This is a genomic window from Serratia sp. BNK-33-b (assembly GCF_048684565.1).
Taxonomy (GTDB): Bacteria; Pseudomonadota; Gammaproteobacteria; order Enterobacterales; family Enterobacteriaceae; genus Serratia; species Serratia marcescens.
Genome location: NZ_JBLQTZ010000001.1, coordinates 4,015,860 through 4,129,705 on the forward strand (window position 1 = coordinate 4,015,860; position 113,846 = coordinate 4,129,705).

General features: G+C 60.0%; 106 protein-coding genes, 5 tRNA genes, 1 pseudogene and 1 other annotated feature (2 of these 113 cut by a window edge). Of the genes and pseudogenes, 38 read left to right on the top strand and 74 right to left on the bottom strand.

The genetic code is table 11. The features are described from left to right. The 4 genes from bamD to pheA form a co-directional block, all read left to right on the top strand. Positions 1-48, top strand: the end of a protein-coding gene (gene bamD, locus ACMGGK_RS19440; RefSeq protein ID WP_004932456.1) for an outer membrane protein assembly factor BamD. 684 nt of this gene lie to the left of the window's left edge; only the last 48 of its 732 coding nucleotides appear in the window; its start codon lies off the left edge, out of view; its stop codon occupies positions 46-48. A gap of 312 nt (positions 49-360) precedes the next feature. Next, positions 361-702, top strand: coding sequence for a ribosome-associated translation inhibitor RaiA (gene raiA / locus ACMGGK_RS19445; protein WP_004932457.1), 342 nt, complete (start codon positions 361-363; stop codon positions 700-702). A gap of 122 nt (positions 703-824) precedes the next feature. Next, positions 825-951 (top strand) — a sequence feature (Phe leader region). After that, positions 826-873, top strand: a complete 48-nt coding sequence (locus ACMGGK_RS19450; RefSeq protein ID WP_101428074.1) for a hypothetical protein — start codon at positions 826-828, stop codon at positions 871-873. (Overlaps the previous feature by 48 nt.) Before the next feature lie 42 nt (positions 952-993). Further along, positions 994-2,151 (top strand): bifunctional chorismate mutase/prephenate dehydratase, encoded by a 1,158-nt coding sequence (pheA, locus tag ACMGGK_RS19455; protein WP_033641293.1) that lies wholly within the window; start codon positions 994-996, stop codon positions 2,149-2,151. A 54-nt stretch (positions 2,152-2,205) separates the two neighbouring features. Here the strand turns inward: pheA and tyrA are convergent, their stop codons facing one another. Both tyrA and ACMGGK_RS19465 read right to left on the bottom strand, forming a co-directional pair. Next, a complete protein-coding gene (gene tyrA / locus ACMGGK_RS19460) occupies positions 2,206-3,327 on the bottom strand; it encodes a bifunctional chorismate mutase/prephenate dehydrogenase (protein WP_033641292.1) in 1,122 nt (373 codons plus the stop codon). 3 nt (positions 3,328-3,330) lie between these two features. Then, positions 3,331-4,407: a 3-deoxy-7-phosphoheptulonate synthase gene (locus tag ACMGGK_RS19465; protein WP_016929016.1), complete on the bottom strand. Its 1,077-nt coding sequence runs from the start codon at positions 4,405-4,407 to the stop codon at positions 3,331-3,333. Between the two features lie 495 nt (positions 4,408-4,902). Between ACMGGK_RS19465 and ACMGGK_RS19470 the strand changes: the two genes are divergently transcribed. From ACMGGK_RS19470 to ACMGGK_RS19485, 4 genes are all read left to right on the top strand, one after another. Further along, positions 4,903-5,667: a DUF481 domain-containing protein gene (locus ACMGGK_RS19470; protein ID WP_028127834.1), complete on the top strand. Its 765-nt coding sequence runs from the start codon at positions 4,903-4,905 to the stop codon at positions 5,665-5,667. A 243-nt stretch (positions 5,668-5,910) separates the two neighbouring features. Beyond that, on the top strand, positions 5,911-6,132 hold the full coding sequence (locus ACMGGK_RS19475; RefSeq protein ID WP_016929019.1) for an HP1 family phage holin: 222 nt from the start codon (positions 5,911-5,913) through the stop codon (positions 6,130-6,132). Beyond that, on the top strand, positions 6,116-6,628 hold the full coding sequence (locus ACMGGK_RS19480; protein WP_049298907.1) for a lysozyme: 513 nt from the start codon (positions 6,116-6,118) through the stop codon (positions 6,626-6,628). The genes ACMGGK_RS19475 and ACMGGK_RS19480 overlap by 17 nt, the downstream gene beginning before the upstream one ends. A 66-nt stretch (positions 6,629-6,694) precedes the next feature. Then, positions 6,695-6,922 (top strand): ogr/Delta-like zinc finger family protein, encoded by a 228-nt coding sequence (locus tag ACMGGK_RS19485; RefSeq protein ID WP_016929021.1) that lies wholly within the window; start codon positions 6,695-6,697, stop codon positions 6,920-6,922. 144 nt (positions 6,923-7,066) lie between these two features. Here ACMGGK_RS19485 and rplS read toward each other — a convergent pair whose 3' ends face one another. The 5 genes from rplS to ffh form a co-directional block, all read right to left on the bottom strand. Then, complete coding sequence (gene rplS / locus ACMGGK_RS19490; RefSeq protein WP_015376707.1) at positions 7,067-7,423, bottom strand: 50S ribosomal protein L19; 357 nt, start codon at positions 7,421-7,423, stop codon at positions 7,067-7,069. 48 nt (positions 7,424-7,471) lie between these two features. Next, a complete protein-coding gene (gene trmD, locus ACMGGK_RS19495; RefSeq protein ID WP_016929022.1) occupies positions 7,472-8,239 on the bottom strand; it encodes a tRNA (guanosine(37)-N1)-methyltransferase TrmD in 768 nt (255 codons plus the stop codon). A 52-nt stretch (positions 8,240-8,291) separates the two neighbouring features. After that, complete coding sequence (gene rimM, locus ACMGGK_RS19500; protein WP_019455135.1) at positions 8,292-8,840, bottom strand: ribosome maturation factor RimM; 549 nt, start codon at positions 8,838-8,840, stop codon at positions 8,292-8,294. A gap of 18 nt (positions 8,841-8,858) precedes the next feature. Then, positions 8,859-9,107 carry a 30S ribosomal protein S16 gene (rpsP, locus tag ACMGGK_RS19505; protein WP_004932501.1) on the bottom strand — a complete coding sequence of 83 codons (249 nt, stop codon included), beginning with the start codon at positions 9,105-9,107 and terminating at the stop codon, positions 8,859-8,861. Between the two features lie 214 nt (positions 9,108-9,321). Further along, complete coding sequence (gene ffh / locus ACMGGK_RS19510; protein WP_420277139.1) at positions 9,322-10,683, bottom strand: signal recognition particle protein; 1,362 nt, start codon at positions 10,681-10,683, stop codon at positions 9,322-9,324. Positions 10,684-10,852: 169 nt separating this feature from the next. On the opposite strand from ffh, the gene ACMGGK_RS19515 reads away from it, so the two are divergent. Then, positions 10,853-11,644, top strand: coding sequence for a cytochrome C assembly family protein (locus ACMGGK_RS19515; protein WP_004932506.1), 792 nt, complete (start codon positions 10,853-10,855; stop codon positions 11,642-11,644). Positions 11,645-11,686: 42 nt separating this feature from the next. Further along, the gene (locus tag ACMGGK_RS19520) at positions 11,687-12,976 is read left to right on the top strand and encodes an HlyC/CorC family transporter (RefSeq protein ID WP_016929024.1); all 1,290 of its coding nucleotides are present in this window, start codon (positions 11,687-11,689) and stop codon (positions 12,974-12,976) included. A 65-nt stretch (positions 12,977-13,041) separates the two neighbouring features. Here ACMGGK_RS19520 and luxS read toward each other — a convergent pair whose 3' ends face one another. The 11 genes from luxS to alaS form a co-directional block, all read right to left on the bottom strand. Continuing rightward, positions 13,042-13,557 (bottom strand): S-ribosylhomocysteine lyase, encoded by a 516-nt coding sequence (gene luxS, locus ACMGGK_RS19525; protein WP_004932513.1) that lies wholly within the window; start codon positions 13,555-13,557, stop codon positions 13,042-13,044. A gap of 166 nt (positions 13,558-13,723) precedes the next feature. After that, positions 13,724-15,286 (bottom strand): glutamate--cysteine ligase, encoded by a 1,563-nt coding sequence (gshA, locus tag ACMGGK_RS19530; protein ID WP_049298906.1) that lies wholly within the window; start codon positions 15,284-15,286, stop codon positions 13,724-13,726. An 82-nt stretch (positions 15,287-15,368) separates the two neighbouring features. After that, a complete protein-coding gene (locus ACMGGK_RS19535) occupies positions 15,369-15,797 on the bottom strand; it encodes a YqaA family protein (protein ID WP_025159656.1) in 429 nt (142 codons plus the stop codon). Beyond that, entirely contained in the window at positions 15,794-16,360 is a 567-nt protein-coding gene (gene yqaB / locus ACMGGK_RS19540; RefSeq protein WP_004932523.1) for a fructose-1-phosphate/6-phosphogluconate phosphatase, read from the bottom strand. Before yqaB ends, ACMGGK_RS19535 begins: the two co-directional genes overlap by 4 nt. A gap of 316 nt (positions 16,361-16,676) precedes the next feature. Further along, positions 16,677-16,753 (bottom strand) — tRNA-Arg (locus ACMGGK_RS19545). 75 nt (positions 16,754-16,828) lie between these two features. Continuing rightward, a tRNA-Arg gene (locus ACMGGK_RS19550) sits at positions 16,829-16,905 on the bottom strand. Between the two features lie 52 nt (positions 16,906-16,957). Further along, positions 16,958-17,034, bottom strand: a tRNA-Arg gene (locus ACMGGK_RS19555). A gap of 61 nt (positions 17,035-17,095) precedes the next feature. Continuing rightward, positions 17,096-17,172 (bottom strand) — tRNA-Arg (locus ACMGGK_RS19560). A gap of 3 nt (positions 17,173-17,175) precedes the next feature. Then, positions 17,176-17,268, bottom strand: a tRNA-Ser gene (locus tag ACMGGK_RS19565). 310 nt (positions 17,269-17,578) lie between these two features. Then, positions 17,579-17,764, bottom strand: a complete 186-nt coding sequence (csrA, locus tag ACMGGK_RS19570; protein WP_004091602.1) for a carbon storage regulator CsrA — start codon at positions 17,762-17,764, stop codon at positions 17,579-17,581. 252 nt (positions 17,765-18,016) lie between these two features. Further along, positions 18,017-20,644, bottom strand: a complete 2,628-nt coding sequence (alaS, locus tag ACMGGK_RS19575; protein ID WP_049300198.1) for an alanine--tRNA ligase — start codon at positions 20,642-20,644, stop codon at positions 18,017-18,019. On the opposite strand from alaS, the gene ACMGGK_RS19580 reads away from it, so the two are divergent. Continuing rightward, positions 20,594-20,737, top strand: coding sequence for a hypothetical protein (locus ACMGGK_RS19580; RefSeq protein ID WP_162180460.1), 144 nt, complete (start codon positions 20,594-20,596; stop codon positions 20,735-20,737). The two genes, alaS and ACMGGK_RS19580, sit on opposite strands and share 51 nt — an antisense overlap. A 40-nt stretch (positions 20,738-20,777) precedes the next feature. Here the strand turns inward: ACMGGK_RS19580 and recX are convergent, their stop codons facing one another. From recX to pncC, 3 genes are all read right to left on the bottom strand, one after another. After that, the gene (gene recX, locus ACMGGK_RS19585; RefSeq protein WP_420277140.1) at positions 20,778-21,296 is read right to left on the bottom strand and encodes a recombination regulator RecX; all 519 of its coding nucleotides are present in this window, start codon (positions 21,294-21,296) and stop codon (positions 20,778-20,780) included. Positions 21,297-21,356: 60 nt separating this feature from the next. Then, entirely contained in the window at positions 21,357-22,421 is a 1,065-nt protein-coding gene (gene recA, locus ACMGGK_RS19590) for a recombinase RecA (protein WP_004932541.1), read from the bottom strand. Between the two features lie 111 nt (positions 22,422-22,532). Continuing rightward, positions 22,533-23,021 (bottom strand): nicotinamide-nucleotide amidase, encoded by a 489-nt coding sequence (pncC, locus tag ACMGGK_RS19595; RefSeq protein ID WP_048794685.1) that lies wholly within the window; start codon positions 23,019-23,021, stop codon positions 22,533-22,535. Between the two features lie 240 nt (positions 23,022-23,261). On the opposite strand from pncC, the gene ACMGGK_RS19600 reads away from it, so the two are divergent. Beyond that, positions 23,262-24,641, top strand: coding sequence for an MFS transporter (locus tag ACMGGK_RS19600; protein ID WP_143779147.1), 1,380 nt, complete (start codon positions 23,262-23,264; stop codon positions 24,639-24,641). 9 nt (positions 24,642-24,650) lie between these two features. Here the strand turns inward: ACMGGK_RS19600 and chbG are convergent, their stop codons facing one another. The 6 genes from chbG to ACMGGK_RS19630 all read right to left on the bottom strand — a co-directional run bounded on the left by chbG (position 24,651) and on the right by ACMGGK_RS19630 (position 30,856). Further along, positions 24,651-25,412 (bottom strand): chitin disaccharide deacetylase, encoded by a 762-nt coding sequence (chbG, locus tag ACMGGK_RS19605; RefSeq protein ID WP_420277141.1) that lies wholly within the window; start codon positions 25,410-25,412, stop codon positions 24,651-24,653. 148 nt (positions 25,413-25,560) lie between these two features. After that, the gene (gene chbR / locus ACMGGK_RS19610) at positions 25,561-26,409 is read right to left on the bottom strand and encodes a transcriptional regulator ChbR (RefSeq protein ID WP_016929032.1); all 849 of its coding nucleotides are present in this window, start codon (positions 26,407-26,409) and stop codon (positions 25,561-25,563) included. Between the two features lie 15 nt (positions 26,410-26,424). After that, positions 26,425-27,810: a glycoside hydrolase family 1 protein gene (locus ACMGGK_RS19615; protein WP_079450103.1), complete on the bottom strand. Its 1,386-nt coding sequence runs from the start codon at positions 27,808-27,810 to the stop codon at positions 26,425-26,427. A gap of 43 nt (positions 27,811-27,853) precedes the next feature. Next, positions 27,854-29,215 (bottom strand): PTS N,N'-diacetylchitobiose transporter subunit IIC, encoded by a 1,362-nt coding sequence (gene chbC / locus ACMGGK_RS19620; RefSeq protein WP_016929034.1) that lies wholly within the window; start codon positions 29,213-29,215, stop codon positions 27,854-27,856. Between the two features lie 12 nt (positions 29,216-29,227). Further along, positions 29,228-29,545 carry a PTS sugar transporter subunit IIB gene (locus ACMGGK_RS19625; RefSeq protein WP_004932561.1) on the bottom strand — a complete coding sequence of 106 codons (318 nt, stop codon included), beginning with the start codon at positions 29,543-29,545 and terminating at the stop codon, positions 29,228-29,230. Positions 29,546-29,962: 417 nt separating this feature from the next. After that, positions 29,963-30,856: a LysR family transcriptional regulator gene (locus tag ACMGGK_RS19630; RefSeq protein ID WP_420277142.1), complete on the bottom strand. Its 894-nt coding sequence runs from the start codon at positions 30,854-30,856 to the stop codon at positions 29,963-29,965. 106 nt (positions 30,857-30,962) lie between these two features. On the opposite strand from ACMGGK_RS19630, the gene ACMGGK_RS19635 reads away from it, so the two are divergent. The 4 genes from ACMGGK_RS19635 (at position 30,963) to mutS (ending at position 36,636) form a co-directional block, all read left to right on the top strand. After that, positions 30,963-31,763: an SDR family NAD(P)-dependent oxidoreductase gene (locus tag ACMGGK_RS19635; RefSeq protein WP_168186778.1), complete on the top strand. Its 801-nt coding sequence runs from the start codon at positions 30,963-30,965 to the stop codon at positions 31,761-31,763. A 12-nt stretch (positions 31,764-31,775) separates the two neighbouring features. Continuing rightward, positions 31,776-32,747 (top strand): aldo/keto reductase, encoded by a 972-nt coding sequence (locus tag ACMGGK_RS19640; protein WP_420277143.1) that lies wholly within the window; start codon positions 31,776-31,778, stop codon positions 32,745-32,747. A gap of 29 nt (positions 32,748-32,776) precedes the next feature. After that, positions 32,777-33,769, top strand: coding sequence for a hypothetical protein (locus ACMGGK_RS19645; protein ID WP_241005487.1), 993 nt, complete (start codon positions 32,777-32,779; stop codon positions 33,767-33,769). Between the two features lie 311 nt (positions 33,770-34,080). Further along, entirely contained in the window at positions 34,081-36,636 is a 2,556-nt protein-coding gene (gene mutS / locus ACMGGK_RS19650; protein ID WP_420277144.1) for a DNA mismatch repair protein MutS, read from the top strand. A gap of 79 nt (positions 36,637-36,715) precedes the next feature. On the opposite strand, the gene rpoS is transcribed toward mutS, so the two are convergent. The 8 genes from rpoS to ftsB form a co-directional block, all read right to left on the bottom strand. Next, positions 36,716-37,714 (bottom strand): RNA polymerase sigma factor RpoS, encoded by a 999-nt coding sequence (rpoS, locus tag ACMGGK_RS19655; protein ID WP_004932578.1) that lies wholly within the window; start codon positions 37,712-37,714, stop codon positions 36,716-36,718. Between the two features lie 54 nt (positions 37,715-37,768). Further along, a complete protein-coding gene (gene nlpD, locus ACMGGK_RS19660; protein WP_015376692.1) occupies positions 37,769-38,767 on the bottom strand; it encodes a murein hydrolase activator NlpD in 999 nt (332 codons plus the stop codon). A 325-nt stretch (positions 38,768-39,092) separates the two neighbouring features. Next, on the bottom strand, positions 39,093-39,719 hold the full coding sequence (locus tag ACMGGK_RS19665; RefSeq protein WP_033641281.1) for a protein-L-isoaspartate(D-aspartate) O-methyltransferase: 627 nt from the start codon (positions 39,717-39,719) through the stop codon (positions 39,093-39,095). Beyond that, the gene (gene surE / locus ACMGGK_RS19670; protein WP_015376691.1) at positions 39,713-40,474 is read right to left on the bottom strand and encodes a 5'/3'-nucleotidase SurE; all 762 of its coding nucleotides are present in this window, start codon (positions 40,472-40,474) and stop codon (positions 39,713-39,715) included. The genes ACMGGK_RS19665 and surE overlap by 7 nt, the downstream gene beginning before the upstream one ends. Beyond that, a complete protein-coding gene (truD, locus tag ACMGGK_RS19675) occupies positions 40,455-41,501 on the bottom strand; it encodes a tRNA pseudouridine(13) synthase TruD (RefSeq protein WP_049300192.1) in 1,047 nt (348 codons plus the stop codon). The genes surE and truD overlap by 20 nt, the downstream gene beginning before the upstream one ends. Positions 41,502-41,505: 4 nt before the next feature. After that, positions 41,506-41,979: a 2-C-methyl-D-erythritol 2,4-cyclodiphosphate synthase gene (gene ispF / locus ACMGGK_RS19680; RefSeq protein ID WP_420277145.1), complete on the bottom strand. Its 474-nt coding sequence runs from the start codon at positions 41,977-41,979 to the stop codon at positions 41,506-41,508. Positions 41,980-41,989: 10 nt separating this feature from the next. Continuing rightward, positions 41,990-42,697, bottom strand: coding sequence for a 2-C-methyl-D-erythritol 4-phosphate cytidylyltransferase (gene ispD / locus ACMGGK_RS19685; protein WP_049300191.1), 708 nt, complete (start codon positions 42,695-42,697; stop codon positions 41,990-41,992). Positions 42,698-42,700: 3 nt separating this feature from the next. Beyond that, positions 42,701-43,021, bottom strand: coding sequence for a cell division protein FtsB (gene ftsB / locus ACMGGK_RS19690; RefSeq protein ID WP_016929043.1), 321 nt, complete (start codon positions 43,019-43,021; stop codon positions 42,701-42,703). A 403-nt stretch (positions 43,022-43,424) separates the two neighbouring features. Between ftsB and ACMGGK_RS19695 the strand changes: the two genes are divergently transcribed. The 3 genes from ACMGGK_RS19695 to ACMGGK_RS19705 all read left to right on the top strand — a co-directional run bounded on the left by ACMGGK_RS19695 (position 43,425) and on the right by ACMGGK_RS19705 (position 45,735). Beyond that, positions 43,425-44,195, top strand: a complete 771-nt coding sequence (locus tag ACMGGK_RS19695) for a basic amino acid ABC transporter substrate-binding protein (protein ID WP_049300190.1) — start codon at positions 43,425-43,427, stop codon at positions 44,193-44,195. Between the two features lie 114 nt (positions 44,196-44,309). Beyond that, positions 44,310-45,029 carry an amino acid ABC transporter permease gene (locus ACMGGK_RS19700; protein ID WP_042706788.1) on the top strand — a complete coding sequence of 240 codons (720 nt, stop codon included), beginning with the start codon at positions 44,310-44,312 and terminating at the stop codon, positions 45,027-45,029. Continuing rightward, a complete protein-coding gene (locus tag ACMGGK_RS19705) occupies positions 45,013-45,735 on the top strand; it encodes an amino acid ABC transporter ATP-binding protein (RefSeq protein WP_016929046.1) in 723 nt (240 codons plus the stop codon). The genes ACMGGK_RS19700 and ACMGGK_RS19705 overlap by 17 nt, the downstream gene beginning before the upstream one ends. A gap of 52 nt (positions 45,736-45,787) precedes the next feature. Here ACMGGK_RS19705 and ACMGGK_RS19710 read toward each other — a convergent pair whose 3' ends face one another. From ACMGGK_RS19710 to cysG, 5 genes are all read right to left on the bottom strand, one after another. Then, entirely contained in the window at positions 45,788-46,114 is a 327-nt protein-coding gene (locus ACMGGK_RS19710) for a DUF3561 family protein (protein ID WP_016929047.1), read from the bottom strand. A gap of 84 nt (positions 46,115-46,198) precedes the next feature. Further along, positions 46,199-46,888, bottom strand: a complete 690-nt coding sequence (gene cysC, locus ACMGGK_RS19715; RefSeq protein WP_151254345.1) for an adenylyl-sulfate kinase — start codon at positions 46,886-46,888, stop codon at positions 46,199-46,201. Then, positions 46,827-48,254, bottom strand: coding sequence for a sulfate adenylyltransferase subunit CysN (cysN, locus tag ACMGGK_RS19720; protein WP_151254344.1), 1,428 nt, complete (start codon positions 48,252-48,254; stop codon positions 46,827-46,829). The genes cysC and cysN overlap by 62 nt, the downstream gene beginning before the upstream one ends. 11 nt (positions 48,255-48,265) lie before the next feature. Next, positions 48,266-49,174, bottom strand: a complete 909-nt coding sequence (cysD, locus tag ACMGGK_RS19725) for a sulfate adenylyltransferase subunit CysD (RefSeq protein WP_004932620.1) — start codon at positions 49,172-49,174, stop codon at positions 48,266-48,268. Between the two features lie 22 nt (positions 49,175-49,196). Continuing rightward, the gene (gene cysG / locus ACMGGK_RS19730; protein ID WP_016929050.1) at positions 49,197-50,627 is read right to left on the bottom strand and encodes a siroheme synthase CysG; all 1,431 of its coding nucleotides are present in this window, start codon (positions 50,625-50,627) and stop codon (positions 49,197-49,199) included. Positions 50,628-50,887: 260 nt separating this feature from the next. Between cysG and ACMGGK_RS19735 the strand changes: the two genes are divergently transcribed. Next, positions 50,888-51,958 carry an aminopeptidase gene (locus ACMGGK_RS19735; RefSeq protein WP_420277146.1) on the top strand — a complete coding sequence of 357 codons (1,071 nt, stop codon included), beginning with the start codon at positions 50,888-50,890 and terminating at the stop codon, positions 51,956-51,958. Between the two features lie 55 nt (positions 51,959-52,013). Here ACMGGK_RS19735 and ACMGGK_RS19740 read toward each other — a convergent pair whose 3' ends face one another. The 3 genes from ACMGGK_RS19740 to cysJ are packed head-to-tail and all read right to left on the bottom strand — an operon-like array spanning position 52,014 to position 56,326. Further along, positions 52,014-52,748 (bottom strand): phosphoadenylyl-sulfate reductase, encoded by a 735-nt coding sequence (locus ACMGGK_RS19740; RefSeq protein ID WP_260515837.1) that lies wholly within the window; start codon positions 52,746-52,748, stop codon positions 52,014-52,016. Between the two features lie 60 nt (positions 52,749-52,808). Continuing rightward, positions 52,809-54,524: an assimilatory sulfite reductase (NADPH) hemoprotein subunit gene (cysI, locus tag ACMGGK_RS19745; protein ID WP_016929053.1), complete on the bottom strand. Its 1,716-nt coding sequence runs from the start codon at positions 54,522-54,524 to the stop codon at positions 52,809-52,811. Next, positions 54,524-56,326, bottom strand: coding sequence for an NADPH-dependent assimilatory sulfite reductase flavoprotein subunit (gene cysJ, locus ACMGGK_RS19750; RefSeq protein ID WP_420277147.1), 1,803 nt, complete (start codon positions 56,324-56,326; stop codon positions 54,524-54,526). Before cysJ ends, cysI begins: the two co-directional genes overlap by 1 nt. A 436-nt stretch (positions 56,327-56,762) precedes the next feature. Between cysJ and queD the strand changes: the two genes are divergently transcribed. After that, complete coding sequence (gene queD / locus ACMGGK_RS19755; RefSeq protein WP_004932638.1) at positions 56,763-57,122, top strand: 6-carboxytetrahydropterin synthase QueD; 360 nt, start codon at positions 56,763-56,765, stop codon at positions 57,120-57,122. Between the two features lie 30 nt (positions 57,123-57,152). Here the strand turns inward: queD and queE are convergent, their stop codons facing one another. Further along, entirely contained in the window at positions 57,153-57,824 is a 672-nt protein-coding gene (gene queE / locus ACMGGK_RS19760) for a 7-carboxy-7-deazaguanine synthase QueE (RefSeq protein ID WP_004932641.1), read from the bottom strand. A 327-nt stretch (positions 57,825-58,151) separates the two neighbouring features. Here queE and ACMGGK_RS19765 point away from each other — a divergent pair, with 327 nt between their 5' ends. The 4 genes from ACMGGK_RS19765 to ACMGGK_RS19780 all read left to right on the top strand — a co-directional run bounded on the left by ACMGGK_RS19765 (position 58,152) and on the right by ACMGGK_RS19780 (position 64,588). Continuing rightward, the gene (locus tag ACMGGK_RS19765; RefSeq protein ID WP_016929055.1) at positions 58,152-59,492 is read left to right on the top strand and encodes an MFS transporter; all 1,341 of its coding nucleotides are present in this window, start codon (positions 58,152-58,154) and stop codon (positions 59,490-59,492) included. Between the two features lie 375 nt (positions 59,493-59,867). Next, positions 59,868-61,559, top strand: a complete 1,692-nt coding sequence (gene hutU / locus ACMGGK_RS19770) for a urocanate hydratase (RefSeq protein WP_015376677.1) — start codon at positions 59,868-59,870, stop codon at positions 61,557-61,559. After that, on the top strand, positions 61,556-63,091 hold the full coding sequence (gene hutH / locus ACMGGK_RS19775; protein WP_275095445.1) for a histidine ammonia-lyase: 1,536 nt from the start codon (positions 61,556-61,558) through the stop codon (positions 63,089-63,091). The genes hutU and hutH overlap by 4 nt, the downstream gene beginning before the upstream one ends. Positions 63,092-63,193: 102 nt before the next feature. Next, on the top strand, positions 63,194-64,588 hold the full coding sequence (locus ACMGGK_RS19780) for an amino acid permease (RefSeq protein WP_015376675.1): 1,395 nt from the start codon (positions 63,194-63,196) through the stop codon (positions 64,586-64,588). A 37-nt stretch (positions 64,589-64,625) separates the two neighbouring features. Here ACMGGK_RS19780 and ACMGGK_RS19785 read toward each other — a convergent pair whose 3' ends face one another. The 9 genes from ACMGGK_RS19785 to rlmD form a co-directional block, all read right to left on the bottom strand. Next, a complete protein-coding gene (locus ACMGGK_RS19785) occupies positions 64,626-65,828 on the bottom strand; it encodes a methionine gamma-lyase (RefSeq protein ID WP_420277148.1) in 1,203 nt (400 codons plus the stop codon). 30 nt (positions 65,829-65,858) lie between these two features. Further along, the gene (locus ACMGGK_RS19790; protein ID WP_164095550.1) at positions 65,859-66,263 is read right to left on the bottom strand and encodes a hypothetical protein; all 405 of its coding nucleotides are present in this window, start codon (positions 66,261-66,263) and stop codon (positions 65,859-65,861) included. Further along, a complete protein-coding gene (locus ACMGGK_RS19795) occupies positions 66,260-67,450 on the bottom strand; it encodes an NAD(P)/FAD-dependent oxidoreductase (RefSeq protein WP_420277149.1) in 1,191 nt (396 codons plus the stop codon). The genes ACMGGK_RS19790 and ACMGGK_RS19795 overlap by 4 nt, the downstream gene beginning before the upstream one ends. A gap of 298 nt (positions 67,451-67,748) precedes the next feature. Beyond that, positions 67,749-69,044, bottom strand: coding sequence for a phosphopyruvate hydratase (eno, locus tag ACMGGK_RS19800; RefSeq protein ID WP_004932670.1), 1,296 nt, complete (start codon positions 69,042-69,044; stop codon positions 67,749-67,751). Between the two features lie 81 nt (positions 69,045-69,125). Continuing rightward, the gene (gene pyrG / locus ACMGGK_RS19805; RefSeq protein ID WP_004932674.1) at positions 69,126-70,763 is read right to left on the bottom strand and encodes a glutamine hydrolyzing CTP synthase; all 1,638 of its coding nucleotides are present in this window, start codon (positions 70,761-70,763) and stop codon (positions 69,126-69,128) included. 393 nt (positions 70,764-71,156) lie between these two features. Beyond that, positions 71,157-72,020: a hypothetical protein gene (locus ACMGGK_RS19810; protein ID WP_176063667.1), complete on the bottom strand. Its 864-nt coding sequence runs from the start codon at positions 72,018-72,020 to the stop codon at positions 71,157-71,159. A 71-nt stretch (positions 72,021-72,091) separates the two neighbouring features. Then, on the bottom strand, positions 72,092-72,886 hold the full coding sequence (gene mazG / locus ACMGGK_RS19815) for a nucleoside triphosphate pyrophosphohydrolase (protein ID WP_049300183.1): 795 nt from the start codon (positions 72,884-72,886) through the stop codon (positions 72,092-72,094). 102 nt (positions 72,887-72,988) lie between these two features. Then, positions 72,989-75,220 carry a GTP diphosphokinase gene (gene relA, locus ACMGGK_RS19820; RefSeq protein WP_004932686.1) on the bottom strand — a complete coding sequence of 744 codons (2,232 nt, stop codon included), beginning with the start codon at positions 75,218-75,220 and terminating at the stop codon, positions 72,989-72,991. 9 nt (positions 75,221-75,229) lie between these two features. Beyond that, positions 75,230-76,579 carry a 23S rRNA (uracil(1939)-C(5))-methyltransferase RlmD gene (rlmD, locus tag ACMGGK_RS19825; RefSeq protein WP_016929065.1) on the bottom strand — a complete coding sequence of 450 codons (1,350 nt, stop codon included), beginning with the start codon at positions 76,577-76,579 and terminating at the stop codon, positions 75,230-75,232. Positions 76,580-76,645: 66 nt separating this feature from the next. Between rlmD and barA the strand changes: the two genes are divergently transcribed. Then, on the top strand, positions 76,646-79,372 hold the full coding sequence (barA, locus tag ACMGGK_RS19830; protein WP_033641271.1) for a two-component sensor histidine kinase BarA: 2,727 nt from the start codon (positions 76,646-76,648) through the stop codon (positions 79,370-79,372). A 66-nt stretch (positions 79,373-79,438) separates the two neighbouring features. On the opposite strand, the gene degP is transcribed toward barA, so the two are convergent. Beyond that, positions 79,439-80,878 (bottom strand): serine endoprotease DegP, encoded by a 1,440-nt coding sequence (gene degP, locus ACMGGK_RS19835; protein WP_033641270.1) that lies wholly within the window; start codon positions 80,876-80,878, stop codon positions 79,439-79,441. 181 nt (positions 80,879-81,059) lie between these two features. Next, positions 81,060-82,577 (bottom strand): dGTPase, encoded by a 1,518-nt coding sequence (gene dgt, locus ACMGGK_RS19840; protein WP_016929068.1) that lies wholly within the window; start codon positions 82,575-82,577, stop codon positions 81,060-81,062. Positions 82,578-82,706: 129 nt separating this feature from the next. Between dgt and mtnN the strand changes: the two genes are divergently transcribed. The 3 genes from mtnN to ACMGGK_RS19855 are packed head-to-tail and all read left to right on the top strand — an operon-like array spanning position 82,707 to position 84,830. Beyond that, on the top strand, positions 82,707-83,408 hold the full coding sequence (gene mtnN / locus ACMGGK_RS19845; protein ID WP_004932702.1) for a 5'-methylthioadenosine/S-adenosylhomocysteine nucleosidase: 702 nt from the start codon (positions 82,707-82,709) through the stop codon (positions 83,406-83,408). 22 nt (positions 83,409-83,430) lie between these two features. After that, positions 83,431-84,216 (top strand): vitamin B12 ABC transporter substrate-binding protein BtuF, encoded by a 786-nt coding sequence (gene btuF, locus ACMGGK_RS19850; protein ID WP_033641486.1) that lies wholly within the window; start codon positions 83,431-83,433, stop codon positions 84,214-84,216. Further along, the gene (locus ACMGGK_RS19855) at positions 84,216-84,830 is read left to right on the top strand and encodes a TRIC cation channel family protein (protein ID WP_015376663.1); all 615 of its coding nucleotides are present in this window, start codon (positions 84,216-84,218) and stop codon (positions 84,828-84,830) included. Before btuF ends, ACMGGK_RS19855 begins: the two co-directional genes overlap by 1 nt. A 126-nt stretch (positions 84,831-84,956) precedes the next feature. Here ACMGGK_RS19855 and erpA read toward each other — a convergent pair whose 3' ends face one another. Then, positions 84,957-85,301 carry an iron-sulfur cluster insertion protein ErpA gene (gene erpA, locus ACMGGK_RS19860; protein ID WP_004932708.1) on the bottom strand — a complete coding sequence of 115 codons (345 nt, stop codon included), beginning with the start codon at positions 85,299-85,301 and terminating at the stop codon, positions 84,957-84,959. Between the two features lie 89 nt (positions 85,302-85,390). Next, positions 85,391-86,830 carry a H(+)/Cl(-) exchange transporter ClcA gene (gene clcA, locus ACMGGK_RS19865; protein WP_033634217.1) on the bottom strand — a complete coding sequence of 480 codons (1,440 nt, stop codon included), beginning with the start codon at positions 86,828-86,830 and terminating at the stop codon, positions 85,391-85,393. Positions 86,831-87,004: 174 nt separating this feature from the next. On the opposite strand from clcA, the gene hemL reads away from it, so the two are divergent. Further along, entirely contained in the window at positions 87,005-88,294 is a 1,290-nt protein-coding gene (gene hemL, locus ACMGGK_RS19870; protein ID WP_015376661.1) for a glutamate-1-semialdehyde 2,1-aminomutase, read from the top strand. A 61-nt stretch (positions 88,295-88,355) separates the two neighbouring features. On the opposite strand, the gene ampE is transcribed toward hemL, so the two are convergent. Beyond that, a complete protein-coding gene (gene ampE / locus ACMGGK_RS19875; protein ID WP_004932714.1) occupies positions 88,356-89,210 on the bottom strand; it encodes a beta-lactamase regulator AmpE in 855 nt (284 codons plus the stop codon). Continuing rightward, positions 89,210-89,806: a 1,6-anhydro-N-acetylmuramyl-L-alanine amidase AmpD gene (gene ampD / locus ACMGGK_RS19880; protein WP_049300177.1), complete on the bottom strand. Its 597-nt coding sequence runs from the start codon at positions 89,804-89,806 to the stop codon at positions 89,210-89,212. Before ampD ends, ampE begins: the two co-directional genes overlap by 1 nt. 84 nt (positions 89,807-89,890) lie before the next feature. Here ampD and nadC point away from each other — a divergent pair. The 4 genes and pseudogenes from nadC (at position 89,891) to hofC (ending at position 94,051) form a co-directional block, all read left to right on the top strand. Next, a pseudogene (gene nadC, locus ACMGGK_RS19885) lies at positions 89,891-90,780 on the top strand (carboxylating nicotinate-nucleotide diphosphorylase). A 189-nt stretch (positions 90,781-90,969) separates the two neighbouring features. Further along, positions 90,970-91,407, top strand: a complete 438-nt coding sequence (gene ppdD / locus ACMGGK_RS19890) for a prepilin peptidase-dependent pilin (protein ID WP_016929075.1) — start codon at positions 90,970-90,972, stop codon at positions 91,405-91,407. Between the two features lie 5 nt (positions 91,408-91,412). Further along, entirely contained in the window at positions 91,413-92,855 is a 1,443-nt protein-coding gene (gene gspE / locus ACMGGK_RS19895) for a type II secretion system protein GspE (protein WP_049300174.1), read from the top strand. Further along, positions 92,852-94,051, top strand: a complete 1,200-nt coding sequence (gene hofC / locus ACMGGK_RS19900; protein ID WP_016929077.1) for a protein transport protein HofC — start codon at positions 92,852-92,854, stop codon at positions 94,049-94,051. Before gspE ends, hofC begins: the two co-directional genes overlap by 4 nt. Before the next feature lie 52 nt (positions 94,052-94,103). Here hofC and ACMGGK_RS19905 read toward each other — a convergent pair whose 3' ends face one another. Beyond that, positions 94,104-95,147 carry a GMP reductase gene (locus ACMGGK_RS19905; protein WP_420277150.1) on the bottom strand — a complete coding sequence of 348 codons (1,044 nt, stop codon included), beginning with the start codon at positions 95,145-95,147 and terminating at the stop codon, positions 94,104-94,106. A 362-nt stretch (positions 95,148-95,509) separates the two neighbouring features. On the opposite strand from ACMGGK_RS19905, the gene coaE reads away from it, so the two are divergent. Genes coaE through yacG form a run of 3 tightly spaced genes read left to right on the top strand, consistent with a single transcriptional unit; the run spans position 95,510 to position 97,125 of the window. Further along, positions 95,510-96,124: a dephospho-CoA kinase gene (gene coaE, locus ACMGGK_RS19910; RefSeq protein ID WP_079451066.1), complete on the top strand. Its 615-nt coding sequence runs from the start codon at positions 95,510-95,512 to the stop codon at positions 96,122-96,124. Between the two features lie 5 nt (positions 96,125-96,129). Next, complete coding sequence (zapD, locus tag ACMGGK_RS19915) at positions 96,130-96,882, top strand: cell division protein ZapD (protein WP_016929080.1); 753 nt, start codon at positions 96,130-96,132, stop codon at positions 96,880-96,882. A 51-nt stretch (positions 96,883-96,933) separates the two neighbouring features. Continuing rightward, positions 96,934-97,125: a DNA gyrase inhibitor YacG gene (yacG, locus tag ACMGGK_RS19920; RefSeq protein ID WP_004932737.1), complete on the top strand. Its 192-nt coding sequence runs from the start codon at positions 96,934-96,936 to the stop codon at positions 97,123-97,125. Positions 97,126-97,164: 39 nt separating this feature from the next. Here the strand turns inward: yacG and mutT are convergent, their stop codons facing one another. The 3 genes from mutT to secM form a co-directional block, all read right to left on the bottom strand. Next, complete coding sequence (gene mutT / locus ACMGGK_RS19925) at positions 97,165-97,569, bottom strand: 8-oxo-dGTP diphosphatase MutT (protein ID WP_028127851.1); 405 nt, start codon at positions 97,567-97,569, stop codon at positions 97,165-97,167. Positions 97,570-97,650: 81 nt separating this feature from the next. Then, positions 97,651-100,359, bottom strand: coding sequence for a preprotein translocase subunit SecA (gene secA / locus ACMGGK_RS19930; protein WP_033641260.1), 2,709 nt, complete (start codon positions 100,357-100,359; stop codon positions 97,651-97,653). An 82-nt stretch (positions 100,360-100,441) separates the two neighbouring features. After that, positions 100,442-100,972 (bottom strand): secA translation cis-regulator SecM, encoded by a 531-nt coding sequence (gene secM / locus ACMGGK_RS19935; RefSeq protein ID WP_420277151.1) that lies wholly within the window; start codon positions 100,970-100,972, stop codon positions 100,442-100,444. A gap of 26 nt (positions 100,973-100,998) precedes the next feature. On the opposite strand from secM, the gene ACMGGK_RS19940 reads away from it, so the two are divergent. After that, complete coding sequence (locus ACMGGK_RS19940) at positions 100,999-101,514, top strand: DUF721 domain-containing protein (protein ID WP_004932751.1); 516 nt, start codon at positions 100,999-101,001, stop codon at positions 101,512-101,514. Between the two features lie 99 nt (positions 101,515-101,613). Here ACMGGK_RS19940 and lpxC read toward each other — a convergent pair whose 3' ends face one another. From lpxC to murF, 11 genes are all read right to left on the bottom strand, one after another. After that, positions 101,614-102,531: a UDP-3-O-acyl-N-acetylglucosamine deacetylase gene (lpxC, locus tag ACMGGK_RS19945; protein ID WP_004932754.1), complete on the bottom strand. Its 918-nt coding sequence runs from the start codon at positions 102,529-102,531 to the stop codon at positions 101,614-101,616. A gap of 103 nt (positions 102,532-102,634) precedes the next feature. Then, complete coding sequence (gene ftsZ, locus ACMGGK_RS19950) at positions 102,635-103,789, bottom strand: cell division protein FtsZ (protein WP_004932757.1); 1,155 nt, start codon at positions 103,787-103,789, stop codon at positions 102,635-102,637. 74 nt (positions 103,790-103,863) lie between these two features. Next, positions 103,864-105,120: a cell division protein FtsA gene (ftsA, locus tag ACMGGK_RS19955; RefSeq protein WP_004932758.1), complete on the bottom strand. Its 1,257-nt coding sequence runs from the start codon at positions 105,118-105,120 to the stop codon at positions 103,864-103,866. Next, entirely contained in the window at positions 105,117-105,968 is an 852-nt protein-coding gene (ftsQ, locus tag ACMGGK_RS19960) for a cell division protein FtsQ (RefSeq protein WP_004932761.1), read from the bottom strand. Before ftsQ ends, ftsA begins: the two co-directional genes overlap by 4 nt. 1 nt (position 105,969) lies before the next feature. Then, positions 105,970-106,890: a D-alanine--D-alanine ligase gene (locus ACMGGK_RS19965; protein ID WP_049300164.1), complete on the bottom strand. Its 921-nt coding sequence runs from the start codon at positions 106,888-106,890 to the stop codon at positions 105,970-105,972. Beyond that, positions 106,883-108,358: a UDP-N-acetylmuramate--L-alanine ligase gene (gene murC, locus ACMGGK_RS19970; RefSeq protein ID WP_028127852.1), complete on the bottom strand. Its 1,476-nt coding sequence runs from the start codon at positions 108,356-108,358 to the stop codon at positions 106,883-106,885. Before murC ends, ACMGGK_RS19965 begins: the two co-directional genes overlap by 8 nt. An 84-nt stretch (positions 108,359-108,442) precedes the next feature. Continuing rightward, positions 108,443-109,507 carry an undecaprenyldiphospho-muramoylpentapeptide beta-N-acetylglucosaminyltransferase gene (murG, locus tag ACMGGK_RS19975; RefSeq protein ID WP_028127853.1) on the bottom strand — a complete coding sequence of 355 codons (1,065 nt, stop codon included), beginning with the start codon at positions 109,505-109,507 and terminating at the stop codon, positions 108,443-108,445. Positions 109,508-109,510: 3 nt separating this feature from the next. Next, entirely contained in the window at positions 109,511-110,713 is a 1,203-nt protein-coding gene (gene ftsW, locus ACMGGK_RS19980) for a cell division protein FtsW (RefSeq protein WP_015376649.1), read from the bottom strand. Continuing rightward, positions 110,710-112,029: a UDP-N-acetylmuramoyl-L-alanine--D-glutamate ligase gene (murD, locus tag ACMGGK_RS19985; RefSeq protein ID WP_049300163.1), complete on the bottom strand. Its 1,320-nt coding sequence runs from the start codon at positions 112,027-112,029 to the stop codon at positions 110,710-110,712. Before murD ends, ftsW begins: the two co-directional genes overlap by 4 nt. 2 nt (positions 112,030-112,031) lie before the next feature. Continuing rightward, the gene (mraY, locus tag ACMGGK_RS19990; protein WP_004932782.1) at positions 112,032-113,114 is read right to left on the bottom strand and encodes a phospho-N-acetylmuramoyl-pentapeptide-transferase; all 1,083 of its coding nucleotides are present in this window, start codon (positions 113,112-113,114) and stop codon (positions 112,032-112,034) included. Continuing rightward, positions 113,108-113,846, bottom strand: the 3' portion of a protein-coding gene (gene murF, locus ACMGGK_RS19995; protein ID WP_028127855.1) for a UDP-N-acetylmuramoyl-tripeptide--D-alanyl-D-alanine ligase. 623 nt of this gene lie beyond the right edge of the window; 739 of the gene's 1,362 nt are visible here — the last part of the coding sequence; its start codon lies off the right edge, out of view; the stop codon is at positions 113,108-113,110. The genes mraY and murF overlap by 7 nt, the downstream gene beginning before the upstream one ends.

Sequence of the window (113,846 nt, forward strand, 5' to 3'; positions counted from 1 at the left end):
GGCCAGGCTGACAAAGTGGCCAAAGTGATCGCCGCCAACCCGCAATAAGCGCGCGTCGGCAACGGCAGAAAAGCAAAACGGCAGCCTCGGCTGCCGTTTTCATTGGCGTCGACCTGGTTTTCACTGGAAAAATACACAAGTAAAAACACGGTGTTAGCTAGTGCTCCTCACCGGTCAACTCATCAATAATGCGCCATCCGGCGACAACTCTCAAGCATTAGATAGCCAATTCAAATGCTGAATCACAGATTGAACTAACTTTGCAAAAAGTGACAAAAAATCGTGATTTACATCACGCATTTAAACAAAAAGCGGGGTATGCTGGATTCACCAAGACGGAAAGACAGAGAGGTAAGTTATATGACATTGAACATTACCAGCAAACAAATGGATATCACTCCCGCAATCCGCAATCACGTCGAAGACCGTCTCACCAAACTGGAAAAATGGCAGACCCAGCTGATTAACCCGCATATCGTCTTATCCAAAGAACCGCAAGGGTTTGTCGCCGATGCTACCATTACCACGCCTAACGGCCCGCTGGTCGCCAGCGCCAAACATGATGACATGTATACCGCCGTTAATGAGCTGATCGCCAAGCTGGAGCGCCAGCTGAACAAGGTGCAGCACAAAGGCGAAGCGCGCCGCTGCAATGCCAGCGTGAAAGACATCGTGCCGGAAGTCACGCAAGAGCAGGAATAACCCTCCGACTGCGGTTGCCGCATCAAACGCGCCCGAGGGCGCGTTTTTTGTCGGGTATTTTTGTTGACGGGGTAAAAGCCAGCGGTTACTTTAAAACCTGTTCGCATTAACCTTAGGTAGACCATGCCACGCACACCGTTTTTCTTCGCATTCTTTTTTACCTTCCCCTGACTGGGAGGCGTTTCGTCGTGTAAGAAAGAATGCGAAGACGAACAACAAGGCCTCCTGGAAACAGGAGGCTTTTTTTATGGCTGTTTTACAACGAATAAGAATTGAAGGCGGAAGCTGATTATGACTGACAACCCGTTATTGGTGCTGCGCGAGCGCATCAGCGCACTGGACTTGAAACTGTTGGCCCTGCTGGCGGAACGCCGTGAACTGGCGATCGAAGTCGGCAAGACCAAGCTGCACTCTCACCGTCCGATCCGCGACAAAGAGCGCGAACGCGATCTGCTGGATGCGCTGATCGCCGCCGCCAAACCCTACGACCTGGACGGCTTCTACGTCACCCGCCTGTTCCAACTGATTATCGAAGATTCCGTCCTGACCCAGCAGGCGCTGCTGCAGCACCAGCTCAACCCTGTCAGCCAACACGCCGCACGCATCGCCTTCCTCGGCCCGAAAGGCTCTTATTCACATCTGGCGGCACGCCAATATGCCGCCCGCCATTTCGATCGGCTGATCGAATGCGGTTGCCAGAAGTTTCAGGATATCTTCGCCCAGGTGGAAACCGGCCAGGCGGACTACGCAATTTTGCCGATCGAGAATACCAGTTCCGGTTCGATTAACGAGGTGTACGATCTGCTGCAGCACACCAGCCTGTCGATCGTCGGCGAACTGACCAACCCGATCGACCACTGTGTTCTGGTGGCCGGCGATAGCGACCTGAGCCAGATTGAAACCGTCTACAGCCATCCGCAGCCGTTCCAACAGTGCAGCCAGTTCCTTAACCGCTTCCCGCACTGGAAAATCGAGTACACCGAAAGCACCGCCGCGGCGATGGAGAAAGTCGCCAAGCTGAATTCGCCGAAGGTGGCGGCGCTGGGCAGCGAGGCCGGCGGCGCGTTGTACGGGCTGCAGGTGCTGGAACACAACCTCGCCAACCAGCAGCAGAACATCACTCGCTTCATCGTCCTGGCGCGCAAAGCGATCGACGTATCTGAACAGGTGCCGGCCAAAACCACGCTGATTATGGCAACCGGCCAGCAATCCGGCGCGTTGGTCGAAGCGCTGCTGGTTCTGCGCGACAACGGCATCATCATGACCAAACTGGAATCACGCCCGATCAACGGCAATCCGTGGGAAGAGATGTTTTATATCGATGTGCAAGCCAATCTGCGTGCCGACGCGATGCAAAAAGCGCTGCGCGATCTGGCGCCAATCACCCGCTCGCTGAAGGTACTGGGCTGTTACCCAAGCGACACCGTGGTGCCGGTCAACCCATCCTGAAACCATAAAAAAAGGTTCGGCCAAGCCGAACCCTTTACGTTTACCGCCCGCGTTTTACTGTCGGCTGTCGTTAGCCTGCCGCAACAGCGTGCGGCTCTCCACCAGGAAGCGTTGGGCGTAATCGCCGAACCAGTGTTCCACCTTGCGGAAACTGTCGATAAACGCCTGTTTGTCGCCATGCTCCAACAGCTTTATCGCCTCGCCGAAGCGCTGGTAGTAACGCTTAATCAGCGCCACGTTTTCCTCCGACGACATGATGATATCGGCGTAAAGTTGCGGATCCTGCGCAAACAGGCGGCCAACCATCGCCAGCTCCAGCCGGTAGATCGGCGAGGAGAGCGCCAGCAACTGCTCCAGTTGCACGTTCTCTTCCGCCAGATGCAACCCGTAGGCGAAGGTGGCGAAGTGCCGCAGCGCCTGAATAAACGCCATGTTCTGATCGTGTTCGACCGCGCTGATGCGATGCAGCCGCGCGCCCCACACCTGCAGCTGCTCAAGCAACCATTGGTAAGCCTCCGGCTGGCGGCCGTCGCAGTAAACCACTACCTGCTTCGCCACGCTGCCCACGTCCGGGCCGAACATCGGGTGCAATCCCACCACAGGGCCGCTGTGCGCCGCCAACATCGCATGCAGCGGACGGTTCTTCACCGACGCCAAATCCACCAGAATACAGTCGGCAGGCAGCGTCGGCAGGCGGCTTATCACCTGCTCGGTCACATGGATCGGCACGCTGACGATCACCATGCCGGCGTCTGCCAGCAGCTGTTCCGCCTGCGGCCAATCTTCCTGATCCAATACCCTGACCTGATAACCCGACAGCGTCAGCAAGCGGTTGAACAGCCGGCCCATCTGGCCGTTGCCGCCGATGATGACGATCGGCCGCAGCTGCGGACACAGAGTTTTAAAGCCTTTATCATTCTCGCTGACGTACGATTCGCGCATCACGCGGCGCAAGACGTCCTCGATCAGATCCGGCGGCACCCCGAGGTTTTCCGCCTCCTGGCGACGCGAGGCCAGCATCGCGGCTTCGCGCTCCGGTACGTAAACCGGCAGGCCATGACGGCTTTTGACTTCGCCCACTTCCGCTACCAGATGCAGGCGTTTCGCCAGCAGATCCAGCAGCGCTTTATCCACCTCATCGATTTGATCGCGCAGCGCGGTCAGTTCTGCCACCATAACTTACTTTTCTCCCGTGCGAGCCGTCAGCGCAGCGCCGAGTTCCTGATGCATATGACGCAGCAGAGTTTCCGTGCTCTCCCAGTTGATGCAGGCATCGGTGACGGACACCCCGTAACGCATGTCTGCACGCGGCTGTTCGGAAGACTGGTTGCCCTCATGCAGATGGCTCTCCAGCATGATGCCGGTGATCGAACGGTTACCCGCCTTGATCTGCTCCACCACGGACTCGGCAACCGCCGGCTGACGGCGATAGTCTTTATTCGAGTTGCCATGGCTGCAATCTATCATCAAGGACGGATGGAGTCCCGCCTCAAGCATCTGTTTTTCACAGGCCGCAACGTGCTCAGCGCTGTAGTTCGGGGTTTTGCCGCCGCGCAGGATCACGTGTCCGTCCGGGTTGCCCTGCGTCTGCAGCAGGCAAACCTGGCCTGCCTGGTTGATGCCGACGAAGCGGTGCGGCATAGCGGCGGCGCGCATGGCGTTGATGGCGGTGCCCAAGCTGCCGTCGGTGCCGTTTTTGAAGCCGACCGGCATCGACAGGCCGGAGGCCATTTCGCGGTGGGTCTGAGATTCGGTGGTGCGCGCACCGATCGCCGACCAGCTGAACAAGTCCCCCAGGTACTGCGGGCTGTTCGGATCCAACGCTTCGGTAGCCAAAGGTAAGCCCATGCCCACTAAATCCAGCAACAGGCGACGCGCGATATGCAAGCCTGCTTCAACGTCAAACGAACCGTCCATGTACGGATCGTTGATCAAACCTTTCCAGCCGACAGTGGTTCTGGGTTTTTCAAAGTAGACGCGCATAACGATATACAGCTGATCGCTCAAGTCAGCCGCCAGGGTTTTCAAACGACGGGCGTAGTCCAGCGCCGCGTCCGGATCGTGGATCGAACAAGGCCCGCACACCACCAACAGGCGATGATCGCGCCCCTGCAAAATGTTGGCGATAGTGTTGCGCGCAGTGGCGATCTCATTTTCGTCGTCGGCGCTGAGCGGGAACTGGTTCTTCAGCTCCTCCGGCGTGATGAGAACCTGTTCTGCACTGATGTGTACGTTATTGAGCGCGTCTTTTTGCATGATGCTATTCCTGTCGTTTGGCGTTATGCGTTGAAATGGAACATTGAGCGTTTCAGGGCTCTACCCTATCACGATATGTAAAGTTTTCAATCCATTTTCCGTAAATAAAAAATTACCGCAATTATCCTGATTAAATCACCTTTGAAAAAGAGTTGAAAAAACCAATATAAATACAGTAAATACATGTATTTAATAAATCAAAAAAACCTTCACCACACCTTAGCCACCCGGTCTAAGAAAAATGAATATATGTAAATTTATTTGTACACATGATTTTACAGCGAAGATACGCCGCCGATCTCGGCACCGACGCCTGTGCGAAGCAGGATCAGCACGAAATGCCGCCAAAAGCGATGATTTTAAGTAGAAGAAAAGCGAATAAATGAGGGATAAAAATTAAAAACTTAAGCTAATGACGGCTATTTTTGTCGCCGAAATGAACCGATATAATGTGACCGTCATCAACAATAATTCCCCTTAACAACTGGATCCAAGATGCTCTCTTCTCGCGCTCGTCGCGCTTTTCCGCTGTATATTTGCTGCTTAACGACTTTCACCAGTGTTTCAGCCCTTGCCGACAATACGCTTTTCACCGCGATGGACGATCCGGCCACCGCCAAGAAACCGTTCGAAGGCAACGTGCAGGCGGGCTACAACGCCCAGTCAGGCAACTCGCAGAGCTCCACCCTGTTGGCCAACACCAACATGACCTGGTTCAATAGCGACGCGGCGTACAGCCTGTGGGGGGCGGCCAACAACACCACCTCCTCCAACGTGCGCTCGTCCGAAAAATACCAGGCCGGTGGCCGTACGCGCTATAACCTGACCGATCGCAACTACCTGTTCGGTCAGGCCAGCTGGCTGAGTGACCGTTTCAACGGTTACGACTCACGCTCCACGCTGACCGGCGGCTACGGCCGTCAGCTCCTTAACGGGCCGCTCAGTGACCTGCGGGTGGAATTCGGTCCCGGCGTGCGCCATGACGAGTACCATGGCGGCGGCCGTGCAACAAAGGGGCTAGCCTATGGTGCGGCCAACTATTCCTATCAGTTGACCGATAACACCAAGTTCATTCAGGGCGTTTCCGCGCTGGCGAACGAAGAAACCACGCTGAACTCGGAAAGCGCGTTGAACGTGGCGATCAACGATCGCTTCTCATTGCGCGTAGCTTACACCGTGACCTACAACAGCAAACCGCCGGCCTCGGCGCCGAAGAACACCGACACGACGACCTCGGTCACGCTGGTCTACGGCCTATAATATCCCCCCATTATTTCTCGAAGCCCATCATTGATGGGCTTTTTTTATGCCGGCCGCCCTCTTTTGCACAATCTGCTAAAAATATTCATCCCACCCATTGACGACTTTAGCAAATAGCTTAATACTGTATGCATATACAGTAATTATCATACAGACCAGGAGCATGATGGATATCGATAGCGAGCTCTCACGCATCGATGCCTCCGGCTCCCGAGATTCTGTAAACGAAGCGAGCATAAGGCTATGGAGAAAATCACCTCATTCATCACCTACGCCATGGCGCTGTTTCTCGCCTGGCTCGGCAAGCTGTCTCCGCAGGACATTGCCTTTTTAGTCGGTGCGGCGGTAGGCATCGGCACGTTTCTGGTGAACTGGTACTACCGACGTAAAAGCCTGCAGATCTTGAAGGCCATTGAGCGCAATGCGACATCTCGGAGGAACATTTACGATGAGTGCAACCGTTAAGCGCTGCAGCGTCGCCGCCGTTTTGGCCATCGCCGTGCTGTTGCCGTCATTTGGCGAGCTGCAAACCTCAGAAGCCGGTCTCAGGCTGATCGCCGATCTCGAAGGTTGCCGCCTGTCGCCTTACCAGTGCAGCGCCGGGGTGTGGACGCATGGCATTGGGCACACCGCTGGCGTCATCCCTGGTAAAGCGATCGATGAACGCAAAGCCGCGATGGATTTGGTCGACGATGTTCGCCGCACCGAGCGCGGCATGGCCACCTGCCTGCCGGATACGCTCTCGCAACAAACCTATGATGCGGTGATCGCTTTCGCCTTCAATGTGGGCGTCAGCGCAGCCTGCCGCTCTACGCTGGTCGCGCTGCTGCAACAGCGCCAGTGGCGGCAGGCCTGCGATCAGCTGCCACGCTGGGTTTACGTAAACGGAAAGAAAAACAAAGGGCTGGAACAGCGACGCGCCATGGAACGCGCACTGTGCTTGCAAGGCATTGCCTCATGATGACGAGTTCGCTCGCCAAAGGATGATGCCACACCAATTTCACTTAATTTGTTCAAGGGGGTTCTTATGATGCACTGTCCACTATGCGGTCACGTGGCCCACACTCGCTCCAGCCGCTATTTGAGCGAGTCGACCAAAGAGCGTTACCATCAATGCCGCAACATCAATTGCAGTTGCACGTTCGCCACGCACGAGTCCGTTGCACGGGTGATAGTCAAACCTGGCGATGACATTGTCCCGGCGCAGCCGCACCCGCCGGAAAATCAACATAAACAAAGCGCCGCCGCGCTGTAATGCCAAAAGCCCGCTGACGGAGGCTTTTTAATGTCACGGCCAGGCAGCTAAGCCTCTCAAATGCAACGTGATAGATTTTTCAGATAAAAAAAAGGGGTTGGCACAATGCCAACCCCTGATAACTATTAACTTTTGGATGCAGCGTTAGTTAACGCGGTTCAGACGCTCTTTGATACGAGCAGCCTTACCAGTACGTTCACGCAGGTAGTACAGTTTAGCTTTACGAACGGCACCACGACGTTTAACAGTAATGCTGTCGATTACTGGGGAGTGAGTCTGGAATACGCGCTCAACACCTTCGCCGTTGGAAATCTTACGAACAGTGAATGCAGAGTGCAGACCGCGGTTACGGATAGCGATAACCACGCCCTCGAATGCCTGCAGACGTTTTTTGCTACCTTCAACGACCCATACCTTCACTTCCACGGAATCACCCGGACGGAATGCAGGTACGTCTTGTTTCATCTGCTCTTGTTCAAGTTGCTTAATAATGTTGCTCATAATATGTCTCTTACCCTAGGTAAACTGATATATCGGTCCCGTCTGATGTCAGACGCTTCCTTCATAGTCCTGTTGCCTGGTCTGATGTTCCCGTTGGAACTCAGCCAGCAACACCGCTTGCTCGTCAGTCAGAGCTAGGCTTTCTAGAAGTTCAGGTCTTCTAAGCCAGGTTCGGCCCAGCGACTGCTTTAAGCGCCAGCGACGTATCTCGGCATGGTTGCCCGACAGCAGAACCGGCGGTACTTCCATTCCTTCCAACACCTCGGGGCGGGTATAGTGCGGGCAGTCCAGCAATCCGTCGGCGAAGGAGTCTTCCTCCGCTGAGGCCTGATGGCCCAGCACACCCGGTATGAAACGGGCGACTGAATCAATCAGGGTCATCGCCGGCAGTTCCCCGCCGCTGAGAACGTAATCGCCGATTGACCATTCTTCGTCAATTTCGGTTTGGATTACGCGCTCGTCTATCCCTTCGTAACGGCCGCACACCAGAATCATCTTCTGATTGGCCGCCAGTTCGCACACGCCGGTTTGATCCAGCTTGCGCCCCTGAGGTGACAGATAAATCACCTTTGCTCCCTCGCCTGCCGCTGCTTTCGCCGCATGAATGGCTTCCCGTAAAGGTTGCACCATCATCAGCATTCCCGGGCCGCCGCCGTAAGGGCGATCGTCCACGGTACGATGCCGGTCGTAGGTGAAGTCGCGCGGACTCCAACACTGCACGCTCAGCAGGCCATTTTTTACTGCCCGGCCAGTCACCCCGTAATCGGTGATAGCGCGGAACATCTCAGGAAACAGGCTTACAATACCGATGAACACAAGCCAATCCCCTTACCGTTATTCCACTTGCTTCGACCGTTTGATCCGGGGGTCAAAAACCAGGATCCCAATCTGCCTCAATCACGCGGGCAGTGAGATCGACTTTCTTGATAACCTGCCCATGAAGAAACGGAATCAACCGCTCCTTCATGCCGAACGCATCTTTCAGGTTCGCTTTCACAACCATCACATCGTTCGAGCCGGTTTCCATCATATCGATGACTTTACCCAGCTCGTAGCCGGCGGTGGTGACTACCTGGCAGCCCATCAGGTCTTTCCAGTAGTAATCGTCACCCTCCAGCGGAGGAAGTTGCTCAGAATCCACCATAATCTCGCGATTAGTCAGCAGATTCGCCGCGTCCCGATCGTCAATGCCTTTGACCTTGATGATCAGATCCTGACTGTGGCGCTTCCAGTCTTCCAACTCGATATGCTGCCACTGACCCGCCTGCTGGATAAACCACGGCTGATAGTCAAAAATGCTTTCGGCGTTCTCGGTGGATGAAAACACTCTGAGCCAACCACGAATGCCGTAAGCGGACCCCATTTTACCGAGTACAATCGGCTGCTTAGGCGCTACCGGTTTGAGTTGCTTGCTCATTGCCACCACCGCGACAGATTAAGCTGCTTTCTTAGCGTCTTTGATCAGCGCGTGAACGCGATCAGAAACGGTTGCACCCAGACCAACCCAGTGCTCGATGCGGTCCAGGTCCAGACGCAGTGCTTCAGCCTGACCGGAAGCGATCGGGTTGAAGAAGCCTACGCGCTCGATGAAACGACCATCACGAGCGTTGCGGCTGTCGGTCACTACTACTTGATAGAACGGACGCTTTTTAGCGCCGCCACGTGCCAAACGAATTGTTACCATAACATCCTCTTTAGTTAATAAAACAGCCGGGCCCCATTGAGGGACGGGGCCCGGTTGCAATATAAAAAGCCCGAAAATTTTACTCATTTTGGCGCAAAAAGCAATCTAAAGCGTCGATCGCAGGGGACAACTTTTGCAGCCTGTCAAATTTCGGGCGGTTTTCACCGCGAACGGCGAATGCTGAAAGCGCCCGCACTCAGCGTGCGGGGGCCCGTCAGCGGCCTGGGAAGCCCGGCGGCATCATGCCTTTCATGCCGCGCATCATCTTCGCCATACCGCCTTTCTTCATCTTCTTCATCATACGCTGCATTTCGTCGAACTGCTTCAGCAAGCGGTTGACGTCCTGCACCTGCATACCGGCCCCCATCGCGATGCGGCGCTTGCGCGAGCCCTTGATGATTTCCGGTTTGGCGCGCTCTTTCAGCGTCATCGAGTTGATGATCGCCTCCATGCGCACCAGCACTTTGTCGTCCATCTGCGACTTGACGTTGTCCGGCAGTTGGCCGGCGCCCGGCAGCTTGCTCAGCATGTTGGCCATGCCGCCCATGTTGCGCATCTGCTTGAGCTGCTCCAGGAAGTCGGTCAGATCGAAACCGTCACCCTTCTTCAGCTTGTTGGCCAGCTTCTCCGCCTGCTCGCGGTCGACCTTGCTTTCGATATCTTCGATCAGCGACAGCACGTCGCCCATGCCCAGGATGCGCGATGCCACGCGATCCGGGTAAAACGGCTCCAGCGCTTCGGTCTTCTCGCCGACGCCGAGGAACTTGATCGGCTTGCCGGTGATATGGCGGATGGACAACGCCGCACCGCCGCGCGCATCGCCGTCGACCTTGGTCAGCACCACGCCGGTCAGCGGCAGCGCTTCGTTAAACGCCTTGGCGGTATTGGCGGCGTCCTGGCCGGTCATGGCGTCGACCACGAACAGGGTTTCCACCGGCTTGATCGCCGCGTACACCTGTTTGATCTCGTCCATCATCGCTTCGTCAACGTGCAGACGGCCGGCGGTATCGACAATAAGGACATCGTAGAACTTCAGCTTGGCCTGTTGCAGCGCGCGATTGACGATGTCGATCGGTTTTTCTTTGACGTCAGACGGGAAGAAGTCGATGCCGACGCCTTCCGCCAGCGTTTCCAGCTGTTTGATCGCCGCCGGGCGATAAACGTCCGCGGAAACCACCAACACTTTCTTCTTCTGTTTTTCTTTCAGGAACTTGCCGAGCTTACCGACGCTGGTGGTTTTACCGGCGCCCTGCAGGCCCGCCATCAGCACCACGGCCGGCGGCTGAGCCGCCAGATTCAGCTCGGTGTTGACTTCGCCCATCGCGGCGATCAGCTCGCCTTTGACGATCTTGACGAACTCCTGCCCCGGCGTCAGGCTCTTGTTGACTTCATGGCCAACCGCGCTCTCTTTGACGCGGTTGATGAAGTCGCGCACCACCGGCAGCGCAACGTCCGCTTCCAGCAATGCCATACGCACTTCACGCAGGGTTTCCTTGATATTCTCTTCGGTCAGCCGCCCGCGGCCGCTGATATTGCGCAACGTGCGCGACAATCGATCGGTTAAATTTTCAAACATCGTCTCATGCTCAACGTGTAATGACAGGCCGCTCCGGCGACACAATTGCGCCGATGATAACACGAAGCGCGCAGGATCTCTGCCTCAGCGTTGGAGATAGGTTGGAGTGAAACGCGCGCAACGCTATACTGACACTCCAATTAACCACGCCGAAGCAAAATTAAACGCTATGCCAGTTTTCTCCATTGTGGCTTTGATGGCCTACCTGCTCAGCCTTGGACTGATCATTCCCAGCTTGTTGCGGAAGAACAGCGCATACCGTCGGCTCGCCCTCGTCTCGGCGGTGGTGGCGCTGATTTGCCACGCCATCGCGCTGCAGCAGCGCATCTTTGACGTCAGCGCCGGGCAGAATCTCAGCCTGCTGAACATTGGTTCTATCGTCAGCCTGATCATCTGTTCGGTGATGACCTTCGTCGCTTCACGCGATCGCGGCTGGTTCCTGCTGCCGATCGTCTACAGCTTCGCGATGATCAATCTGGCCTTCGCCAGCTTCATGCCCGGCGAGTTCATCACTCACCTGGAAGCCAGCCCGGAATTGATGGTGCATATCGGCCTGGCGCTGTTCTCTTACGCCACCCTGATCATCGCCGCACTCTACGCCTTACAGCTCGCCTGGCTCGACTACCTGTTGAAAAACAAGAAGCTGACCTTTAGTGCCGACATGCCGCCGCTGATGAGCATCGAGCGCAAGATGTTCCATATCACCCAGATCGGCGTGGTGCTGCTGACGCTCACCCTGTGCACCGGCCTGCTGTACATGGATAACCTGTTCAGCAAAGAGAACGTGCATAAAGCCGTGCTGTCGATCATGGCCTGGTTCGTGTATATCGTGCTGTTGTGGGGCCATTACCATGAAGGCTGGCGCGGCCGCCGCGTCGTCTGGTTCAGCTTCGCCGGCGCCTTTCTGCTGACGCTCGCCTACTTCGGCAGCCGTCTGATTCAGCAGGTGATGGTGCGCTAGGCCAGCCCGGTCCAATTCTCCCTCTCTATAAGGAATACTGCATTGGAGCATGTGTCGACGGGGACCCTCATCATTATCCTGGTGATCATGATCGTGGTCTCCGCTTACTTCTCCGCTTCCGAAACTGGCATGATGACGCTCAACCGTTATCGCCTGCGTCACCTGTCCAAACAGGGCAACCGCTCGGCGCGCCGGGTGGAGAAGCTGCTGCAAAAACCGGATCGGCTGATCGGCCTGGTGCTGATCGGCAACAACCTGGTCAACATCCTTGCCTCGGCGCTGGCGACCATCGTCGGCATGCGGCTGTATGGCGATCTGGGCGTGGCGATTGCGACCGGCATACTGACTTTCGCCGTGCTGCTGTTCGCCGAAGTGCTGCCGAAAACCTTCGCCGCGCTCTATCCGGAACGCATCGCCTTCCCCAGCAGCGTCCTGCTGGCGCCGTTGCAAAAGGTGATGTTCCCGCTGGTCTGGCTGCTCAACGGCATCACCAGCCTGACCTTGCGCCTGTTCGGCATTCGCACCAACGTGCGCATCAGCGACGCCGTCAGCAAGGATGAGCTGCGCACCATCGTGCGTGAATCCCAGTCGCAGATCTCCCGCCGCAATCAGGACATGCTGATCTCGGTGCTGGACCTGGAAAAGGTGACGGTCAACGACATCATGGTGCCGCGCACCGAGATCGTCGGCATCGACGTCAACGACGACTGGAAGTCAATCATGCGCCAGCTGACCCACTCGCCACACGGCCGCATCGTGCTGTATCGCAGCTCGCTGGACGATGCGATCGGCATGCTGCGCGTGCGCGAAGCCTATCGCTTGATGACCGAGAAAAAAGAGTTCAACAAAGAGAACCTGCTGCGCGCCGCCGATGAGATCTACTTCGTACCGGAAGGCACGCCGCTCAACGTGCAGCTGGTGAAATTCCAGCGCAATAAAGAGAAGGTCGGCATCGTGGTCGACGAGTACGGCGACATTCAGGGCCTGGTCACGGTGGAAGACATTCTCGAAGAGATCGTCGGCGATTTCACCACCTCGATGTCACCGACGCTGGCGGAAGAAGTCACGCCGCAGAGCGACGGTTCGGTCTTGATCGACGGCACCGCCAACGTGCGGGAGCTGAACAAGGCCTTCAACTGGACCTTGCCGGCCAATGAAGCCCGTACCGTCAACGGTATGCTGCTGGAAGAACTGGAAGAGATCCCCGAAATCGGCACCCGGGTGCGTATCGGCCATTACGATATCGACATTCTCGACGTACAGGGCAACATGATCAAACAGGTGCGGGTCACGCCGATCACCTCGCTGCAGTCCAGCGTCGGCCATCACTGACCGCCGGCCAGAACGTAAAAAAGACGCGAAATCGCGTCTTTTTTGTTTCTGCGGGAAACGTACGGTCAGATATGCAGCTCCTGCAGCTTCTCTTTCGGCAGCGCCAGTTCGTCGTTGTGGTTCACCACCACGCCGTTATCCAGAATGTGCTTGGCGATTTCCTGCGCTTCTTCCAGCGAGTGCATGTGGTAGGTACCACACTGGTACTCGTTCAGCTCAGGGATCTTGCGCTGGTCGGTCACTTTCAGCACGTCGGCCATCGCCGCTTTCCAGGCATCGGCAACGCGCTGCTCTTCCGGCACGCCGATCAGGCTCATGTAGAAACCGGTGCGGCAGCCCATTGGGGAGATGTCGATAATCTCCACGCCCTGGCCGTTCAGGTGGTCGCGCATAAAGCCGGCGAACAGGTGTTCCAGCGTGTGAATGCCGCGTTCGGGCATCACTTCCAGGTTCGGGCGGCAAAAGCGCAGATCAAATACCGTGATGGTATCGCCATGAGGCGTTTTCATGGTTTTCGCAACGCGGACAGCCGGGGCTGCCATACGGGTATGATCGACGGTAAAGCTATCCAGCAATGGCATTTCGCTACCTCCTCGTAAAAGAGCATTTATTTCGAAACTTTTTTTCCTAACCGGGAAACCTTTTCCAACCCTGCGAGTCTGAGTATGTGAAAGACGCGCATTTGTTATCATCATCCCTGTCATCAGAGATGCATATTTGGCCACATTGATGTGGCCTTTTTCTTTTTCAGCTTCCGCCGTTTTGCTTCAGGAACGCTTCAAAGCTTAGCGTATCATTGGCTTCTATGTCGCGTTGACGCTGCCAAGAGGCTTCCCGCTCTTTATCCAGCTCGTCTTCGTTCAGGATTTCCAACGGCTCTTCCAGCAATGTCTGGCGATACTGCTCCGCCAGCTGCAGACCGACGCGCCCGGTGCCTTCCGCCTTCATCGCCTTCAGAATGCGCGCGGAGAAGGTCAGCTCAGGGTCGTCAAATGCGGCGACCAGCTCATCGCACACCTGCTGGTATTGACGGTTGCCGGCTTCGCCGTCCAACACTTCCGCCACCCGACGCAGATCGGCGAACAGCGCCTTGCCCACGTTTTCCAGCGGTTCATGGCTGGCGCCACAGCCGATGCCGATGGTCTGGCCCGGCTTGCGCCCTTCCAGAATCACCCGGTTCCAGTTCTTGCGCGTGCACAGCAGTTCATCGCTGCTCATCTCCGGCGCATCGGCCAGCGCGCACCACACCAGGAACAGATCCAGGAAACGCGCCTGCACCGCATCCACGCCGATCGGCGAGAACGGGTTGATATCCAGCGAACGCACTTCGATGTATTCGATACCGCCGCGCAGCAGCGCGTCTGACGGCGTCTCGCCGCTTTTGGTCACGCGCTTCGGCCGGATCGGCGCATACAGCTCGTTTTCGATTTGCAGCACGTTACTGTTCAACTGCAGGTAGCGGTCACCCTCTTTCACGCCCAGCTTGGCGAACTCTTCGGAAGGCGTAACGATCGCCCGCTTCAAACCGGCCACATAGCTGTGCAGATCGTTGAAGGTGATGCCCAGATTACTCTGCGACTTGTTGGTGTAACCCAGATCGCTCAGACGCAGCGAGGTGGCGTACGGCAGGTAGCACATCCCCTGCTCGGTGCGTTCGAACGGCAGAGTGGTCTCGCGACCTTTGAGGAACGAAGAACAAATGGCCGGCGATGCGCCGAACAGATACGGGATCACCCAACCGAAACGGTAATAGTTGCGGATCAGGCGGAAATACCCCGCCGAGATCTGCTCTTTACCGCTTTCTGCGTCCTGCACGCCAGCCCAGGCCTGCCAAAACTCCAGCGGCAGCGAGAAGTTGTAGTGCACGCCGGAAATGGTCTGCATCAACGCGCCATAGCGATTCTTCAGCCCTTCGCGGTACAGCGTCTTCATGCGGCCGATGTTCGACGAACCGAACTGCGCCAGCTCAATATCCTGCTCGGCTTCGATAAAGCACGGCATGCTGAGCGGCCACATGCGCTCATCGCCAATATTGCGCGCTACGTAGCGATGAATATCGCGCAGGAACGTCAGCAGGTGATCGATATTGTCATCAACCGGCGTAATGAACTCTAACAGCGCCTCGGCGAAATCCGTGGTGATCCAGTGGTGCGTCAATGCCGCCCCCAGCTTTTCCGGATGCCCGGTAGTCGCCAAGGTGCCGTTCGGCGTGACTCGCAGCGTTTCACGCTCGATGCCGCGACGAATGCCTTTTAATGCCTGAGGATGGGCTTCCAACCAAGAAAGCGCCTGTGATACGTCCGGGATCAAATTGACCTCCCGCTTCTAAAAACAATAACTCGTAAGCATACTGAATCCGCACCCGAGAGAATATTGAGTTATATTCACTTGGTTACTGCCACCAGGCGATGCCCTGTACCGTTATCATAGTCAAAACGATGTAACGCAGCGCCTTTCCGATACACAGAAACAGCGCGACAGAGCCCCAGGGCATGCGCAGCCAACCTGCCAACACGCACAACAAATCGCCCACCACCGGCACCCAGCTGAGCAACAGCGCAGCCGGGCCGAAGCGTTGCAGCCACCCGAGCGCCGTTGCCAGCCCCCGCTGTGGTTTCAACGCCGGTAACAGGCGCCCGATAATGACATTGGTCAAGCCGCCCAGCGTGTTGCCCAGGGTCGCGGCCAGCACCAGCAATTCCGGCGAGACGCGACTCTGGGTCAGCAAAGCGACCAGAACGATTTCTGAATTTCCCGGCAGCAGCGTCGCACTAAGGAAGCTGCTGCCAAATAACGATATTACGGCTAGCGTACTACTCACAGCGTGCGAACGTCTACCACGTCCATACCGGCGCTTTTTGCCGCCTGGATGCCGAACTCGGCGTCTTCAAACACCACGCACTTTTCCGGCGGCACGCCGATAAGTTCGGCGCAGCGTAGGAAGGTGTCCGGCTCCGGTTTATGGCGCTGTACGTCGTCCGCACCGACGATCGCGTCGAAGCAGTTGAACAGGCCGAGATGACGCAGCAGCATTTCCGCCATGCGGTGCTCGCTGCCGGTACCGACCGCCATCGGACGGCGACCGTGATAGGATTTTACCACCTCGATCAGCGGCAACGGGCGCACGCTGTCCAACAGCATCGCCTCCACCGCGCGGGTTTTCTCCGCGGCCAGATGATGGGGATCGAGATCGGCCTGGTGGCTGGCGATAATCGCCTGAGCGATGCGCCAGGTCGGTGAACCACTCAGCGCCACCATAGCCGCTTCATCAAACGTCATGCCATAACGCGACAGCACTTCACTCCACGCTTTGCGGTGCGTTGGCTCGGTGTCCAGAATCGTGCCGTCCATGTCGAAAATAAGACCCTGATAGCGGTCGTACATCGTTACTCCATGATCGTTGAGGAAAGAAAACTACTTTAGCGTAAAGCCGTTGGGTTGTCGCTGACTGCGTCATAGCGGAATGTGCTGTGATCGATCGGGTGCAAAGAAGGAAAGGGGTGAAGAGAGAATGGCTAAATGCTGAAAAGCGAAAAACCCGCCTTGGCGGGTTTCTCTTAGATAGTGCATCCGGGAGGATGATTCGGGGTCAACGCCTCACCCTGCGGGCCGTTGCTAAAGCAACGTTATCCTCCCCAAGGACACTTTCCTTTCTCCCACCCGCTTGCAGATTTCTCTTCGCGATACGGGGAGTTAAACATGGTGCATCCGGGAGGATTCGAACCTCCGACCGCTCGGTTCGTAGCCGAGTACTCTATCCAGCTGAGCTACGGATGCATGACTGTTTTTGCCGCTTGCCTGTTTCACGAATAACAGAAAAGCAAAAACCCGCTAAGGCGGGCTTCTCTTAGATGGTGCATCCGGGAGGATTCGAACCTCCGACCGCTCGGTTCGTAGCCGAGTACTCTATCCAGCTGAGCTACGGATGCATTACTATTTTTACCGCGTGCCGGCTTTGCTAATAAAGCCAGACTTGAAGAATGGTGCATCCGGGAGGATTCGAACCTCCGACCGCTCGGTTCGTAGCCGAGTACTCTATCCAGCTGAGCTACGGATGCACAGGAATTCTTTTTTGATACCGTATGGTACGTTGTTACTACCCCACCATACTGCAAAATATGGTGCATCCGGGAGGATTCGAACCTCCGACCGCTCGGTTCGTAGCCGAGTACTCTATCCAGCTGAGCTACGGATGCAAATGGCGGTGAGGCGGGGATTCGAACCCCGGATGCAGCTTTTGACCGCATACTCCCTTAGCAGGGGAGCGCCTTCAGCCTCTCGGCCACCTCACCATACGCTTCTTTCGAATTGTGCCTGACTTGCTTTGGAGAAGCTCATCGGCACTGCGTGGCGCACATATTACTTTCTCCGACTTTTAAGTCAAACAATTTTTCCCAACTCATGCGCGTTTGCACAATTCGCACCCAACATGGGCGATTTCACGGCAAAAAGGGCGTTTTATCAACAGGCAACCGCAACGTCTGCAGCAATAAAGCAGGAAACTCACCGGGAAAATAATCACGAAAAAGAAGAGGGAGAACGAAAGAAGTGGGTAAAACGATGCAGTAGCGTCTCGTCTGGCAACGAGACGCTGCTTCGGAATCAGTAAGTCGTCTGCTGAGACTTCTCTGCCTGAATGCGCTGATAGATTTCTTCACGGTGAACTGAAACCTCTTTGGGGGCGTTCACACCAATACGCACCTGGTTGCCTTTTACCCCTAGCACAGTGACCGTAACCTCATCGCCAATCATGAGGGTTTCACCAACTCGACGAGTCAGAATTAACATTCTTTGCTCCTTGAAAGATTAAAAGAGTCGGGTCTCTCAGTTTCCCCGTCATTATCCATCATATGTGGTGAAAACGTAAGCCGCGCAATCCACAATAAGTGTAAGCAGACTTGGTCCCACCTCAGATAATGGTAAGTTTAGCCGACCAGAAAAACTTTGTTCCCGCAATTGTAACTAAATTGTGTTAGCACAGTATAAAAACGCCATAATCAACAAAGTATTATGGCGTTTGTCCGTGCTATTTATTTATGTTCACAGCTTTGAGGCCACCCAGGCTTCTACGCTGTTTAACGCCGCTGGCAGGGCGTTGATATCCGTCCCCCCCGCCATCGCCATATCAGGGCGACCACCGCCCTTGCCGCCGACCTGCTGCGCCACGTTGCCGATCAACTCGCCAGCTTTCACGCGGTCAGTCAGATCCTTGGTCACGCCCGCGACCAGGCTGACTTTGTCATCAGCCGTCGTCGCCAACACGATAATGGCCGAACCCAATTGATTTTTCAGGTCATCCACCATGGTGCGCAGCATTTTGGCTTCGACATTGTCCAACTGGCTGACCAACAGCTTCACGCCGTTAACCACTTTCGCCTGGCTGGACAGCGACGCGCTTTCCTGCGCCGCCTGCTGATCTTTCAGCTGCTGCAGTTCTTTTTCCAGCGCGCGCGTGCGATCGAGCACCGAGCGCACTTTATCGGTCAGGTTGTTGCTGTCGCCCTTCACCAACTGAGCAACGTCTTGCAACAAATCGCTTTGCTGATGCAGCGTAGCGATAGCGCCAGCGCCGGTCACCGCTTCAATACGGCGGATGCCCGCCGCGGTGCCCGATTCGCTCAGAATGCGGAACAGGCCGATATCACCGGTGCGGCTGGCGTGGGTGCCGCCGCACAGCTCGGTGGAGAAGTCGCCCATGGTCAGCACGCGCACGTTGTCGTCGTACTTCTCGCCGAACAGCGCCATCGCCCCCTTCTCTTTGGCATCTTCCAACGCCATCAGCTCGGTCTGCACCGGCAGGTTACGACGCACCTGCTGGTTAACCAGATCTTCCACCGCGCGAATTTGTTCCGGCTTCATCGCTTCAAAATGCGAGAAGTCGAAGCGCAGGTATTTGTCGTTAACCAGAGAGCCTTTCTGCGCAACGTGCTCGCCCAACGTTTGGCGCAGCGCGGCGTGCAGCAGGTGGGTCGCGGAGTGGTTCAGACGGATGCTGTTGCGGCGCTCAGTGTCGATCTGCGCGTCCACGCGATCGTTCAGCTTCAGCGAACCTTGCGCCAGCTTGCCTTGATGGCCGATAGCCTGACCGTATTTCTGGGTGTCGTTGACCACAAACTCGGCGCCGGCGGCTTTCAGCACGCCTTTATCGCCGACCTGGCCGCCGGATTCACCGTAGAACGGCGTCTCGTCCAGCACCACCACCGCCTCTTCGCCGGCGTTGATCTGATCGACAGGCTGGCCGTCGCGGAACAGTGCGATGACCGTCGCCTGCTGCTCGTCGTGATCGTAGCCGCTGAACTGGCTGCTGCCGTCCACGCGGATCAGGCTGTTGTAGTCGGCGCCGAAGCCGCTGGATTCGCGCGCGCGGCGACGCTGTGCTTCCATCGCTTCTTCAAAGCCCGCTTCGTCGACTTTCAGACCGCGTTCGCGGCAGACGTCAGCGGTCAGATCGACCGGGAAACCGTAGGTATCGTACAGACGGAAAGCGGTTTCGCCGTCCAGAGTATCACCCTGCAGCTTGGCCAGCTCTTCGTCCAGCAGCGCCAGACCACGCTCCAGCGTGCGGGCAAACTGCTCCTCTTCGGTTTTCAGCACCTGTTCCACCAGCGATTGCTGGCGTTTCAGCTCGTCGGCCGCCGGGCCCATCACTTCGATCAGCGGCGCTACCAGCTTGTAGAAGAAGGTATCTTTCGCGCCCAGCATGTTGCCATGGCGGATCGCGCGACGAATGATGCGACGCAGCACGTAGCCGCGGTTTTCGTTAGAGGGGATCACGCCGTCAGACACCAGGAAAGCGCAGGAACGGATGTGGTCGGCAATAACGCGCAGAGATTTGTTGTCCAGATCGTTCGCGCCGGTCACTTTCGCCACGGCGGCGATCAGGGTGCGGAACAGGTCGATCTCATAGTTGGAGTTCACATGCTGCAACACCGCCGCGATGCGTTCCAGACCCATGCCGGTATCCACCGAAGGTTTCGGCAGCGGCAGCATGGTGCCGTCGGACTGACGGTTGAACTGCATGAAAACGATGTTCCAGATCTCGATGTAACGGTCGCCGTCTTCTTCCGGGCTGCCTGGAGGGCCGCCCCAGATGTGATCGCCGTGATCGTAGAAAATCTCGGTGCACGGGCCGCATGGACCGGTGTCGCCCATCTGCCAGAAGTTATCGGAAGCGAAAGGCGCACCCTTGTTGTCGCCGATGCGGATAATGCGCTCGGCCGGTACGCCGATTTGCTTCTGCCAGATGTCGAATGCTTCGTCATCGGTTTCATACACGGTGACCCACAGTCTCTCTTTCGGCAGGTTGAACCAGTTTTCACCGGTCAGCAGTTCCCACGCGTAGCTGATAGCATCGTGCTTGAAGTAATCGCCGAAGCTGAAGTTGCCCAGCATTTCAAAGAAGGTGTGGTGACGAGCGGTATAACCGACGTTTTCCAGGTCGTTATGCTTGCCGCCTGCGCGCACGCAGCGCTGCGAGGTGGTGGCGCGGGAATAGGCGCGTTTGTCGAGCCCCAGGAAAACATCCTTAAATTGGTTCATGCCGGCATTGGTAAACAGCAATGTCGGATCATTGTTAGGCACCAGGGAGCTACTTGCTACAACCTGATGACCCTTACTATGAAAGAAATCGAGAAACGCTTGACGGATCTCAGCGGTGCTCTTGCTCATAATTTTCCTGGAAAGGCTAGAATAACGACACGTGAGCCGGTGGCGCGTCATCCCGACGATGACAACCAGCTCACGAACAAAAAGTGGGGATAAGATAAATTTTCTTCAGAGGGAAGTAAAACCCCGTGTGCGCTCATTGCGCAAAATCACGGTAAATTGACTGAATTTCTTCCTGGAAGAAGCCGCGATAGAGCAGATAACGCTGCACTTTGGCTTTCTCTTTCCAGTCGGTTGGCAACGCATCGCCAAATTTTCGCTGCGCCACCTGTTTCGCCTGTTCGCACCAGTCGATATCGCATTCCGCCAGCGCGTCCTGCACCAGCGCTTTATCCACGCCCTTTTGCATCAGTTCGCTGCGGATGCGCTGCGCGCCATAACCTTTGCGGCTGCGGCTGCGGCTGCCGATGTAGCTGTGGGCAAAACGCTTATCGTCCAGCCAGTTGTGCTGGTAACAGTAGACGATAACCTGATCGATCAGCGCAGGATCCACCGGCTCTTCGGCCACCGTCGGCGATGTCGGCGCATGCGGCCCCTTGCCGCCAAACCGGGCTTTCGCCACAAACGGCTGCGCCGCAAGTTTGCGGCGCAGTTCAGCTTCACTATGATCGCGTTGCGACAGCAGGCGCATGGCGCGGCTTAGCAAGTCATTCATCATTCAAGCCTGAATTCAGAGGATATGCGCCACATAAACGGCGGCGCACATCTTCAGCGATTAGAACTGCTCGCTGGTTTCCGCTTCGTCATCTTCGAAGTCGTCACCGGAGGCAGCCACCAGCTCACCGCCGCTGTGCAGCAGCAGGTCGCGCAGCTTCTTATCCAGCTCGGCGGCGATAGCCGGGTTTTCTTTCAGGAAGTTACAGGCATTCGCCTTGCCCTGACCGATCTTCTCGCCGTTATAGCTGTACCAGGCGCCGGCTTTTTCGATCATCTTGTGCTTCACGCCCAGATCGACCAGTTCGCCACGGCTGTTGATGCCTTCGCCGTACATGATTTGGAACTCAGCCTGTTTGAACGGCGCAGCGATTTTGTTCTTCACCACTTTCACGCGGGTTTCGCTGCCCACCACTTCGTCGCCTTCTTTGATGGCGCCGATACGACGGATATCCAGACGCACCGAAGCGTAGAACTTCAGGGCGTTACCGCCGGTCGTGGTTTCCGGGTTGCCGAACATCACACCAATTTTCATACGGATCTGGTTGATGAAGATCAGCAGGGTATTGGCGTTTTTCAGGTTGCCGGCCAGCTTACGCATGGCCTGGCTCATCATGCGCGCCGCCAACCCCATGTGCGAATCGCCGATTTCACCTTCGATTTCCGCCTTCGGCGTCAGCGCCGCCACGGAGTCGACGATGATGACGTCAACCGCGCCGGAGCGGGTCAGCGCATCACAGATTTCCAGCGCCTGCTCGCCGGTGTCCGGCTGGGAGCACAGCAGGTTGTCGATATCGACGCCCAGCTTTTTCGCATAGATAGGATCCAGCGCGTGCTCGGCATCGATGAACGCACAGGTTTTGCCTTCGCGCTGCGCGGCGGCGATCACCTGCAGCGTCAGAGTGGTTTTACCGGAGGATTCCGGGCCGTAAATTTCGACGATGCGGCCCATTGGCAGGCCGCCGGCGCCCAGAGCGATATCGAGTGACAGTGAGCCGGTGGAGATCGTTTCCACGTCCATGGAGCGGTCTTCACCCAGGCGCATGATGGAGCCTTTGCCGAACTGTTTCTCAATCTGGCCCAGTGCCGCAGCTAACGCCTTTTGCTTGTTCTCATCAATAGCCATTTTTGCTCCTTCGTTTCGCAATGCCGGTGTTACCCCACACTGCCACTGAATGTATGTTGTGCAGGAAATGTCACTAATTATACTGTATGGTCATACAGTATCAAGCCTAATTTACAAAAATTCGTCGATGGCGGTTTGCAGCGCGAAAATCGTCGCCTGCAGCCGCACCGCGTCGCGGTCGCCCTCGAATTGCATCTTGCGCGACAGCCCCCGGCCATCGCTGCCGGCGAAGCCGAACCACACGGTGCCGACCGGCTTTTCCGCGCTGCCGCCGTCCGGGCCGGCGATGCCGCTCACCGACAGCGCCAGATCGGCCTGCGCCGCCCGCAGCGCCCCTATGGCCATCTCGCGCACCACCTCTTCGCTGACCGCGCCGTGCGCCGCCAACGTCGCTTCGCTCACCCCCAGCAGATCATGTTTCGCCGCATTGCTGTAGGTGACGAAACCGCGATCGAAATAGGCGGAGCTGCCGGCGATATCGGTAATGGCCTTGGCGATGCCGCCGCCGGTGCAGGATTCCGCGCAGGTGATCCAGCGGCCCTGAGCCTTCAGTTTCTCCCCTGCCAGCACGCTGAGCCGGCGCAGTTGGTTTTCACTCATAACCCCTCCCTTGCGAATTCAGATATATGCGCCCGATAGTAGCATTTATCAAGGCGCTGCAGCGGCTGGCGCGTGGAAATGCGCAGCGTCTCGCAGGAGGTGCGGTTTTAAGCGCCCGGCCAAGCTGCTAGTATCAAAAGAAGCGCCCCATCAAGCGGCGGCGCACCAGCACAAGGAACATCACGGAGGCGGCACGCTGCGGCGGCCTCAGGGCGCACCAGAAGAGATTAGGATGATAGCGTGAAAAAAACGTTGGGCGTATTCTTGCCGTTGTACACCACCACCCTGCTGCTGCTGTTGGGCTCGGGCCTGCTCACCACCTACGTCTCGCTGCGGCTGACCTCCATCCACGTCAGCAGCGCGCTGATCGGTGCCATCATCGCCGCCAACTACATCGGGTTGGTGATCGGCGGCAAGGTCGGCCACTTTCTCATCGCCCGCGTCGGGCATATCCGCGCCTACGTGGCCTGCGCCGGCATCATCACCGCTGCGGTGCTGGGGCACGGCCTGACGGCGTTCATTCCCGCCTGGGTTGCGCTGCGTCTGGTGATCGGGTTGTGCATGATGTGCCAGTATATGGTGCTGGAAAGCTGGCTGAACGACCAGGCGGAATCCAACCAGCGCGGCATGGTGTTCGGCTTCTATATGGCGGCGACCTATCTTGGCATGTCGCTGGGCCAGATCGTGCTGATGCTGCAGAGCAACCTGGGCATCACCACGCTGCTGGTGATCGCGCTGTGCTTCGCGCTTTGTCTGGTGCCGATCGCGCTTACCACCCGCACTAATGCGCGCCACATGTCGCCGGCCCCGATGGAGCTGCGTTACTTTGTCGGGGCCATTCCCAAGGTGCTGGCCACCACGCTGGTGATCGGCATGGTGGTGGGCTCGTTTTACGGCCTGGCGCCGGTCTACGCCAGCCTGCAATCCTTAACCACTCAGCAAACCGGCCTGTTCATGGCGCTGGCCATCTTCGCCGGGCTGATCGCGCAGTTCCCGCTCAGTTGGCTGTCGGATCGCTATAATCGCCCGTTGCTGATGCGCCTCAACGCCATTTTGCTGATCGTGGCGGCGCTGCCGCTGGCGCTGCTGCCGCACATCGATTTCCCGCTGCTGCTGGCGGTCGGGTTCGTCGTCAGCATGTTGCAATTTACGCTCTACCCGCTGGCGGTGGCGCTGGCCAACGATCTGATCGAGCCGGAACGCCGCGTCTCGCTGGCCGCCTGTCTGCTGATGGCGTTCGGCGTCGGCGCCAGCATCGGGCCATTGGCGGTCGGCGCGCTGATCGAACCGCTGGGCGGCAATATCCTGTACGCCTTTTTCGCCCTGTGCGGCGTGCTGCTGGCGGCCCTCAGCCGCACGGCGAAAGCGGAAGAACCGCAGCTGGCGCAGGACGCGCCGGTGCCCCACATCCCGCTGCCAGACAGCCTCGCCAGCTCGCCGCTGTCGCCGGCGCTCAATCCGACCTTCGATGAGCAGATCATTCACGACACCATGCCGCCGCCGGAAGCGGCGCCCGAGGTCGACGAGCCACAGCCTGAAGCACAAGAGGCGGCCCCCTTGCCTCAGGGCGCCGATCCTGAAGAAGACACCGGCCTGAAAAAGGCGCACGCCATGCTGTAAACGGCGGTGTTACAGATCCTGGAAGGAGCCCAACAGAAAACCGCGTTCGGCGATCGCCGCTTTCAGCGTCGGCGCGGTCAACACATCCAGCTCGACGAGGCGCGGGTGGCAGTATTTGCTCTGCAGGATCGTCGCGTCGAGGAACGCCGGGTGGCACATCATTTCCAATGACTCGGCGCCCTGCTCGTCGGCGCGCGCCAACCTCTGCAGGAACAAGGCTTCGGAAATCATTTCACCGTAGAATCCCGCGTCAAACGCGTCGGTGCTGCAGGGAGTCTGCAACGCCAGTTCGCGCCGTTTCGCCTCTTCGCGATCGAGACGCAGCGGCAGACCCTGCGCTTGCGCGAACGCCTCCACCAGCGGATAAATTTGCGGCTGCATATGCACATGGTGATGGCTGTCGATATGCGTCGGCGGGCGGCCGAACAGCGTCACAAACCGCGCGAACTGGCGCTGCAGCTCCTCGTGAATTTCGTCCAGCGACAGCTCGCCGGCCTCGGCGCGGCGCCACAGCCATTTGCCCAGTTCGCCATGTTCGTTGACCAACGAAGGCATGGCGCCCAGCGGCTTGCCATGGGTCAAAACGAAATGCAGCCCGATCGACAACCCCGGATATTGCCGGCTGAGCGCCGCCGCGTGCTGCGCGCCGCTGCCGTTCACCATCGCCGTGGTGGAGGAAACGACGCCATGCTGATACGCCTCGATGACGCCATAGTTCTGCCCTTTGCTCAGGCCGAAATCATCGGCATTCACGATCAGTAGTTTTTCCATAGAGGCTCCCGCGGGATAGATTTTTGGCAAGGGAAGGCCGACCGCTCGGCGCGGCATTCCCCCTCGTTAAGGTAAAAATCAAATGATTAACCGACCGGCGCCCTGAAGCTCATCGGCATATCGGCGTTGATACTGATCGGGAGCGGCCCTAAAGAGGGCCGTAACACTTTTTTCGGTAATTGCCCGGGGTCACGTCGGTGAGCCGCTTGAAGTTTTTGATGAACAGGCTGACGTCGCCATAGCCGGAATCGAAGGCGATATCGGAAACCGAATAGTTGGTGACCTCCAGCTGCGTCTTGGCGAAGTTGATGCGGATCTCATTGATCACCTGCATCGGCGTTTTATGGTAGTAACGCCGCATCGCCCGGGTCAGGTACTCCTGGGTTTTCCCCGACAGCGCCACCATGTTCGCCAACGCCTTTTCGCCGAACATCGCCTTGTCATGCATGCCGGCCAGGGTGTTCTTCAGCCACTGCGGGATATCATCGCCGCCGTCGTTTTCTTCTTTATAATGTCGGATGCGGCTGATCACGTAGAAGGTCAATGTTTCGAGGAATTCGGCGAAGTCGTCCTCACGAAACTGCGGGGAACTCACCACCGATTCGATATAGGCCAAAAACTCGCTTCTCAGGCTGTAAGCCTGCGAGGCGACAAAGCAGCGCGGCAGCTGTTGCAAGTAATGCTCTTCAAAAAACGCTTTGCTGACCGCCACGTTGAAAATTTTCGTCGCGCCGAACTCGTAAAAGCTCTGGTGGTAGGAACCGATAGGGATAAAGACGAAATCCCCGCGTTCCAGCAGCACCCGCTTGCCGTTGATCTCCTGATAGCATTTGCCGCTCAGCACGATGGTGAACTCGTAATAGTCGTGCTGATGCAGCCCGGTGGCGCTTTCCACCTTGTTATAGATGAACAGGTGAAAGTCTTTGCAGTTAAAGAAATCCTGCTCGCGAATCAGCTTCACGTCGTTGGCACTCAGCGAAATTCGGTTATCGGACACAGCGCCGGCCTCCCGTTAGTCAAATCCGTTGCGTCTGGCCGCTTCGGCAAACCAGTAACCGCTTTTTTTAATGGTGCGCCGCTGATCCGCCCGATCCAGCCGCACCAGCCCATAACGATTCTTGTAGGCGTTCAGCCAGGACCAGCAGTCGATAAAGGTCCACAGATGATAGCCTTTGCACTGCGAGCCTTCCGCCAGCGCGCGGTGCAGCCACTTCAGGTGCTCGCGAATAAAGTCGATGCGGTAATCGTCCTCCACCCGCCCATCGGCGCCGATAAACGCCTCTTCGCCCTCGACGCCCATGCCATTTTCCGAAATATAACAGGGCAGATTGCCGTAGTTCTCTTTCAGATCCATCAGGATGTCGTACAGCCCCTTCTCGTAGATCTCCCAGCCGCGGTGCGGATTGATTTTGCGGCCCGGCATTGCATAGTAACTGAACAAATCCTCCGGCGATGCGATCGGCCCCTCGGCGCGCCGTCCCGCTTTCGCCTGCACCCTGCGCGGCTGGTAATAGTTGACGCCAAGGATATCCACCACGCCGCCTTCGATCAGCTGCGCGTCCTGCGGTTCGCAGTAGGGCATCAGCCCATGCCGCTCCAGCAGGTGCAACAATGCGGCCGGGTAACGCCCTTTGGCGACCGGATCGAGGAAACTGCGATTGAGCAGCAGATCGGCGTCGTGTGCCGCCTGCCGATCCTCCGGCGCGTCGGAGCGCGGATAGGTTGGGCTCAGATTCAGAATGATGCCGATGCTCCCCGGCAGCCTCCGCGCTCTGAAACGCTGCACCGCCATGGCGTGCGCCAGTACGCTGTGATACGCCACGGTGACCGCCCGTTTGAAGTCCACCACGCAAGGGTAGTGCAGGTCATTCAGGTAACCGGCTTCCACCGGCACGATCGGCTCGTTGAAGGTGAACCAGTGGGTGACCCGATCGCCAAACAGGCCGAAACAGGTATCGGCGTAACGCGCATAGGCTTCGACCACCGCCCGGCTTTCCCAACCGCCGCGCTGTTGCATGCACAGCGGCATATCGAAGTGATAGAGATTGATAAACGGGGTGATGCCCTGCGCCAGCAGCTCGTCGATCATCGCGTTATAGAACGCCACCGCCTGCGGGTTCACCTCACCGTCGCCGTCCGGGATCAACCGCGACCACGAGATCGAGGTTCTGAAAGTATTATGGCCCAGCGTTTTGAGCAGCCCGATATCGGTGCGGAAATGGTCATAAAAGGTCGAGGCCTCGGTCGGCCCCACCCGTCCGTGAAAGCGCTCGGGCGCGATCTCGTACCAATAGTCGAAGATGTTGCGACTCTTGCCGTCCCGCGCGGCCGCCCCTTCAGACTGCGGCGCGGAGGTGGCGCTGCCCCACCAGAACCCGTCGGCAAATTGATATTCCATACTCGCGTCCCTCGCGGGGCGGCCGCGCCGCCCCGTTCCACAGTTAGAATTTCAGCGCCTTGGCGATGTCTTCTTCGCTTTCCGTCGCCGCGTCGATCTGGCTCTGCGCCTTGTTGGAGATCGCCACGAACGGCAGATAGATCACGGTGGCGACCGCCAGGTTGAACAGGCTCAGCAACATGGCCATGATGCTGCCGTTGGTGTTGAAGAACGCCCCCAGGCCGACCGGCATGGTCCAGGGCGCGATGTTGGTGATCGGCGGGATCAGCCCGGAGTAGTAGGCCAGGGAGGTGATAATGGTCAGCACCGGCTGCACCAGGATGAACGGAATGAACATCACCGGGTTCATGATCACCGGCAGACCGAACAGTATCGGTTCGTTAATCTGGAAGATGCCGGATGGCGTCGCCAGTTTGGCGACCTGGCGGTAATCTTCGCGGCGCGAGGCGATGAAGATGGCGATGATCAAGCCCAGCGTCGAGCCGGTGCCGCCGAGGTAGATGTAGGAATCGACGAACGGTTTCGCCCACATGTGGAACTCTTTTCCGGCGGCCACCGCCGCTTCGACCGAACCGTATTTGTTGTACAGCTCCACGTTTTCCAGCGCGAACGGCGTCATGATGCCGCTGTCCAGGGCCGCCAGCGCCATGGAGCCGTGCACCCCAAAGAACCACAGCAGCGAGGAGAACAGCACGTACACCCAGCCCACCACGCTGCCCATCTTGGCCAGCGGCGCCGAAATGCCGTCCATGATGATCTGGTGGAAGTTGGTGCCCCAGTGCGCCAGCGCGAACGCCACCAGCCCCATGATGGAGAGGATGATGAAACCGGGGATCAGCGCCGAGAAGGAACGCGACACCGAAGCCGGCACGCTGTCCGGCAGGCTAATCACCCAGTTGCGCCGCACGATGAAGGCAAACATCTCGGCCACCGCCAGCCCAATCACCATACCGGAAATGATGTTGGCGCCGCCCAACCAGTTGGCTCCCACCGCATAGGCCTCGCCGACATTGAACGGCGTGACGGTCATAAAGGCCGCCACCGCCAGCAGCGCCGAAGCGAGCGGATCGACCTTTCGCTCTTCCGCCAACGCCATGCTGATAAAGAACGGCGTCATCAGTGACATGATCCCCAGCGTGCCGTTGTAAACGCTGCCGCCGATGCTCTTCAGACTATTCAGCGTCTCTATGGTAGAGGCATCTAACCTTACGCCCAGAGAATAGAAGAACGATCCTTCGCCGAAGCTCAGAAACACGTTGTTGATCAACACGAACATCGCCCCGGTCAAGGTCAGCGGCATCAGGCGGATAAAGCCATTCTTGATGGCGTTGACGTGGGGCTGCTTACCGATTTTTACGGCGAAAGGCAGGATAACCTTCTCGAGCGAGGCAATGAGGGTATTCACGGCGGCCTCCTGTTATTGATTGGCTTTCTTGATGGCGGCCACCGCGGCCTTCAGCACGCCCAGCCCATCGACCTTGCCGTACAGCAGCGGATCGATGACCTCAACGGGTTTATTGGGCAGCTGTTTTTGCACTTCCGGCAAGGTGTAGGCGATCTGCGGCCCCAGCAGGATCAGATCCGCCTCAACACCCTTCTCTGCGGCCAACGCTTCCGGATAGGCGGCGATGATCACCGGTACTTCATATTTTTCGGCCTGCGCCTTCATTTTTGATACCAACAGGGAAGTGGACATACCGGCAGAACAAAACAGATAGATTTTTTTCTTTTCCATACCAAGCACCTCAGATAATCAAAAAAAACCCGTGTTATTTGTATGCCAGATGCAATCACGATTGCTTCACGCACATTCCTTATGAAAATTTCCGTCACGTTGCCCTGGTTATGGACAGTATACGGAGCATGAAAAACGGATCGGTAAGCCAGGAGGAGACATAACCGTCTCTCATTGACCTGACGGATTGACCCCCTTCACATTTCGCACAAAAAAATAGTGTGACCGGGCTCTCAAATAACCGATAAAAACTCGGAATATTCGCAATAAATATTCAAATAACAATTATAAACAGCAAGTTACAAACTCACCGAGAATTTAAGGGGTTATTTGCGCCTGAACAAACGAAAAGGGAATAAAAATAGTTCAAGCTTGATTCACCTACGGCCATCCGAACGCGATAACCGGTGAAGAGGATTAGGTGGGCAGACGCAGCAACTCGATCACCGTGCTCAGCGCCACGGAATGATTCCTGCGGTTGGGATAATAGAGGTAAAAACCGGTAAACGGCACGCACCAGTCGGTCAACACCCGCCGCAGCCGCCCGCTCGCCAGGTGTTCTTCCACCTCCTGTTCGATAGCGAAAGCGATGCCGACGTGCGCCAACGCCGCCTGCAGCAACAGCCTGGCGTCATCCACGATAAGCGGGCTGTTAACCGCCACGGAAAACCGCTGCTCGCCCTGCTGAAATCCCCATTTGTAGCGCTCACCCGATGAGGCCTTACGCCAACCGATGCAGCGGTGCTGCAGCAAATCCTGCGGATGCGTCGGTTCGCCGTGCCGTTGAAAATAGTCCGGCGTGGCGACGATGGCAAAACGCAGATCCGGCGTCAGGCGCACCGCGCGCATATCGTTGTGCAGATCCTCGCCGAGCCGAATACCGGCGTCAAAGCCTTGCTCGACGATGTTGGCGAACCCCTCGTCCGCCACCACCTCCAGCGTAATGCCGGGGTACTCGCTGGCCAACCGCCCCAGATGCGGCACGATGGCGAGATCGATCGCCGAACGCGGCGCGTTGATACGCACCAGGCCGCGTGGCCCTTCGCGAAACGCATTCAGGCTCTCCAGCGCGGCGTCGATGTCGGTAAAGGCGGGCACCAACTGTGCCAGCAGATGCTCACCGGCCTCCGTCGGCGAGACGTTGCGGGTGGTGCGATTCAGCAGGCGAATGCCCACCTGCGCTTCCAATTCGCGCAGGGTGTGGGTCAGCGTCGGCGGCGTCACGCCCAATCGGGCGGCGGCACGGCGGAAGCTGCGTTCACTGGCGATAGCCACGAAGGCCGCCAGGCCGGACAATTCGGGTTTCTTCATGCTATTAATATAAATTATCTAATAGTGAGATGAATTTTTAGCGGATAGTTATCCGTCATCTAACAACATAGCATTGCGATCGAACCCATTACCAGGTATCGAAGCGATGATTAATGCTACAGCTCCAACTCATGAAACACCGCGCCGTTTGGCGGACAAAGTCGTACTGGTGAGCGGCGGCGGTACCGGTATCGGCCGCGCTGCGGCGCTGGCCTATGCCCGCGAAGGTGCCAACGTCGCGCTGGTCGGCCGTCGCGCGGCGGAAATCGAAGCCACGGCGCGCGACATCGCGCTGGCCGGCGGCGACGCCCTGCCCATCGTGGCCGACGTCTCCCAGGAAGACGATATCCGCAGGCTGCTCGCCACGGTGAGCGCCCACTACGGCCGGCTCGACGTCGCCTTCAACAACGCCGGCATCATCGGCAACTTCGCCCCCATCACCGAACAGAGCAGCGAGGATTTTGACCGCGTGATCGCCATTAACCTTCGTGGCGTCTGGCTGGCGATGAAATACGAGATTGAAACCTTCCTGGCACAGCATTCAGGCGGCGTGATCATCAACACGTCCTCCTGGCTGACCCACGGCGCGCTGGCCGGCTCATCCAGCTACTCCGCCAGCAAAGGGGCGCTCGATGCGATGATCCGCGCGGTGGCGCTCGAATACAGCGGCCAGGGCATCCGCGTCAACAACATCAACCCCGGCATCATCGACACGCCGATGGCGCGCGGCAGCGTGGCCGACAGCGCGGCGTTCGCGCCCTTTATCGCCCACACGCCCGCCGGCCGCCTGGGCGAATCGGAAGACATCGGCGATGTGGCGCTGTGGCTGGCGACGGACGAAGCCCGCTTCATCACCGGCCAAAGCCTGCTGGTGGACGGCGGTTACACCATCGCCGGCATGCGCTGAGGAGACGACGCCATGAACTACGTACGGCTTGGCGACAGTGGCCTGCAGGTGTCCCGCCTCTGCCTGGGTTGCATGACCTACGGCGATCCGGCCTGGCGGCCCTGGGTGCTGAAAGAAGATGAAGCGCGCCCCTTTATCCGCGAGGCGCTGGAAGCGGGCATCAATTTTTTCGATACCGCCAACATTTACTCCGGCGGAGAAAGCGAGCGCATTCTCGGCCGCGCGCTGAAGGCGTTCGCCCGCCGTGAAGACGTGGTGATCGCCACCAAAGCCTACTTTCCGATGGACGCGCAGCCGAACAACCGCGGACTGTCGCGCAAGCACCTGCTGCACAGCGTCGACGCCTCCTTGCAGCGGTTGGGGACGGATTATCTCGATCTGTTCGTGCTGCACCGCTTCGACACCGAAACGCCGATCGAAGAAACTGCCGACACCCTCGACGGCCTGGTGCGGGCGGGCAAAATCCGCTATCTCGGCGCCTCTTCGCTGCACGCCTGGCGCCTGATGAAAATGCTGGCCTTTCAACGTCAACACCGCCTGGCGCCGTTTATTTCGCTGCAAAGCCAATACAACCTGGTGACGCGTGAAGATGAAGAGGAGCTGATCCCGCTGTGTCTGGAGGAGGGCCTTGGCCTGACGCCCTGGTCGCCGCTGGCCCGCGGCGTACTGGCCGGTTCCGGCAGTGGCGGCACGCTGCGCGCCGCCACCGACGAACAGGTCCCCCGTTGGTATAACGGCAGAAAGGAGGTAGAGCGCACCGTCGATGCGGTAGCGGAGGTGGCGGCCGCGCGCGGCGTTCCACCGGCGCAGATCGCGCTGGCCTGGCTGTTGGCCAGACCCGGCGTGACGTCACCGCTGGTGGGCATGTCCAAGCCGCATCATCTGCAGGATGCGCTGGCAGCGCTCACCCTCAGGCTATCGCCGGAAGACGTCGCCGCACTGGAGGCGCCAATGGCACAGGCTGCCCGCCCCGAGCGCTGGTAGCTCCTTTTCCCCCATTCCCGGAGAGAAACATGTCATACGCTGTTATCGCGCGAGCGGCGTTGTTCACCCTCGCTACCGCACTCACTCTTAGCCCACCGGCGCAGGCAGCCGTCAGCGCAGACTGCACAGAAAGCAGCATAACGCTGCCGTCCGGCGCGCTTTACCCCAACGGCATCGCCCGCGCAGCGGACGGTACGCTGTATGTCGGGCTGATCACCAGCGGCAACGTGCTGCGCAAACGGCCGGGTAAAGCGTGGGAAACCTTTTTCCCCGGTGCTGACACGGTGTTCGCCTCAAATGCGCTGCGGCTGGACGAACGGCGCGGGCTGCTGTGGGGCAATTCGCCGGACTTTCTCTCCGGCGGCAAAGCGCGCGCCAACCGCATCTATGCGCTGAACGTCGCGGATGGCACCCTCAACCGCAGCCTGGCGCTGCCGGCGGGAGAAATGGGCAACGATATCGTGCTCGGCGCAGACGGCACGGTGTACGTAACGGAAACCCGCGGCGGCGGCATCCTGCGCCTGCGGCCGGGCGAAACGGCATTCAGTACGCTGTATCGGGATCCGCAATTGGCGGCTCCCAGCGGGTTGGGGGCCGCCGGGATCGTGCTGCTCGACGACCGGCTGATGGCAGTCGCCAATTTCGGCACCGGTAAGCTCTACACCCTCAGCTATAACGATCCAAAGCCGCAGTTGACGGAAATGCAGCTGCCGCGCCTCATCGAAAACCCGGACGGGATGGGATTGGCGCCAGACGGCGCGCTGATCTTGCTGGAAAACGGGATCCAGAGCGGCCAAGGGCGGATCCTGCGGATCCCGTCACCCAAGGCGGCAGGGATGCACCAGCTTGAGGTCTTGCGCGAAGGCATGGAGTCGCCGGTCAACCTGACTATCACCCCACAAGGCTGCGCCTTCGTCAGCGAGTCGCGCATCCGCCACCGTCTGCTGCCCGGCCATGAAACCGAAGTGCCCGACAGCTTCCGCCTCTATCAACTGCCCTTGCCTCTCACCGCCGCGCAATAACCTCTCCAGCACCACTGCGGGCGGCGACACTTGCGTTGTTGCCCGCAGGCGAACAACAATCTCGCTGCGTTACAAACCGGCCTTGCGCAGCGCTTCCCATTTTTACCTGTGACAGCCGATTGCCCGCTGGGCTAGTATAAGCGTCTGTGCAAACCTTGGGTTTGAGCGCGCCGTTTGGCGTTTTGATGATTTGATTTGCGCCGCCCGGCAAGCGCTAAAAGGGGCGGCGTCTGCTGAAACAATGTGATAGCGAATGACGACAATGAAAATCACAATGACCTTTACATTCAATGGATTGGAAAAATAATCGCATGAATAGCACCGATAAACTCGATTCGCACACGCCGATGATGCAGCAGTACCTGCGCCTCAAGGCCCAGCATCCTGAAATCCTGCTGTTCTACCGCATGGGCGACTTCTACGAGCTGTTTTACGGCGACGCCAAGCGCGCTTCCCAACTGCTGGATATCTCGCTGACCAAACGCGGCGCCTCGGCGGGTGAACCGATTCCGATGGCCGGCGTGCCACACCATGCGGTAGAGAACTACCTGGCCAAGCTGGTGCAGCTCGGCGAGTCCGTCGCCATCTGTGAGCAGATCGGCGATCCGGCCACCAGCAAAGGGCCGGTCGAGCGCAAAGTGGTGCGTATCGTCACCCCCGGCACCATCACCGACGAAGCGCTGCTGCAAGAACGCCAGGACAACCTGCTGGCGGCGATCTGGCAGGATGCGCGTGGCTTCGGTTATGCCACTCTGGACGTCAGCTCCGGCCGCTTCCGCGTCGCCGAGCCGCAGGATTTGGAAACCATGGCTGCCGAGCTGCAGCGTACCAATCCAGCCGAGCTGCTCTACCCGGAAACCTTCGAACAAATGGCGCTGATCGAACAACGCCACGGCCTGCGCCGCCGCCCGCTGTGGGAATTCGAACTGGAGACCGCACGCCAGCAGCTCAACCTGCAGTTCGGCACCCGCGACTTGACCGGTTTCGGCGTCGAGCAGGCGCACCAGGCGCTGCGCGCCGCCGGCTGCCTGCTGCAATACGTCAAAGATACCCAGCGTACTTCGCTGCCGCATATTCGCGGCATCACTATGGAGCGCCAGCAGGACGGCATCATCATGGACGCCGCGACCCGCCGCAACCTGGAACTGACGCAGAGCCTGTCCGGCGGCAACGACAACACGCTGGCGGCGATCCTCGATCGCACGGTCACGCCGATGGGCAGCCGCATGCTGAAACGCTGGCTGCACATGCCGACCCGCGATATCAAGGTTCTCACCGCCCGCCAACAGGCGATCGGCGCATTGCAGGAGCTGTTCGCCGATCTGCAGCCTTCGCTGCGCCAGGTGGGCGATCAGGAGCGAATTTTGGCGCGTCTGGCGCTGCGTACCGCGCGTCCGCGCGATCTGGCGCGCATGCGTCATGCTTTCCAGCAACTGCCGGACATCCGCGCGCTGCTGCAGGATGTGAAAACGCCGCACGTGCAGCAGTTGCTGTCGCAGGTGGGCCAGTTCGACGAGCTGCGCGAGCTGCTGGAACGCGCGGTGATTGAATCGCCGCCGGTATTGGTGCGCGACGGCGGCGTGATCGCCCCCGGTTACAACAGCGAGCTGGACGAGTGGCGCGCGCTGGCCGACGGCGCCAGCGACTACCTCGACCGGCTGGAGATCCGCGAGCGTGAAAAGCTGGGGCTGGATACGCTCAAGGTCGGTTTTAACGGCGTACACGGCTATTATATTCAGGTCAGCCGCGGTCAGAGCCACCTGGTGCCGATCCACTATGTACGCCGTCAGACGCTGAAAAACGCCGAGCGCTACATCATCCCGGAACTGAAAGAGTACGAAGACAAAGTGCTCACCTCCAAGGGTAAGGCGCTGGCGATCGAGAAAAGCCTGTACGACGAGCTATTCGATCTGCTGCTGCCGCACCTGGCGGAACTGCAACAAAGCGCCGCCGCGCTGGCCGAGCTGGACGTGCTGGCCAACCTGGCCGAGCGCGCAGATACCCTGAACTACGCTTGCCCGACCATGAGCGAGCAGCCGGGGATCCGCATTACCGAAGGCCGCCATCCGGTGGTGGAGCAGGTGCTGAGCGAGCCGTTTATCTCCAACCCGCTCACCCTGTCGCCGCAGCGCCGCATGCTGATCATAACCGGTCCGAACATGGGCGGTAAAAGCACCTATATGCGGCAAACGGCGCTGATTGTGCTGATGGCGCACATCGGCAGCTACGTGCCGGCCACCAAGGCCACCATCGGCCCGGTGGATCGCATCTTCACCCGCGTCGGCGCGGCGGACGATCTGGCTTCCGGCCGCTCCACCTTCATGGTGGAGATGACCGAAACCGCCAACATTCTGCACAACGCCACCGAGCACAGCCTGGTGTTGATGGATGAAATCGGCCGCGGCACCTCCACCTACGACGGCCTGTCGCTGGCCTGGGCCTGCGCCGAGAACCTGGCCAACCGCATCAAGGCGATGACGCTGTTCGCCACCCACTACTTCGAGCTGACGACCCTGCCGGAGAAAATGGAAGGCGTGGTCAACGTGCATCTGGATGCGCTTGAACACGGCGACACCATCGCCTTCATGCACAGCGTGCAAGACGGTGCCGCCAGCAAAAGCTATGGCCTGGCGGTCGCCGCGCTGGCCGGCGTGCCGCGCGACGTCATCAAACGCGCCCGTCAGAAACTGCGCGAGCTGGAGTCTATTTCCAGCCACACCGCATCGGGCAGCGTCGATGCCACCCAGATGACGCTGCTGCAGGAAGAGACCTCGCCGGCGGTAGAAGCCCTGGAGGCGCTGGATCCGGATTCCCTGTCGCCGCGACAGGCGCTGGAATGGATCTACCGACTGAAAAATATGGTGTAGTCTGGCGCCAAACGCGGGCATAAAAAAACGGTGAGCATCATGCTCACCGTTTTTATTTGATGCGGTTCAACAACCGGCGTTATTCGCGGAACAGCGCCTCAATGCTCAGGCCCTGCATCTGCAAAATCTCACGCAGACGGCGCAGACCTTCTACCTGAATCTGACGGACGCGCTCGCGCGTCAGGCCAATCTCCCGGCCTACGTCTTCCAGCGTCGCCGCTTCATAGCCCAACAGGCCGAAACGACGCGCCAACACTTCACGCTGTTTGGCGTTCAATTCGAACAGCCATTTGACGATGCTTTGCTTCATATCGTCATCTTGCGTGGTGTCTTCAGGCCCGTTGTCCTTCTCGTCGGCCAGAATGTCCAGCAGCGCTTTCTCCGAATCCCCGCCCAGCGGCGTATCCACCGAGGTGATGCGCTCATTCAGGCGCAGCATGCGGCTGACGTCATCCACCGGCTTGTCGAGTTGCTCGGCAATTTCTTCAGCGCTCGGTTCATGATCCAGCTTGTGAGAAAGCTCGCGCGCGGTGCGCAGATAGACATTCAGTTCTTTGACGATATGGATAGGCAAACGAATGGTACGGGTTTGGTTCATGATCGCCCGTTCAATCGTCTGACGGATCCACCAGGTTGCATAAGTGGAGAAGCGGAAACCGCGTTCCGGGTCGAATTTTTCCACTGCGCGAATCAGACCGAGGTTACCCTCTTCGATCAGATCCAGCAGCGCCAGACCGCGGTTGCTGTAGCGGCGAGCGATTTTCACCACCAGCCGCAGGTTGCTTTCAATCATGCGGCGGCGGGACGGCACGTCACCGCGCAGAGCACGCCGCGCAAAATAGACTTCTTCCTCTGCGGTCAGCAGAGGTGAATAACCGATCTCACCCAGATAGAGCTGCGTCGCATCCAATACGCGTTGCGTAACGCCTTGAGACAACAGCTCTTCTTCCGCTAAATCGTTCTCGCTGGTCTCTTCTTCTACCAGCGCTTTTTCATCAAACGACTCGGCCTCAGCTCCATTCTCGTCGAAATCCGCATCATCATGTAACTCGTTAACTTTCAGCGTATTTTGGCTCATATGCTGCTCCTACCCGTGATACCGCGAGCAGAATCTCAGCGTATTCTGCCCAATCTATCGCTGCGGAAGATAACGCAGCGGGTTTACGGATTTCCCCTTGTAACGAATTTCAAAATGCAAACGTACTGAACTGGTACCGGTGCTACCCATGGTGGCTATTTTTTGACCCGCCTTCACTTCTTGTTGTTCCCGGACCAGCATTGTGTCGTTATGAGCGTAGGCGCTCAGGTAATCATCATTATGTTTGATGATGATTAGATTACCGTAACCCCGTAAAGCGTTGCCTGCATACACTACGCGGCCATCGGCGGTAGCGAAGATAGGCTGCCCACGGGAACCGGCGATATCGACACCCTTATTCCCACCTTCTGATGAGGAAAAGTTATCAATAACCTTACCGTCAGTCGGCCATCTCCAGGTACTAACCGGAGCGCTGTTGCTGACGGTGCTGCTCACAGGTGGAGCGGCTTCCGGCGCGGTAACAGGCGCAGTCGCGGTCCCAACCGCTGCGGCACCTGCTGCAGGTAACATCTTACCTACATTCTGTTTACCCGAGTTTTCAGAATACGCGTTAGTTGATTGAGAATCAACCGTTGCCGTCTGGATCTGGGAGCTGGAAGGTGGCTTCGGAACACCGCCTTTGGTCGCGTCTGTCGTCGCCAACATGCCGCCGCCGCCGTTGGCAGAACCATTACCAAGCTGAATGGTTTGGCCAACATTCAGGCTGTATGGCTCGGGAATATTGTTGCGCTGCGCCAGGTCGCGGAAATCATTGCCGGTGATCCAGGCAATATAAAACAGCGTGTCGCCGCGCTTGACCGTATAAGTTTCGCCGCCGCTGTAGCTCCCTTTAGGGATGGCGTTATAACTGCGGTTATAGACTATGCGGCCCTCTGGGCTGGCCTGCTGCACTCCGCCATTATTATTGCCGGATGGAGCGGCACCGCCGCCCCCCACGCTGCTGATAGGAGCCGACGTCGAGGCCGTATTCGTACAACCCGCCAACCACAAACTTACCATCGTACACACCGCTACCCGGCGTAACGTAATCATTGGGCTTCCCGTGCTCATGCTTCCCCCATGACAGCAATATCAGTGATATATCCAAAATACCCTTTACATCGTAGCCGAGCTTTTGCCACTTCCCAGTTTCTGCGATGTAAAGGCGCCGCCGGCCGATCCCTGAACGCCAGGTCATCTCGCGCCGGAGCATCAAAACGCGCGCCAATGCTAACCACATTGGCGTTGCCGCACCATAAGACAACTACGTAGAAAGGCCAATTCTAGTGAAAATTAGCCTGATTGGAACGAGAAAACCTTATCCGGCCATGATGAAAGTGCAACAGATTTTGCAGACGGTCGAAAATTCAGACAATCGCTAGGCCAATTCGCCTTTCACCAACGGCACAAAGCGCACTGCCTCTACCGCATCGATAACGAAATCGTTGCCATGACGCTGAATGCGTTTGAGGGTTTGAGCCTGCTCGCCCACCGGCAACACCAAAATGCCGCCATCGTCCAGCTGCTCCACCAGCGCCTGCGGGATCTCCGGCGGCGCGGCAGTGACGATGATCGCATCGAACGGGCCGCGCGAGGCCCACCCCTGCCAGCCGTCGCCGTGGCGGGTGGAAACATTGTGAAGATCGAGCTGTTTCAGGCGGCGCTTGGCCTGCCACTGCAGCCCCTTGATGCGTTCGACGGAACAAACGTGTTGCACCAGATGTGCCAGGATAGCGGTTTGATAACCGGAACCGGTACCGATCTCCAGCACCCTTGAGGTAGGTTTCAGATTCAGCAGCTCGGTCATCCGCGCCACCATATAAGGCTGGGAAATGGTCTGACCGGAACCGATCGGCAATGCGGTGTTTTCGTAGGCCTTATGATCCAGCGCTTCATCGACAAAACGCTCGCGCGGCACCGCTTCGATCGCCCGCAGCAGCTTTTCGTCCCGGATCCCCTGCTGCCGCAGCTGCGTCAGCAATGTTTGCATGCGCTTATTCACCATTCCCCGCTAACCTCTGCCTTGGTTAACCATGTTTTCACGACTTCTTGCGCCGCGTAGGCGGTTAAATCCACCTGTAGCGGCGTTATCGCCACATAGCCTTGTTCCACCGCCGCAAAGTCGGTATCCGGCCCGGCATCAAATTTATCACCAGGCGGCCCGATCCAGTAGATATTTTGTCCGCGCGGATCCTGCTGGCAGAAGACCTTGTCGGCAGGATGGCGGCTGCCGCAGCGGGTAACGCGCAGGCCTTTGATCTCAGCCAGCGGCAGATCCGGTACGTTAATATTCAGGATTTTTCCGGTACGTAACGGTTCACGCTGCAACGCGCGCAGGATGCGGCAGGTAATGGCCGCTGCGGTCGCGTAGTGTTGGTGACCGTTCAGAGACACCGCCAGCGCGGGGAGCCCCAGGTGCCGGCCCTCCATCGCCGCCGCGACGGTGCCGGAATAGATAACGTCGTCACCCAAATTCGGCCCGGCGTTAATGCCGGAGACCACGATATCGGGCGCCGGGCGCATCAATGCGTTGACGCCAAGGTAAACGCAGTCGGTCGGCGTCCCTTGCAACACCGCAATATCCCCGTTGGCCAGCGTCTGCGTGCGCAACGGCGACTCCAGCGTTAAGGCGTTGGAAGAGCCGCTGCGGTTACGATCCGGCGCCACGACCTGCACTTCGGCGAATTCCCGCAGCGCCGCCGCCAGCACCTGAATGCCCGGGGCGCTGACACCGTCATCGTTACTCAGCAATATCCGCATCACTGTCATCCTGCTGCATAATTTCACGCACCACGCTGGTCGCGAAGCTGCCTGCCGGCAGCCAGAAGCGCAATTCTACGGTAACGTCATCCCACCAGTTCCACTGCAAATTTTGCGGCTGCAACAGCAGGGCCCGGCGAGCGGGGTCGACACGCTCGCGCTTTAAAAGCGTAAGCAATTCCGGCTGTTCCGCCAAGCATTGTTGTTCAAAAGCCAAGGCTTTGCCGGCGGTGCCTGGCTCACCGTCGCCCGGTAAGGGAGCCGTAACCGCCAGCTCACCGGCATCCAGCCGCTGCTGCAATGCCTCCAGCTCATCGGCTTTGGCGACGAACCAGCTACCGCGGCCGCTCAGCTGCAGGGCGTCCCCCTCCAGCGCGGTGCGCTGCAGGCCGTCGGCCAGGCGTTGGCTCGCGATCAGATTGAACAGCGCGCTGCGGCTGGCGGACAGATAGAAACTGCGCTTGCTGCGCTCTTTGACACGAATTTCATCATTCGCCCAGCGGCGCGCCATCGCCAGATTGTTGCCGCCGCGGCCGAAACGCTGGCTGCCGAAGTAGTTCGGCACGCCCTGCGCAGCGATGGCCTGCAGGCGACGTTCCACGTCCTGCCGATCGGAAATCTGGCGCAGCACCAACGTAAAGTGGTTGCCCTTCAGGTTGCCGATGCGCATTTTACGCAGGTGGCGGGCAGACGAGAGCACCTCGCAGCCTTCCAGCGTAAACCGGGAGAAATCCGGCGTGTCCTTACCCGGCATATGCAGGCAGAACCACTGCTCGGTCACCGCGTGGCGATCCTTCAAGCCCGCATAGCTGACGGAACGGGCGTGAATACCGGCGAAGCGCGCCAGATAATCGGCCACGAACTGGGTATTGCAGCCGTTTTTACGGATATTCACCAGCACGTGCTCGCCTTCGCCGTCCGGCGCAAAGCCCAGATCTTCGACCACCACGAAATCTTCCGGATTGGCTTTCAACACCCCGGTGCTCTGCGGCCGGCCATGCAGCCAGGTCAGATTCGCCATATCCATGCGGTTATTCCCTGATCAGCAAGGCGACCGCTTCGCACGCGATGCCCTCGCCGCGCCCGGTGAAACCGAGCTGCTCGGTGGTCGTGGCCTTCACGTTGACGTCATCCATATGGCACTGCAAATCTTCCGCCAGGAAGACGCGCATCTGCGGGATGTGCGGCGCCATTTTCGGCGCCTGGGCAATAATCGTGATGTCGAGATTGCCGAGGCGGTACCCTTTGGCGCGGATGCGTTTCCAGGCTTCGCGCAGCAGCTCGCGGCTGTCCGCGCCCTTGAAAGCCGGATCGGTATCGGGGAACAGCTTGCCGATATCGCCCAGCGCCGCCGCCCCCAACAGGGCGTCGGTGGCGGCATGCAGCGCGACGTCACCATCGGAGTGGGCCAGCAAGCCTTTGTCGTAAGGGATGCGAACACCACCGATCACCAACGGGCCTTCGCCGCCGAATTTATGTACATCAAAACCGTGACCGATACGCATGATGCGCTCCTTAATTGTCTAACTGGGTCAAATAGAACGCCGCCAGCGCCAAATCCTCCGGCCGCGTTACTTTAATGTTGTCCGCCCGGCCGGCGATCAGCAGCGGATGATAGCCGCAATGTTCCAGCGCCGAGGCTTCGTCGGTGACGTTCGCGCCTTCATCCAGCGCGCGCTGCAGGCACAGCTTGAGCAGCGGCAGCGGAAACAGCTGCGGCGTCAGCGCATGCCACAGATCCTGCCGTTCGACGGTGTGGGCGATGGTTTCGCGGCCGGGTTCGGCGCGTTTCATGGTGTCGCGCACCGGCGCGGCGAGAATGCCGCCGACCTTGCTATGTGCAGTGATCGCCAGCAGACGCTCGAGATCGTCGGCGTGCAGGCAGGGGCGCGCGGCGTCATGCACCAGCACCCAGTCCGCATCACCCGCCAGTTTCAGCCCGGCCATCACCGAATCGGCGCGCTGCTTGCCGCCTTCGGTGACGATCACCCGCGGATCCTGAGCGATGGGCAGCCGTTCGAACTGACGATCTTCCGGGCCGATCGCCACGATCACCCGTTCAATGCGCGGGTGACGCAACAGGGCATGGATAGCGTGTTCGACGATGCTGTGCCGGCCGATGGTTAAATATTGCTTCGGGCATTCCGCCTGCATGCGGCTGCCGATACCGGCAGCGGGCAGGACGGCAATCACCGAGGGAAAGGTACCTGCGGAGTGATTCATGCGTTATTTTTGTGCGTTGTTTTGCGAAGAAGACGCCGCGTTGCGTCTGGATTGGTCAGGAACCAGACGATAGAAAGTCTCACCGGGCTTGATCATGCCCAGCTCATTACGCGCACGCTCTTCGATCGCTTCCTGTCCGCCGTTCAAATCATCGATTTCGGCAAACAGCTGATCGTTACGCGCTTTCAACTTGGCGTTGTTGCCCTGCTGGACCGCAACGTCTTCATTGACCCGCACGTAATCGTGAATACCATTTTTGCCCAGCCACAGTGAATACTGTAACCAACCGAGCAATGCCAGCAATAGCAGCGTAAGTTTTCCCATCTCCGCCCCCTGAAAAACCGACCAATCATCCCACAACTTCTCGTTGGACTCCACACTGAGAGCGGCATTTCAGCGCCAAATTCAGAATACGGATGAAGGGTTCCCGTGTTTATCGCCTAATTCCGCTGTGAAAGCGGCAAAAAACGCCCCTTTGGCTCGGCGCGCGCGCCGCGTTTTCCAATGAGACACACGCTGCCCCACCTCCATTATGCAGCAAGAATCACTGCATCACCGCTTCCTGACCCATCGCTTACGCCACAGCAAAGCAAAAAGTGAATATTTAACACCATAGAGAGAATAATCCTCATGCAGCGGTTGCACTTTCATTCATTGAAGCTTATTTTTATGCACTCATAGTGCATAAATAATTCCAATATATAACCATTCATTATCGGGGATCGCGATGTTAAAACGTTTAGTTCTGATCGGCGCCTGCCTGGCCGCCACCTTCTCCACCGCCGCGTTGGCGGCTGAACCAACCTACGTCGTCGGCTCCGGCGGCACCTATCGGCCGTTCGAATTTGAAAACAGCCAAAAGCAGCTGGAAGGTTTCGACATCGACATCATCAAGGCGGTGGCCAAGGCTGAAGGCTTCCAAATCAAACTGATCAATACGCCGTGGGAAGGGATCTTCGCCACGCTGAACTCCGGCGATCGCGACATCATCATTTCCGGCATCACCATCACCGACAAGCGCAAGCAAATGGTTGATTTCTCAGCGCCTTACTTCCCGGCTGAGCAGGCTATCGTGGTGCCGCAAGACTCGACGGTGGACTCCATCGCCGCACTGAAAGTGCTGAAGGTCGGCGTGGTAAACTCCAGCACCGGCGACATCGTGGTGTCCGACGTGCTGGGTAAAAACAGCACCGCCATCAAGCGCTTTGACAACACCCCGCTGATGCTGCAGGAGCTGTATGAAGACGGCATCGGTGCGGCGGTCGGCGACGTCGGTGTGGCCAAGTTCTATATCAAAACCCACCCTGAGAAAGCCTTCAAGCTGGTGCCCGACGCCAAGTTCGAGCGCCAGTATTTCGGCATCGCCGTCGCCAAAGGCAACGATGAACTGCGCAACAAGATCAACGCCGGCCTGAAGAAAATCGTCGCCGACGGCACCTACGCCAAGATCTACCAAACCTGGTTCGACAGCAACGTACCGACGCTGCCGGCGGAATAATCCCCAGTCGCCGGCGCCCGCAAGAGCGTCGGCGCGCCACCGTTTCAGCCTACCAAGAAGGAATACCCCTTGAACTTCCGCTGGGAGATCATCCAGGAATACGCGCCGCTGTTTATGGAAGGCGCCTGGATGACCATCAAATGCACCATTATCTGCGTGCTGCTGGGCACCACCTGGGGCTTGATCCTCGGGCTGGGCCGTTTGGCGCAGGCGCCGCACGGCATCTGGAAACCCATCCTGCATTACGGCGTTCAGTGGCCGGTGCGCATCTACATCAGCGCCTTTCGCGGCACGCCGCTGTTCGTGCAGATCATGGTGGTGCACTTCGCGCTGGTGCCGCTGTTCATCAACCCGCGTGACGGTCTGCTGGTCACCAGCGGCCTGATGAGCGTCGATTTCGCTCGCGCGCTGCGCGCCGACTACGGCGCCTTTCTCTCCTGCGTGGTGGCGATCACGCTCAACGCCGGCGCCTATGTGTCGGAAATCTTCCGCGCCGGGATCCAGTCGATCGATCGCGGCCAGATGGAGGCATCGCGCTCGCTGGGCATGAGCTATGGCAAGACCATGCGTCAGGTGATCCTGCCGCAGGCTTTCCGCCGCATGCTGCCGCCGCTGGGCAACAACGCCATCGCCATCGTCAAGGATTCGTCGCTGGCCTCCGCCATCGGCCTGGCGGATCTGGCCTATGCCGCCCGTACCGTCTCCGGCGCCTACGCCACCTACTGGGAGCCCTATCTGACCATTTCGCTGGTCTATTGGGTCATCACCTTCCTGCTCTCGCTGCTGGTGCAGCACATGGAAAAGAGGTTCGGTAAAAGTGATTCGCGTACATAACCTGCAAAAACAGTTCGGCGAAAGCCATGTGCTGCGCGGTATTTCTTGCCAGATCGCCGCCAACGAAGTGGTGTGCGTCATAGGCCCTTCCGGCTCGGGAAAAAGCACCTTCCTGCGCTGCATCAATGCGCTGGAAACGCTCTCCGGCGGCGAGATCGAGGTGAACGGCTTCGCCGTCCACGATCAGAAAACCGACCTGAACAAAATGCGTGAAAGCGTGGGCATGGTGTTCCAGCGCTTCAACCTGTTCCCACACATGACGGTGTTGGAAAATATCATCATGGCGCCGGTGAGCGTGAAGAAACAGCCGCGCGCTGAAGCCATCGCACAAGCCGAGCAGCTGCTGCTCAAGGTTGGCCTGCTCGACAAGATCGACGCCTATCCCAACAGTCTGTCCGGCGGCCAGCAGCAGCGGGTGGCCATCGCCCGCGCGCTGGCGATGGAGCCGAAGATCATGTTGTTCGACGAACCGACCTCCGCGCTCGATCCTGAGCTGGTGGGCGAAGTGTTGGCGGTGATGAAATCACTGGCCCTCGAGGGCATGACCATGGTGGTGGTGACGCATGAGATGGGCTTTGCCCGCGAGGTGGCCGACCGGGTACTGTTTATCGATCAGGGGATCATTCAGGAAGAGGGGCAGCCGCAGCAGATCTTCAGTCACCCGTCCAATCCGCGCACTCAGGCGTTTCTAAGCAAAGTTTTGTAACCTTCGGCACGGCTTTGCAATCCTGCGGGCGCCGGCATCGGCGCCCACTCTCTCACCACCCGGTCAGGAAGCTGAACACCAGCCAGAACAGGCACAGCACAACGGCGCCGGTCAGCAGCAGCGTCAAGATCAGACGGCCGCGCAGCAGCATGCTGAGAGTGATGCCGATCAGCACCGACAGCGGCATCAGCGCCAGGAAAAACGGCCAGGTATAGAGCAGGAAAAACAGCGTGTTGGAACCGTAAACCAGAAACGGCAACGCGAACGCCAGCCAGTAGAAAACAAAGCCGCTGACGCCGCCCAGGAAAGAATAAGAAGGCTCCTCTCTCTCCTGTTTTGACTGCTTGGAGTCGATCAAGATAGGCGTGACATTTTGCATAGTGATCCCTGGTTATTCGGCTCGCTCTGCGGCGGCTTAGAGTAAAAAGCGCATGGCGAAAAACGCCACACGCTTTTTTTGAATTCAGGGTTTGATAATAGCCTGACCACGCAACACGTCTAACAATTGCGCAATCAAATTTGTTACCAATTGTTGGCCGTCGAGGTGGATTTCCGGCTGCTGCGGCGCCTCATAAACCGCGTCGATACCGGTGAAATTGCGCAGCTCGCCGGCGCGCGCTTTCTTATACAATCCCTTCGGATCGCGCGCCTCACAGATCGCCAACGGCGTGTCGACGAACACCTCGATAAAGCGATCGTCACCGAGCATCTCGCGCACCAGTTGCCGCTCGGCGCGGTGCGGCGAAATGAACGCGGTCAGCACCACCAGCCCGGCATCCACCATCAGTTTGGCCACTTCGCCCACCCGGCGGATGTTCTCGCGCCGATCCTCGTCGGAAAAACCGAGATCGCGGCACAAACCGTGGCGCACGTTATCGCCGTCCAGCAGATAGGTGCTGACGCCAAGCCCATGCAGCGCTTGCTCCAGCGCGCCGGCGACGGTGGATTTGCCCGAGCCGGACAGCCCGGTAAACCACAGCACCGCGCCGCGGTGGCCGTTGCGCGCTTCGCGATCCGCGCGCGTGACCGCGTGCGGATGCCAAACCACGTTCTCATCGTCCGGCCCGGTCGCCCTCAGTTCAGCGGCCACCTTATTGGCCACCGAGCAGATCGCGGGCGCCCCAGTGCGGGAAGTGCTTGCGCACCAGCGCATTCAGCTCCAGCTCGAAGGCGCTGAATTCTCCGCGCGCCGCCGATGCGGCCTGCAGCGTTTCACGCACCAGACCGGCGCCAACCGTCACGTTGCTCATGCGATCGATGAAGATCAGCCCGCCGGTGTCGTGGTTGCTCTGGTAGCTGTCCAGCACCAGCGGTTCGTCGAAGGTCAGCTCCACCAACCCGATGCCGTTGAGCGGCAATGTGTCAGCCGGATGCTGCGCCAGCGTGTTGATCTCCACCTGATGGCGGATGCTCTCCACGCGGGCGCGGGTCTTTTTGCCGGCGATCTTGATGTCGTAGCTCTGGCCCGGCACCAGCGGCTGCTCGGCCATCCATACCACGTCCACCCGCGCGCTCTGCGCCGCCTGCAGGTTTTCGCCGGCGTCGACCAGCAAATCGCCGCGGCTGATGTCCACTTCATCTTTCAGCACCAGCGTAATCGCCTCGCCCGGCACCGCTTCTTGCAGATCGCCGTCAAAAGTCACGATGCGCGCCACGCTGGACTCCACGCCGGAAGGCAGCACTTTGATGCGTTGCCCCACCCGCACCACGCCGGCGGACAGCGTGCCGGCATAACCGCGAAAATCGAGGTTCGGGCGGTTGACGTACTGTACCGGGAAACGCAGCGGCTGGTTTTCTCGCTCGCTGATCACATCAACGCTCTCCAGCACTTCCAGCAGCGTCGGGCCGCTGTACCACGGCATATGGGCGCTTTCGCTCGCCACGTTGTCGCCGTCCAGCGCCGACAACGGCACGAACTTGATGTCCAGATCGCCAGGCAACTGCTGGGCGAAGGTCAGGTAATCCTGTTTGAACTGCTCGAACACCGCTTCCTGATAGTCCACCAGATCCATTTTGTTTACCGCGACCACCAGATGGCGAATGCCCAGCAGGGTCGCGATAAAGCTGTGGCGGCGAGTCTGATCCAGCACCCCTTTGCGCGCGTCGATCAACAGGATCGCCAGATCGCAGGTCGAGGCGCCGGTGGCCATGTTGCGGGTGTACTGCTCATGCCCCGGAGTATCGGCAATGATAAATTTACGTTTTTCGGTCGAGAAATAGCGATAGGCCACGTCGATGGTGATGCCCTGCTCGCGCTCGGCCTGCAGGCCGTCCACCAGCAGCGCCAGGTCGAGCTTTTCGCCCTGAGTACCGATGCGTTTGCTGTCGCTGTGCAGCGTCGACAGCTGATCCTCGTAGATCTGGCGGGTATCGTGCAGCAGGCGGCCAATCAGGGTGCTTTTGCCGTCATCGACGCTGCCGCAGGTCAGAAAGCGCAGCAGGCTCTTGTGCTGCTGCGCGTGCAGGTAGGACTCGACGCCGCCCTGGTCAGCGATTTGTTGTGCAATTGCGTTGTTCATCCGGCGGCTCCTTAGAAATACCCTTGACGCTTTTTCAGCTCCATCGAGCCGGACTGATCGCGATCGATCATCCGCCCCTGGCGTTCGCTGGTGGTGGAGACCAGCATCTCTTCGATGATCTCCGGCAGGGTTTGCGCCTGCGAATCCACCGCGCCGGTAAGCGGCCAGCACCCCAGGGTGCGGAAACGCACCATGCGCTGGCTGATCACTTCACCCGGCTGCAGATCGATGCGATCGTCGTCCACCATCATCAGCATGCCGTCGCGCTCCACCACCGGACGAGGTTTCGCCAAGTACAGCGGCACGATGTCGATCTTTTCCAGGAAGATGTACTGCCAGATATCCAGCTCGGTCCAGTTCGACAGCGGGAACACGCGGATGCTCTCCCCTTTGTTGATCTGGCCGTTGTAGTTGTGCCACAGCTCCGGCCGCTGGTTTTTCGGATCCCAGCGGTGGAAGCGATCGCGGAACGAATAGATGCGCTCTTTGGCGCGCGATTTCTCCTCGTCGCGCCGCGCACCGCCGAAGGCAGCGTCGAAACCGTACTTGTTCAACGCCTGCTTCAGGCCCTCGGTTTTCATGATATCGGTATGCTTGGCGCTGCCGTGCACGAACGGGTTGATGCCCATCGCCACCCCTTCCGGGTTTTTATGCACCAGCAGCTCGAAGCCGTACTCCTTCGCGGTGCGATCGCGGAATTCGTACATTTCGCGGAACTTCCAGCCGGTATCGACATGCAGCAGCGGGAACGGCAGCGTGCCGGGGAAGAACGCCTTGCGCGCCAAATGCAGCATCACGGAAGAGTCTTTGCCGATGGAATACAGCATCACCGGGTTGGCGAATTCAGCGGCGACTTCACGGATGATATGGATACTCTCCGCCTCCAATTGCCGCAAATGAGTGAGTCGTTTTTCGTCCATAACAGATCCTTAAAAGCCTTGCCTATGCCAAATTCACGACGGCCGGGCGCGCGGCCCCTTCCGTCTGCGATTGATGCCCGAACCAGGCGATTTGATGGTGCAGTTCCACCACTTCGCCAATCACCAGCAGCGCCGGCAGCGGCGCCCGTTGGGCCAGGTGTTCCAGGTGTTCCAGCGTGCCGATCTGCACCTGCTGATCGGCGCGCGTGCCGCGGCTGATCACCGCTACCGGCGTCGCGGCGTCGCGACCGTGGGCGATCAGACGTTGGCTGATGTCCGCCGCCTTCATAGTGCCCATGTAGATAGCCAGCGTCTGCCGCGCCCGGGCCAGATCGGCCCAGTCCAGACCATCGCCGTCCGGGCGGCAGTGGCCGGTGATAAAGGTCACGCTCTGCGCGTGATCGCGATGCGTCAGCGGAATGCCGGCGTAGGCGGTCGCCCCCGCGGCGGCCGTGACGCCCGGCACCACCTGGAACGGAATGCCGGCGGCGGCGGCCACCTGCAGCTCTTCGCCGCCGCGGCCAAAGATGAACGGATCGCCGCCCTTGAGGCGCACCACGCGTTTGCCCTGCTGCGCCAGCTCCACCAGCAGCCGGTTGGTCTCTTCCTGGATCACCGAGTGCGCGCCGGCGCGCTTGCCCACGCAGATGCGCTCGGCGTCGCGGCGCACCAGATCGAGGATCTCGCCGCTGACCAGATGGTCATACAGCACCACGTCCGCCTGCTGCATCACCTGCAGCCCGCGCAGGGTCAACAGCCCCACGTCGCCCGGCCCGGCGCCCACCAGGGCGATCTCGCCCTGTGCGCCTTCATCGCCTGCGGCGAAGCGGTGTAAATCCTGCTCCAGCTGCCGTTCCGCCTGCGCCGTCTGGCCGTTGGCCACCAGCGTGGCGAAACGGCCGCCGAAGGTTTTCTCCCAGAAACGGCGACGTTCGCCGATCGAAGCCAACCGCCGTTTGACCTGGCCGCGCCAACGGCCCGCCACCTGCGCCATCTGCCCCAAACTGGCGGGCAGCAACGCCTCCAGCTTTTCGCGCAGCAGTCGCGCCAGCACCGGCGCCTGGCCGCTGGACGACACCGCCACCACCAGCGGCGAGCGATCGATGATCGACGGGAAAATGAATGAGCAGCGCGGCTGATCGTCCACCACGTTGGCCAACACCCGGCGTTTATCCGCCTCGGCGAACACCGCGGCGTTCAGCGCGTTGTCGTCCGTGGCGGCGATCGCCAGAAACACGTCGTCCAACTGCTGCGGATCAAAGCTTTTCCCCAGCCAGAGCACCTGCCCTTGCTGACGTTGTTGTTCCAGTTCCGGTGAGAGCGACTGCGCAACTATCCGTATTTCAGCCCCGGCGCGCTGAAGCAGATCGACTTTGCGCGCAGCCACGTCACCACCGCCAACGACCAGCACCGGGCGTTGTTTCAGGTCGGCGAATATTGGTAGATAGTCCACAACAGCCTTTTCATATAACAGAAAGATAGTGTGACTATACGGGCTGAGATTTAGCCTCTGAAATGACGAAAAGGAATGATTAGTTCCTTTATGGAATATAGGCCGCAACGCAGGAAGCAAACGGTAATACTCACGGCGGCGGTTTGCGCGTTCGTGCGAAATTAAGAGACAGGGAAATTGTGTAATGCCGCCCGGCGTCTCATACTGGGTGCCGAAGAAAAATGATCGGCAGCGCCGATAGCAAAGAAGGATTTTTCGGTATGTTTTCCCGTTTTTACCTGAAGACCAGCCTGCTGGCCCTCGCACTCGGCGGCGTCTTCAGCGTTTGTGCCGCACAGCCCGTAAAAGACGCGCCAATGGGCCGTTTCGCCGCCGAACAGACCCGCCACATCGCCACTTACTTCCCCGGCCGCATGGCGGGTAGCCCGGCAGAATTGCTCACCGCCGACTATCTGAAGCAGCAATTCAGCAAGATGGGTTACCAAAGCGACATTCGCAGCGTCAATACGCGCTATCTCTACACCAGCAAAGACGGCAAGAAGAACTGGAACAACGTCACCGCCAGCTCGGTGATCGCCGCCCGCAACGGCGACAGCCCAAAACAGATCGTGGTCGTCGCCCACTTCGACACCTATACGCCGCAGAGCGATGAGGATCTGGATAACAACCTCGGCGGCTTGACGCTGCAGGGCGTCGACGACAACGCCTCCGGCATCGGCGTGATGCTGGAACTGGCGGAACGCCTGAAGAACATTCCCACCGCCTACGGCCTGCGCTTCGTCGCCACCAGCGCCGAAGAGATCGGTTCACTGGGGGCGCAGAACTACTTGCAACGCATGAGCGCGGAAGAGAAAAGCAACACCGTGCTGGTGATCAACCTCGACAGCCTGATCACCGGCGATCGTCTGTATTTCAACGCCGGGCGCAGCACGCCGCCGCAAATGGCGAAGCGTTCCCGCGATCGCGCGCTGGATATCGCCCACCGCTACGGCATCGCCGCCGCCACCAATCCGGGCAGCGCACAGCATCCGAAAGGCACCGGCTGCTGCTCCGATCAAGAGGTGTTCGACGCCGCTGGCATCCCGGTGCTGTCGGTGGAGGCCACCAACTGGTCGCTGGGCGACAAAGATGGCTACCAACAGCGCGCCGTCAGCCCGCACTTCCCGCAGGGCATCACCTGGCACCGTCCGCAGTATGACAATCTGCAGTATCTGGATCGCTACCTGCCGGGGCGGATCGACAAACGCAGCCGCGACAGCGTGCAGATCCTGCTGCCGCTGATCAAAGAGCTGGCGCAGGCGCACCCGCCGAAAGCGCAGAAGAAAAAGTAGCCCGCAAAAAAACAGGGCCCAGCATTGCTGAGCCCTGTCATGTTGATCGCGCCGTTTAGCCTTCGTGCAGGCCGCACTCGCGCTTCAGGCCGAAGAAACGCGTCTCTTCCTCGCTCATGCCCGGCTCCCACTTCTGGGTGGTGTGGGTATCGCCGACCGACAGGTAACCCTGCTCCCACAGCGGGTGATAACTCAGCCCGTGTTCGGTCAGATACTGGTAAATCTTGCGGTTGTCCCAGTCGATGATCGGCAGGATCTTGAACACCCCACGCTGCACCGCCAGTACCGGCAGATTGGCGCGGCTGCCTGACTGCTCGCGCCGCAGGCCGGCGAACCAGCTCTGCGCGCCCAGCGTCTCCAGCGCGCGGTTCATCGGCTCGACCTTATTGAGCTGGTTGTATTTTTCAATCCCTTCCACGCCCTGCTCCCACAGCTTGCCATAGCGCGCCTCTTGCCAGGCGGGAGACTGCTCCGCGCGGAACACCTGCAGATTCAGCTTCAGTTGGTCGGTCAGTTGATCAATAAAGCGATAGGTTTCCGGGAACAGATAACCGGTGTCGGTCAGGATCACCGGGATATCCGGCCGGATACGCGTCACCAGGTGCAGGCATACCGCCGCCTGAATGCCGAAACTGGACGAGAGTACGAATTCGCCGGGCAGATGCTCCAGCGCCCATGCAACGCGCTGTTCGGCGCTGAGGGTCTCCAGTTGGCCATTGACCACCGCTAATGCCAGCGCCTGCCCGGATTTGGGCAACGCGTTCAGCGCCGCCAGATCGAATTCAGCCATGTTGTCTCTCCTGATACTTGAAATGACCTGTGCGGCCCCTCTGCCCAGGGGCCGCCGGCCTCACTCCCAAAAATCTCGCGCCGGATCCAGCACCGGTTTGACGATGCCCGCGCGAACGGTGAAGTCGCCGAAACCTTCGCCGGCGTTGCGCTCCTTCGCCCAGCGCCCCACCAGCAGATCGATCTCGCTCAGGATCTCATCTTCGTTGATGTTCTCGCGGTACATGCGCGGAATGCGCGTGCCTTCGCGGTTGCCGCCCAAATGCAGGTTATAGCGGCCGACCGCCTTGCCCACCAGCCCCAGCTCCGCCAGTAGCGCGCGGCCACAGCCGTTCGGGCAGCCGGTGATGCGCAGCACGATATGCTCGTCACCCACCCCGTGCCGATGCATGATCCCTTCCACCTTGGTGACAAACTGCGGCAGGAAACGCTCGGCCTCCGCCATCGCCAGCGGGCAGGTCGGGAACGACACGCAGGCCATCGAGTTTTTGCGTTGCTCGCTGATCTCGTCGTCGATCAGCCCATGATCGCGCGCCAAGGCTTCGATCTTCGCCTTTTCGCTTTCCGGCACGCCGGCGATGATCACGTTTTGGTTCGCCGTCAGGCGGAAGTCGCCTTTATGGATCTTGGCGATCTCCGCCATACCGGTCTTCAGCGGGCGCCCCGGATAGTCCAGCAGGCGGCCGTTCTCGATAAACAGCGTCAGGTGCCACTGATCGTCGATGCCCTTCACCCAACCGATGCGATCGCCGCGGCCGGTGAATTCATACGGCCGAATCGGCGCGAAGGTGATGCCGGCGCGCTTTTCCACTTCGGCGCGGAAAACGTCCACCCCGACGCGCTCCAGCGTGTATTTGGTTTTGGCGTTCTTGCGATCGGTGCGGTTGCCCCAGTCGCGCTGTGTGGTCACCACCGCTTCAGCCACCGCCAGCGTATGCTCGAGCGGAATGTAGCCGAACTCGCTGGCCTGACGCGCGTAGGTTTTCTTGTTGCCGTGCTCAATGGACAGCCCGCCGCCCACCAGCAGGTTGAAGCCCACCAGCTTGCCGTTTTCGGCGATCGCCACGAAGTTCATGTCGTTGGCGTGCAGATCGACGTCGTTCTGCGGCGGGATCACCACCGTGGTTTTGAATTTGCGCGGCAGGTAGGTCGGCCCCAGAATCGGCTCTTCGTCGGTAGTGGCCACCTTCTCCTGATCCAGCCACACCTCTGCGTAAGCGCGGGTGCGCGGCAGCAGGTGTTCGGAGATCTTCTTCGCCCACTCGTAGGCTTCCTGATGCAGCTCGGACTCCACCGGGTTGGAGGTGCACAGCACATTGCGGTTCACGTCGTTGGCGGTCGCCAGCGCGTCCAGCCCCAAGCGGTTCAGCAGCTGGTGCACCGGTTTGACGTTGCCTTTCAGAATGCCGTGAAACTGGAACGTTTGGCGGTTGGTGATGCGAATGCTGCCGTACAGCGTGCTCTCCTGCGCGAACTTGTCGATGCCCAGCCACTGCTGCGGGCTGATGATGCCGCCCGGCAGGCGACAGCGCAGCATCATGGCGTGGCGCGGCTCCAGCTTCTGCTCGGCGCGTTCGGCGCGAATGTCGCGGTCATCTTGCTGGTACATGCCGTGAAAACGGATCAGCAGGAAGTTGTCGCCGTTGAAGCCGCCGGTCAGGCCGTCGTTCAAATCTTCGGCGATGGTGCCGCGCAGGAAGTTGCTTTCCTTCTTCATGCGCTCCGCATCGGCCAGTTTGCCTTCGACTACCAAAGGCCCGGGGTGTTTATCACTCATCAGTAAACATCTCGCTGATAACGGCGCTCAAGGCGCAGCTCACTTAAAAATTCATCCGCCTGCTCGGTATCCATGCCACCGTGCTCGGCCACCAGTTCCAGTAATGTGTTTTCCACGTCTTTCGCCATGCGATTGGCATCGCCGCAGACGTAAATGTGCGCGCCTTCCTGAATCCAGCGCCACACTTCCGCGCCCTGTTCGCGCAGTTTGTCTTGTACGTATATTTTATGTTGCTGGTCGCGGGACCAGGCCAGATCGATGCGGGTCAGCAGGCCGTCTTTCACGTAGCGCTGCCATTCAACCTGGTACAGGAAATCTTCGGTAAAGTGCGGGTTGCCGAAAAACAGCCAGTTTTTGCCGCCGGCGCCGTCGGCGTCGCGCTGCTGCATAAAGGCGCGGAACGGCGCGATGCCGGTGCCCGGGCCGATCATGATCACCGGCGTTTCCGGGTTGGCCGGCAGACGGAAGTTGTCGTTGTGCTCGATAAACACCCGCACGTCGCCGTCCTCCTCCAGGCGATCCGCCAGGAAGCCGGAGGCGCCGCCGCTGCGGGCGCGCCCGTCGATGTCGTAACGCACCACGCCCACGGTGATGTGCACTTCGCTTTCGTTCTCCGCCTGCGAAGAGGCGATGGAGTACAGGCGCGGCGTCAGCGGACGCAGCAGACCGATCAGCTGTTCGGCGCTCAGATCCGCCGGCGCCTGGCGCACCATGTCGACGATCGGTGTGTTGTGCGCGTAATGCTGCAGCGCGGCTTTATCCGCCAGCAGGCCGATCAGCGTTTCGTCGCGCGACAGCGCGGCGTATTTATCGACGATCGGCGTGGTGTTCTGCGTCAGCTCGAAATGGCTGCGCAGCGCCTGCGCCAGCGGCAGGGTCTGCCCTTCCACCTCGACCGGCTCGTCGCCTTTCAGCCACAACAGCTGCACCAGTTCGTCCACCAACGCCGGATCGTTGTCGAACCATACGCCGAGCGCATCGCCCGGCTGATAGCGCAGGCCGGAGTCGCCCAGATCGATCTCGATATGGCGCACGTCTTTATCCGACGCGCGGCCGGTAATTTTCTGCTTGACCGCCAGTTGGGCGGTGAGCGGTTGTTCCTTGCTGTACGGACTGCTGTCGATCAGGTCAACCGCGCCGCTGGCCAACACGCCCGGCGCGGTGCTTTCCGCCGGCGCGCGCGCCTTCAGCACCGACACCACCTGTTTGCGCCAGGCGGCGGCCAGTTCCTGGTACTCCACGTCGGCATCCACGCGCTCCACCAGGCGCTCGGCACCCAGCTCGGCCAGCTTGCCGTCGAAATCCTTACCAGACTGGCAGAAATTCTCATAAGAGGTGTCGCCCAGCCCGAACACCGCAAAAGCGGTATCATTCAGCTTCGGCGCCTTTTTCGAGAACAGGAATTTATGCAGCGCCACCGCTTCTTCCGCCGGCTCGCCTTCCCCTTGCGTGGAGGCGACGATCACCAGCAGGCGCTCTTGAGCTATCTGCTTGAACTTGTAGTCGCCGGCACTGATCAGCGTGGCGCTCAGATTGGCGGCCAGCAGATCGTCGCGCAGCTGCTCCGCCAGGCGGCGCGCATTGCCGGTCTGCGAAGCGGAAATGATGGTGATGCCGGCGGCAGCCGCAGGGGCAACAGGCGCCATGGCCACGGCTCCGGGCTGTTGATTGACCATGCCCCAAAAATAACCGGACAGCCACGCCAGCTGCGTCGGCGAATAGTCGCCGATCGTCGCCTGCAGGCGCGCCAGCTGTTCGGGCGTCAGCGGGAGCAAAGATGTTGGAGGAGCCTGAGTCGTCATTGCTGTACTTATTTCCTATACTTAGCGCCTTTCCTGCCAGGCGCGCGCCAGTGTCAGTCGCTGTCTCTTCGCTGCGTCGGGTGTGCGGAAAAGATCAGGAGAGTTTGTAAGGTTACCGAGCAGAATAGCAACGATTAAATAAGGGATAGCAATAAATCATAACCAAAATGACTAAGCTGTTTTTCTGGTAAGGCATAACGCTTAAACCGTTAAACAAAGTTTTTTATCCAGATGAAATTAAAGCGCTTTTTTTCATCGTTTTTTCACCGTTCAACATTTCGGCTCATAACCCCAGCCGATAGGTGCCGCAAACACCAAACAAAAAAAGTGTTAAACGGGCGCGTTGGCCGTGGCGGTAGACCATAACGGTATAAATGGCAAGCAGACGCGCTTTCCGGTACTATGCGGCGGTTTTTGAGTCAATGAGGCCGTAATAATGGCAACCACGCTGTTTAAAGATTTTCAGTTTGAAGCCGCACACCGCTTGCCGCACGTGCCGGAGGGCCATAAATGCGGCCGTCTGCATGGGCATTCGTTTATGGTGCGTCTGGAAGTGACCGGTGAAGTGGATCCCCACACCGGTTGGGTGATGGATTTCGCCGAGCTCAAGGCTGTGTTTTCCCCGATCTGGGAACGGCTGGATCACCATTATCTGAACGATATTCCAGGATTGGAAAATCCCACCAGCGAAGTGCTCGCCGCCTGGATTTGGCAGCAGCTCAAGCCCCAGCTGCCGGAATTGACGGCGGTGATGGTGAAAGAGACCTGTACGGCGGGATGCGTATATAAAGGTTAAAAGAAAGGGCGCCGCAATGGCGCCCTGATTTTAGGCGATGTTCAAATACTTGTGGGTCTGCATCGACAGCCGCCAATTGCGCGCGATACAGGTTTCAATACACAGACGGGTCGCCTCTTCTTTCTGGCTGATCGGCTGCAGTGCGATAATGCGCGCCTTGTCATCCTGCAACGTCGCCAGCAGCGCATCCAACGCCTCGATGTCGCGCTCGCGCGCCACCGGATGCTTCACCTCGTCGGCGCGCCGCAGCGCCTGATCCAACACCTTCATGCCACCGCGCATATTCACCTTGGGCGAAACCGTCACCCAGGTGTTGGCGGAACAGCGAATTTCGTGGGTGCCGCTGGTTTCAATCTGGCAACGGTAGCCGTGCTGTTCGAACAGCTCGGTCAGCGGCGCCAGATCGTAAATGCAGGGTTCGCCGCCGGTGATCACCACATGGCGCGCGGTGTAGCCTTGTTGGCGCATCACCGCCAACAGCTGCTCGGCGCTGGCATTGCCCCAGGCGTCGCTCTCTTCTGTTTTGACCAGGATCCGTTGCAGGTCTACTTCCCGATGGGCTTCCTTTTCCCAGGTATGTTTGGTGTCGCACCAACTGCACCCTACCGGGCAGCCCTGCAGGCGGATGAAAATGGCCGGCACGCCGGTGAAAAAGCCTTCGCCCTGCAAGGTTTGGAACATCTCGTTGATCGGGTACTGCATCGGTTTCTCAATCTGGAAAAGTAAAAAACGATTATCGCAGATTCCGGCTCGGCGACCAAACGGCCAAAATTGTATTAAATTTTTTCCTCCGCGCCGCCGCCAGCATATCTCACCGCCAATGGCGTTCATTTAATTTGTTAACCGGTATTAGGCCTTTCATCCGCGGTGCAACCTGCTCCACAGAAAACAACACGAAGTTAACAAATAAGATAATTATATTTGACATAAAGCGCCGACGCGCAGATGTATATACAAGCAAACACAAGCCGAGCATCAGTTTCGGCCACATACTATTCATCACGACTACATCTGCGTTTAGAGGGTGCCATGACTCATTCCACCAGCGAGTTAAACATTCAACAGGCCATCGACGACAGCAAGTTTTCGCTGTTTCACTGGACACTGATCGTTCTCGGATTCCTGATCCTCGCCATCGACGGTTTCGATACCGCCGCCATGGGCTATATCGCCCCCTCGGTCGCCAAAGACTGGGGCATCGTGAAGCAGGATCTGGGGCCGGTGCTGAGCGCCGCGCTGCTGGGGCTGTCGCTCGGTGCGCTGATAGCCGGGCCAATCTCCGACCGCATCGGCCGCAAGCGCGTGCTGGTGTTTTCCTGCCTGTTCTTCGGCCTGTCGAGCCTGGCCACCGCCTACGCCGGCTCGCTCAATAGCCTGACGCTGTGGCGTTTCCTCACCGGCCTCGGGCTGGGGGCGGCGATGCCCAACGCTATCACGCTGATCTCCGAATACGCGCCGCAGCGCTGCCGTTCGCTGGCGATCAATACCATGTATTGCGGCTTTCCGCTGGGCGCGGCCGGCGGCGGCGCCATTTCATCGTGGCTGATCCCGAGCTACGGCTGGCACAGCGTGCTGTTGCTCGGCGCCATTGCGCCGCTGGCGTTGACGGTTTTGCTGATCCTGCTGCTGCCGGAATCGGTCAAATATATGGTCAACCGCGGGCAGGATGCGGCGAAGATCAAACGCATCGCGCAACGCTTCGTCAGCCAGAGCCTCGACGGCGTGACGCGTTTTTACCTGTACGAAGAGAAGCTGACGCAGGCCAAGACCAGCGTCGGCCTGCTGTTCAGCCGCCCTTACCTGCTCGGCACGCTGATGCTGTGGGTGACCTACTTCATGGGGCTGGTGATCTATTACGTGCTGCTGAGCTGGATGCCAATCCTGATGCAGGGGCTGGGCTATCAGCTGGAACAGTCGGCGATGCTCACCTCGCTGTTCACCTTCGGCGGCACGCTGGGCATCCTGGTGGCCGGCTGGCTGATGGACCGCTGGAATGCGCACAAAGTGGTCTCGAGTGGCTTTGTCGTCACCGCCCTGCTGATCGTGGCGATGGCCACCGAAGACAAGCAGATCGTGCTGCTGGGCGCCTTCATCTTCCTGATGGGCGTCACCATGAACGGCGCGCAGTCCGGGCTGCAAACGCTGGCGGCCACCTTCTACCCGACCCACAGCCGCGCCACCGGCATCGCCTGGATGCAGGGCATCGGCCGCTTCGGCGGCGTCGCCGGCACCATGATGGGCGCCCAACTGCTGGCGATGCAGTGGGAAGTGCAGAGCATCCTGATGTTCCTGTGCGTACCGGCGCTGATCGCCGCCATCGCCACGGTGTGCAAGATGAGCCGCAAGCCGATGCTGCAACCGGCCGCCTGAGCCTGGCAAGCCCGCCCACGGCGGGCTTTCTTCCCGCGGTGATAGGGCTTGTTTATCCTCCGCCGCCAACTGTAATCAGTCTGTAAAAATATTGTGACTAGCCGCCCAAAAATGAGTCAATTTTAATTCATTTTTGCCGAACAGCTCACTTTTCTCCGGCTTTTCGCACATGAAGCCGGTGATAAAAAATCGCATATCAACCTGATATAAAAAGAAAATAACTTTTTCTTATGCCACTTTTCAGCGGCAACTGGTCAGTGTTGCATATGCTTGTACATACAAGTATATGTTAATAAGCCCTACGCATTGTTATGCCGTGGTACTCATCCCCACCGCGGCATGGAATCTGCACCGATACTGTTTGAGGAAAATGCTGTGACTACAAATAACAAAGTTCGCAATGTCGATGTACGCGCGCCACGCGGCACACAATTAAACGCAAAAAGCTGGCTGACCGAAGCGCCGTTACGCATGCTGATGAACAACCTCGATCCTGAAGTTGCGGAGAACCCACATGAGCTGGTGGTGTACGGCGGCATCGGCCGCGCCGCGCGCGACTGGGATTGCTACGACAAGATCGTCGAAACCCTGAAAACGCTGGAAGAGGACGAAACCCTGCTGGTGCAGTCCGGCAAACCGGTCGGCGTATTCAAAACCCACAGCAACGCGCCGCGCGTGCTGATCGCCAACTCCAACCTGGTGCCGCACTGGGCAACCTGGGAACACTTCAACGAGCTGGACGCCAAAGGCCTGGCCATGTACGGCCAGATGACCGCCGGCAGCTGGATCTACATCGGCAGCCAGGGCATCGTTCAGGGCACCTATGAGACCTTCGTCGAAGCGGGCCGCCAGCACTACGACGGCAGTCTGCAGGGCCGTTGGGTGCTGACCGCCGGTCTGGGCGGCATGGGCGGCGCGCAGCCGCTGGCCGCCACGCTGGCGGGCGCCTGCTCGCTGAACATCGAATGTCAGCAGAGCCGCATCGATTTCCGTCTGAAAACCCGCTACGTCGATGAGCAGGCCAAAGATCTGGACGACGCGCTGGCCCGCATCAAAAAATACACCGCAGAAGGCAAAGCCATCTCCATCGCTCTGTGCGGCAACGCGGCGGAAATCCTGCCTGAGCTGGTGCGCCGCGGCGTGCGCCCGGACATGGTCACCGACCAGACCAGCGCCCACGATCCGCTGAACGGCTATCTGCCGAAGGGTTGGAGCTGGGAAGAGTATCGCCAGCGCGCACAGACCGAGCCGGCCAAGGTGGTCGCCGCCGCCAAGCAGTCGATGGCCGATCACGTCAAAGCCATGCTGGCGTTCCAGCAGATGGGCGTGCCGACCTTCGACTACGGCAACAACATTCGCCAGATGGCGAAAGAAACCGGCGTCGACAACGCCTTCGACTTCCCAGGCTTCGTGCCGGCCTACATCCGTCCGCTGTTCTGCCGCGGCATCGGGCCGTTCCGCTGGGCGGCGCTGTCCGGCGATCCGCAGGACATCTACAAAACCGACGCCATGGTGAAAGAGCTGATCCCGGATGACGAACACCTGCACCGCTGGCTGGACATGGCGCGCGAGCGCATCAGCTTCCAGGGCCTGCCGGCGCGCATCTGCTGGGTTGGCCTCGGCCAGCGCGCCAAGCTGGGTCTGGCGTTCAACGAGATGGTGCGCCGCGGTGAACTGTCCGCCCCAATCGTCATCGGCCGCGACCACCTGGATTCCGGCTCCGTTTCCAGCCCGAACCGTGAAACCGAAGCGATGAAAGACGGCTCAGATGCGGTCTCCGACTGGCCGCTGCTGAACGCCCTGCTGAACACCGCCAGCGGCGCCACCTGGGTTTCCCTGCACCACGGCGGTGGCGTCGGCATGGGCTTCTCCCAACACTCCGGCATGGTGATCGTCTGCGACGGCACCGACGAAGCCGCCGAGCGCATCGCCCGCGTCCTGCACAATGACCCGGCTACCGGGGTCATGCGTCACGCCGACGCCGGCTACGATATCGCTATCGACTGCGCCCGCGAGCAAGGCCTGAACCTGCCGATGGTTGCCGCCACCCAAGGAGAAAAAGCATGAAAGCGCTGACTATTCGCCCAGGCAAACTGACGCTGGCCCAGCTACGCGACGTCTATCAACATCCGGTGACGCTGACGCTGGACGACAACGCCTACGGCCCTATCCAGCAGAGCGTGGCCTGCGTAGAGCGCATCGTTGAAGAAAACCGCACCACATACGGCATCAACACCGGATTTGGCCTGTTGGCTTCGACGCGCATCGCCCGCGACGATTTGGAAAATCTGCAGCGCTCGATCGTGCTGTCACACGCCGCCGGCGTGGGCGAGCCGACCGACGACAATCTGGTGCGCCTGATCATGGTGCTGAAGATCAACAGCCTGTCGCGCGGCTTCTCCGGCATTCGCCTGGAAGTTATCCAGGCGCTGATCGCGCTGGTCAACGCCGAAGTCTATCCGCATATTCCGCTTAAAGGCTCCGTCGGCGCCTCCGGCGACCTGGCACCGCTGGCACACATGAGCCTGGTGCTGCTGGGCGAAGGTAAGGCACGCCATCAGGGTCAATGGTTGCCGGCGACCGAAGCGCTGGCCAAAGCCGGCCTGAAACCGCTGACGCTGGCGGCGAAAGAGGGCCTGGCGCTGCTGAACGGCACCCAGGTCTCCGCCGCCTTCGCGCTGCGCGGCCTGTTCGATGCCGAAGATCTGTTCGCGGCCGCCACCGTGGCGGGCAGCCTGACGGTGGAAGCGGCGCTGGGCTCCCGCAGCCCGTTCGATGCGCGTATCCACGAGGTGCGCGGCCAGCGCGGCCAGATCGACGCCGCCCTCGCCTACCGCCACCTGCTCGGCGCGCGCAGCGAAGTCTCCGACTCGCACCGCAACTGTGAAAAAGTGCAGGATCCTTACTCCCTGCGCTGCCAGCCGCAGGTAATGGGCGCCTGCCTGACGCAGATCCGTCAGGCCGCCGAGGTGCTGGAGATCGAAGCCAACGCCGTCTCCGATAACCCGCTGGTGTTCGCCGAGCAGGGTGACGTGCTGTCAGGTGGCAACTTCCACGCCGAACCGGTGGCGATGGCCGCCGATAACCTGGCGCTGGCATTCGCCGAAATCGGTTCGCTGTCCGAGCGCCGCATCTCGCTGATGATGGACAAACACATGTCGCAGCTGCCACCGTTCCTGGTGGAGAACGGCGGCGTGAACTCCGGCTTCATGATCGCTCAGGTCACCGCCGCGGCGCTGGCCAGCGAAAACAAAGCGCTGGCGCATCCATCGAGCGTCGACAGCATTCCGACCTCCGCCAACCAGGAGGACCACGTTTCCATGGCGCCGGCCGCCGGCCGCCGTCTGTGGAGCATGGCGGACAACGTGCGCGGCATTCTGGCGGTCGAGTGGCTGGCCGCCTGCCAGGGCCTGGATTTCCGCAACGGCCTGAAGACCTCGGAAGGTCTGGAGCAGGCGCGCCGTCTGCTGCGCGAGCATGTCAGTTTCTACGACAAGGATCGTTTCTTCGCCCCCGACATTGAAGCCGCCAGCCAGCTATTGGCGGCCGGTCACCTGACATCGCTGCTGCCTGCGGCACTGCTGCCTAGCCAGGCATAATCATTACACACTGAATCACGCAGTTTGTTCTGCCCCGCCGGGTGCGTTCCACCCGGCGCGGGCAGCGCGTGCCTGTTCGGCAAACACTTAACGGGAAGCAACATGCGTAACGAAACGACACAACTCAGACGCGGACTAAACGCGCGGCATATCCGTTTCATGGCTCTCGGCTCGGCGATCGGCACCGGCCTGTTCTACGGCTCCGCCGGCGCCATCCAGCTGGCCGGCCCGGCGGTGCTGCTGGCCTACCTGGTGGGCGGCGCGGCGGTATTCATGGTGATGCGCGCGCTGGGTGAAATGGCGGTGCATCAGCCGGTTTCCGGCTCGTTCGGCCACTACGCCAGCCACTATCTCGGCCCGCTGGCCGGGTTCCTCACCGGCTGGACCTACACCTTTGAAATGGTGATCGTCGCCCTGGCGGACGTCACTGCCTTCGGCATCTATATGGGGCTGTGGTTCCCGGACGTCGCCCAGTGGGTCTGGGTGCTCAGCATCATCCTGTTTATCGGCGCGCTCAACCTGTGCAGCGTCAAGGTTTTCGGCGAGCTGGAGTTCTGGCTGTCGCTGGTCAAGGTCGCCGCCATCGTGGCGATGATCGTCGGCGGTGCGGCGGTGATGCTGTTCGGTTTCGGGCAAGCCCAGCACGCCACCGGCATCAGCAACCTGTGGCAGCACGGCGGCTTTATGCCTAACGGCATTGGCGGCGTGGTCGCGTCATTAGCGGTAGTGATGTTCGCCTTCGGCGGCATCGAGATCATCGGCATCACCGCCAGCGAGGCGAAAGACCCCGCCAAAGTGCTGCCGAAGGCGATCAACGCCGTGCCGGTGCGCATCCTGCTGTTTTACGTGCTGACGCTGACGGTGCTGATGGCGATCTATCCGTGGAACAGCATCGGCCAGAACGGCAGCCCGTTCGTTGAGATCTTCAGCAACCTCGGCATCAGCTCCGCCGCCAACGTGCTGAACGTGGTGGTGATCACCGCGGCCATTTCGGCCATCAACAGCGACATCTTCGGCGCCGGCCGCATGATGTACGGCATGGCGCAGGACGGCCAGGCGCCGCGCAGCTTCACCAAGCTGACCGCCAGCGGCGTACCGTGGATGACGGTGCTGGTGATGTCGGTCGCCCTGCTGCTGGCGGTGGTGCTCAACTACCTGATCCCGGAGAAGGTCTTCATGATCATCGCCTCAATCGCTACCTTCGCCACCGTCTGGGTGTGGCTGATGATCCTGCTGTCGCAGATCGTCATGCGCCGCACGCTGTCGCCGGAAGAAACCCGTCAGTTGAGCTTCCCGGTGCCGTGGTGGCCGGTGGCGCCGGCATTGGCGACCGCCTTTATGGCGTTCGTCATCGGCCTGCTCGGCTACTTCGAAGAGAGCCGCATCGCGCTGTATGTCGGGCTGGTGTGGATCGCGTTCCTCACCGCGGCTTACTGGCTGTGGGTACGCAAAAAAGGCGGCGGTTCGCCGGTGACCACAGCGACGCAACAGATGTAACGCTCGCTTCGGCTAAAACCCGCTGCGGCGGGTTTTTTTATTGCGCCTGCGCCTGCGCCAGCGCTTGCAGGATATCCGCCTGCAGATCGTCAAACGCCTCCAGCCCGGCGGACAGCCGCACCAGCCCCTCGCTGATGTGGTGCCGTTTCCGCTCTTCCGGCGTGTAGGCCGAGTGCGTCATGCTGGCCGGGTGTTGCGCCAGGCTTTCGCAATCGCCCAGGCTGACCGCGCGCAAGATGAGCTGCAGCGCGTTGAGGAAGCGAATGCCCGCACGCAGGCCACCCCGCAGCTCAAACGCCAGCATGCCACCGGGGCGCGCCATTTGCCGCTGCGCCAACGCATGCTGCGGGAAGTTCGCCAGGCCGGGGTAATATACCCGCTCGACCGCCGGATGCTCCGCCAACATCTCCGCCAGGCGCTGCGCGTTATCGCAATGACGATCCATGCGCAGCGGCAGGGTTTTCATCCCACGCAGCACCAGCGCGGCATCCTGCGCCGACAGTACCGCCCCATTCATGTCCTTTAGCCCCTCCAGACGGATCGCCTCGGCCAACGCCTGACGCGTCACCGCGATCCCGGCCAGGAGATCCCCATGCCCGCCGAGGTACTTGGTCGCCGAGTGCACCACGATATCGGCGCCTAGCGCCAAAGGCCGCTGCAGATAGGGCGTACAGTAGGTGTTGTCCACCAGCAACAGCGCCTGATGCCGATGGGCAATCTCCGCCACGGCGGCGATATCGATCAAACGCATATTGGGATTGGCCGGCGTTTCGCAATACACCAGGCGGGTACGCGGTCCAATGGCCGCCGCCAACCGCTCCGGCCGGGTCAGATCAACGTGGGTTATCTTGACGCCAAAGCGCGCCAGACCATGATGAAAGTAGCTGAAGGTGCAACCATAGACGGTTTCGTCGACAATCAGCTCATCACCCGGTCTGAGCAGCGTCCAACAACACGCGGTGATAGCCCCCATACCGGAAGCGAACGCCACCGCAGCTTCCCCTTCCTCCAGGTTGGCGATGCGTTGCTCGAGCAGGTTTAACGTCGGGTTGGCGATACGCGAATAAAAGTACCCCGGCTCGGTGCCGGCAAAGCAGGCGCCGCCGTATTCCGCCGTGGGAAAAGCAAACGTAGAGCTCATAAACACCGGCGGAGACAGTGCCCCCTGATACCGTTGAGGATCGTAGCCGTAATGAATAGCCCGGGTGGCAAAGTCGTGGCCAACTGCTGTAGCGGACATAACACAACTCCTTACCTGAGTGGGTGAAGCTTAATTCGACGATTCATCTGACAGGGCTGACGGCAACGCGCTGTCTCGCGTGCGCTGGCCGATGATTTGTAAAGTACGCAGCAGCAACGTTAACCCCAGCAGGGTATCCGGCTGCTTCAGCAAGGCGTACAGCGCGCGAAAACTGGCCGGCGGAGGATTCAACTGCAGCTCGCTGTGCGCCATCTGCAGCGCCGTTCCGCCTTCCCAGCCGAGGGTCACCAAACCTTCAAAGACGCCGGCCAGTTTCTCCACCAGCGCGTTGTCGGCAATATCCACCACGTCCGACAACAGCGACAACAGATCGACCACGTTATCCAACCGGCCGCCCGCCAGCAGCGGCTGCAGTTTCTCGAGCAACGCCGCCAATGATTGCAGGTCCGCCGCATGCACCGTGCTTTCCGTCATATCAGCCCCCTTACCGTGGCCCAGTAAAGGCCGCGGTTAAACCCATTGCGCAGCATGCCGCCCACCTTGGTGGCGGGCGTCGGCAGCACGTCGTGACGATAGTCGTACACCAGCGGCATGCCGGCATTCAGCCCCATTTGCGCGACCGCCTGCACCTTGCCGTCATAATGGCTCACTGTGTGGCCCAGCCGTATTTCCGCCACGATGTTGTCGGCAATGACCGGCGCCTGATTATGGCAAGAGCCGCCGGCCTTGCTGACCGGCAAATCCACGGTATCGCCTATGACATACACGCCCTGCTGGCCGTAGACCTGCAGCGTTTGATGATCGGTCGGCAGCCAGCCTTCACCGTTTTGACTCTCGCTCAACCCGGTATTGCGCACCGCCTCGACTGCGCGAATCGGCGGCGTCGCCATCAGAATGTCGAACGGCTGCTCTTCCCCCTCAGCGGAATAGGCGACGTTACGCTGGGCGTCTACCCGGCTGAGGGTAAACCCTCGCTGGTGGCGAATGTCGCGCGCGGCAAAAATGGCGGGCAGCGCTTCACCGGTCGGGCGCTGTAAAAACAGGCAGTTACGCAAGAGTTGAGAAATGGTCGGATAGGTGTACACAATCTCCACCGCCTTGCGCACGCCGCGCCGCCGCAGGTAGTCATCCAGCATCAGGGTGGTTTCGATCGGTGCGATGCCGCACTGATGGGGCACGTTGGGCGTTTCAGGGAAGGACACGGTGATGAAAATGCGGCCTTTCTCGATCGTCGCCAATTTATGCGCTAACCGCCTGGCGGCCTGATACTGGTAAAAATGATCGCCCGCCTGCGCCAATCCTTCGATGCGCTCTGGCCAAGGTACGCAGCCGGTGGCGAAAACCAGAAAATCATAGGAATAAAATTTACCGCTTTGCGTAGCTATGCTTCGCTGTTTTAAATCGAAAGATTCCGCCTTATCAATAATAAACTGTATTTCGGGCCGCAATAAACTCCGCTGTGAGCGCGTGAGCTCTTGCTTGAAAAAAGTATTGAACGCCACATACATAAACGCCGGCTTGTAATAATGCAGCGATGAATCCGATATCATTAATAACTCGACTTTATTATTAATAATTTCCCGGTGCAATTTTGCGGCCAATAAATTGGCCAGGATGGTGCCGCCGGTTCCGCCGCCGACAATGATGATTCGCTGTCGCATCAAGCCCTCACTCAACCGGCCAGCAAGCCGGCAGTATTAAGGTATGGTGATGATGAATGTCTACGGCAGAACGGCGAAAAATAAACTGCCTTATTGGCAGTCTAGTAACGAATAGTTATAAAGCAAATAAAATGGGAATATAAAATAAACGCATTTACTATCTTTAATGAAATTATCGGGTTAAACAAAACCGCGCTTTCAATGAAAAACTTATTATTAAACTGACAATCATCACGAATTTAAAACATAAAAAAACCCGCCGCAGCGGGTTTTTATTTAGCAACCGAATCGGTCGAACTTATTGGCCTTTAACTTCTTTCAGGCCGTTGAACGGCGCACGGTCACCCAGCGCTTCTTCGATACGGATCAGTTGGTTGTACTTGGCAACGCGGTCAGAACGGCTCATGGAACCGGTTTTGATCTGGCCAGCCGCAGTCCCTACCGCCAGGTCGGCGATGGTCGCGTCTTCGGTTTCACCGGAACGGTGAGAGATCACCGCGGTGTAACCGGCGTCTTTCGCCATCTTGATAGCTGCCAGGGTTTCGGTCAGAGAACCGATCTGGTTGAACTTGATCAGGATGGAGTTAGCGATGCCTTTCTCGATGCCTTCTTTCAGGATCTTGGTGTTGGTTACGAACAGATCGTCACCCACCAGCTGGATTTTGTCGCCCAGAACTTTGGTCTGGTAAGCGAAGCCTGCCCAGTCGGATTCATCCAGGCCATCTTCGATAGACACGATTGGGTACTGTTTGGTCAGCTCTTCCAGGAAGTGAGTGAACTCTTCGGAAGTGAAGGCCTTGTTGCCTTCGCCGGCCAGCACATATTTACCGTCTTTGTAGAACTCGGAAGCCGCGCAGTCCATCGCCAGAGTGACGTCTTTGCCCAGCTCGTAGCCCGCCGCTTTTACCGCTTCAGCGATAACCGCCAGCGCTTCGGCGTTGGAACCCAGGTTTGGCGCGTAGCCGCCTTCGTCGCCCACGGCGGTGTTCATGCCTTTGGCTTTCAGAACTTTCGCCAGGTGGTGGAACACTTCGGAACCGATGCGCACCGCTTCTTTCAGGGTTTTCGCGCCAACCGGCTGAATCATGAATTCCTGAATGTCGACGTTGTTGTCAGCGTGCTCGCCGCCGTTGATGATGTTCATCATCGGCAGTGGCATGGAGAATTTGCCTGGGGTGCCGTTCAGTTCAGCGATGTGCTCGTACAGCGGCATGCCTTTAGAGGCTGCGGCTGCTTTCGCTGCTGCCAGGGAAACCGCCAGAATGGCGTTGGCGCCGAAGTTGGATTTGTTCTCGGTGCCGTCCAGCTCGATCATGATCTTGTCGATGTTCGCCTGGTCTTTGGCATCTTTACCCAGTACTGCCTGAGCAATCGGACCGTTTACTGCGGCAACGGCTTTCAGTACGCCTTTACCCAGGAAACGAGACTTGTCACCGTCACGCAGTTCCAGCGCTTCGCGGGAACCGGTAGAAGCACCTGACGGCGCAGCAGCCAGGCCTACGAAACCGCCTTCCAGATGAACTTCGGCTTCAACAGTCGGGTTACCGCGGGAGTCGATGATTTCACGACCGATGACTTTAACGATTTTGGACATTAGGTTTTCCTCAGTACAAGTTAAACTAAAACTCCAGACAAACAGCGCGCGGTTCTCACCGCGCGCCGCCTACCAAATATGTTATTTCACCTGGCGCTTCTGATGCTCGCCAGCGGCTTTCACGAAGCCGGCGAACAGCGGATGCCCATCACGCGGCGTAGACGTAAATTCCGGGTGGAACTGGCAGGCTACAAACCACGGGTGATTCGGCAGTTCAATGATCTCGACCAGCTTGTTGTCGGCGGAACGACCGGCGACACGCAGCCCTGCGGCTTCGATCTGCTTCAACAGCATGTTGTTAACTTCGTAACGGTGACGGTGACGCTCGACAATGGTCGGTTCGCCGTACAGCTGGCGCACCAGGCTGTTGTCGCTCAGGTTGCACTGTTGGCCACCTACGCGCATCGTGCCGCCCAAATCGCTTTCTTCGCTGCGCACTTCGACGTTGCCGTCTTCATCGCGCCATTCGGTGATCAACGCCACCACCGGGTACTTACAGTCTGGCATAAACTCGGTGGAGTTGGCGTTCTCCATGCCGGCCACGTTGCGAGCGAACTCCATCAACGCCACCTGCATGCCCAGGCAAATGCCCAGGTAAGGAATGTTGTTCTCGCGCGCATAGCGCGCGGTCATCACTTTGCCTTCCACGCCGCGGTAGCCGAAGCCGCCCGGGATCAGGATCGCATCCAGCCCTTTCAGCACTTCCACGCCGCGGGTTTCCACGTCCTGCGAGTCGATCAGCTTGATGTTCACGGTCAGACGGTTTTTCAGCCCGCCGTGCTTCAGCGCTTCGATCACCGACTTGTAAGCGTCCGGCAGCTCAACGTATTTGCCGACCATACCGATGGTCACTTCGCCGCCCGGATTGGCTTCTTCGTAGATCACCTGTTCCCATTCGGCCAGGTTGGCTTCCGGCGCGTTCAGGCTGAATCGTTTACAAATATAATCGTCCAGCCCCTGAGATTTCAATAGGCCTGGGATTTTATAAATAGAATCAACGTCTTTCAGAGAGATAACCGCTTTTTCCGGCACGTTGCAGAAAAGCGCGATTTTAGCGCGTTCGTTAGCAGGAACCGCGCGATCGGAACGGCAAATCAGCACATCAGGCTGAATACCGATGGAAAGCAGCTCTTTTACGGAATGCTGGGTCGGCTTGGTTTTCACTTCGCCCGCCGCCGCCATGTACGGCACCAGCGTCAAGTGCATGTACAGAGTGTGCTCGCGGCCCACTTCCACCGCCATCTGACGGATGGCTTCGAGGAACGGCAGCGATTCGATATCGCCGACGGTGCCGCCGATTTCCACCAGCACCACATCGTGGCCTTCGCCGCCTTCGATGATGCGCTCTTTGATCGCGTTGGTGATGTGCGGAATGACCTGCACGGTCGCGCCCAGATAGTCGCCGCGGCGTTCTTTACGCAGCACGTCGGAGTAGATGCGGCCGGTGGTGAAGTTGTTGCGACGCGACATTTTGGTGCGGATGAAGCGCTCGTAGTGACCCAAATCCAGATCGGTTTCTGCGCCGTCTTCGGTGACGAAAACTTCCCCATGCTGAATCGGGCTCATGGTGCCCGGATCCACGTTGATGTACGGGTCCAGTTTCATGATGGTAACGTTGAGGCCACGGGCTTCAAGAATAGCCGCCAGAGAGGCTGCGGCAATGCCTTTACCCAGAGAGGATACGACCCCGCCGGTCACAAAAATATAATTAGTTGTCATGCTGAACCTGAGAGTTTAGGTTTAAAGACGATGGAAGAACCAGGACGGGAAAGTAGTATACCCGAACCTCTCCTGACCTACAAACGATCGTTTTGCTGTCCATCATCTCGGCCGCCCTCCCGTGTTCATCAGGGTTTACTCCGCCGGCGCCGCATAAACCCTCCAGGAAATACAAAGAGTTAGCGGAGAAAGTTTCTTTTTACCGCCCCTCTCGAGCGATAAAACGCCTTAGATTTCAGTTTGTTGGCCTTTTGCTGCCGACGGCAGCCATGCGCCTGTGACCTGACCGCAAGCTTAACCGTTTCAGCCCAAGTGAACCTTGTCGTCGATCAACATTGTAGCGGCGGTTCAGCTTCCCTAAACCCGATTAGCCTGGGATCGAGGAGCATCGGATTAACGACTGATGTAGAGCATGCGTTCAGGCATATCAACAATCACACGATGCCCCCGCATAAAGCCCATCCCCAGCAGACCATCAAAACCCAGCGCCTCAGACGTTGGGCCTTCGGTAACGATGGCCAAATCGTTGTGATGCCGGCCCCGGCGATCGGTCAAGGTGAATCTGGTCACTCGGCAATCCAGGTTCTCAGCCTCAGGCTCAATGGAGCGACAGCCGGAAAACAAGAGGCCAGCCGGCAAGCCTGCGGCAAACAAAAGAGAATGGCTGGCGCCGGTATCAACAATCAGGCGCAACGGTTTATTGCCAACGAAGGCCGTCACGCTCAGCCCCTCATCGGTCTGTTCGAATGGATATGAAGCCCATATTGCAATGTCTGAAGGCAGATGAGTCAACATTTGCAAGCGGTCGTTTTCGAAGTCCATCAGCACCTTTCGATCGCGGAACAACCCAAGCCCCATCACTTCACTTACCGGCACCTCGTTTCCCAGGCTGAGTCCCCAGGGCTTAAAACTCACCGCTTCGACGTCGTTAAACGGGATATTGCCAATAAACAGCCGACTAATCCGCCAGGCAGACACCTGATTTTCACCGCCAGAGAGATCTCTCAGCCGCCGAGGCGCCAGCTGCACCGCCTTTAAACTCGGTTGCGCGACCAGACGCTCCAGATCGTGTTGATAAAGGTGTATCCCTTCTGCGCTGCCGGTATCCAGCATGAGCGTGTGTAACCGGTTATCGATCTGCACATCGACTAATGGCAGCCTGCGCTCATCATACCGCAGCCGCCCAACATCAGCAGGAGGAGACGCCGTGCTGAAACCGGGGAAAAAACAGGCTAAAAGCATTAGCCTCTTGATCATGACGCCACCTTCCCTTGTCTGCGTGGAACGTCCTTCATGTTCACCCCGGCGCCATGAACGCCGGAAGCGCATCAGATTTCAGATTTCTTCACCTGCTGCCAGGCGTCTTCCATCTGCTCCAGCGTGGCGTCTTCAAGCCGCAGCCCGCGTTGCTGGACGATCGCTTCCACCTGGCGGAAGCGACGTTCGAACTTGCGGTTCGCCGCCTGCAGCGCATTCTCCGCCTTGTGCCCCAAATGGCGCGACAGGTTCACCGTGGCGAACAGCAGATCGCCGATCTCCTCTTCCAGCTTGCTCTCATCGACCACCGCCTGGCGGGCTTCGTGCATCACTTCGTCGATCTCTTCATACACTTTGTCCAGCACCGGCCCCAGGGTATTCCAGTCGAAGCCGACCGAGGCGCAGCGTTTTTGGATCTTGTGCGCCTTCATCAACGCCGGCAGCGCCTGCGGAATGTCGTCCAGCACCGAGTGCAGCGCTTTTTCGGCGCGCTCGCCGGCCTTCAGCTGCTCCCAGCGCGCCGCCACGGCTTCGCTGTCTCCCGCCTCAGCGTCGCCGAAGATATGCGGGTGACGGCGCTCCAGCTTGTCGCTGATGGCGGTGCACACCTCATCGAAATCGAACAGCCCCTGCTCCTGCCCCATCTGGGCATAGAACACCACCTGGAACAGCAAATCACCCAGTTCGTCGCGCAGATCGGCGTAGTCCTGCCGCTCGATGGCGTCCAGCACTTCGTAAGTCTCTTCCAGCGTGTAGGGCGCGATGGTGGCGAAAGTTTGCTTGCGGTCCCATGAGCAACCGACCTGCGGATCGCGCAGCGTTTTCATGATGTTCAGCAGGCGCTGCAGCGGAGTGGATTGGGTCATAAAAAATCTCTGAGAAAGAATGAGGGCGCATGGGGGCGCCCACCGAATTCATGGATCTCGGGCCGTATCGATGGCGCATACGGCCCGAAAGGCGATGTGGGCTTAGTTGCCGTGCAGACGCTTGGCGTCTATCACGTCCGGCAGCTGGTTCAGCTTCGCCAGCACCCGGCTCAGCACCTGCTGGTTGTAGATTTCGATATCCATGTCGATAGTGGCCAACTGTTTCTTGGTGTCGCTGCGGCTGGCGACGCCCAGCACGTTGACCTTTTCGTTGGCCAAAATGGTGGTAATGTCGCGCAGCAGCCCGCTGCGATCGTTGGCCATCACGCGCACCACCAGCGAATAACCGCTGGAGTAGCTTTCGCCCCATACCGCATCGACGATGCGCTCCGGCGCGTGCGATTGCAAATCGACCAGCTGATCGCAGTCCGCACGGTGGATCGAAATACCGCGCCCCTGGGTGATAAAGCCGACGATGTCGTCGCCCGGGATCGGCTGGCAGCAGCGGGCGATGTGGTGCATCAGGTTGCCCACGCCCTCCACCACCACGCGGCCGTTATCCTTGTTGCGGGCCGGCGGCGGCGCTTTCTGCTGCACCAGCTGGCGCAATGCCTCGCGATCCTGCTCTTCGGCGCTCGGTTTGTTGAACTTGCCCTGCAGGTAATTCACCATCTGGTTCAGGCGAATGTCCCCGCCGCCGATCGCCGCCAACACCTCGTCCAGCGAGTTCATGTTGTAGCGCGGGATCAGCAGCTTTTCGGCCTCTTTCAGACTGATGCCGAGATGTTCCAGTTCGTTGTCCAGCATCTGGCGGCCGGCGAGAATGTTCTTGTCGCGATCCTGCTTGCGGAACCAGTTGTGGATCTTCGAGCGCCCGCGGCTGGTGGTGACATACCCCAGGTTCGGGTTCAGCCAGTCGCGGCTCGGGTTCGGCTGTTTCTGGGTGATGATCTCAATCTGATCGCCCATCTTCAGCTGATAGGTAAACGGCACGATGCGGCCGCCGATCTTGGCGCCGATACAGCGGTGACCGACGTCGCTGTGAATGTGGTAGGCGAAATCGAGCGGCGTAGAGCCGGCCGGCAGATCCACCACGTCGCCTTTCGGGGTAAATACATAGACCCGATCGTCGAACACCTGGCTGCGCACTTCGTCGAGCATCTCGCCGGAGTCCGCCATTTCTTCCTGCCAGGCGATCAGCTTGCGCAGCCAGGCGATGCGTTCTTCGTAGCCGGAGCGCACGGTCACGCCCGCGCCCTCTTTGTACTTCCAGTGCGCGGCCACGCCCAGTTCGGCGTCTTCGTGCATTTGCCGGGTGCGGATCTGAATCTCGACGGTCTTGCCGCGCGGCCCCAGCACCACGGTGTGGATCGACTGGTAGCCGTTCGGTTTCGGGTTAGCGACGTAGTCGTCGAACTCATCCGGCAAATGGCGGAAGTGGGTATGCACGATGCCCAACGCCGCGTAGCAATCCTGCAGGCGCTCCGCCACGATGCGCACCGCACGCACGTCGAACAGTTCGTCGAACGCCAGGTGTTTTTTCTGCATCTTGCGCCAGATGCTGTAGATGTGTTTCGGCCGGCCGTAAATCTCCACCCGAATGCCTTCGTTGGCCATTTCTGCGCGCAGCCCGGCGACGAAATCGTCAATGAACTGTTCGCGATCGATGCGGCGCTCATGCAACAGCTTGGCGATGCGCTTGTATTCTTCCGGATGCAGGTAGCGGAAGCAGAAATCCTCCAGCTCCCACTTCAACTGGCCGATGCCGAGCCGGTTGGCCAGCGGGGCGTAGATGTTGGAACACTCTTTCGCCGCCAGCACGCGTTCGTCTTCCGGCGCGTCTTTCACCTCGCGCAGGTGGGCGATGCGCTCCGCCAGCTTGATGACCACGCAGCGGAAATCCTCCACCATCGCCAACAGCATGCGGCGCACGTTGTCGACCTGTTCGGAGGCCATCGAGTCGTTTTGGGTGGCTTTCAGTTGGCGAATGGCGTCCATATCGCGCACGCCGTGCACCAGCGCGACGATCCCCTTGCCGAACGCTTCGGTCAGGGTCTCTTCCTGCACGATGCCGGCGTCCACCAGCGGGAACAGCAGCGCGGCGCGCATGCTGTCATTGTCCATGCTCAGCGTCGAGAGAATTTCCACCATCTCCAGGCCGCGCCACAGCAGCAGCGAGGCGTCGGGATGGTTTTGGGTCTGCTGCTCACAATAACGCCAGGTTGCGGCCAATCGCTCACATGACTGCGGGTTAGGTAGCCCCAAGCCGGCGATCCACTCATCGAGAGCGAACTCACCCGCCGTATTCAGATGTGCACTTCTTACCGCAACCATAACTTCTCCCTACTTTGCAGCGACCTCTGGCGCACGCTCGTTGATAAACAGCGCCATTGATTCAAGATGCCCCGTGTGCGGAAACATATCCAACATCCGCACGCGCGCAAGACGATAACCGGCATTCAACAGCACGTTGCTGTCGCGAGCCAGCGTGGTGGGGTTACAGGAAACATACACCACCCGCGCCGGCGCCAGTTTTACAATGTGTGACATCACCCCGGCCGCACCGGCGCGGGCGGGATCCAGCATCACCTTATCAAACCCTTGTGCTGCCCAAGGTTGCCGCGCAACGTTGTCCTCCAGATTCTCATGGAAGAACGACGCATTATTCAGCTTATTCTTATGTGCATTATATTGCCCATTCGCTACCAGCGTGGCAACACCTTCGATGCCCACCACCGCGGCGGCGCGGCGCGCCAGCGGCAGGGTGAAGTTGCCCATGCCGCAGAACAGGTCCAGCACCCGATCATTGGGTTGAATATCGAGCCATTCAAGGGCCTGCGCCACCATTTGTTGGTTTACGGCGTCATTGACCTGAATAAAGTCGCGCGGACTGAAGTCTAAGCGTAGCCCGTCAACCTGATAATACGGCGTTTCACCGCACAGTTTTTCCACCCGATCGCTGTCCGGCGCCAGATAAACGGCGACCTTTTCCCGCTCGCCAAACGCCAACAGCGCCTGCCGATCCGCCTCTTTCAGCGCGTCGAGATGACGCAGCACCAGCAGCGGGCCGTTATCCGCCAGCACCAGCTCCACATGCCCCAGCCGCCGCACCGCCTGCAGCCCGCTCAGGCAGGCGCGCACCGGCGCCAGCAGCTGTTCCAGCTCCGGCCGCAGCACCGGGCAGTGCTCCACCGCCACCAGCTCGCTGGAGGCCGCCTGGCGAAAGCCCATCATCAGGCGCTGCAGCTTCGGCTGCCATGCCAGGCTCAGGCGGGCGCGGCGGCGATAGCCGTATTCCGGGCCGGCGATCACCGGTTCCTGTTGCGGGGTTACGCCGGTTTCGCGGGCGATCATGCGCACCAGCGCCGCCGCCTTGCTCTGCTGTTGCAGCGCCTCATCAGCATGTTGCTGCTGGCAGCCGCCGCACACGCCAAAATGCGGGCAGCGCGGTTCTACCCGCTGCGGGCTGCGGCTCAGCAGGCGTTTGAGCTTGCCTTTGGCGAACTGGCGCTTGTCTTCGGTCAACTGGATTTCCGCCTGCTCGCCCGGCAATACGCCCGGCACGAACACCGCTTTGCCGTCGTGGCGCGCCACGCCCTGGCCAAAAGGATCGAGATCGCTCACCGTCACGGTGAAGATTTGTGAGCTCTGCCGGGTCGTCACGCGGCGTTTGGGAGAGTAGAATTGCGCCATATTTGTCGATTGTGTGCTGGTTCATTAAGCTAGTGTCAGCTGTCAATTCTCCCACATTGGAATCCCATGACCAAATACAGCCTGCGTGCGCGCATGATGATCCTGATTCTGGCCCCGACCTTGCTGATTGGTTTGCTGCTCAGCACCTTCTTCGTGGTGCACCGCTATAACGAGCTGCAGGAGCAACTGGTCGACGCCGGCGCCAGCATCATCGAGCCGCTGGCGGTGGCCAGCGAGTACGGCATGACGTTCCGCAGCCGCGAATCGGTCAGGCAGTTGGTCAGCCTTTTGCACCGCCGCCATTCGGACATCGTACGTTCGATCACCGTGTTTGATGCGCAGAACAACCTGTTCGTCACCTCAAATTATCACCACAACTTCGCTCAGCTGCAGTTGCCGAAAGGCGTGCCGTTGCCCACCGAGCTGATGCTCACCCGACGCGGCGATTCGCTGATCCTGCGCACGCCGATCCTGTCGGAAAGCCAGTATCCGGATGAAACCGCCGACGGCGGCAGCCATCCCGACAACAACCTGGGCTATGTGGCGATCGAGCTGGATCTGCAGTCGGTGCGGCTGCAGCAGTATAAAGAGGTCTTCGTCTCCACCTTGCTGCTGCTGCTGTGCATGTGCATCGCCATCCTGTTCGCTTACCGGCTGATGCGCGACGTGACCGGCCCGATCCGCAATATGGTGAACACCGTCGACCGCATCCGCCGCGGCCAGCTCGACAGCCGCGTGGAAGGCTACATGCTCGGCGAGCTGCACATGCTGAAAAACGGCATCAACTCGATGGCAATGTCGCTTACCGCCTATCACGAAGAGATGCAGCAGAACATCGATCAGGCCACGTCAGACCTGCGCGAAACGCTGGAGCAGATGGAGATCCAGAACGTCGAACTGGATCTGGCGAAAAAACGCGCGCAGGAGGCGGCGCGCATCAAGTCCGAATTCCTGGCCAACATGTCGCATGAGCTGCGTACTCCGCTCAACGGCGTGATCGGCTTCACCCGCCAGATGCTGAAAACCGATCTGAGCGCAACCCAGACCGACTATTTACAGACCATCGAGCGCTCGGCCAACAACCTGCTGACCATCATCAACGACGTGCTGGACTTCTCCAAGCTGGAGGCCGGCAAGCTGGTGCTGGAGCATATTCCGTTCGCCCTGCGCGAAACGCTGGACGAAGTGGTGGTGCTGCTGGCGCCCAGCGCACATGACAAAGGGTTGGAGCTGACGCTGGATGTGCACAACGACGTGCCGGAGCAGGTGATCGGCGACTCGCTGCGCCTGCAGCAAATCATCACCAACCTGCTGGGCAACGCCATCAAGTTCACCGAAACCGGCAATATCGACATTCGCGTCGAGCTGCGCAAACAGCTGGATCGCCGGGTGGAAGTGGAAGTGCAGATCCACGATACCGGCATCGGCATCTCCGAACGCCAGCAGTCGCAGCTGTTCCAGGCATTCCGCCAGGCGGACGCCAGCATCTCCCGCCGCCACGGCGGCACCGGGTTGGGGCTGGTGATCACGCAAAAGCTGGTGAAAGAGATGGGGGGCGATATCTGCTTCCACAGCCAGTTGAACCGCGGCTCGACCTTCTGGTTCCACATCACGCTGGATCTGAACGAGGGCATGCTGTCGCTGGCGCCGAGCCTGCCGGATCTGAACGGCAAAACGCTGGCCTATATCGAGTCCAACCCGACGGCGGCGCAGGCGACGCTCAACATGCTCAGCGTCACGCAACTGGTGATCACCCACTCGCCGACGCTGGGCCAGTTGCCGCCAAGCCACTATGATTTCCTGCTGGCCGGCGTGCCCATCCCGTTCCGCGACAACATGGCGCAGCACGAGGACAAATTGCTGGCCTCGCTGAAGCTGGCCGATCGGGTCATTCTGGCGCTGCCGTGCCAGGCGCAAATCGATGCCGAGCTGCTTAAACAACAAGGCGCGCTCGGCTGCCTGATCAAGCCGATCACCAGCACCCGACTGTTCCCGATGCTCCGGATGGAGGCGCCGGCACGCCTCACCGCGCAGCCTGAGCGTAAACGCCTGCCGCTGACGGTGATGGCGGTTGACGACAACCCGGCTAACCTGAAGCTGATCGGCACGTTGTTGGGGGAACAGGTAGAAAAAACCCTGTTGTGCGAGAGCGGCGAGGAAGCGCTGGCGCTGGCGCGCGACAACGTGCTGGATCTGATCCTGATGGACATTCAAATGCCGAAGATGGACGGCATTCACGCCAGCGAGCTGATCCGCCAACTGCCGCATCACAACTCCACGCCGATCGTCGCCGTCACCGCCCATGCAGCCAGCGGCGAGCGCGAGCACCTGTTGCAGGCCGGGATGGACGACTACCTGGCCAAGCCGATCGACGAGAAAATGCTGACCCGCGTGCTGTCGCGCTATCACAGTGGCGAAATGGAAAACGCCGTCGCCGACGACGCGCCGCTGTCGCTCGACTGGCCGCTGGCGTTGCGTCAGGCGGCCAATAAACCGGATCTGGCGCGCGATCTGCTGCAAATGCTGCTCGATTTCTTGCCGCAGGTGCGCGAACGGGTGCAGGCGCTGCTCGACGGCCAGCATGACGACGAAATCCTCGATCTGGTCCATAAGCTGCACGGCAGCTGCAGCTACAGCGGCGTGCCACGCCTCAAGCAGCTGTGTTTCTACCTCGAGCGGCAACTGCGCCAGGGCGTCACCAACGACGAACTGGAGCCGGAATGGCTGGAGCTGCTGGATGAGATTGAACTGGTGATCCACGCGGCGCACGCGCATCTGACGCAACCGGCCTGAATTCGCAGGCCGTTACGCAAAAAGGCACGCCGCAGCGTGCCTTTTTCTTTTAGCGCCTGACGTTTATCACTGCGCCAGCAGGTACAATTGGCTCTCGCCGCGCTGAATATTCAACGCCAGCACCGACGGCTTGCTGTCGAGAATCTTACGCAGCTCGCCCAGGTTCTGTATCGGCTGTTGGTTCACGCCCAGGATCACATCGCCTTTTTTCAAGCCGATGCGCGCCGCGGCGCTGCCGGCTTTCACGCTGTCGACCTTGACGCCTTTCTGGTTGCCGACCTGGGTGTTGCTCAGCTCGGCGCCCTCGATGCCGGTGTAAATATTGCCCGAGGCCACCTGGGTCTGCGCGCTTTGCTCCAGCGTGACATCAATGGTCACCGGTTTGCCGTCGCGGATAATGCCCAGCGACATTTTGCTGCCGACCGGCAGCGTGCCGATCTCCGCCCGGAATGAGGCGAAGCTGGAGATGGCCTTGCCGTTCATGGTGACGATCACGTCACCGGCTTTAATGCCCGCCTTCGCGGCGGAAGACTTCGGCATCACCTGGCTGACAAAGGCCCCGCGCTGCGCATCAACCTTCATCGCCTTGGCCAGCTCAGAGTTCAGCTCGGTGCCCATGATGCCGAGCTCGCCGCGTTTCACCTGGCCATACTCGACCATTTGCGCCGTCAGGTTTTTCACCATGTTGCTCGGAATGGCGAAGCCGATACCGATGTTGCCGCCGTCCGGCGCCAGGATCGCGGTGTTGATGCCGATCAGCTCGCCGTTCAGGTTAACCAGCGCGCCGCCGGAGTTGCCGCGGTTGATCGCCGCATCGGTCTGGATAAAGTTTTCGTAGTTTTCGATGTTCAGGCCGCTGCGCCCCAGGGCGGAAACGATGCCCGAAGTGGCGGTTTCGCCCAGCCCGTACGGGTTGCCGATCGCCACGGTGTAATCGCCGACGCGCAGCTGATCGGAATCCGCCATCTTGATCGCCGTCAGATTCTTGAAGTCTTTCAGCTGGATCAGGGCGATGTCCGAGCGCGGATCCTTGCCGATCACCTTGGCGTCGAAGCGGCGGCCGTCACTCAGCTGCACCTGGATCTTGTTGGCGTTATCCACCACGTGGTTATTGGTCACCACATAGCCCTTGGCGGCATCGATGACCACCCCGGCGCCTAGCGCCTGGAATTTCTGCTGCGTGCCCTGCGGCTGGCCATCCGGCCCAGGCTGTTCACCGCCCTGACACATCGGCGAGCCCTGGAACGGCGAACCGTCCTGGCAGAACGGCGAATCTTCACCGAAGAACTGTTGGAACTGCTGCGGCATGCGCGGCGTGTTGACCGTGGTGCTGCCCTCAACGTTAATGCTCACCACGGAAGGCATCACCTTTTCCAGCATCGGCGCCAGGCTCGGCAGCTGTTGGGTGGAGGAAGAGGCGGTTTCAGCGGCGCTGGCCGTCACCGGGCCCATCGCCATGCCGATGCTGAATGCCAATGCGCTCAGAACTAATGCGGTTTTTTTCATCTGTGTGTCTCTTATAAAGTCGTTCAAAAAAGAATGGCCGTCTTGCGTGCTTATTCAGAGTTAATTAATAGCCTGAAGTTCCGGCACAGATGATTGGCAATAGTAAACAAATATTGTCCGTCTTTACAAAAATCAAGACAGCCAACCGGTTGGAATTGCTGATAATTATTCCTCAGCTTAATTATTCCGCCGCCATTAATCGACGATATTCATCATAGGCATAAAGGTCGGTCATTCCGCTGATATAGTCCTGCAATAAACGCGCGCGGAAATAATATTCCCGAATGGCTTGCTGCTCCGGCGATAAATGCTGCAGCCCTTCTACCGCCTCCGCATACGCCAGCCGATGCTTGGTGGACAGCTTGTGGAACAGACGCGTTTCGATCGGGTACGCGCGGTGGCTGTCTTCACGCACCAGCAGGGTGAAGTCCGCCAGCGACATCGCCAACAGCGGACTGTAAATGTCCAGCAGGCCGCTGATCACCCGATAGCCTTGCAGCTCGAGCTGCTCGACCTCCGGGTGGTTGAACACATGCTTGAACGCCACATTTTTAAATATTTTCAACAGCCGGTAGGCCGGGCTGGAATCCTCCAGCAGCGCCTGATTGAAGCTGCCCTGATATACCGCGTCCAGATTGTCGATAAAGCGCTGCGCCGCGTGCGGCACCAGCCGCGCCACGGTAAACACCCGCAGATACATGAAGAACTGATCTTCCGCGCTGCGCCGCGCGCCGCCGCGATCGATCTTGCGAAACGCGCTGGCGACGGTCTTGTCGAACAGATCGCCCGGCGCCACCTCGCCCCATTCCTGAATCAGGTGCTGATACAGCTGCTCGACGGTGAAAATGCTCTTCTCCACCGCGTCTTCCAGATCGGCCACGCAGTACGAGATATCGTCGGCGGCCTCCATAATGTAGGTCAGCGGGAAACGATCGAACTCGCCCATATGCAGCTCACGCCGCAGCCGATCGACGAAGGCTTCTTCCGCCAGATAGTAGCCGGGCTTTTTCATCAGGTAACTGTGGCTGGCGGGGATGTCGCTCGCCCAGTAGGCCGGGCGGGTGTATTTCAAAATGCAGCCGACCTGCGCGTAGGTCAGGTTGAGCTTGAGCAGGCTGTACACCATGCGGATCGCCTGGGCGTTGCCCTCGAAGTGGCTGAGATCCTGACGGATCCGGCTGCGCAGCCGGTTCAGATCGCTCTCCCCTTCATGCAGGCGCAGCGTCGCCACCTGGCAGCGATCGTGGCTGCCCGGCTCACTGCCGCAGCTGGCGGGATCGAGCCGCTGGGCGAACCAGTCATTGATCGCCGATTCGCCGAAATGACCGAACGGCGGATTGCCGATGTCGTGCATCAGGCAGGCCATTTCCACGATGCTTTCAAACGGATCGAGCAGCCGGGTCAGGCCGAGTTCGTCGATCTTCCCCGCCTGTTTGAAGCGGTTGAGGATCTCTTTGGCGATATGGCGCCCGACCTGCTGCACCTCCATCGAGTGCGTCAGGCGGCTGCGCACCGCCGCGTTGCGCTCCAGCGGAAACACCTGGGTTTTTTGCTGCAGACGGCGAATGGCGGCCGAGTTGACGATGCGCCCGCGATCGCTCTCGAACTGCCGCACGATGTCGTACTCTTCCTCGGCCTCGATCGGTTTGCTGAAAGGCCGTTGGAAGCTGATTTTTTGCTTGAAGTCGATCCCGGACATCTGTTTCTCCGCCGTTGCGCCCTGCCCCCGTGATAACAATTCCCGGCAGCGGATGCAACGCATTATCTCTGATACACAGCCATGATAGACTATGCCGCAATTCTCACGGCCAATCAGCGAGTGTTATTTATGAAAGTAGGCATCATCGGCGCAATGGAGCAGGAAGTCACCCTGCTGCGCGATCAAATCGAAAACCGTCAAACCATCCAGCGCGCGGGCTGCGAAATCTACACCGGCCAGATCGGCGGCGTTGACGTGGCCCTGCTGAAATCCGGCATCGGCAAAGTCTCTGCGGCCATGGGCACCACCCTGTTGCTGGAGCACTGCAGCCCCGACGTGGTGATCAATACCGGCTCCGCCGGCGGCCTGGCCAGCACGCTGCGCGTGGGCGACATCGTGGTGTCGGAAGAAGTGCGCTACCACGACGCCGACGTCACCGCCTTCGGCTACGAGCCGGGCCAGATGGCCGGCTGCCCGGCGGCGTTCGTCGCCGATGATGCGCTGATCGCGCTGGCGGAAAGCTGCATCAAACAGCTGGATCTGCACGCGGTGCGCGGCCTGATCTGCAGCGGTGACGCCTTCATCAACGGCGCCGAGCCGCTGGCGCGCATCCGCGCCACCTTCCCGCGCGTCGCCGCCGTGGAAATGGAAGCCGCGGCGATCGCCCACGTCTGCCATCTGTTCGGCACGCCGTTCGTGGTGGTGCGCGCCATTTCCGACGTCGCCGACAGCGAATCGCACATGAGCTTTGACGAGTTCCTGGTGGTAGCGGCCAAGCAGTCCACGCTGATGGTCAACGCCATGCTGCAAACCCTGGCCAAGCGCGGTTGATGTGAGGCAGCGCTTCACCTCGATGCTCTGTCTGTTGGCGCTCTGGCTGGCCCTGCCGGTCGGCGCCGCCCAGCGGGTGATCAGCCTGGCGCCCAACGCCACCGAACTCGCCTATGCCGCCGGCATGGGCGATGTGCTGGTGGCGGCGAGCGCCTATTCCGATTACCCGCCGCAGGCCGCCAGGCTGGAGCAGGTAGCCTCCTGGCAGGGCATCAATCTGGAGCGGGTGCTGGCGCTCAAGCCGGATCTGATCCTCGCCTGGCGCGGCGGTAATCCACAACGCGCGTTGGATCAGCTCGCCGCGTTCGGCATCCCGATCTTCTATGCGGACGCCGACAATCTCGAAGGGATCGCCGGCTTGCTGGATAAGCTGGCGCGCTACAGCCCGCACCCGGAGCAGGCGCATCAGGCGGCGGACGGCCTTCGCCGCCAGTTCGCCGCTCTCAAGCAACAGTACGCCGCTAACTCGCCACGGCGTGTGCTGCTGCAGTTCGGCACCCAGCCGCTGTTCACCAGCTCCGGCGCCACATTGCAAAGCCAGGTGCTGGCGCTGTGCGGCGGGCAGAACGTCTTCGCCGACAGCCGCACCCCTTGGCCGCAGATCAGCCGCGAGCAGGTGCTGGCACGTCAGCCGCAGGCCATCGTCATCACCGGCGGCGAGAAAGAGGCCGCCAATGTGAAAGCCTTCTGGGCACCGCAGCTGCAGGTGCCGGTGATCGCGCTGAACGAAGACTGGTTCAATCGCGGCGGGCCGCGCATCCTGTTGGCGGCGCAGCAGCTGTGCCGCCAGCTGGCGGAGATCCGCTGATGCTGGTGTTCTGGCTGGATATTCTCGGCACGGCGGTGTTCGCCGTCTCCGGCGTGCTGCTGGCCGGCAAGTTGCGCATGGATCCGTTCGGCGTGCTGGTATTGGGCGTGGTCACCGCGGTCGGCGGCGGCACCATCCGCGACATGGCGCTGGCCAACGGCCCGGTATTTTGGGTCAAGGATCCCACCGATCTGGTGGTGGCGATGATCACCTGCGTCTTGACGCTGCTGCTGGTGCGCCAGCCGCGCCGCCTGCCGAAGTGGGTGCTGCCGGTGCTGGACGCCGTCGGGCTGGCGGTGTTCGTCGGCATCGGCGTCAACAAGGCCTTCGCGGCCGGTACCGGCCCGCTGGTGGCGATCTGTATGGGGGTGATCACCGGCGTCGGCGGCGGCATTATCCGCGACGTGCTGGCGCGCGAGATCCCGATGATCCTGCGCACCGAAATTTACGCCACCGCCTGCATCATCGGCGGCATCGTGCACGCCACGGCGTTTTACACCTTCAATATGCCGCTGCAACAGGCCATGATGCTGGGCATGCTCATTACCCTGGCCATTCGGCTGGCGGCCATTCGTTGGCATCTCAAGCTGCCCGCCTTTATTCTCGAACGCTGAGCCGCCGCACATCACTCACGGCCGGCCGGCGCAGGAGAACGGCACGGCAGTGATTCTCGTGGAAGGGTAGGCATAAAAAAACCCGCCGGCCGTAAGGCGAGCGGGTTGATATTCTGGCAGGCAAACTCAGATGCTGAACGACGAACCGCAACCGCAGGTGGTTTTGGCATTCGGGTTGGTCACCACAAAGCGCGATCCTTCCAGCCCTTCGGTGTAGTCCACCGAACCGCCGACCAGATACTGCAGGCTCATCGGATCGACCACCAGCGCCACGCCCTGCTTCTCGATGGTCATGTCGCCATCGTTGACCTTGTCGTCAAAAGTGAAGCCGTACTGGAATCCGCTGCAGCCGCCGCCGGTAATGTAAACCCGCAACTTCAGGTTCGGGTTTTCTTCGTCAGCAATCAGGAACTTAACCTTGTTTGCTGCTGCCTCGGTAAATTGCAGGGGCAGTGCCGTTTGATCACTCATACTCTTTACTCCCAACATTGTTCAGCATCAGATCGCGACTATGGCTGCCTGATTAATATTAACGATTATCCGATACCTGAGTGTTGCGTTCAAGTATTCACCGCATTTGTTGTATTTTCCTTACTTGTTTTCTGCGCCGCCTCCCGCGCCAGCTGCGCCTCCTGCTTTTGCAGCGTGCGGGCCAGGATCGACGAATACAGCGGCTTGCCGCCGAGCAGCTGCGCCACCACCGTGGCGCCGAGGCAGGTAATGATCATCGGTAAAATAAGCTGGTAGTTGTCGGTCATTTCCAGCACCAGCACGATGCCGGTCAGCGGGGCGCGCACCGTGGCAGCGAACAGCGCCCCCATGCCGGCGATGGCGAAGGTGCCCGCCTCGATGCCGTACTGCGGGAACAGATGTGCCCCCGCCAGCCCGAAGGCGGTGCCGAACAGCGTGCCCAACGCCAGCATCGGCGCGAAGATGCCGCCCGGCGCGCCGGAACCGAAGCACAGCAGCGTGGTGAAGATGCGGGTGATAAAGATAAACATCAACATGCCGACGCTGTAGTTGCCCGCCGCGGCGATCGGGATCAGCCCAAAGCCGCCGCCCGCCGCCTCCGGCTGGATCAGCCCCAGAATGCCGCACACGCCGCCGAGCAGCCCGCCCATCAGCAAGACATTGCGCATTCTGCCGCCGTGCAGGCGCGCGAACATGTCTTGGGTGCGGAAGATCAGCGCGTTGAACCCCACGCCCACCGCGCCGAAGATTGCCCCCAACACCAGATAGAGCCACAGGGTATTGATGGGCGCCGAAGAAAGTTTGTCGACCGCGATCACCGCCCCCTGGCCGTTAAACAGCTGGAACACCACGCTCGACATGATAACGCCGATAAACACCGCTTTAATCGAGATCAGGTTGTAGCGGAACTGCGGCCGCATCTCTTCGATGATGAACAAGATGCCGGCCAGCGGCGCGTTGAACGCGGCGGACAACCCGGCGGCGGCCCCGGTCGCCAGCAACGTATGACGCGCCTCGGCGCCGCGAATGCGCAGCACGTCCAATACCATGCGCCCGACGTTGCCGCCCATTTGCACCGTGGGCCCTTCGCGCCCCAGCACCATGCCCGCCCCCAGGGTGCCCATACCGCCGATGAATTTTACCGGGATCACGCGCCACCAGCGTACCGGCCGCAGCTCTTCCAGCGCGCCTTCGATTTCCGGAATGCCCGAGCCGCCCGCCTCAGGCGCAAAGCGCCGCACCAGGTAATAGCCCAGCGCCGCCAGCGCGGCGGACAGGATAAACGCCAGGGGCCACACCAGAAGCCAGGAGTCGGCGACCTGCGCCAGCGAAGCCAACCGCTGCTGCTGCACCCACTCCACCGCTTTATCGAAGGCCACGCCGAGCAAACCGGCCAGCGCCCCCACCAGCGCGGCCATCACCAGGATCGCCACCGGGGTTTTATCGCGGCGAATAAACTGACGCACCGCATCGCTGCGGCGCAGACGCGGGCTCAACGTCCCGACTGGCTGTGATTGTGATTCTGTCATCGCGAGTGATTCGTCAGGTAATTTGTAATACAAATAGGCAGGGCGATAATTCTACCCCAACCTGGCGGCGGACGCTGCCGTTAATGGTATCTGACTGTGATCGTTTCATAACGCGGCGCTCTCCTCTAGAATAGCGCGGTCAAATCATTCAAAAGAGAATCCAGGAGCCGATTTATGAGCCTACACAGCAAGTCCGAAAGTCTGTACGCCCAGGCGCAACAGTTGATCCCCGGCGGGGTAAACTCTCCGGTGCGTGCATTCACCGGCGTGGGCGGTGTGCCGCTGTTTATCGAGCGGGCAGACGGGGCTTACCTGTTCGATGCCGACGGCAAGGCCTATATCGACTATGTCGGTTCCTGGGGGCCGATGGTGCTGGGGCATAACCACCCGGCGATCCGCGACGCGGTGATCGAAGCGGCGCAGCGCGGCCTGAGCTTCGGCGCGCCGACCGAGATGGAAGTCAAAATGGCGCAGCTGGTCACCGAGCTGGTGCCGACGATGGATATGGTGCGCATGGTGAACTCGGGCACCGAAGCCACCATGAGCGCCATCCGCCTGGCGCGCGGCTACACCAACCGCGATAAAATCATCAAGTTCGAAGGCTGCTATCACGGCCACGCCGACTGCCTGCTGGTGAAAGCCGGCTCCGGCGCGCTGACCCTCGGCCAGCCGAACTCACCGGGCGTGCCGGCCGACTTCGCCAAGCACACTCTGACCTGCACCTATAACGATCTGGATTCGGTGCGCGCCGCCTTCGAACAGTACCCGTCCGAGATCGCCTGTATTATCGTCGAGCCGGTCGCCGGCAACATGAACTGCGTGCCGCCGCTGCCAGAATTCCTGCCGGGCCTGCGCGCCCTGTGCGACAAGTACGGCGCGCTCTTGATCATCGACGAAGTGATGACCGGCTTCCGCGTCGCGCTGGCCGGCGCGCAATCCTATTACGGCGTCGAACCGGATCTGACCTGCCTCGGCAAAATCATCGGCGGCGGCATGCCGGTGGGCGCCTTCGGCGGCCGTCGCGAGGTGATGGACGCGCTGGCGCCCACCGGCCCGGTCTACCAGGCCGGCACCCTGTCCGGCAACCCGATCGCCATGGCGGCGGGCTACGCTTGTTTGACCGAAGTCTCACAGGTCGGCGTGCACCAGACGCTGACCGAACTGACCGAGATGCTGGCCGCTGGCCTGCTGCACGCGGCGCAGGAGGAGAATATTCCGCTGGTGGTCAACAACGTTGGCGGCATGTTCGGCCTGTTCTTCACCGACGCGCCGGCGGTCACCTGCTACCAGGACGTGATGCAGTGCGACGTGGAACGCTTCAAGCGTTTCTTCCACCTGATGCTGGAAGAAGGGGTGTATCTGGCGCCGTCCGCCTTCGAAGCGGGCTTCATGTCCGTGGCGCACAGCAAGGAAGACATCCAGCGCACCATCGACGCCGCGCGTCGCTGCTTCGCCAAGCTGTAATCCCGGCCGAATGGCCAAACAAAACGGGCGCCTCGGCGCCCGTTTTGTTTTTCTCAGCGGCTTAAAGCAGCGTGCCGTAAATGGTCAACAGCGCCACCACCACCACGATGATCATCGTCACCTTGCGCGCCAGCGTCACCGCCGCCCGCGGCGTTTGCACCGGATCCATATGCGGATCGCGCGCCAGCGAGAACTGGGCCAGCCGCGTCAGCACCTGATACGACGACGAATGCCGATCCCCCAGCGAGGCGAACCAGGCCGGCAACGCGCGTTCGCCATGGCCGAACAGCGCATAGGCCACCCCGGCCAAACGCACCGGGATCCAGTCCAGCCAGTTCAACAGGTGATCGATGCCCGATTGCGAACGCTCCAGCGGCGTATTGTGGCGCGCCAGCCAGGTTTGATAGGCGCGCAGGAAGGCATACCCCGCCAGCGCGATCGGCCCGTACGGCCCAAAGACCACGAACCAGAACAGCGGCGCCAGGTAATAACGGAAGTTAATCCACAGCAGCGCGTTTTGCAGCTCGCGCAGGCGCAGCTCTTCGCTGCAGTCCACCGGCAAGCCGTGGATCAACGCCAGCTCTTCCGCCATCTGATCGCTGGCGTGGATATCCCCCTGCCGCGCCGCTTTCAGGTAGGCGCGGTAGTGTTTGCGCTTGATGCCGGCGCCGACACACAGCAGATCGATGACGATCCACAGCAGCAGCGTCACCACGCCGAAGAACAGCCCGTGCGACAGCCACAGAACGCCCCAGACGATCACCATCCAGGCGGCGGTCATCGCCAGTGTCTGCGCCAGCGAAACCCGATGCAGCCGCTGAAATACCACTTCGAGGCGATGATCCAGCTGCCAGTGCTCTCCCAGCTTGAACAGGCGTTCCCAGGCCAAAACCAGCAACAGCGTAAACAGCGTCATTAGCGATTCCTCTCCCTTTTTCTTGTCTCAAGCATAGCGTCGGCGGGCGCGCCGCGTTGTTCCAGAGATGCCAGATAGCGATCCCAATCGAACGCCGGCCCGGGATCGGTCTTGCGGCCGGGGGCGATATCGCAATGCCCGGCGATATTGGCCGCCAGCGGTGGGTAATGTTCGGCCAGCAGCACGGTGACCGCCTGCAGCGTGCGATATTGCGCCTCGGTGTAGGGCAACTGGTCAGTCCCTTCCAGCTCGATGCCGATGGAGAAATCATTGCACCGATCGCGCCCCTGATACAGGGAAACGCCCGCGTGCCAGGCGCGTTGGTCGAAGGGCACATACTGCACGATCTCTCCGCCGCGGCGAATCAGGCAATGCGCCGACACCCGCAGCTGATGGATATCGGCGAAATAAGGGTGCTGCGCAGGGTCGAGCGTGCCGGTGAACAGCTGGTCGATATAGGGGCCACCGAATTCGCCGGGCGGCAAGCTGATGTTGTGGATGACCAACAGCGAGGGCGGCTCGTCATCCGGGCGCCGATCGCAGTGCGGCGAGAGCACTCGCGTCACCCCGACAATCCAGCCATTTTCCAACTGCATCAGACACCTCTCTGCGGTGGTACTTATTCCTGCAACAGAGTAGCATGTTCCCCTACGATCTAACCGTCCATTTCGGAGTTTTCCATGCCGACACGCCGCTACAGTGCCGACAGTCGCCGCACCGAGCTTCTTGAACGAATTGAAAGTGATATTCCCTATGCCGTCGCCCAGGCGCTGCGCGAAGACCTGGGGGGGAAGTCGACGCCGGGCGCGATATTACCGCGCAATTGTTACCGGCAGACAAACAGGCCGAAGCCACCGTCATCACCCGCGAAGCCGGCGTGTTCTGTGGCCGCCGCTGGCTGAACGAAGTCTTTATTCAGTTGGGCAATCAGGTGCAGGTGGAGTGGCTGGTGGCGGACGGCGACCGTCTGACGCCGAACCAACCGCTCTGCCGGCTGCGCGGCCCGGCGCGGGTGATGCTGACCGGCGAGCGCACCGCGCTGAACTTCGTGCAGACGCTCTCCGGCGTGGCGACCGAGGTCAGCCGCTACGTGGCCCTGCTGGAAGGGACCCGGACTCGCCTGCTCGATACCCGCAAAACCTTGCCCGGCCTGCGCACCGCGCTGAAATACGCCGTGCTGTGCGGGGGCGGGAGCAACCACCGGCTGGGGCTGTCCGATGCCTTCCTGATCAAGGAAAACCACATCATCGCCTCCGGCTCGATCAAAAACGCAGTGGAAAAAGCCTTCTGGCTGCACGCCGACGTGCCGGTGGAAGTGGAAGTCGAATCGCTCGATGAACTGCAGCAGGCGCTGGATGCCGGCGCCGACATCATCATGCTGGACAACTTCAGCGTCGAGATGATGCGTCAGGCGGTCGCCCAAACCCAGGGCCGCGCCCAGCTGGAAGTGTCCGGCAACGTCACCAGTGAGACGCTGCGCACCTTCGCCAACACCGGCGTGGATTACATTTCGGTCGGTGCGCTGACCAAGCACATCACTGCACTCGATCTGTCGATGCGCTTCAAATGATCCCCTCGCCCCCGGCCGCCGCCGGGGGCGTCACCGTAAAATTGCGAACCCCCTCTCACCGTTTTTTTCACCGCTGCAAACCACATCATTACTGATGGAGGCGCGCCGAGAAACGCGTAAAAGCCCCTCGCCGTGCCCCCGAGCAAGCCGCTACCGTTGTCTTCCACACCCCAATGGAGGAAACAACGCATGGAAACGCAACGCGGCTTTACCCTGATAGAACTGATGGTGGTGATCGCCATCATCGCCATCCTCAGCGCCATCGGCATTCCCGCCTACCAGCGCTACATCCAGAAAGCGGCGATGACCGACATGCTGCAAACCATGGCGCCGTATAAAATGGCGGTCGAGCTGTGCGTGCTGGACGAAGGCACGCCCGCCGGCTGCGAGGCCGGCAGCAAAGGCATTCCCACCGGCGGCACGTCGCGCTATGTCAGCGGGGTGAAAGTCGTCAAAGGCGTGATCACGCTGACCGGCAGCCAGACGCTGCAGGGCCTGGCGGTGGCATTAACCCCCAAGTCGAACGCCGATGGACTGACCCGCTGGACCCGGCTGTGCAGCAGCGAAAACGCGACGCTGGTTGAGGTGTGCCAGGAAGTCTTCCGCTTCGACAACGCGGCGGAGTAACGGCGATGAATGCGCAAATCAGCGAAGAGGTTCACGCCCTGTGCCGGCGCTATCAGGCGCTGGCGCTGAGCGAAGACCCGACCACCCTGACGGTCGCGCTCAGCGAAGAAGCGCCGCAGGGGCTGCTGGCGGCGCTGCGTTTCGCCACCGGCAAGCGCATCCATTTGGAACAATGGCCGGCGGCCAGGCTGGAGATGGCGCTGAACCAGCACCACGAGCCGCTCCCGGCGCCATTGACGGCCGAAGAGGACACGACCGACATCGCCTACCCCGACGACGGCGATGCGCCGGTGGTACAGTTCATCAACCAGACGCTGCGCCTGGCTATTCAGCGCCGCGCCTCGGACATCCACTTCGAGCCCTTTCGGCAGCATTTTCGCATTCGTCTGCGCATCGACGGCGTGCTGCAAACCCTCGCCTCACCGCCGCCGCAGCTGGCCGCGCGCCTCATCGCCCGGCTGAAGATCCTCGGGCAGCTGGATATCGCCGAGCGCCGTCAGCCTCAGGACGGGCAGCTCAGCCTGACGCTGGACAGCGCGCGCTATGCCATGCGTATCGCCACTCTGCCGACGCTACACGGCGAAAAAGTGGTGCTGCGCGTTCAGCAGGGCGAGCAGCAAGAGCTGCCGCTGGACCAACTGGGCATGAGCCGGGCGGATCTGGCGCGCTACGCGGCGGCGTTAACCTGCCCGCAAGGTTTGATCCTGGTGACCGGCCCGACCGGCAGCGGCAAGACGGTGACGCTGTACAGCGGTCTGCGCCAGTTGAACGATGCGCAGAGCAACCTGTGCAGCGTCGAGGATCCGGTCGAGATCCCGCTGTTCGGCGTTAATCAGACCCAGATCAACGCCAAAACCGAGCTGAGCTTCGCCCGAGTGCTGCGCGCCCTGCTGCGCCAGGATCCGGACGTCATCATGATCGGCGAGATCCGCGATGCGGAAACCGCCGAGATCGCGGTCAAGGCCGCGCAAACCGGCCACCTGGTGCTGTCGACGCTGCATACCAACTCCACCGGCGAGACCCTGACGCGGCTGATGCACATGGGTATCCCCGGCTACCTGCTCGCCGGCTGCCTGAAGCTGGTCGTCGCCCAGCGGCTGGTGCGCAGGCTGTGTCGCCACTGCCGCTACCCGCACAGCCAGCCGACGCATTTTCCCACCGCGATCTGGCCGGAACCGCTGACCGCCTGGCGTGCCGACGGCTGCGAGCACTGCTTCGGCGGCTACTATGGGCGCATCGGCGTGTATGAACTGTTGGCCATTACGCCGGAAATTCAGGCAGCATTGCTGGCGAACGCCGCTCCCAGTCTGCTGGCGGATATCGCCCGCGAACAGGGGCAGCTTTCGCTGCTGCAGGCGGGTCTGGCGCTGGCCGCCGAAGGCACGACCTCGCTGGAAGAACTGTACCGCGTCATCGACGTCGTCCGGCTCGGCGTAACCACGCCATGAAAGCGCGCCGGTTGTTTCTGTGGCAGGCCTTCGACGCTCAGGGCGCCTTACGCCGCGGCGAACTGATGAGCGATGAAAAGCGGCAGGTGAGCAGGTTGCTGATCGAACAAGGCCTGCAACCTTGGCGGATCGGGCACGGCAAACGCGTCACGCCCGGCCAATGGCGCGGAGAACCCTTAATCCACTTCACCCGCCAGCTCGCTACCTTGTTGCAGGCCGGGCTGCCGCTGGTCAATACGCTGCAGCTTCTGGCGGCAGAGCACCCTTCGGCAGCCTGGCGTTGCCTGTTGCGCCTGTTGGCAGAACAGGTGCGCGAAGGGCAGCCGCTCTCCGAAAGCCTTGCCGCGCAACCAGGCGTTTTTCCACCGATCTATCGCCAACTGATCGCCATCGGCGAACTGACCGGCAACCTCGATCGCTGCTGCCTGCAGTTGGCGCAACAGCAGGAGGCTCAGCACCTGCTGCGCCGCAAAGTGACCAAAGCGCTGCGGTATCCCCTTTTCATCTGTGCGGTGGCGCTGCTGGTCAGCGTGCTGATGCTGGTGATGGTGCTGCCGGAATTTGCCAAGGTTTATCAGTCGTTCGATGCGCCGCTGCCTTGGTTTACCCAAGGGTTATTGGGGCTGTCCGCGCTGCTGATCGCCGTTGGCCCCTATTTGGCGCTGCTGCTCGGCGCGTCGCTGTTCGGCTACTTCCGCTGGTTGCATCCGCGCCCTCCGTGGCGCCAACGCGAACAGGCCGCCTTGCTGCGCCTGCCGCTGATTGCCCGGCTGGTGAACGGCGGCGCGCTGAGCCAAACGTTTCGTATCCTGACCATGACCCAACGCGCGGGGCTGACGCTGGTGGAAGGCTTGAACGCGGCGGCGCTGGCGGCGGATCATCTGCTGTACCGGCAGGCGCTGGAGCAGGTGCAACGGCAGATCGCCGAAGGCGAAGCGTTTCATCAGGCCCTGGGTCTGCAACCGCTGTTTCCGCCACTGTGCCGGCAGCTGGTGCGGGTGGGCGAGGAGTCCGGTTCGCTGGACGCCTTGCTGGATAAGTTGGCGCAGTGGTATGAACGGCAGACGCACGAGCTGGCCGATACGCTGGCGCAAACGCTGGAGCCGCTGCTGATGCTGGTGGTGGGCGGGATTGTCGGCGCTTTGGTGATCGCCATGTATCTGCCTATCTTTCAACTGGGCAGCGTGCTGGGATAAAGAAGAGGATAGCGGGCGACGCGGTGCGCGGCGCCCGAATGCAAGCTGCGGCTTATTTGCTGCCGAAGACGCGGTTTTCCTGCTCCGCCACGCGGATAAAGGTGGTGCGCTTGGTCAGCTCTTTCAGACGCTCGGCGCCGACGTAGGTGCAGGCGGAACGCAGGCCGCCGAGGATATCGCGCACGGTAAACTCCACCTCGCCCCGCAGCGGCAGCTTGACGGTTTTCCCTTCGGCCGCGCGATACTCCGCTACGCCACCGACGTGGCGCTTCATCGCCGACTCGGAGCTCATGCCGTAGAACAGCATGAACTTCTCGCCGTTCTCTTCCACCACGGTGCCTTCGCACTCGTCGTGGCCGGCCAGCATGCCGCCCAGCATCACGAAGTCCGCGCCGCCGCCGAAGGCTTTGGCGACATCGCCCGGCACCGAGCAGCCGCCGTCGCTGACGATTTGGCCGCCCAACCCATGGGCCGCGTCGGCGCATTCGATCACCGCCGACAGCTGCGGGTAGCCCACGCCGGTCTTCACGCGGGTGGTGCATACCGACCCCGGGCCGATGCCAACTTTAACGATGTCGGCGCCGGAGAGGATCAACTCTTCCACCATCTCGCCGGTGACCACGTTACCTGCGCAGATGACGTGATCCGGGCAGGCTTCGCGCGCTTTCTGCAGGAAGGCGACAAAGTGTTCAGAGTAGCCGTTGGCCACGTCGATACAGATGAATTTCAGCGCCGGAGACAGGGCCAGGATCTGCTGTATTTTGGCGAAGTCGGCTTCGGAGGTGCCGGTGGAGACCATCACGTGGCGCAGCACCGATTCCGGCATGCGCTGCACGAAGTCAGCCCATTGCTCGACGCTGTAATGTTTGTGTACGGCGGTGAGAACGTCGAAAGAAGCCAGGGCCTCGGCCATGCGGAAGGTGCCCACCGTGTCCATGTTGGCCGCGATAATCGGCACGCCGGACCAGCTGCAACCTGAATGCTTGAAGGCAAACTGACGTTCCAGTTCAACCTCGGAGCGGCTTTTCAGCGTGGAGCGCTTAGGGCGGATCAACACGTCTTTAAAGCCCAACTTCAAATCTTCTTCAATACGCATGACTTATGATTTCCTGGTTAATGGCGACGGATCGCAAGGAGGATATTCGAACCTCTGCCCGACGGCTTTCCAGTGGCGCAAAAAGACGGCGGCGAGATTAATGCCAGTTCCAGTGACGTTATAATACGCGCTAATAATCGCCGAACAAGACTGCGAATTCGCCTTTATTTACGCTACAATCCGACAAATTTACCTGCATAATCGCAGTGTGATTGCCCGCTCATTTTTGCCGTGCCGCTGCGTTTTTTCTCGCCACCCGATCGGTGCCGATGCGCAAGCGCCGCCTGCCGACTTGCACTTCTGCGCGATCGCTTTATGATTCGACTATTATTTTTTTATGAACATCGGATGCACCTAACACCATGGCCTACATTGTTGCGTTGACCGGGGGCATAGGCAGCGGCAAGACGACCGTCGCGAACGCCTTTGCGCGCCACGGCGCAACCCTTGTCGACGCCGACGTGATCGCCCGTCAGGTCGTCGAGCCGGGCACCCCTGCCTTGGCCGCGATCGCCGAACGATTTGGTAATGAAATGTTGCTGCCGGACGGCGCGTTGAACCGCGCTGCGCTGCGTCAGCGCATCTTCAGCCATCCCGATGACAAAACCTGGCTGAACCAGCTGCTGCACCCGCTGATACACCGTGAAACCCAGCGCCAACTGGCGCAGGCCACCAGCCCGTACGCGCTGTGGGTGGTGCCGCTGCTGGTGGAAAACGGTCTGCAGGATCGCGCCGATCGGGTGCTGGTGATCGACGTCGACGCCGAAACCCAGCTGGCTCGCACCATCGCGCGCGACGGCGTCAGCCGTGAGCAAGCGCAGAGCATTCTCGCCGCCCAGGCCACGCGCCAGCAGCGCCTCGCCGTGGCGGATGACATTATTGACAACAGCGGCGCCGCTCAGGGGATAGAGCCACAGGTCGCCGCACTGCATCGTCGCTACCTTGAACTGGCGGCAACAGCGCCCCAACAGGATTAAACTGCATGAGTGATGTTTCCCCAACCGTTCTCTTTGAACACCCGCTGAACGAAAAAATGCGCACCTGGCTGCGCATCGAATTCCTGCTGCAACAGCTGCACGGCCAACGCGCCCTGAGCGAGACAGCCATCGCCCTCACCTTCTTTCGCACCGTCTCCGATTTGCTGGACGTGCTGGAGCGCGGCGAAGTACGCACCGAACTGCTCAAAGAGTTGGAACGCCAGCAGCAGAAACTGTTGGCCTGGGCCGATGTGCCGGGCGTGGATATGGCGCTGATCGACCAGCTGCGTGGCCAGCTGAAGTCGCGCTCATCGGCGCTGATGGCGGCGCCGCGCCTCGGCCAGGCGCTGCGCGAAGACCGGCTGATCGGCCTGGTGCGTCAGCGGCTGAATATTCCCGGCGGCTGCTGCAGCTTTGATCTGCCGACCCTGCACATGTGGATGCACGCGCCGCAGCAGGATCGCGATGCCGACGTCGCCGCCTGGCTGCAGTCGCTGGATCCGCTGAACCAGGCGCTGATCATGGTGTTGGATCTGATCCGCCAATCCGGGCCGTTCCGCAATCAAATCAGTCTGAACGGTTTTTTCCAGGACAACGCCGAAGGGGCGGATCTGCTGCGCTTGCGCCTCCATCTGGCACCGCAGCTTTATCCGCAGATTTCCGGCCATAAGACGCGCTATGCCATTCGTTTCCTGCCGCTGGATAGCGAAAATGGCGCGGTGCCTGAACGCCTGACGTTCGAACTGGCCTGTTGTTGAACTTGTGAAAGAAAGCCTTCTCAGCACTGACAGAAGGCGTAAGGAACCGTTATGACGACCGTAGTAAAATGCCCAACCTGTGGCACCGGCGTGGTTTGGGGTGAAGTCAGCCCATTCCGGCCGTTTTGCAGCAAACGCTGCCAGCTGATCGATCTCGGCGAGTGGGCCGATGAAGAGAAGCGCATTCCGAGCAACAGCGATCTGTCGGAAAGCGAAGACTGGAGTGAAATGGACGATCGCTGATCGCCCGCTATTGGCCTGGCGGACGCCAGGCCAACCTTGTTATTGCGCGGCGTTCGCCTGCGCCACCAGCAATTGAATAATGCCGACATTGGCTTCCGGGAACTCGTCTTCACGCAGATCCGCCTGTTTTACCCAGCGCATCGGTTGCCCCTCACGGCCGAACGGCTCACCCGCCCAGGCTTCTACCAGATAAAAATTCAGCGTCACGATACGATCGCTGAAGCGGTGCTCCACCACCTCCAGCAGTTCGGCGCGTTCGGCTTCGATACCGGTCTCTTCCCGCAGCTCGCGGCTCAACGCCTGTTCCGGCGTTTCACCCTGTTCGATCTTGCCGCCGGGAAACTCCCAGAATCCGGCCATGTGCGCGTCAGCGGCGCGGCGGGTAATAAAAATTTCCCGCTGAGCATTACGGATGATGCCCACGGCGATATTCAGATGTTTCATCTCACCCTCCTGATGGGTGTCAAAAAAACAGGGGCTCAGCAAGCTGAACCCCTGGGTGTTATCGGTCAACCGCGGCCGGCATTACTGCAGGCGACCGTGGCACTGCTTGTATTTCTTGCCGGAACCGCATGGGCAAGGATCGTTGCGGCCCACTTTACGCTCGGCGGTCGCCGGCGCATTCGGATCTTCAGTCGCCAGCGCGTTCTCGTCGTGGTGGCTCAGCTGTTGCTGCTGCGCCAGACGCTCGGCCTCTTCACGGCGCTGCTGTTCCAGCGCTTCCACCTCTTCCGGCATCCGCACCTGTACCTTGCTCAGCACGCTGATCACTTCATATTTCAGCGATTCCAGCATGGTGGCGAACATGTTGAAGGATTCACGCTTGTACTCCTGCTTCGGATCCTTCTGCGCGTAACCGCGCAGGTGGATACCCTGGCGCAGGTAGTCCATCGCCGCCAGATGCTCTTTCCACAGAGAATCCAGCGTCTGCAGCATCACGCCCTTCTCGAAGTTGCGCATCATCTCGCTGCCGACCACTTCTTCCTTACGCTGATACTGCTCTTTGGCGTTCTCCAGAATGCGTTCGCGCAGCGTCTCTTCGTGCAGCTCCGGCTCTTTGTCCAGCCACTGGGCGATCGGCATCTCCAGATCGAAGTCGTTCTTCAGGCGCTCTTCCAGCCCCTGAATGTCCCACTCTTCTTCCAGCGACTGCGGCGTGATGTAGTTGTCGATGGTGCTCTTGAACACGTCCTCGCGGATGCTGGCGATGGTTTCGCTCACGTCGGACACGTCCAGCAATTCGTTGCGTTGGCTGTAGATGGCGCGGCGCTGATCGTTGGCGACGTCGTCGTATTCCAGCAGTTGCTTACGGATGTCGAAGTTGCGGCTCTCTACCTTGCGCTGAGCATTGGCGATCGCCTTGGTCACCCACGGGTGCTCAATCGCTTCGCCTTCTTTCATACCCAGTTTACGCATCATGCCGGACACGCGATCCGAGGCGAAGATACGCATCAGGGCATCTTCCATCGACAGGTAGAAGCGGGATGAACCGGCGTCGCCCTGACGACCGGAACGGCCGCGCAGCTGGTTATCGATACGGCGCGATTCATGGCGCTCGGTGCCGATAATATGCAGGCCGCCCGCCGCCAGCACCGCGTCGTGGCGCTCTTTCCAGGCGGCTTTGATAGCTTCGATCTGCTCTTCGGTCGGTTCTTCCAGCAGCGCCACTTCGGCCTGCCAGCTGCCGCCCAGCACGATGTCGGTACCACGGCCCGCCATGTTGGTAGCGATGGTCACCGCACCGCTTTGGCCGGCCTGGGCGACGATGTCCGCTTCCATGGCGTGGAATTTGGCGTTCAGCACCTTGTGGTCGATGCCCGCTTTGGTCAGCTCACGGGACACCACTTCGGATTTCTCGATTGAGATGGTACCCACCAGCACCGGTTGGCCTTTGGCGGTACGCTCGCGGATATCTTCAATGATGGCGCCGATCTTCTCTTTCTCGGTCATGTACACCAGATCCGGCATATCCTTACGGATCATCGGACGGTTGGTTGGCACCACGATCGTGTCCAGCTTGTAGATCGAACTGAATTCGAAGGCTTCGGTATCGGCGGTACCGGTCATCCCGGCCAGCTTCTCGTACAGACGGAAGTAGTTCTGGAAGGTGATCGAAGCCAGCGTCTGGTTCTCGTTCTGGATCTCCACGCCTTCTTTGGCTTCCACCGCCTGGTGCAGACCGTCGGACCAACGGCGGCCCTGCATGGTACGGCCGGTGTGTTCATCGACGATGATCACTTCACCATCTTTCACGATGTAGTCCACGTCGCGGGTGAACAGCACGTGGGCGCGCAGCGCGGCGGTAACGTGGTGCATCAGCATGATGTTGGTCGGCGAGTACAGCGATTCGCCTTCATCCATGATGCCGGCGTCCACCAGCATCTCTTCGATCAGGATCAGACCGCGTTCGGTCAGGTGGACCTGACGCGCCTTCTCGTCCACCGAGAAGTGCCCTTCACCCTTGAAGGTGTCGGAGTCTTCTTTTTCCTGGCGGATCAGTTTAGGGATCAGCTTGTTGACCTTGATGTACATCTCAGAGCTGTCTTCGGCCGGGCCGGAGATGATCAGCGGCGTACGCGCTTCATCGATCAGGATGGAGTCCACCTCATCCACCAGCGCATAGTGCAGTTTGCGCTGCACGCGCTCTTCCGGGCTGAACGCCATGTTGTCGCGCAGGTAGTCGAAGCCGTATTCGTTGTTGGTGCCGTAGGTGATGTCGGCGGCGTAAGCTTCGCGCTTGGCCGGCGCCGGCATGCCCGGCAGGTTGATGCCGATGCTCAGGCCGAGGAACTCGAACAGCGGACGGTTGTTTTCGGCGTCACGCTGCGCCAGATAGTCGTTGACGGTCACGACGTGCACGCCGCGGCCGCTCAGGGCGTTCAGGTAGGCCGGCAGCGTCGCGGTCAGGGTTTTACCTTCACCGGTGCGCATCTCGGCGATGCAGCGGTCGTTCAGCACCATGCCGCCCAGCAGCTGCACGTCGAAGTGACGCATGCCGAACACGCGCTTGCTCGCCTCACGCACCACGGCGAAGGCTTCAGGGATCAGGCTGTCCAGCGACTCGCCTTTCTCCAGGCGTGCGCGGAACTCGTTGGTTTTCGCTTTCAGCTCGTCATCGGACAGTTTTTCCATGTCCGGTTCCATGCGGTTGATCTGCTCAACCACTTTGCGCATGCGGCGCAGGGTACGATCGTTACGGCTGCCAAAAACTTTGGTTAATAATTTCACTAACATGATGTTTGATATCTCTGTCATGACCGCCGAACACGGCAGTCAACTTGCTATTATTTATGGTTTTTGTGCCCGAAGGGCGAGATCAGACGAGGGCGGCGGGCCCGGCGCGAATGCCCTGCACCTGCGCCACCCACAGGCCGGTCTGGTGGCGCGCCAGCGTGGGCAGCACCTCAAGGTGAGTGTGGCGAATAATGGTCGGCGGTTTCGGCTCGTGCGTCAGCAGCGCGTTAAGGGTAGACAGCAGCGCCAGTTGCGCTACCTGCAAAGGGGGTTCCGCTTCGGCTTCGCTCTCCTGCACCCGCGCATAAACCGCCTGCGGCGCCAGCGCGAAAGAGAGGTGACGAATGACGGTGCGCAGCGCATGTTGCTGCCAATAATCTACGCTGAAGGTAGGACGGCGATGCGCGTCCTGCAGCAGGGCCAGGCTGTTGAACGTGCCATTGACCGAATTTTGCCGGTTAAGGCTGGACGACGTATTCGGCAGTGCGGCCTGATCGGGGGCGCCGGACAAATTGGAAGACGCGCCAAGCGTGGCCGCAACCATCCCTAACAGGAGATGGGGCCAGAAATAACGTCTGCCAAATTGTCGCCAACGATTTAGAATACCGATCACGAGTTTATAATCCGCCGGAGCCCATTATGCGCGATAGCCGTCCACAATTATTAGATGTCCTGTTCGACGACGCGTCTGCCGGCAGCAAAGGGCCGCTGCATAACGTCCAGCAACGCGCGGTGGCGCTGCTCAAGCTTAACCGTGCAGTGAAGGGCCTGTTGCCCGCTCCCCTGCATCCCTGGTGCCGCGTCGCGAATTTCCGACAGGGTATTTTAGTGCTCGAAACGGCAAATGCCAGTTGGATGATGCGCTTGCGCTACGAACAACCCGCTTTGCTGTCTGCACTACGAGCGCAAATTCTACCATCATTGTCGTCGATCGACATCAGGATTAATCCGGCCTTGATGGCGAAAGGCAGCAACCAGGTGCAAAACGCAGAGAAAGCGCCGGAAAAACCCGTGCCGATGCGGCATTTGAGTCTGGAAAGTGCGGAAGAGCTGAGAGGGTTGGCGAGCCGTAGCCCGGAGAAACTGCGCAAGATATTGGAACGGCTGGCTGCATTGGCCGGAGAGGGTACCAACACAACCAGTCGTGATAAGTAATCAGCGACACAAACTGCAAAACAGCCGGCATCATGAGCCTGAATGATCAGGCTCTCAGGGGATGCGCCTGCCGTTATTCGCAGGCGAGGAATTCGGACCTTACGCCAATACGGTAGACGGCGCCTTGAATGCCAACGGCATTTCGGCTTCGTCCTGGAAGGTCACGTATTCCCACGCTTCCTGCTTGGCCAGTACGGCCTGCAGCAGTTTGTTGTTCAGCGCGTGGCCAGACTTGAACGCGGTGAATGCGCCAATGATGTTGTGGCCGCACATGAACAGGTCGCCGATGGCGTCCAGCATTTTGTGACGTACGAATTCGTCTTCGAAACGCAGACCGTCTTCGTTCAGCACGCGATAGTCATCTACCACGATGGCGCAATCGAAGCTGCCGCCCAGGGCCAGGCCGCGGGACTGCAGGTATTCAATGTCGCGCATGAACCCGAAGGTGCGCGCACGGCTGATTTGACGCACGAACGACTCAGCCGAGAAATCAAGACGGTAGCGCTGAGAGCTGGCGTCGATAGCCGGGTGGTTGAAGTCGATGGTGAAGTCCAGGCGGAACCCGTTGTGCGGGGACAGCTCGGCCCATTTGTCGCCGTCTTCAACGCGTACGGTCTCTTTCAGACGCAGGAATTTCTTCGCCGAGTTCAGCTCTTCGATGCCGGCATCCAGCAGCAAGAACACGAACGGACTGGCGCTGCCGTCCATGATTGGGATTTCAGCGGCGTCGACTTCAATGACGATGTTGTCGATGCCCAGCCCAGCCAGCGCGGCGTTGAGGTGCTCAACGGTCGAAATACGCACGTCATGCTCATTCACCAGGCAAGTACAGAGCATGGTATCACGCACGGATTTTGCATCAGCCGGAAAATCAACCGGTGGATTCAAGTCAGTGCGACGATAGATGACCCCGGTATTAGCCGGCGCTGGGCGCATTGTCAGCGTGACTTTCTTGCCGGTATGCAAACCGACGCCAGTCGCCTGAACAATACGTTTTAATGTCCTTTGTTTGATCATCGTTTTATCTCGCAATGTTATCCATCCTACCAGCCAAGCATACAGCATGGCCGGCGGGACAGTTTAGCACAAAGAGCGGAGATTCCAAATTCTCAGGATATTCTTAGTCTGCCTGTTTACGCAGGAAGGCTGGAATATCAAGATAGTCGGGCTCTTTATTCGGCTGCGCAGCTTGGTCGTTGACCACCTTGGCGGCAGGTTTCACTTCCTGCGGCAGAGGCGACATGCCGTGCTGCTGATAACGGTGATCCATCACTGGCTGGCTGGCCTGCTTATTGGTCACCAGAGTGATTTCTGGACGCTTGTCCATACCGATACCGGTTGCAACCACGGTTACGCGCAGTTCGTCGTTCATTTCCGGATCCAGCGAGGTACCGATAACCACGGTAGCGTTGTCGGAAGCGAACGCACGGATGGTGTTACCCACGGTTTCGAACTCATCCAGACGCAGATCGAAGCCAGCGGTAATGTTGACCAGCACGCCGCGCGCGCCGGACAGGTCGATGTCTTCCAGCAGCGGGCTGGAGATCGCCATTTCGGCCGCTTCTTCGGCACGGTCTTCACCGCAAGCCACGCCGGAACCCATCATCGCGTAGCCCATTTCGGACATCACGGTGCGCACGTCGGCGAAGTCGACGTTCATCAGGCCCGGACGGGTGATCAGCTCGGCGATACCCTGCACCGCGCCTTTCAACACGTCGTTGGCCGCACCGAACGCGTCCAGCAGAGAGATCCCGCGCCCCAGCACTTTCAACAGCTTGTCGTTCGGGATGGTGATCAGCGAGTCCACGTGTTTGGACAGCTCAGCGATACCCTGCTCCGCGAATGCCATGCGCTTCTTGCCTTCGAAGTTGAAAGGCTTGGTCACCACGGCCACGGTCAGAATACCCAAATCTTTAGCCACTTCAGCCACCACTGGCGCCGCACCGGTACCGGTACCGCCGCCCATGCCGGCTGCGATGAAGACCATGTCTGCGCCGTCCAGCGCTGCGCGCAGGGCTTCGCGGTCTTCTTCCGCTGAATTGCGACCCACCTCAGGGTTCGCGCCCGCACCCAGACCTTTGGTAATACCGCTACCAATCTGGATGGTTTGGCCAACCGCCGTTTTGCGGAGCGCCTGGGCGTCCGTGTTCACAGCGAAGAATTCAACACCTTCGATGCGCTCGCGCACCATGTGTTCAACGGCGTTGCCACCGCCGCCGCCGACGCCGATGACTTTAATCACCGCGTCATTGGTTAGTTCCATTGGTTCAAACATAGTTTCTCTCCGTTTTGTGCCTGTCGCTGCGAGATCATAAAAAGATTACTCAGCATGATCTCTTTGTTGAAACATTAAAACTCTTTTCTCAGCCAGCTATTGATGCGTTTAAACCAATTGCCCACCGAGGCGCGTTTTTCTACTTCCGTCTCACCGCTCAGGTGAGACTCTTTTCCATAGTGCAGCAGACCTACCGCCGTCGAGTAGTAAGGCTCCTGCGCATAATCCGTCAGACCCGTGATGTTCAAGGGTTGGCCGATGCGTACCTGGGTGTGGAACACCCGTTGCGCACAGGCTGCCAGGCCATCAATCTGGGCGGCGCCACCGGTCAGCACGATACCTGCCGCCAGATGATGCTTCACCCCTTGCTGACGCAGTTGCTCCTGCAATTGCAAAATTTCATCGTTAACCAGATTCAACAGTTCGGTGTAGCGTGGCTCAATGACTTCAGCCAGCGTCTGTCTTTGCAGACTGCGTGGGGGACGTCCCCCAACGCTAGGCACCTCTACATTCTCATCCTTGCTAACAATCGACCCAAGCGCACAACCGTGTCGAACTTTAATCGCTTCCGCGTCGGTCGGCGGCGTGCCAAAGGCGTAAGCGATGTCGCTGGTGACCACGTTCCCGGCGTAAGGGATCACTTTGGTATGGCGCAGCGCGCCGCCGGTGTACACCGCCATATCCATGGTGCCGCCACCGATATCCACCACGCAAACGCCGAGTTCGCGTTCATCTTCGGTCAGCACCGCGTAGCTCGCGGCCAGACCGGCGAAAATAAGTTGGTCAACTTTCAGGCCGCAACGTTCCACGGCCTTGACGATGTTCTTCGCCATATCGTTATGGCAGGTAATCAGATGCACCTTGGCCTGCATGCGCACGCCGGACAGCCCAACCGGGTTTTTGATGCCTTCCTGATAATCGATGGCGTATTCCTGAGGAATCACATGCAGGATGCGGTGTTCGTCGCGCACGCGCACCGATTTGGCGGTGTGCACTACGTTCTCCACGTCGTCCTGCGTCACTTCCTCTTCCGAGATCGGCACCATACCGATTTCGTTCTGGCAGCTGATGTGCTTGCCCGACAGCGCCAGATACACTGACGAGATCTGGCAGTCCGCCATCAGCTCGGCCTGATCGATGGCGCGCTGTACGCACTTCACCACCGACTCCAGGTCGTTTACGCCGCCCTTATCCATGCCGCGAGACGGGCAGCTGCCCACCCCGATAATGTTGACCATGCCATCGGGCAGAACTTCCCCTACCAACGCGGAGACTTTTGCAGTACCGATCTCCAGTCCAACTACCAGTTTTCTGTCCGTCGACTTGATCATTGTTGTTTTGCCTGTGCCTGATTCTGTTGCTGATTACTGTTTTGCTGACCGCCAAGCGCCTGCGGATCGACCAACACCGGAGCCCACCCTACCGAAGCGCCGGACTCGTAGCGCAGATCGACATAGCTGACACGCTTGCTCTCCGCCTGGCCCTGCTGTTGCAATACCGGGTAAAGCTCGATAAACCGCTGCAAACGCCCGTTGCGGTCATCGCGCCCCAGCTCAAGCCGAACATCGTTGTCCAGCGCCAGCTGCCAGGAATGGCGCGCGGTCATCGCCGCCATTTTCAGCGTATATTTGCTGGCCGCCAACGTGGCGCTCATCGCCCGATAGCCCTCCAGCACATCCTGCTCGCTCCCTTCCGGCCCGTAGAGCAGCGGCAACTTCTGCTTGCCCGCCCGCTCCGCCGGCACGCTGAACGCTTTGCCCTCGGCGTCCACCATGTGCAAATCGTTCCAGCGCGCCACCGGGACGTACTCCACCAGATGGATCTTCAGCTCATCCGGCCATTGTTTGCGCACGCTGGCCTGCTTGATCCACGGCAGACGTTCGATCTGCTGCTGGATGACGTCCACATCCTGCGTCATAAAGGTGCCGGGTGCGCCCAGCGCCAGGATCGCCTGACGAATATCATCGTTAGTGGTGTAGTGGCGTTCGCCGGTCACCACCAGCCTTGAGAGCGGCAGGCGACTGGCGTCTTTCATCCAGCCAAGCACCGCCCAACCGCTCCACACGACCGTTCCCAACACCATCAGCAGGAAAATCATTCCCGCCAACTGGGTTCCATTGCTGCGGCGCGGGCCGTTATCCACCTCGCGATCGCGCGCATTCAGGGCAGCTTGCGACATATCAGTCGGCCAACTCCAAAATTCTCGCCACTAGCTGCGAGAAGCTTAATCCAAACTGGCGCGCTGCCATCGGCACCAGGCTATGACTGGTCATGCCCGGAGAGGTGTTCACCTCAAGCAGATAGAAGCTGCCATCGCTGTCTTGCATTACGTCGACGCGGCCCCAGCCGCTGCAGTCCAGACCGCGGTAGGCGCGCAGCGCCAATGCCGCCATCTCGGCTTCCTGCTCGGCGCTCAAACCGCTCGGGCAGAAGTACTGCGTATCGTCCGAAATGTACTTGGCCTGGTAGTCGTAAAACACACCGGCTGGCTGGATGCGGATCGACGGCAGCACCTGGTCGCCCAGCATTGCCACGGTGTATTCCGGCCCGCTCAACCACTTCTCCACCAGCACATCGTCGTCATGGCGGAAGGCTTCTTCCAACGCCGCTTCCAACGCAGCGCTCTCGGTGACCTTGCTCATGCCGACGCTGGAGCCTTCACGGCTTGGCTTGACGATCAGCGGCAGACCGAGATCCGCCACGCGCGCCAGCAGCGCCGCTTTTTCGGTGCCGAAGTACAGTTGGCGATTCAACGCCACGTAAGGCGCCACCGGCAAGCCCATCGACTGCCACACCATCTTGGTGCGCCATTTGTCCATGGTCAGCGCCGAGGCCATCACGCCGCTGCCGGTATAAGGCAGCTCGAGGAACTCCAGGAGCCCCTGCAGGGTGCCATCCTCGCCGCCGCGGCCGTGCAGCGCGATAAACACTTTGGTGAACCCCTGCTCTTTCAGCTGGGTCACCGGGAAATCGCGGGTATCGACGCCGTGCGCATCGATACCGGCTTCGCGCAACCCGGCCAGCACCGCGGCGCCGGATTGCAGAGAAACGTCACGTTCAGCGGAGGTGCCGCCCAGCAGAACTGCAACTTTATCAGCCATGGTGCTCCTCCTCTTTCTTCGGCGGCTGCAGCTTCAGCTCGGCCAGTTTACGGGCGATTTTGCCCACGTTACCGGCGCCCTGCACCAGCACCAGGTCTTCATCCTGCAGCAGCTGCGCCAGCGTTTCCGGCACGCTATCGGCATCGGAAACCAGGATCGGATCCAGCTTGCCGCGGCTGCGGATGGTGCGGCACAGCGAGCGGCTGTCCGCGCCCGGGATCGGCGCTTCGCCGGCGGCGTACACGTCGAGCATCAGCAGCACATCCACCTGCGACAGCACGTTGGCGAAATCGTCGTACAGATCGCGAGTACGCGTGTAGCGGTGCGGCTGGAAGATCATCACCAGACGCTTGTCCGGCCAACCGGCGCGCGCCGCCTTCAGCGTGGCGTCCACTTCGGTCGGATGGTGGCCGTAGTCGTCCACCAGCATCGCGCTGCCCGCTTTGCCGTTGACCGGCTCCAGCGGGAACTCGCCGAGGAAATCGAAGCGACGCCCGGTCCCCTGGAAACCCGCCAGCGCGCGCAGGATATCTTCGTCGTCGATGCCTTCTTCGGTCGCTACCGCTACCGCCGCCGCCGCGTTCAACGCATTGTGGCGGCCCGGCGCGTTCAGCGTCACCGTCAGCAACGGCTTGTCCTGACGGCTCAGGGTAAAGTGCCCCTGCGGCCCAATCTGCCGGTAGTCTTCAATGCGCACATCAGCATCTTCACTGAAGCCATAAGTGGTGATATGGCGACCCACGCGCGGCAACAGCTCGCGCACTACCGGATCGTCGATGCACATCACCGCACGGCCGTAGAACGGCAGGTTGTGCAAGAAATTGATAAACGTCTGCTTCAGGTTCTCGAAGTCGCCCTGGTAAGTGTCCATATGGTCGGCTTCGATGTTGGTGACCACGGCCACCATCGGCTGCAGGTGCAGGAACGACGCATCGCTCTCATCCGCTTCCGCGATCAGATAACGGCTGGACCCCAGTCGCGCGTGGGTGCCTGCCGCCTTCACCAGCCCGCCATTGACGAAGGTCGGGTCCAGGCGGGCTTCGGCATAAATGCTCGAGACCATCGCCGTGGTGGTGGTTTTGCCGTGCGTGCCGGCGATAGCAATGCCGTGGCGAAAACGCATCAGCTCCGCCAGCATTTCAGCGCGGCGGATCACCGGGATGCGCGCTTCACGAGCGGCGACGATCTCCGGGTTGTCGGCGGAGATGGCGGTAGACACCACCACCACGCTCGCATCCAGCACGTTTTCCGGACGGTGATTGAAGTAAATCGTCGCCCCGAGCGCGCTCAACTGTTGGGTCACCGGATTCGGCGCCAGGTCGGAGCCGCTGATCTGATATCCTTCGTTTGCCAACACTTCGGCGATACCACCCATGCCGGCACCACCGATGCCGACAAAGTGAATGTGCCGGACGCGACGCATCTCGGGCACGATAGTACGTAGTTTCGCCAGTTGTTGTGTATTCATCACTCTCTCTAATCCGGATCCGGTACCCCGGCCCTACATCACATTGCTTTTATTCAGGTTCGGCGCGCCGAACCCCTGCACTCGTTACCTGGCGAGCCGCACCAGCTCCGCCGCCACGCGCTCGGTGGCGTCCGGAATGGCGACCGCGCGCGCTTTCTCGGCCATGGCCAGCAGCGTCTTGCGATCCCAGCTCGCCAGCAGCTCGGCCACCACATCGGCGTTGAACTGCGGTTGTTCGATAATCTTCGCCGCGCCGGCTTCTTCCAGCGGACGTGCGTTCCAGTACTGTTGACGATCCTTGTGCATGAACGGCACGAAGATCGCCGGCAGCCCCGCCGCCGCGATTTCGCTGACGGTCAACGCGCCGGAGCGGCAGACCACCACGTCGGCCCAGGCATAGGCGGCTGCCATGTCGTCGATGAACTCGGTCACCTTGTGCTGCGTCTGCCCTACCCTCTCGTAGTCGCGCAGCACCGTTTCCAGCGCGCCCTTGCCAACCTGATGCCAGAGCGTAATTCTATCGCCCAAACGCGCCGCGACTTCAGGAACTGTCTGATTCAGCACGCGCGCGCCCTGACTTCCGCCAATCACCAACACACGGATCGGGCCTTCGCGCCCTTGCAACCGCTCCGCCGGCAGTGGCAGCGCCAACACGTCGGTACGCACCGGGTTGCCCACCACCTCGGCGTTCGGGAACGCGCCGGGGAAGGCCTGCATCACTTTGGCGGCGATGCGCGCCAGCCAGCGGTTGGTCAAACCGGCGATGCCATTCTGCTCGTGCAGCACCACCGGGATGCCGCACTGCCAGGCCGCCAGGCCGCCGGGGCCGGAAACGTAACCGCCCATCCCCAGCACCACATCCGGCTGATAGCTGCGCATAATGGCTTTCGCCTGCCGCACCGCCTGCCAGATCCGCAGCGGCGCCGTCAACTGGGCCTTCAGGCCCTTGCCGCGCAGGCCGGAGATGCGGATAAAATCAATCTCGATCCCGTGCTTCGGCACCAAATCGGCTTCCATTCGGTCTGCGGTTCCGAGCCAGCGCACCTGCCAGCCCTGCGCCATCAGATGATGCGCGACCGCCAGCCCCGGGAACACGTGCCCGCCGGTACCGCCTGCCATCACCATTAAACGCTTAGGTTTCCCGCTCATCCCTTACCTCTTCACAAACGCCTGAGCCTTGGTCAGGCGCGTTTCATAATCAATTCGCAGCAACAGCACGATCGCCGTCGACATAATCAGCAAGCTCGAGCCGCCGTAACTGATCAGCGGCAGCGTCAGACCTTTGGTTGGCAACATGCCCGCGGCGGCGCCGACGTTAACCAGCGCCTGGAAGCTGAACCACACGCCGATCGCGCAGGCCAGGAAGCCGGAGAAGCGTTGGTCGATCTCCAGCGCGCGGCGCCCGATGGACATCGCGCGAAAAGCGACGAAGAATACCATTAACAGGGCTAAAACCACACCGATATAGCCCAGTTCTTCACCCAAAATGGAGAAGATGAAGTCGGTATGCGCTTCCGGCAAATACTCCAGTTTCTGCACCGAGTTGCCGAGCCCCTGCCCCCAGAACTCACCGCGGCCGAATGCCATCAGCGACTGGGTCAACTGGTAGCCGCTGCCGAACGGGTCGGCCCACGGGTTCCAGAACGAGGTCACGCGGCGCATACGGTACGGTTCCGCGATAATCAGCAGCACCACGGCGAACACGCCGGAGCCGATGATCGCCAGGAACTGCCACATTTTCGCGCCGGCCAGGAACAGCATCGCCAGCGTGGTGATGAACAGCACCACCACGGTACCGAGGTCCGGCTGCGCCAGCAGCAGCACCGCCAGCACCACCATCACGCCCATCGGCTTACAGAAGCCCCAGAAGTTGCTGCGCACCTCTTCCACCTTGCGCACCAGATAGCTCGCCAGGTAGCAGAACAGCGACAGCTTGGACAGCTCTGCGGGCTGAATACGCAGCGGGCCGAGCGCGATCCAACGCGAGGCCCCGTTTACCGAGCTCCCCACCACCAGGACGATCAGCAGCATCACGATCGACATCAGCAGCATTACGTTGCTGTAGCGCTGCCAAACTTCCATCGGGATGCGCAGCGTCACCAGCGACAGACCGAACGCCAGGCCGAGGTACAACGCATCACGTTTGGCGAACAGGAACGGATCGTCCGCCAGGCGTTGGCCGATCGGCATCGACGCCGAGGTCACCATCACGAAGCCGATGATCGCCAACCCGAAGGTCAGCCACAGCAGGGTGCGATCGTACAGCACCATGTTGACCGCGTCGTTGTCGCGCGCGCCGGTCACCCAGTCTTTCAGCCGTTCTGTCAGCCCGAAGTTCGGCAAGCGTAGTTTCATCCGCCAAGCTCCTGCGCCAGGCGGGCGAACTCATCGCCGCGCACTTCAAAATTACGGAACTGATCGAGACTGGCGCAGGCCGGCGACAACAACACCATATCGCCGGGCTGTACGCGGCCGGCGATGGTGCGCATCGCCTGCTCCATGGTCTCGGTCAGCGTCGCCACTTCCGGCCGCAGCTGCGCCAGCTGGGCCCCGTCGCGGCCAAAGCAATACAGACGCACGTTGTCGCCCTGCAGATAGCGCGCCAGCGGCGAGAAATCGGCGGACTTGCCGTCGCCGCCCAGCAGCAGATGCAGCGTGCCGTCCACCTGCAGGCCGTTCAGCGCCGCTTCGGTGCTGCCGACGTTGGTGGCTTTGGAATCGTTGATCCAACGCACGCCGTTGTTCTCCCAGGCCAGCTGGAAGCGGTGCGCCAGGCCGGTGAAGGTGGTCAGCGCCTTCAGGCTGGACGCGCGCGGGATATTGACCGCATCCGCCAACGCCAGCGCCGCCAGGGCGTTGGTGTAGTTGTGGCGGCCGGTCAGTTTCATCTCGCGCGTATTCAGCACCTTGTCACCGCGCACCCGCAGCCAGGTTTCCCCCTGCTGACGGTTCAGGTGATAGTCGCCCACGTCCGCACCGAAGCTGACGCAGCGCTCGTCGGCGCCGCGCACCGGCATGGTCAGCGCATCGTCTGCGTTCACCACGCACACGGCGGCGTTTTCATACACGCGCAGCTTGGCGCCGCGATACTGCTGCAGGCCGAACGGATAGCGATCCATATGGTCTTCGGTCACGTTCAGGATGGTCGCCGCCGCCGCCCGCAGGCTATGCGTCGTTTCCAGTTGGAAGCTGGACAGCTCCAGCACGTACAGCCGGCATTCCTGGCGCAGCAGGCTCAGCGCCGGCAGGCCGATATTGCCGCCCACGCCCACCGCCCAACCGGCGGCTTTCGCCATCTCGCCCACCAGGGTGGTGACGGTGCTTTTGCCGTTGGAGCCGGTGATCGCCACGATCGGCGCCTGCGCCTCGCGGCAGAACAGCTCGACATCGCCGACGATTTCCACGCCGGCGTCAGCCGCGGCGCTCAATGCCGGGGTCGCCAGCGCGACGCCCGGGCTGGCGACGATCAGATCCGCCGCCAGCAGCCAGTCCTGATTCAAATCACCCAGATGGCGCTCCACGCTTTCAGGCAGTTTGTCCAACCCTGGCGGCGCGATACGGGTATCCATCACGCGCGGCGTAACGCCGCGCGCCATGAAGAAATCGACACAGGACAGGCCGGTGAGGCCCAACCCGATGATGACGACTTTTCTACCCTGATAGTCTGCCATGATTAACGCACCTTCAGCGTTGCCAGGCCAATCAGCACCAGCATCAGCGAAATGATCCAGAAGCGCACGATCACGCGCGGTTCCGGCCAGCCTTTCAATTCATAGTGGTGGTGAATCGGCGCCATGCGGAAAATGCGTTGTCCGCGCAGCTTGAACGACCCCACCTGCAGGATCACCGACAGCGTCTCTACCACGAATACGCCGCCCATGATCACCAACAAGAACTCCTGACGCAGCAGCACCGCGATGGTGCCCAGCGCGCCGCCCAGCGCCAGCGAACCGACGTCGCCCATAAATACCTGCGCCGGGTAGGTGTTGAACCACAGGAACCCGAGGCCGGCGCCGACGATGGCGGTGCAGACGATCACCAACTCACCGGCATGACGCAGATACGGAATATGCAGGTAGTTGGCGAAGTTCATGTTACCGGTCGCCCAGGCCACCAGCGCGAAACCGGCCGCCACGAATACCGTCGGCATAATCGCCAGGCCGTCCAGGCCATCGGTCAGGTTGACCGCGTTGCTGGTGCCGACGATGACGAAATAGGCCAGCAGGATGTACAGCAAGCCCAGCTGCGGCATCACGTCCTTAAAGAACGGCACAACCAGCTCGGTGGCTGGCGTGTCTTTTCCTACGGCGTACATGGCGAATGCGACAATCAGCGCAATCACCGACTGCCAGAAATACTTCCAGCGGGCGATCAGCCCTTTGGTGTCCTTACGCACCACCTTGCGGTAGTCGTCGACGAAACCGACGATGCCGTAACCCACCAGCACAAACAGCACGCACCAGACATACGGGTTGGACGGGTAGGCCCACATCAGCACCGAAATGGTGATGGAGGTCAGGATCATGATACCGCCCATGGTCGGCGTGCCGCGCTTGCTGAAGTGCGACTCGGGGCCGTCGTTACGCACTACCTGCCCGAAGGACATTTCTTGCAGACGCTTGATCACCCGCGGGCCCATCCACAGCGACAGGAACAGCGCGGTCAGCAGGCTGACAATGGCTCGGAACGTCAGATAAGAAAAGACGTTGAAGCCTGAGTAATACTTGACCAAATGCTCGGCCAGCCAAACTAACATGGTGCTTTCTCCTGTAACGCGCGTACTACCTGCTCCATTGCGGCACTACGTGAACCTTTGATTAACACGGTGATGACCGCATGTTCCGACAGTAATTCCGCCACGCGCGCGATCACTGCTGTCTTGTCCTGATAATGTTCGCCATTGCCGGAGGCTTCGCTCAGCACGCGGCTCAACCCGCCGACGCTGATCACTTTGTCGACCCCGGCCAGACGGGCGGCTTCACCCACCTGACGGTGGCACTCTTCCGCTTCTGCGCCCAGCTCGGCCATATCGCCGACCACCATCACGCGATAGCCCGGCATTTCCGCCAGCACCTGCGCCGCCGCGGTCATCGACCCGACGTTGGCGTTATAGCTGTCATCCAGCAGCAGCTTGTCTTCGGCCAGCGCCACCGGGAACAAACGCCCCGGCACCGCCTGCAATTGCTTCAACCCCTGACGCACCGCTTCAAGGGTGGCGCCCACCGACATCGCCAGCGCCGTGGCCGCCAGCGCGTTGGCCACGTTGTGGCGCCCCGGCAGCGGCAGCGCGATCTCGGCGGTGCCGAACGGGCTGTGTAACGTAAACTGCGTGCCTGCGCCGTTCACCCGCACGTCGTCCGCGAAGAAGTCCACGCCTTCGGCGGCCTGCGGCGAGAAGCGCCAGACGGTTTTGCCGCCCAGCATGCTCTGCCAGTGCGGCCAGTCGTTGTTATCGGCGTTGATGATCGCCACGCCGTCGGCCGGCAGG

Excerpts from the sequence above, each read along its gene's own strand:
- ACMGGK_RS19780 (WP_015376675.1), top strand. The coding sequence starts at position 63,194 with ATGCGTAACGAAACGACACAACTCAGACGCGGACTAAACGCGCGGCAT.
- truD (WP_049300192.1), bottom strand. The coding sequence starts at position 41,501 with ATGGATATGGCGAATCTGACCTGGCTGCATGGCCGGCCGCAGAGCACC.
- coaE (WP_079451066.1), top strand. The coding sequence starts at position 95,510 with ATGGCCTACATTGTTGCGTTGACCGGGGGCATAGGCAGCGGCAAGACG.
- ACMGGK_RS19630 (WP_420277142.1), bottom strand. The coding sequence starts at position 30,856 with ATGAAGAAACCCGAATTGTCCGGCCTGGCGGCCTTCGTGGCTATCGCC.
- alaS (WP_049300198.1), bottom strand. The coding sequence starts at position 20,644 with ATGAGCAAGAGCACCGCTGAGATCCGTCAAGCGTTTCTCGATTTCTTT.
- ftsZ (WP_004932757.1), bottom strand. The coding sequence starts at position 103,789 with ATGTTTGAACCAATGGAACTAACCAATGACGCGGTGATTAAAGTCATC.
- queE (WP_004932641.1), bottom strand. The coding sequence starts at position 57,824 with ATGCAGTACCCGATCAACGAGATGTTCCAAACCTTGCAGGGCGAAGGC.
- ACMGGK_RS19810 (WP_176063667.1), bottom strand. The coding sequence starts at position 72,020 with ATGATCAAGAGGCTAATGCTTTTAGCCTGTTTTTTCCCCGGTTTCAGC.
- cysJ (WP_420277147.1), bottom strand. The coding sequence starts at position 56,326 with ATGACGACTCAGGCTCCTCCAACATCTTTGCTCCCGCTGACGCCCGAA.
- ACMGGK_RS19765 (WP_016929055.1), top strand. The coding sequence starts at position 58,152 with ATGACTCATTCCACCAGCGAGTTAAACATTCAACAGGCCATCGACGAC.
- relA (WP_004932686.1), bottom strand. The coding sequence starts at position 75,220 with ATGGTTGCGGTAAGAAGTGCACATCTGAATACGGCGGGTGAGTTCGCT.
- murG (WP_028127853.1), bottom strand. The coding sequence starts at position 109,507 with ATGAGCGGGAAACCTAAGCGTTTAATGGTGATGGCAGGCGGTACCGGC.
- secA (WP_033641260.1), bottom strand. The coding sequence starts at position 100,359 with ATGTTAGTGAAATTATTAACCAAAGTTTTTGGCAGCCGTAACGATCGT.
- ACMGGK_RS19475 (WP_016929019.1), top strand. The coding sequence starts at position 5,911 with ATGGAGAAAATCACCTCATTCATCACCTACGCCATGGCGCTGTTTCTC.
- rlmD (WP_016929065.1), bottom strand. The coding sequence starts at position 76,579 with ATGGCGCAATTCTACTCTCCCAAACGCCGCGTGACGACCCGGCAGAGC.
- rplS (WP_015376707.1), bottom strand. The coding sequence starts at position 7,423 with ATGAGCAACATTATTAAGCAACTTGAACAAGAGCAGATGAAACAAGAC.
- ACMGGK_RS19480 (WP_049298907.1), top strand. The coding sequence starts at position 6,116 with ATGAGTGCAACCGTTAAGCGCTGCAGCGTCGCCGCCGTTTTGGCCATC.
- mtnN (WP_004932702.1), top strand. The coding sequence starts at position 82,707 with ATGAAAGTAGGCATCATCGGCGCAATGGAGCAGGAAGTCACCCTGCTG.
- yqaB (WP_004932523.1), bottom strand. The coding sequence starts at position 16,360 with ATGTACGACCGCTATCAGGGTCTTATTTTCGACATGGACGGCACGATT.
- tyrA (WP_033641292.1), bottom strand. The coding sequence starts at position 3,327 with ATGGTGGCAGAACTGACCGCGCTGCGCGATCAAATCGATGAGGTGGAT.
- ACMGGK_RS19615 (WP_079450103.1), bottom strand. The coding sequence starts at position 27,810 with ATGGAATATCAATTTGCCGACGGGTTCTGGTGGGGCAGCGCCACCTCC.
- ppdD (WP_016929075.1), top strand. The coding sequence starts at position 90,970 with ATGGAAACGCAACGCGGCTTTACCCTGATAGAACTGATGGTGGTGATC.
- recX (WP_420277140.1), bottom strand. The coding sequence starts at position 21,296 with ATGAATGACTTGCTAAGCCGCGCCATGCGCCTGCTGTCGCAACGCGAT.
- hemL (WP_015376661.1), top strand. The coding sequence starts at position 87,005 with ATGAGCCTACACAGCAAGTCCGAAAGTCTGTACGCCCAGGCGCAACAG.
- chbG (WP_420277141.1), bottom strand. The coding sequence starts at position 25,412 with ATGGAAAAACTACTGATCGTGAATGCCGATGATTTCGGCCTGAGCAAA.
- ACMGGK_RS19700 (WP_042706788.1), top strand. The coding sequence starts at position 44,310 with ATGGAAGGCGCCTGGATGACCATCAAATGCACCATTATCTGCGTGCTG.
- pyrG (WP_004932674.1), bottom strand. The coding sequence starts at position 70,763 with ATGACAACTAATTATATTTTTGTGACCGGCGGGGTCGTATCCTCTCTG.
- gspE (WP_049300174.1), top strand. The coding sequence starts at position 91,413 with ATGAATGCGCAAATCAGCGAAGAGGTTCACGCCCTGTGCCGGCGCTAT.
- rimM (WP_019455135.1), bottom strand. The coding sequence starts at position 8,840 with ATGAGCAAGCAACTCAAACCGGTAGCGCCTAAGCAGCCGATTGTACTC.
- pheA (WP_033641293.1), top strand. The coding sequence starts at position 994 with ATGACTGACAACCCGTTATTGGTGCTGCGCGAGCGCATCAGCGCACTG.
- ACMGGK_RS19965 (WP_049300164.1), bottom strand. The coding sequence starts at position 106,890 with ATGGCTGATAAAGTTGCAGTTCTGCTGGGCGGCACCTCCGCTGAACGT.
- ACMGGK_RS19795 (WP_420277149.1), bottom strand. The coding sequence starts at position 67,450 with ATGCGACAGCGAATCATCATTGTCGGCGGCGGAACCGGCGGCACCATC.
- ACMGGK_RS19580 (WP_162180460.1), top strand. The coding sequence starts at position 20,594 with ATGAAAGAAATCGAGAAACGCTTGACGGATCTCAGCGGTGCTCTTGCT.
- pncC (WP_048794685.1), bottom strand. The coding sequence starts at position 23,021 with ATGAGTGAAAACCAACTGCGCCGGCTCAGCGTGCTGGCAGGGGAGAAA.
- ACMGGK_RS19905 (WP_420277150.1), bottom strand. The coding sequence starts at position 95,147 with ATGCGTATTGAAGAAGATTTGAAGTTGGGCTTTAAAGACGTGTTGATC.
- ACMGGK_RS19470 (WP_028127834.1), top strand. The coding sequence starts at position 4,903 with ATGCTCTCTTCTCGCGCTCGTCGCGCTTTTCCGCTGTATATTTGCTGC.
- murC (WP_028127852.1), bottom strand. The coding sequence starts at position 108,358 with ATGAATACACAACAACTGGCGAAACTACGTACTATCGTGCCCGAGATG.
- ispD (WP_049300191.1), bottom strand. The coding sequence starts at position 42,697 with ATGAATCACTCCGCAGGTACCTTTCCCTCGGTGATTGCCGTCCTGCCC.
- ftsB (WP_016929043.1), bottom strand. The coding sequence starts at position 43,021 with ATGGGAAAACTTACGCTGCTATTGCTGGCATTGCTCGGTTGGTTACAG.
- raiA (WP_004932457.1), top strand. The coding sequence starts at position 361 with ATGACATTGAACATTACCAGCAAACAAATGGATATCACTCCCGCAATC.
- degP (WP_033641270.1), bottom strand. The coding sequence starts at position 80,878 with ATGAAAAAAACCGCATTAGTTCTGAGCGCATTGGCATTCAGCATCGGC.
- recA (WP_004932541.1), bottom strand. The coding sequence starts at position 22,421 with ATGGCTATTGATGAGAACAAGCAAAAGGCGTTAGCTGCGGCACTGGGC.
- luxS (WP_004932513.1), bottom strand. The coding sequence starts at position 13,557 with ATGCCATTGCTGGATAGCTTTACCGTCGATCATACCCGTATGGCAGCC.
- dgt (WP_016929068.1), bottom strand. The coding sequence starts at position 82,577 with ATGTCCGGGATCGACTTCAAGCAAAAAATCAGCTTCCAACGGCCTTTC.
- ACMGGK_RS19785 (WP_420277148.1), bottom strand. The coding sequence starts at position 65,828 with ATGTCCGCTACAGCAGTTGGCCACGACTTTGCCACCCGGGCTATTCAT.
- btuF (WP_033641486.1), top strand. The coding sequence starts at position 83,431 with ATGCTCTGTCTGTTGGCGCTCTGGCTGGCCCTGCCGGTCGGCGCCGCC.
- ACMGGK_RS19940 (WP_004932751.1), top strand. The coding sequence starts at position 100,999 with ATGCGCGATAGCCGTCCACAATTATTAGATGTCCTGTTCGACGACGCG.
- zapD (WP_016929080.1), top strand. The coding sequence starts at position 96,130 with ATGAGTGATGTTTCCCCAACCGTTCTCTTTGAACACCCGCTGAACGAA.
- ampE (WP_004932714.1), bottom strand. The coding sequence starts at position 89,210 with ATGACGCTGTTTACGCTGTTGCTGGTTTTGGCCTGGGAACGCCTGTTC.
- ispF (WP_420277145.1), bottom strand. The coding sequence starts at position 41,979 with ATGCGTATCGGTCACGGTTTTGATGTACATAAATTCGGCGGCGAAGGC.
- ACMGGK_RS19855 (WP_015376663.1), top strand. The coding sequence starts at position 84,216 with ATGCTGGTGTTCTGGCTGGATATTCTCGGCACGGCGGTGTTCGCCGTC.
- cysD (WP_004932620.1), bottom strand. The coding sequence starts at position 49,174 with ATGGACGAAAAACGACTCACTCATTTGCGGCAATTGGAGGCGGAGAGT.
- eno (WP_004932670.1), bottom strand. The coding sequence starts at position 69,044 with ATGTCCAAAATCGTTAAAGTCATCGGTCGTGAAATCATCGACTCCCGC.
- ACMGGK_RS19740 (WP_260515837.1), bottom strand. The coding sequence starts at position 52,748 with ATGGCTGAATTCGATCTGGCGGCGCTGAACGCGTTGCCCAAATCCGGG.
- ACMGGK_RS19710 (WP_016929047.1), bottom strand. The coding sequence starts at position 46,114 with ATGCAAAATGTCACGCCTATCTTGATCGACTCCAAGCAGTCAAAACAG.
- ACMGGK_RS19735 (WP_420277146.1), top strand. The coding sequence starts at position 50,888 with ATGTTTTCCCGTTTTTACCTGAAGACCAGCCTGCTGGCCCTCGCACTC.
- clcA (WP_033634217.1), bottom strand. The coding sequence starts at position 86,830 with ATGACAGAATCACAATCACAGCCAGTCGGGACGTTGAGCCCGCGTCTG.
- csrA (WP_004091602.1), bottom strand. The coding sequence starts at position 17,764 with ATGTTAATTCTGACTCGTCGAGTTGGTGAAACCCTCATGATTGGCGAT.
- surE (WP_015376691.1), bottom strand. The coding sequence starts at position 40,474 with ATGCGGATATTGCTGAGTAACGATGACGGTGTCAGCGCCCCGGGCATT.
- barA (WP_033641271.1), top strand. The coding sequence starts at position 76,646 with ATGACCAAATACAGCCTGCGTGCGCGCATGATGATCCTGATTCTGGCC.
- queD (WP_004932638.1), top strand. The coding sequence starts at position 56,763 with ATGGCAACCACGCTGTTTAAAGATTTTCAGTTTGAAGCCGCACACCGC.
- rpsP (WP_004932501.1), bottom strand. The coding sequence starts at position 9,107 with ATGGTAACAATTCGTTTGGCACGTGGCGGCGCTAAAAAGCGTCCGTTC.
- ACMGGK_RS19695 (WP_049300190.1), top strand. The coding sequence starts at position 43,425 with ATGTTAAAACGTTTAGTTCTGATCGGCGCCTGCCTGGCCGCCACCTTC.
- mraY (WP_004932782.1), bottom strand. The coding sequence starts at position 113,114 with ATGTTAGTTTGGCTGGCCGAGCATTTGGTCAAGTATTACTCAGGCTTC.
- hofC (WP_016929077.1), top strand. The coding sequence starts at position 92,852 with ATGAAAGCGCGCCGGTTGTTTCTGTGGCAGGCCTTCGACGCTCAGGGC.
- cysI (WP_016929053.1), bottom strand. The coding sequence starts at position 54,524 with ATGAGTGATAAACACCCCGGGCCTTTGGTAGTCGAAGGCAAACTGGCC.
- mutS (WP_420277144.1), top strand. The coding sequence starts at position 34,081 with ATGAATAGCACCGATAAACTCGATTCGCACACGCCGATGATGCAGCAG.
- ACMGGK_RS19640 (WP_420277143.1), top strand. The coding sequence starts at position 31,776 with ATGAACTACGTACGGCTTGGCGACAGTGGCCTGCAGGTGTCCCGCCTC.
- hutH (WP_275095445.1), top strand. The coding sequence starts at position 61,556 with ATGAAAGCGCTGACTATTCGCCCAGGCAAACTGACGCTGGCCCAGCTA.
- nlpD (WP_015376692.1), bottom strand. The coding sequence starts at position 38,767 with ATGATTACGTTACGCCGGGTAGCGGTGTGTACGATGGTAAGTTTGTGG.
- ACMGGK_RS19665 (WP_033641281.1), bottom strand. The coding sequence starts at position 39,719 with ATGGTGAATAAGCGCATGCAAACATTGCTGACGCAGCTGCGGCAGCAG.
- ACMGGK_RS19790 (WP_164095550.1), bottom strand. The coding sequence starts at position 66,263 with ATGACGGAAAGCACGGTGCATGCGGCGGACCTGCAATCATTGGCGGCG.
- ftsW (WP_015376649.1), bottom strand. The coding sequence starts at position 110,713 with ATGAAACTACGCTTGCCGAACTTCGGGCTGACAGAACGGCTGAAAGAC.
- ftsA (WP_004932758.1), bottom strand. The coding sequence starts at position 105,120 with ATGATCAAGTCGACGGACAGAAAACTGGTAGTTGGACTGGAGATCGGT.
- erpA (WP_004932708.1), bottom strand. The coding sequence starts at position 85,301 with ATGAGTGATCAAACGGCACTGCCCCTGCAATTTACCGAGGCAGCAGCA.
- yacG (WP_004932737.1), top strand. The coding sequence starts at position 96,934 with ATGACGACCGTAGTAAAATGCCCAACCTGTGGCACCGGCGTGGTTTGG.
- mazG (WP_049300183.1), bottom strand. The coding sequence starts at position 72,886 with ATGACCCAATCCACTCCGCTGCAGCGCCTGCTGAACATCATGAAAACG.
- mutT (WP_028127851.1), bottom strand. The coding sequence starts at position 97,569 with ATGAAACATCTGAATATCGCCGTGGGCATCATCCGTAATGCTCAGCGG.
- lpxC (WP_004932754.1), bottom strand. The coding sequence starts at position 102,531 with ATGATCAAACAAAGGACATTAAAACGTATTGTTCAGGCGACTGGCGTC.
- cysC (WP_151254345.1), bottom strand. The coding sequence starts at position 46,888 with ATGCGCTGGTGCGCAAGCACTTCCCGCACTGGGGCGCCCGCGATCTGC.
- cysN (WP_151254344.1), bottom strand. The coding sequence starts at position 48,254 with ATGAACAACGCAATTGCACAACAAATCGCTGACCAGGGCGGCGTCGAG.
- ampD (WP_049300177.1), bottom strand. The coding sequence starts at position 89,806 with ATGCAGTTGGAAAATGGCTGGATTGTCGGGGTGACGCGAGTGCTCTCG.
- ACMGGK_RS19515 (WP_004932506.1), top strand. The coding sequence starts at position 10,853 with ATGCCAGTTTTCTCCATTGTGGCTTTGATGGCCTACCTGCTCAGCCTT.
- ACMGGK_RS19645 (WP_241005487.1), top strand. The coding sequence starts at position 32,777 with ATGTCATACGCTGTTATCGCGCGAGCGGCGTTGTTCACCCTCGCTACC.
- rpoS (WP_004932578.1), bottom strand. The coding sequence starts at position 37,714 with ATGAGCCAAAATACGCTGAAAGTTAACGAGTTACATGATGATGCGGAT.
- ACMGGK_RS19625 (WP_004932561.1), bottom strand. The coding sequence starts at position 29,545 with ATGGAAAAGAAAAAAATCTATCTGTTTTGTTCTGCCGGTATGTCCACT.
- ACMGGK_RS19635 (WP_168186778.1), top strand. The coding sequence starts at position 30,963 with ATGATTAATGCTACAGCTCCAACTCATGAAACACCGCGCCGTTTGGCG.
- ffh (WP_420277139.1), bottom strand. The coding sequence starts at position 10,683 with ATGTTTGAAAATTTAACCGATCGATTGTCGCGCACGTTGCGCAATATC.
- ACMGGK_RS19485 (WP_016929021.1), top strand. The coding sequence starts at position 6,695 with ATGATGCACTGTCCACTATGCGGTCACGTGGCCCACACTCGCTCCAGC.
- ACMGGK_RS19465 (WP_016929016.1), bottom strand. The coding sequence starts at position 4,407 with ATGCAAAAAGACGCGCTCAATAACGTACACATCAGTGCAGAACAGGTT.
- ftsQ (WP_004932761.1), bottom strand. The coding sequence starts at position 105,968 with ATGTCGCAAGCTGCCCTGAATGCGCGCGATCGCGAGGTGGATAACGGC.
- murD (WP_049300163.1), bottom strand. The coding sequence starts at position 112,029 with ATGGCAGACTATCAGGGTAGAAAAGTCGTCATCATCGGGTTGGGCCTC.